Genomic DNA, 107,664 nt, shown 5'->3' with positions numbered 1-107,664 from the left:
GGGTTTCATGGCGCGCTTACGATTTTTTCAATATCCCCAAACCCCGCCGCATTTTCCGGCATCACCCCGGCCAGCGCCGGGTTCATCCGCCACGCGGCGATCACGTCGTTACGAGTGATGTTCTTCACCCGCTCGAACTCGTCCTTCGTCGCAATATCCCCCACCGGGATAATCTGAATCGCCTTGTCGCTCCCACCCGGAATGTTCACGAACAACGACCGAAAATTCCCGACGCCCTTGCTCCCGGCAATCTGGTACTTCGAGAAAAAGGGGCCGATTTATTTTCCGCCTTTCTGGAAGCCATACTTGGACTGACGCCTCGGAGGTCGCGGTGAATGGTGAAGGGATTTAAATGGTGCTTGCAAAAAGCGGCAGCCACCGAGAACGGTGGCTGCTACTGGAGGTGGTACTTCCTGCGTGCTGCGGGCCATACCTGCTGATCTGGAACCCAACCGCCGCCTGTGCCAGTTCGATCAAACGAACGGTCGTCTACGGTGATGCGTGATGGTCTGAGGTCGACCCCTCAAGCAGCGCATCCACCACAGCCCTCGCCATCTCTACCGAGTGAAGCATGCCCCAGAACAGAGAGCGTTCCACCGGATTCGTGTGCAGGCTGATTTCGTCTCCATTCAGTTCGGCGACTGCGAGCAATTTCGAAACGTAGGTCAGCGCGTCTTGAGCGTGGACGCCTGGCTGGATGGCAAAAATCGTAGGTCTGAACGGGTCATCGTAATCGATGGTTTTAGAGAGGGTTAGACCGAGGGTATCGAGCAGGCGGGCCGCATCCGGTCGCGTTGATTTCACAGGACCGTTGGAAACGGGAGGTGGATCGGGGGTAATTTTCTTAGCCATGGTGAATCTCCAACAGGTTAAGGAGATCTCCACTCTTGCTGCGATACAAGGGTGGCGAACTGTACGCAGGTTCGCAGACCGGTCTGTTGGACCACCGGCAGGCATAAGCCTCCTGCGCACAGCCCGCCATAACGCAGACATGAAAAAGCCGCTTACGCGGCGCTGTGCGCCAACAGAAACCGCCGGGCTGCGAAACCCGCATCGCTGAATTTGCAGCGACTACAGGAATGTAGACCCAGCAGCGAGCGCACACAACATTCTCCCACGACCAAAACACGTAGGAAATATTAGTTTTTTTGGAAGGCCATTTCTCGTCATGCCGCCTTGGGAGGCGTCCCCACCGAAGGCCGGGCTGAAAGGATATTTCTACCGAAAAAAGGCGCTCGATGAGCGCCTTCTAAAATGTTGTCGAGGAGTAGTCGCAGCGATTCTTTAGCTCCGGACCATTGCTGGCCGTGGGTTCAGAATCCGACCAAAGCATGATCGTCACTACTTCAGAGAGCGCCAGTTCTCTGCTGCCGAGGTTTTGGAGGGGCGATACTGGAGCCCATGCCCAAAGATGCGCAGTTGCAGTCCTCGGCGAGCATTTTTAAGCAAGCTGATGATCTGGTCAACGGCAGGCTGCGTTGACGTGACGAGTGTGGATCCTTATAGTTTTGTCACGAGCCACGGGAAACGCGGGCGCAAGCCTCCCCCCGAGGACAGACGAAACAACGAAGGAACCCGCCTTTTTGGCGGTTTTTTTTGTTTATGAGAAAAGTAATCTATTTACTGGCTTCGTTACTCAAGGTGCCATTGCTGCTGACGTTTCCAGTTATTTGGAAACCCCATGAGTCTCAAACTCCCAAACTCTCGCTGGTCCATGACTTCAGCAAGGCGAAGCTTCCATTGGCTGTCTGGGCTGATCAGGTCGGTTAGATAGGCCAGCATCGTCAATACGATGTACAGGCGTTGCTTTGGTTGAGGGCCGTCGCCAGGTATATGTGGAATCACCCACTCTTTGGGCAAGGACGGTCGAATCGAAAGTTCTCGGTTCCATAACCGTGAATGGTGGGCACAGCAGTTCCGGATGAAGGTCAAGGTGTGCAGCCAGGAGGCCAATACCTCGAAGGGCAGTTTGAATCTGCTAGCGATCGCTTTTTTGTCAGCGCTTTTGCCTATGGCGGTGAATAGGGTAGAGACCGTCCCAAGGCTGAGCTCTTCCAGAACAGCCCAGGCGGGCGGTAGCTCAGGATGGGTATAAGTCGCCCCGTAGAATCGGAAATAGTTATCGCGAATGCGATTTTCAATACGCTGTTGGTGAACGCCATCGATATGTCGACCGTTTTTTATGCGATCAATCTCGCGGCGGAGTCTGCTCCGCTCCTTGTTCAACTGATCTCGTAGGGGGCGTAGCAAGTCAGAGTGCGAGTATGACGAGGAAAAAACTGAGGAGTCAGCTATCCAGTCAGGCCCATATTTTGGGCACATGTGATTGCTGATCGATGCTCTGATGGCAACTTCGACACGCTCGATGGCATCCATCGTTATGCGTCGCAACGAACCATCGAAGCGATAGATGTCCACCACGGCTTTCAGGGTACTACCGGGCTTGAAGGTGTGTTCGGGATCCGGGTTCTGAAAGGGACGCATGTAGGGGCTCAGGCGAAACAGCGTTACCACTTCGAGAAAGCGCATGGCCCGATCATCATTGGTGACGTGCAGGCCTCGTTGCTTCAACAGTTCCAATTGCTGTTCTACGCTGAGGGCCGGCTTGTTGAAGGGCCTCATGTAGTTTTCTCCAGGCAAAAAAAACCCGCACGATTTGAGCTTGCTGACTGCGGGTCAACCTAGGCTTGGCGGGTGTGTTGGGGTGCATTATAGGTAGGCGTCAGAGCCCGTCAACGTCGCGTTGATGTGAAATTGTAACGGGTAGGTACCTTGGATTTTTTGAGTGTGGACACTTTGTGGACGTTTTCAGCTTTTTGAAAACACAAAAATAAAGGTCCAGAAACGCCAAAGCCCCGCATTGCGGGGCTTTGATGTATGGTGCCGGCACCAGGAGTCGAACCCGGGACCTACTGATTACAAGTCAGTTGCTCTACCAACTGAGCTATACCGGCGTGTTAGGGCGACGATTATAGCGATTGGCGAGGTTCTGTAAACCCCTGATATCTGACTATTTTTGCGAAGGCGACGTTCTCGTGATTCGCCCACACTGGCGACCCTAGGCTTTGTCCTGATCCACCGACCGCGCCGCCTCGATCGCCATCAGCAACCGGTCCGCTATTTCAGCCGCCTGCTCGGCCGATGCCACGTTGGTAAAGGTCATCAGCAACCCGCCTTCCTGCCCAGAAACCACCTGCCAGCGCGATAGAGGCTCAATCGATAATCCCGCCGCCCGCGCTTGCTTGGCTATGCGGACATCCGGCACATCAATCAACACCCGCACCAGCAGATTAATGCCCCCAGCCTGCGGGTCGACCTTCAATATCCCGCTGCCCACCTCTTCCAACGCCTTGACCAGCAATGCCCGGCGCGCGCTGTACAACTGGCGCATCTTCTTCAGGTGCCGGGTGAAGTGACCCTGACTCAGAAAGTCGCTGACCGTCGCTTGCAACAGTTCCGGGCAGCGATTGCGCCACAGCCGGGCGACCTGTTCAAAACGCTCAACCTGTTCCCTCGGAACCACCAGATACGCCAGCCGCAACCCTGGAAACAGCATCTTGCTGAAGGTCCCGGCGTACAACACGCGATCATGCACATCCTGGCTCTTCAGCGCGGGAAGCGGGCGGCCTCGATAGCGAAACTCGCTGTCATAGTCGTCTTCCAGTACCCAGCTCGACTGCACCTGCGCCCAATCCAGCAGCGCCTTGCGCCGCTCCGGGCTCAACGCTACGCCCAACGGGCTTTGATGAGCCGGGGTGACCACTGCCAGTCGCGCCGTCGGATTCAGGCGGATACCGTGCTCCACCCGCAGACCGTCGGCATCCACCGGCACCGGCACCAGTTGCACACCGCGATTGAGCAGTATCTGCCGCGCATGCACATAACCGGGGTCCTCGAACCAGCAATCCTGACCTTCCATTTCCAGGCTTTCGCAGACCAGCTCAAGTACGGCGTTGTAACCGGTGCAGATAAACACCTGGTCCGGCGTGCACTGCACGCCTCGATACAACCCCAGGTACGTGGCAATGGCCGAGCGCAGCGGCGCGTAGCCTCTCGGGTCGCTGAAGCCCAGACCGGCAATATCGGTTTGCCGGGCACGCTGGGTGATCAGTCGGCTCCAGAGTTTTCGCGGAAAAGCATCCAGTGCCGGAAGCCCCATTTGCAGGGGCAGCGGTTGATCCTGTTCGGGCGATTCGACGGTTTCCGTTGCTGGGCTCGGGACCGCTGTCACCGGCAGATCGAGGGCAATGACCGTCCCGGCCTGACCACGCGCCGTCAGGTAACCCTCGCTGATCAGCAGCTCATAAGCCGCCTCGACGGTGCCCCGCGCCAGATTGAGTTCTGCCGCCAGGGCGCGCACCGAAGGCACGCGATCACCGGGCCGCAATTGACCTTCATCGATAGCGCTACGAATGCGTCGATAGACCACCAGGTATTTGGGCAACCCCGGTTCAGTGGCGGCTTTGGTAATGGGCATGGGGTTTCCGTGGTCATGCAGAACGGACGCAGTTTAACCCCATGGCTGGCCCGATTCAGTAGCGCTCATGTCCCAAACGGCTTGCGCGATCTTGGCCCTGTCGGCTGGTTTCAACGCACCGCAGACTGCAACCCATGATTTCACCCATCTCAAACGGGAGCCAACCATGACTCAACGTCTCAATTACCTCGACGCCGCACCCCTGGGCTACAAAGCGCTGTTCGGCGTTAAAAGCTATCTGCAAAGCTGCGGGCTTGAACCGCACCTGATTGACCTGGTGTACCTGCGGGTTTCGCAGATCAATGGCTGCGCCTTCTGCATCAGCCAGCATTCCCGGGACCTGATCAAGCTGGGCGTGAGCCTCGACAAGGTACTGCTGGTGCCGGTCTGGCGCGAAGGCGGTGCGTTGTTCGACCGCCGTGAATGCGCCGCCCTGGCCTGGGCCGAAAGCGTGACCCGGGTGCACGCAACCGACGTGCCGGACGAAGACTTCCAGGCCGTTTCCACTGTGTTCGGCGAAAAGGAAGTGGCCGACCTGACCCTGGCAATCGCCCTGATGAACGCCCTTAACCGCGTCGGCGTCAGTTTTCGCTTGGTGCCGGCCAGCGTGCGCCAGCATGGGGAAACGTCCCATGGGCAATGATCTCGAATACGCGCTGGTCGAAAGCAAAGCCCAGTGCCGCGAATGTTTTGCGGTGATGCAGGAGCTGCGGCCGCATCTGACCGATGCGGATTCCTTTGTTGAGCAGGTTTTCCGTCAGGGCGAGCAGGGCTTTCGCCTGTTGGCGCTGCGCGAGCACGGGCAGGTGATCGGCCTGGCCGGCTTTCGGGTGACGGAGAACACCCTGTATGGGCGCTTCGTCTATGTCGATGATCTGGTGGTGACGGCTTCGCAACAGCGTCGCGAGCTGGGCGCCGGGCTGTTGGAGGAGGTGCGCCGTCACACGCGGGCCTTGGGTTATCGCTATCTGGTGCTCGACACAGGGATGCATATGCCGTTGGCGCAACGTTTCTATTTTCGTCAGGGGTTGTTGGCTAAAGGTATGCACTTTTCCCAGGATCTCAGTACGGGGAGAGCGGTATGAGCCGCGCCCTGTTGTTGAATTTCAGCCCCCATGGCAAGGCGGCTCGGGTTTATCGTTTGGCCGCTGACGTGCTGGGCGACTGGCCGGGCATCAGCACGCTCATGGATCGCCAACTGGGCGCTGAACCCTTGCCCGCCTTGACCAGCGACTACGCGACGGCCGTGACTTCGGTGGCTGGCATGGAAAACGTGGCGATCCATGCGTCCGAGCGGCAGATCGTCGAGCTCGAGACCAGCGATCTGCTGGTGCTGTGCACGCCGCTCCACAACTTCACGCTGCCCGCCGCCATGAAGCTGTGGATTGATCATGTGGTACGTATTCAACGCAGTTTCGGGGTGAACAGTGCGGGAGAGAAGTTTGGTCTGCTCAAGGATCGCCCGACCTTTGTGCTGGTCAGTTCCGGGGGCTTGATTCAGGGCGAACAGGCTCGTCAGCCGGACTTTCTCACGCCTTATTTAAAGGCGATCCTCAATTCCATCGGCATTCATCAGCTGACGTTTATCTATCTGGAGGGCACTGTCCGTGGTGGTGAGGCGGTTGAGCAAGCTGTGTTGGCCGCTCGGGAGGCATTGCTGAGGGGGCTTCAGGCTAATACGAGAACCTGTTGGAGCCCGCTTGCTGGCGATGAGGCCAGTGAGTCTTGCATCGCCTGAGCCGACGCTATCGCCGGCAAGCCAGCTCCTACAGGGGGTTGTGGCGTTTTCGGAATGTGGAAAAAGGCGCTTATATCTGTTGACTAAAACGCTTATGCACAAGTGACTGGTGGTTGGCGCGCCGGGAATGCAATTTTGTGGACGCGTTCTCATCACGCTGCAACTATCTGTTTTTCCGGTGCTTTATTTTGTGAACAAAAAATGATCAGTCAGCTTTTTGCTCTGTAGGCGGTGTTTTCAGGGCGTCTTCGGGAAAAGCATCAACAGACTTATCCACAGGCTGCGTCGTGCACCAGGGCGGTCAATGGCGCTCTGCCAGTAGCATAAGATTGCGCGGCGTCAACGGGCCTTCGCAAAATAAACCCAGGCGTACCGCATAGCCTTGCTCTTCGAGGAACAGCGCGCGGTCCAGCACCAGCCAGAGTTCCAGCGGGCGGCGGAACAGTCCGCGTAGCAGTTCCAGGTTGCGCACTTGCGCCAGTCGTTGCCAGCCTGTCGCTTCCAATTCCGCCCAATTCTGCTCGCCGACTGTGGATAACTCCTTGAGCGCGGCCAGGTCGCGGCAGTAATCGGCGAAGGGTTTATCGAGCCAGGCGCTGGGTAGCGAGGGGGTTGGCAGGTAGTCGTCGGTTTGCCGCAGACGGCGCTGCAACAGGTCGAAGGCCAGGCGCCGGGCCATGGAGGTGTCACGCTGGCGGCGGACCCGGGCACCGGCGGTGACGGTTTCGCTCAGGGGCAGGGCGAGGTCGTCCAGGGATAGATGCAGGGTTGAGGCCTGGGCTGCGGCGGATAAAGGCTGGTAGTTCGCGGCGCTGATGCGGTTGTAGCAGCAAGGGGCGATCGCCAGTTGGCGGCAGCCGGCGTGGCTGGCGAGTTGCATCAGGCGTACGTGGAGGTCACCGCAGGCGTGGAGGGCGACCGGGGTGTGCTCGGCGTTCAGGCGGGCGGCGGCATCAGGCGCTAGGACGTCTTGTTGCAGGTGTTGGGCCGGCAGGTGGTGGTGCTGGCTGAGCTGCTGGCCGCTGGCGATCAGGGCCGGGTCGTATTCCAGGCAGGTCAGGTGTTGGCCGGGTTGTAGTAGACGGCGGCCCAGGTGGCCTTTGCCGGAGCACCAATCTAGCCAGTGGGTGGGCGATTGGGCGAAGTCCAGGCGGCTGGCGAAGGCTTCTATCTGTTGCCATTTGCGCCCGGGGACGTCGACGTTCAGGCGGTGATTGGCAGGGGGCAGGGCGCTGTCGGGGAGTGTTCCGACAGTAGCCAGTGCCTGGGATTCGGCAGCCAACGCGGGAAACGGCGCGGGGGCGGCGAGGTGTTCCGGGTGGTTGTGGCTGGCTTCGGCATCGTCGAGGCTGCGTTGGCGTAGCCAGGTGGCGAGTTCCGGGTGTTGGGTTTCCCACGGCAGATGCAGGTGGGTGAAGGGGCGTGGGCGCCAGAGGTGTCGGTGTGCCGTGAGGAATGCGTCCAAGGCCTTGAAACGGGTTTGCAGGGCGGGGCCTTTTAGGATGATGGGCATGCTGCGGGTTCCGGGGTGGCTAGGCTGGCGTCTTCGCGGGCAAGCTCCGCTCCCACAGGTTTTTCAGTTGTGCTCAAGACTCAGGTACGACGCGAATACATTGTGGGAGCGGAGCTTGCCCGCGAAGAGGCCCTTGAAGCCACCAAAAACCTTAGGGGCTGGGCACAGGGGATTTTAAGTCCCCCGCGCCCTTCAAGTCACCGCCCCTGACAGGCATCCACCCGCATCCAGCGCTCCACCTGCTTGAACGCCTGCACCAGCAGGAACGAGATCACCAGGTAGAACACCCCCGCGGTGAAGAACATATCCACCGTCAGGTAGTTGCGCGCAATGATGGTCCGGGTCATGCCGGTCAGTTCCAGCAGTGTCACGGTGCTCGCCAGCGAGCTGGCCTTGAGCATCAGGATCACTTCGTTGCTATAAGCCGGCAAGCCGATCCGCGCCGCGCGCGGCAGAATGATGTAGACCATCGCCTTGGCCCGCGACATCCCCAGCGCCCGTGCCGCTTCGATCTCCCCCGGCGGAATAGCCTGGATCGCACCGCGCAGGATCTCAGCGATATACGCGGTGGTGTGCAGCGTCATGGTCGCCGTCGCACACCAGAACGGGTTGCGCAGGTAAGGCCACATAAAGCTCTCGCGAATCGCATCGAACTGCGCCAGGCCGTAATACACCAGGAACAGTTGCACCAGCAGCGGCGTCCCGCGGAAAAAGAAGATGTAGGCGTAGGGCAGGGATCGCACATACCAGAGCTTCGACGCCCGGGCGATACCCAGCGGCACCGCCAGGATCAACCCCAGCACCACGGCGATACCCACCAGTTCCAGGGTCAGTACCGCGCCCTGGAAGAACTTCGGCAGCCATTTGAAGATGACTTCCCATTCCATTATGTGGTCCTCACAAAACCGCGAGCGGCACGTTTTTCCAGGAAATGCATGCCGGTCATGGCCAGGACGGTCAGCCCCAGGTACATAAAGGCCGCCACCAGGTAGAAGGTGAACGGCAACTTGCTGAACAGCACCGCGTTCTGCGCCTGGCGCATGATTTCTTCCAGGCTGATCACCGACACCAGCGCGGTGTCCTTCATCAGGATCATGAACAGGTTGCCCAGGCCCGGCAGGGCGATGCGCCACATCTGCGGCATGATCAGCCGGGTGAAGATCCGCACCTTGGACAGGCCCAGGGCAACCCCCGCTTCCCGATGCCCCTTGGGAATCGCCAAAATCGCGCCACGAAACACTTCCGTGGCGTAGGCGCCAAAGCACAGGCCCAGGGCGATCACCCCGGCGGCGAACGGGTTCAAGGCCAGTTCGGGATTACCGAATGCCTCGCCCAGGGCGCTCATCAAAGTGACGGTGCCGTAGTACATCAGCAGCACCCAGAGCAGTTCCGGTATGCCGCGAACCAGGGTCGAATAGGCGCCCCCCAGCCATTGCAGCGGTTTGTACGGTGAAGTCTTGGCCAAGGCGCCGAGCAGCCCGAGCAGCAGTCCCAGGCACAGGGCACAGAGCGCAAGCTTGACGGTCATCAGCGCGCCGGCGGCGAGCGCCGGGCCGAATCCATAGAGGTCGATATTCATGGGCAGAGGCAGGCTTTACCAGGGACAGCCGACACCTTGCGTTGAGGTGCCGGCCATCGGGGCAGGTCAGAGGATGCTGAACGGGAAGTACTTGTCGTTGATCTTCTTGTAAGTACCGTCGGCGATGATTTCTTTCAGCGCGGCGTTCAGCTTCTCACGCAGTTCGTCGTCCTTCTTGCGCACGGCGATGCCGATCTTGTCGCTTTCTTCGACCGGGTTGCCCTTGAACTCGTAAGGCTTGCCGGCTTCGCTTTTCAGCCATTCATAGTTGACGTATTTGTCCGCCAGGATGGCATCCAGGCGCCCGGCCTGCAGGTCGAGGTAGGCGTTTTCCTGGGTGTCGTAGAGCTTGATGGTGACGTCGTCGCCCAGGTGGTCATCCAGCCAGCTGCCGGCCAGGGTCGCGCGCTGGGCGCCGATGATCTTGCCCTTGAGCGAATCCTTGTCGGTCTTGAAATCGGCGTCTTTCTTGGCCGCGATGAATTGCAGCTTGTTGGAGTAGTAGGGGTCGGTGAAGTCGACCGCCTGCTTGCGTTCTTCGGTGATCGACATCGAGGAGATCAGGAAGTCGAACTTCTTGGTCTGCAGGGCCGGAATGATCCCGTCCCAGTCGGAGGTCACGACCGTGCACTCGACCTTCATCTTGGCGCACAGGGCGTCGCCGATGTCCTTGTCGAAGCCCACGACCTGGCCGCTGGCATCCTTGTTGTTGAACGGCGGGTAGGCGGCCTCGATACCCATTTTCAGGGTTTCGGCAAAGGCACTGGCGCTGAAGGCCATGGAGACGGCAGCGGCCAGGAGGAATTTTTTGTAGGTCTGCATACGTGTTGCTCCGTTAGCGGTTGCTGGACATGAATTGTTTGCAGCGCGCCGACAGCGGGTTGTCGAAAACCTGCTGCGGGGTTCCTTGTTCTTCCACCAGGCCCTGGTGCAGGAACACCACTTCACTGGACACCTGGCGGGCAAAGCCCATTTCGTGGGTGACCAGCAGCATGGTGCGGCCTTCTTCGGCCAGGGCACGGATTACAGCGAGGACTTCCTGGACCATTTCCGGGTCGAGGGCCGAGGTCGGCTCGTCGAACAGGATGACCTTGGGCTGCATGGCCAGGGTGCGGGCGATGGCCGCGCGCTGTTGCTGGCCGCCGGACAGTTGCGAGGGGTAGGCGTGGCGTTTGTCGGCGATGCCGACCTTGGCCAGCAGCGCTTCGGCCACGTCGATGGCCTCGGCCTTGCTCTGGCCGAGCACCCGGCGCGGGGCCTCGATGATGTTGTCGAGGATGCTCATGTGCGGCCAGAGGTTGAAGTTCTGGAACACAAAGCCGATTTCGCTGCGCAGGCGGTTGATCTGCTTGCCGTCGGCGGCCACCAGCTCGCCGTTTTTCGCGGCCTTGAGCTTGAGTTCCTCGCCATTGACCAGGATCTGGCCCTGGTGCGGGTTCTCCAGCAGGTTGATGCAACGCAGGAAGGTCGACTTGCCGGAACCGGAGGAGCCCAGGATCGAGATCACATCACCGTCGCGGGCGGTCAGCGAGATACCTTTGAGTACCTCCAGCTCACCGTAGCGTTTGTGCAAGTTGCGGATTTCAAGCGCGGGCGTGGCCTCAGCCATGTGCGGTCCTCATTGTGTTCTGTCGTGCTCCTGCTATTGGCGGCCTTCCTGGCGAGCGCCAAGCTAGCATAGGGAAAAGCCGGTGCAGGACGGATGGGTGACAGGTTGTCGCATCGGCACAGCAGTCTGTCGCCACGGCAACAACCAAGCAGCCTTTGATCCGTCTTCCTGACTCGGCAGTCGCTTAAAAAAGGGCGCGATGGTGCCAGCTTTGGCCAAGGGTGGGAAGGGTAAACCCGCTGAGTGGGCATAGGCTCGCCCTGAAATGGGGCGTTACGCTATTTTTTGAGTGTTTCTGGTGCGACCGGCAGGTCTGAATTTGGGTGCCTCGGTAACGTCTTGGCAAATAGCCATTAATCTCAACAGGTTACGAATATCCTTCGGTCGGGCGTGCAGGCCACGGAAACCGGAGTCCTGTAACATTTTGGCGCAAATCTTGCGTAAAAAATAAAATACGCCCCCGTTGGATTCCTTCAACAAGGTCTTCCGATGTGTAGGGCGAGCTCTTCATTGCAAAGGTAGCCTCAATGAGCAGTACGCATAATTCCAATAACCTGGAGCAAGGGCTCAAGTCGCGGCATGTGACCATGCTATCGATTGCCGGGGTGATCGGGGCCGGTCTGTTTGTCGGTTCCGGGCACGCGATCGCCGAAGCCGGTCCTGCCGTACTGATGGCTTACGCCGCGGCCGGGACCCTGGTGGTGCTGGTGATGCGCATGCTCGCCGAAATGGCCGTGGCCTCGCCGGATACCGGTTCCTTTTCGACCTACGCCGACCGTGCCATCGGGCACTGGGCCGGTTTCACCATTGGCTGGTTGTACTGGTGGTTCTGGGTGTTGGTGATCCCGCTGGAGGCCAACGCCGCCGCGACCATCCTCCATGCCTGGTTCCCCAATGTGGCGATCTGGGCCTTTACCCTGATCATTACCTTGTTGCTGACCGCGACCAACCTGTTCAGCGTGAAGAACTACGGTGAGTTCGAGTTCTGGTTCGCGCTGATCAAGGTGATTGCGATCATCGCGTTCATCGTGTTGGGCGTGCTGGCGATCTTTGGCCTGCTGCCGACCAGCCAGGTCAGTGGCGTGTCGCATCTGGTGGATACCGTGGGCTTTATGCCCAATGGCCTGGGCGCGGTATTGGCGGCCATGCTGACCACCATGTTCTCGTTCATGGGCACGGAAATCGTCACCATTGCCGCGGCTGAATCGAAAGACCCGGGCAAGCAGATCTCCAAGGCCACCAACTCGGTGATCTGGCGGATCGGCCTGTTCTATCTGGTGTCGATCTTTATCGTGGTCGCGCTGGTGCCGTGGAATGACCCGAGCCTGGCGGCGGTCGGTTCCTATCAGGTGGTGCTGGATCGCATGGGCATCCCGAATGCCAAGCTGATCGTTGACCTGGTGGTGCTGGTGGCGGTGACCAGTTGCCTGAACTCGGCGCTGTATACCGCGTCGCGGATGCTCTTTTCCCTTGGCAAGCGCGGTGATGCGCCGGCCGTGTCCAAGCGCACCAATGCCAGCGGCACGCCTTATTGGGCGGTGATGCTGTCGACGGCGGCGGCCTTCCTGGCGGTGTTCGCCAACTATGTCGCGCCGGCAGCGGTGTTCGAGTTTCTGTTGGCCAGTTCCGGCGCCATTGCGTTGCTGGTGTACCTGGTGATTGCGGTGTCGCAGCTGCGCATGCGTCGTCAGCGCATGGCCAAGGGCGAGAAGATCGACTTCAAGATGTGGCTGTTCCCGGGGCTGACCTGGGCGGTGATTGTGTTCATCGTGGCGGTATTGGCGGTGATGTTGTGCCAGGAAGCCCATCGCGTCGAGATTCTCGCCACGGGCTTGCTCAGTGTGCTGGTGGTGGCCGCCGGGCTGCTGGTGGCACGCCGTCGTCGGCATGAGAAAGCCGGGCGGGTGGTGTTGAGCTGAGGCGTTGTGGCGGTTAGCCGGCGGCTTTCTGCAGCGCCTGCGAAGCCGCCACATAGTCGGCCTGGAAGGCCGGGCTTTCGATCCAGGCCAGGGCCGCTTCCTCGGTGGCCTCGGTGGACCACTGGCGGTATTCGATCAGTGCCGAAAGGATAAAGTCCGTCGCTTCTTCCTCACCTTCCTGCTCCAATACCAGCTCCAGTAGCGGGTCCTCCAGGAACACGCTGCACATGGCCAACTGGCTGCCGTGCTCGGCGTCACGCATTCTCTTGAACAGATCCGTCAGGTCGACGGACGCGAAGTCGATCCGGTCGTCATCCACCGGCAGCGTCTCGACCGGTTCGCTGGCGCGGCGGGTGCGGTTCTGCTTGGCCTTGGCTTTCGCCCGTTGCGCGCGTTTGTCTTGCTTGTTCTGGGATGCCATGGACTCGGGTGCTTTCACAAAGAGGTAAGCGGGCAATTATCCTCCGTGAGTCGTCGCAATTCCAATCTTCCCTGGCGCTCCCGCCTGCAACTCCCCCTTCTCCAGCCAGTTCAACGCAATCGGCCAGAGCTTTTCCTGGTACTGGCTGCGGAAAAAAGCGAAATGCCCCACCTCTGATTCATCGATATCTTCCGGCGCAATGCGCAGGTGAGTCCGGCTGCTGGCGCTGAAATACGCCAGCAGCCGTTCGATGGCGGCGACGGTGCCGAACGGGTCGTCGGTCAGGCTGATCGCGAGGATCTGCGCCTTGACCCGGGCAAAGGGCAGCGTCGCCAGCTTGCGTCCGCTGGGGCGCTTTTCGTAGCGGGCGGTCGGCGTGCTCCAGTCCCGCACCACCCCGGCCGGGGTATCTTCCAGCCAGCCGAGGCGCTTGCCGGGGAAGTAGCCGTAGAGGCCGGTCAGTAGCGGCATGACCAGGTGCCATTTGCCGAACATCTTCCAGCGGGTGGCGGGCGCATAGTCGCGCCAGTAGGCGAATTGCGCGCCGACGGTGACCACCCGGCGAATCAACTGGCCCGAGGCCGCCAGCCCGACCGCGCAGCCGCCGAAGCTGTGGGCGACCACATCGATGGGCTGGCCGGGATATTCGCGCGCCGCCCGTTGCAGCATGGCTTCGAAATCCAGCGCGCCCCAGTCGGTCCAGGAAGCCTTGAGCCCGCGCAGGGTCGCCGGCCGCGATTCGCCGATGCCGCGATAGTCGTAGGTGATGACATCCATGCCGTTGGCAAACAGGTAGTCGGCAAAGCGCGAGTAATGGCGGCAGCGCACCGAGGTCGCGGCATTGATGATCACCACGGGACGGACGAGAGCGCTGTCACCGTGACGCCAGGCGAAACCGCCCAATGCGAAGCCGTCGGCGGCCCGCTCAATAAAGGGCTCGGCGCACAAGGCGTTGGGCGAGAGGCAGGGTAGGCAGTTGATCGAAGTCATTGAACGGCTTCCTGGCATGGAATGTGTCTGTCCTTGAACGCTATTGGCGCCCCAATACAGTGCTTGCAGCTGGGCAAATTGATGGCTGATACTGCGGCTTCTATCGGTGCACGAGGCGCTGGCCTGCTGGCTGCGGCTGTTTCAACAAGGGAATGCCATGTTCCAGATAGACCGTAACAGCAAGACGCTGTTGGTGGACCAGATCAGAAACGCGATCATTGCCCGTATTGAATCCTTCCAGTGGGTCCAGGGCGGGCGACTCCCGTCTGTGCGTGCGCTGGCCAAGCAATTGGGCGTCAGCATCTTCACGGTGAGCAGTGCCTACGAAGACCTGGTGGCGCAGCACATCATCGAGTCGCGTCCGGGGGCGGGCTATTTCATCCTGGCCTGCCATTCGGTCGGTCCGCTCAAGGACGTTGACACGCTGGTGCCACCTTCCAGTGAGCACTCGAGTTTTCTCTTTCGTGCACTGGATCCGACGCAATACGATATTCCCGTCAGCTCAGGCTACCTGCCACCGGCCTGGCTGGCCGACGCGGTCCCGGCTTCCGTGACCGGACGGCTGATTCGTAACACACTTTCCTGCAGCACTCCAGCGCCCGCGGCCGGCAGCCAGGACCTGCGGGCAGTGATTGCGCGCAAATTGCGCGAGGTCCATATCAACGCCTCCAGCAGCCAGATCGTGGTCACCATGGGCGCCACCCATGCGTTTTCCCTGCTGCGCAGTATTCTCCTGAAGCCCGGGGATTACCTGCTGGTGGAAGACCCCAGCTACCTGCTGCTGCAACTGAAGCTGATCAAGGATCGCGACTTCAAGATCATCACCGTGCCGCGCCTGGATGACGGGCCTGACCTGGCGGCGATGGAAGCGATGCTGATCAAGTATCGGCCGAAGCTGTTCCTGACCCAGACCCTGGTGCACAACCCCACCGGCGGCAGTACGTCTCCGGAGAAAGGGTTCAAGCTGCTGTCGCTGGCTCGCCAGTATGATTTCCATATCATCGAGGACGATATTTTCGGTGTACTGTCGTCCCGACAGACGCTTCGGCTCGCCAGCCTGGATGGCTGCGAAAGGACTTTCTATATCAGTGGTTTCAGCAAGATGCTGAGCCCGGCGCTACGCCTGGGGTATGTGGCGGCGCCACCGGCTTTTGTCGAGCGGCTGGTCGAGCAGAAAATGTACAACCTGCTCTGCGGCTCGGCTATCGACGAAACCATCGTCACCTACACCCTGGAGTCCGGTCGCTATCAGCATCACCTGGATGCGCTGGGTCAGCGGGTCATGCAGGAGCGCTCAAGGGCGCGGGAGTGGTTGGGGGCTTGTGGGGTGGTGTTTGACGAGCACGGCGCCGATGGCCTGTTTCTCTGGGGTCGTCTGCCGGGGTATGTGAATATCTCGAACCTGGTCGAACAGGCCCATCACGCCGGCATCCTGCTGGCGCCAGGTTCCTTGTTCAGCAATACCGGCGATTATGATCAGTACATCCGCTTCAATGTCAGCCACTGCAATCATCCTGGATTCAAGCGTTTTCTCCAGGCGCATATCACGTCGGTGCTGTCCATCGAACACCGTGCCTGAGAGCGTGGCGCGCGAACTCAGGCGTTGGTCGTGCTGCGTAGTATCTGTCCGCCTGCCGCTTCGATTATCGAGCTGAGCTTTTCATATTGGGCTTGGGGGATGAAGGCGCCGAGGAAGACCGAGCCGAGGCTGCGCTGCCAGAGTTTGAAGTAGCGCTCCAGGCTCATGACTTCGCTCAGGTTCTGATAGGAGAAGATGGTGCCTTCAAGAATGATGACCTCATCGCTGTCCTGCAGATTCTGAATGCACAGCTCGTCATCCACTTCCGAGTTGTTGATGGTCAGTCTGATGTTCTCGATCCAGTGCAGTGGCCTGCCGTCATGGCTCAGCCACACGGCGGGCTCGGCATAAAAGGATTTCAGTGCAGCCCCAGTGGTTTTCGTCGACATGGATAGCTCCTGTTCACTTTTTCTCGGCCTTGAACCGCAGGCATGTGCAGTCCAGTGTCCATTGGCCATTGCTGTCCAGAAAATCGTCAGTCAACTCTTCGGTCACTTCATTCAAAAACGCATCTTGCGATTCGACGGGCAGCAGGGCCAGGTAGTGGGCTCCGAACCTTTGCAGCCATTGGGCAATCGAGCAATCCAGGGGCACCGGGCGTTCGAACCAATGAATGGAATTGACATGGAATCCCGCGTTTTCCAGCACCCGCTGATAAGCCCCGGCGGTAGGCAGATAAAGCTGATCGGCGACTTCGAAGTCAAGGGATCTGCGCGCCAGTGAGTCGCGTAGCGCGCGCCGCAGAATTTTCTGGTGTCCGGCCCCGGCGAATTCGCCGACAAAACGTCCCCCTGGTTTCAGGGCTTCATAGATCCCGATGGCCACCTGGTCCGAGCGCTGCATCCAGTGCAGTGCGTCATAGCTCAGGACCGCGTCGAACTCCTGATAGAAGTACAACTGTTCGGCATTGCCATGGCGTACCTCCAGTCCTCTGGACCGGGCTGCCGAGACCAGTCCTGGGTCGTTGTCGAACCCCACCACCTGATGCCCATCGCGTTGGAGTTGTTCGCTCAGGTAGCCGTCGCCGCAGCCGATATCGAGGAGCAGTTCGCCGGGCTTGGGTGCCAGCAGTTCAAGGATTGCCCTGGCAGTATGGTCTGTAAAATGGATGTCACGTTCATCCCGCGCTGCCCCCCTTTGCTGCGATTCACCGCTCTGACAAAAAGATGTCGAAGAAGTCATGCTCAAGATTCCATTCTAGGGCGAGGGCGGCGCGGCCACCGGGCGAGGAGTCAGGTACGTTTGGACAACCAGACCAAGATGATGACAATAGCGCAGACTAATGGTGTCAGCCAGTTCCAGGTTTCCCCCATCAGCCAGATCGAGAAACCGAAGGTGAAGAACGGTTGCAGCAGTTGCAGCTGGCTGATCCGCTGGATACCACCGAGTGCGAGGGCACGGTTCCAGGAAAAGAAGCCCAGCAGCGAGTTGACCAACGCCAGGAACAGCAGGGCGGCGACGCCGGTGCCCGGCAGGTGGGCGATGGTGTTGCTGTCGTACAGCCACAGACTGGCCGGCAGCAGCACCGGCAGGCTGATGACCAGGGTCCAGCACATGACCTGCCAGCCCGGCAGTTCCTTGGACAGCGCGCCGCCCTGGGCATAGCCGAAGCCGGCCAGGGCAACGGCGCCGAGCAAGGCGAGGTCACCGATGTAGATGTCGGAAACATTCGACTTCATCACCGTGTACGACATGACCACCAGGAAGCCCAGGCTGGAGACTGCCCAGAACGCCTTGGACGGCCGTGTGCCGGTGATCAGGGTGCCGAAGATCGCGGTCGACAGCGGCAACGCGGCCAGGACCACGCCGCCGTGGCTGACGGGCACATACTGCATGCCCAGTGCCGTGAGGATCGGGAAGCCGTAGACGATCCCGGTGGAGGTCAGCAGCATGCGCTTGATCTGCGAGCGGTTCGGAAGCCTGGCGCGACCAATGAGCAAAAAGGGAATCGCGGCGAGGGCCGCGATCACCGAGCGAAAGATCCCGACCTGGACGGCGCTCAGATCGCCCGCGAGCATCTTGGCCGCGGGCAGGGTCATGGCAAAGGCTGCTACTGAGATCAGGCCCAGGAAGTAGGCTTGCAGGTCTTGACTCTTGGTTTCTGGAACGCTGGCTACGTTGGCTTGCGTCATGCTGACGGCTCCTTTTTGTGGTGGGGAGGGCTCCGGGGCGGCCGGGTATCCGTAAATATGTTCTTCAGGGCGTGGAGGGGTCATTTGCGCTGGCTTTCAACCACAGGCGCAGCTCCGTCTTGAGGAGTTCGCCGTAGTTGTTCCTGAGCACTACGTTGCGCAGGTCTGTCGGGTAGATGGGCGCGTCGCCGTAGATGATGGTCTTGATGCCCTTGCCGTCGTAGCCTTGGAGGCGGGCCTGCTCGACTATGTAGGTGAACATGGTGGGGGCCATGAATAGCGTGATATTGCCGAACCCGCTCGCCAGTTCGAACAGTTCATCGGCCTTGAAGTCGCGGGACTGCGGGACGACATGGCGAGCGGCCCGACGCACATGGATCAGGCTGTAGAGCCCGGCGCAGTGAGACATCGGTGCGGCATAGACCACGACCTCATCGGCGTCGATCGGATCAAGATCGGGCGAACAGTCCTGCGACATGGCCGTCAAGTTGCCGTGGCTGAGCATCACCGCCTGTGCGTCGCCTGTGCTGCTGGGGGTGTAGAACAGCCAGGCCAGGTCGTCGGCATGCCGCGGATAAGGTGTATCCGGCGGCGAAGTGATCGAGGTGAGTGCGCCCATGTCCTCTCGATCCAGTTCGTGGCACCCCAGGGGGAGTCTCTCGGGGGCGAATACCTGGCCGCCGTCGGTGAAAATCAGCCGGGCGTCGGCGTTGCCGACGATCCAGCCGGCCTCGACGGGGTGCAGCTTGCAGTTGATCGGCACTGCCACGGCACCGGCCCACCAGATGGCGTAGAGCAGTTCGAGGTATTCGCAACAGTTCTTCATGAACAGCACGACCCGATCGCCGGGGGCGATGCCGTGCTCGTCGATCAGATAAGCGGCCCGGTGTCGGACCAGGGCGACAAAGGCTCCGTAGTTGGCGACTAGCTGCTGCCCTTCGAACAAGGCCGGACGCTTCGGGTATCGAAGGCCGGCTTCATCCAGCCAGTTGGCGATATTCATGCTCGGCTCCTGCGTGCCTGAAGGACAGGTGCACACTAGTCAGCCAAGCGGGCCCAGTACCGGTACGGTTGGGAGTGAGCGCAACGAACTGTATTGTTTGCCGACCATGACAGTTGTCGTTGGCGTCTGTCAGCCGATAGCGCGTGGCTATACGGATGGCGGTATCCGGAGAGGCAAGCGGCGTATTTTTCGCAGGGGCCAATCACGCTATTGCCGCTTCTGGCGCAGCAGCTTTTGCGTGGCCACTGCACGTTCGCGATTTAGCTCCGCTCTCAGTTCTCCCCGTTTCAAATCAAAGATCACGAAGCATTTGAGCAAGTAGTTATAGAACACCAGGTCGATGTAGAAGTCCTTGCTGTCCGTGCTCAGGCGTTGTTGGCGCGCCACGAAGGCAAAGCCTTTGCCCAGTTCCAGAAAGAAGTCCTGCAATTGATCGATCAGTGCTTGTTCCAGGTCGCTCTCCAGCAGAATGCCGCCGTTCGGCAAGCCAAGAAATTCAAGTAGCACCGGATCCCGGACAAACTCTCTCGGGTTGGTTTCGTGGGTGTCGATATGGGCAGTTGCTTCGTCCTGCACGGCATCACGGTCGCGACTGGCCAAAAGGCGCTCGTAATACAGAGTGCCTATCTGCCGTTCCAGGGAGCGCGTTGTCCAGTTCTGGTTGGCGGTTTCATGCATGTACCAATGGCGGGCAATTTCGCTTTCTACGCGCAGCAGGGTGCGATAGTGGGTCCAACTCAATTCGGTACGCACTGCGTTCCAAATTGGAAAGTACTGATAAAAGCCTCGCATGTGGCGCAGATTGCGCTCATCGAATCCCCTGCCGAACTCACGAGTCAGCGTTTTGGCCAGGGCTGGCAGTAATCGCTTTCCGTAGGCGGCCCTTATCGCTCCTGCCTGTTCAAACTCGACGATATGTCGGCCAATTTGCCAGCAGGTTTGTACCTGAATCGTGTCCACGGCCCGCAGAGCCCGCTGTCGGGCCTGGCGAATCAGTTCACCAAGATTGTCGAGCAAGGGCGCAAGCTGTGTGTCGTGGTCGATGGAAGCAATTGTTTTGCTCATGAGATGTCCTCTTCGTTGGGAGTGGGTGAAGAGGGTGGCAGCAATCGAGCTGTCTGGCGGTTGCTATGAAAAGGCCATGCTTTCCTTGTTCTGTAGGGAGTTTCTATTTCGGTTGACGTCTGTTTTCAGTGCGCGACCGCCCGCCCTAGTGTTTCCGCGACCAGTTTTCTTTTCCTTAGCCGCTTGAGCGTAATCGGCTAAAGCCTTTCCTGATGCTGGCTATGAATTAATGCGAAATACCCTACCTCGGTTTCGGCGAGCTCTTTAGGGGGGAGTTGCAGGAGGAGGAGACGTTAGCTGTGCGCCGAGATTTTTCAGGCAACAAAAAACCCGCACTAGGCGGGTTTCTTGTGGGCTTTCAGATGATGTTGACACCACCTAAAACTAATTAGTGGTGCCCAGAGACGGAATCGAACCGCCGACACGGGGATTTTCAATCCCCTGCTCTACCGACTGAGCTATCTGGGCAACGGGGCGCATTAAACTGGTTTTTCGAGGGGTCGTCAAGCGCGATTTCAAAAAATATTTAATTATTACCGTCGCTTACGACCCAAAGCTGTTCCAGCCCTGATTATTCGGCCGGCGGAACGTAGCCTTCGGCCTGGGCGTATTCCTCGCCGGAAAAGAACTTGTCCATCTCGCCCTGGATGTATTTGCGGTCTTCGCCGTTCATCATGTTCAGGCGTTTTTCGTTGATCAGCAGGGTCTGGTGCTTCAACCAGTCGCCCCAGGCTTTCTGCGAAATATGTTCGAAAATATCCTGGCCCTTGGCACCCGGGTACGGAGGGCGCTCAAGGCCGGGCAGTTCTTCGTGGTACTTGCGGCACATTACGGTGCGGGTCATGACGACTCTCCTGCATTCAAAACGTCGGCTGCCCGTTTGAGCAGCTTTTTCACCGGGGCGGCAAGGCCCAGGCGCGGCGGGGTGGCGAGGTTATACCAGAGCCAGTCGGCCTCGGCCACGTGATGGGCGCTCTCCTCGACCTGCACCAGCCACGGCTCGATGGCCAACTGGAAGTGGCTGAAGGTGTGGGTCAGGTTCGGCAACGCCTGTTGCGCGCCCAGTTCCAGCGAGTGCTGCGCCGCCAGGTGTTGCAGGTCGTCGAGGTCGTCCAGCTCCGGCAAGCTCCACAAACCGCCCCAGAGGCCGCTGGAAGGGCGCCGGTAAAGCAGAATGGCGCCCTCGCGGTTGGCGAGCATTGGCATCAGGGTGCGCTTCTGCGGCACGCTCTTGCGCGGCTTGGGAATTGGGTAGCGGGTCTCCAGGCCGAGCATGTGGGCCTCACAGCCGACTTTCAGCGGGCAGAGCAGGCAACTGGGCTTGCTGCGGGTGCACAAGGTCGCGCCCAGGTCCATCATCGCCTGGGTGTAGTGGTTCACCCGGGTGTCGGGGGTAAAGCGCTCGGCGTTGGCCCAGAGCTGCTTGGCCACCTTGGGCTCGCCCGGGTAACCCTCCTGGGCGGTGTAGCGCGCCAGCACGCGCTTGACGTTGCCGTCGAGGATCGCCGCGCGCAGGCCCATGCTGATGCTGGCGATGGCGCCGGCGGTGGACAGGCCGATGCCCGGCAGCTCGGTGAGTTTCTCGACGTCGCGGGGAAACTCGCCGCCATGCTCGGCAACGACGATCTTCGCGGTCTTCTGCAGGTTGCGCGCCCGGGTGTAGTAGCCCAGGCCCGTCCACAGGTGCAGCACTTCATCTTCCGGCGCGGCGGCCAGGGCCTCGACCGTCGGCAGCGAGGCCATGAAGCGGTCGAAGTAGTTCAGCACGGTGCTGACCTGGGTCTGCTGCAACATGATCTCCGACACCCACACCCGATAGGGCGTGATGCCCTGTTGCCAGGGCAGGTCGTGGCGGCCGTGACGGTCATACCAGTCCAGCACGGCGCTGGAAAACTGCTCGGCTCTCATCGCTTGAACAGCCCCTTGAGTGCGTCCTTGAGTTCGGGACTGACCTTGTCGCCGAGCTTTTCTTCAACTTTCTCGCTCAGTTTGTTGCCGGCCAGCCGCGCGGCGACCTGGCCGAGGCCGTCCTTGTCGATGCGGCAGGCCTTGGCACCCAGCTCCAGCGGGCCACGGCAACGCAGCGGCCATTCGATCCCGGCGAAACGTTCGCTGACCTGGCAGGCCGGGTCCGGCATGTCGCTCTTGTCGCCTTCGACGATGATGCCGATGCGGTAGTCCATGCCCAGCACGCGCAAGTCGATATCGCCGTTGCCATTGACGCTCAGGCCCGGGATGTTGACTTTCAGGTCCGGGTTGCTGGCCACGCCGTTGTGCAGGTTCAGGCTGCCCTTGAGGTCCTGGAACGGTGTGTCCTTGCCCCGCGGTTCGCCGCTCAGGGTCTTGCGGTTGAGGGTGGCGATGCCGGTGCACAGTTGCTGTTCGAGGTTGGCGTTGAGCAGCAGGCCGTCGTTGAGGACGAAGCTGGCGGTGCCGTTGAGGCTGTCGATCAGGGCTTTCTGGCTGTTGCCGCTGGCAGTGAAGTCGCTGTTGAGGGTCAGGGCGCCCTTGACCGGCGGTTTCTGTCCCTGGGCTTGCAGGACGCGTTCGACCGGCACCCGGTTCAGCCGCGTTTGCAGGGTCAGGCGCGGCACGTCGGGGCGCACATCGAGGCTGCCCTTGGCGCTGAAGCTGCCGCTGTAGAGCTCGCCGCGCAGGTCGCCGAGGGTCAGCACGCCACCCAGGCCAGTGGCCTTGAGGGCGGCGTTGCCGATCGGCAGCTTCTTCAGGGTCAGTTGGTCGAAACTCAGGTCGGCGTCCACATCAGCGCTGCGCAGGCGTTCGATGGGCAGCAACTTGTCGCTGCTCCAGGCACCCTTGGTCGGGGATTCCGGCAATGGCGAGCTACTGGCGATGGCGTTGGCTTCGCTATTCAGCACATCGGCCTGGCGGACCTTCGAGGCGCTGTTGGCGTCGGCCGATTTCGGCGGCAGGTAGCGATCGGCGTCGAATTTGTCGCCCTTGAGCTGTACGCGCAGGGATTGCTTGGCGAAATCCTCGATGGCGATGCGACCGGTGAAGTTGCTGTCATCGAGTTTCAGGTTGAGGTCATCCAGCACCAGGCTGGTGGGCGTGCCGGTGAGGTGGGTGACCAGCTCGACCTTGCTCAGGCTGCCGTCGGCGACGGTCGGCAGGGGCTGGCCGATACTGTCGAGAAACTTCATCAGGTCCAGTTGGGCAATCGACAGCGTGCCGTTGAGTTGCGGGGTCTTGTTCAGGTCGTTGGCCTTCAGCTCGCCGAGGGCGCGCAGTTGGTTGGCCGACAATTTCAGGCTGGTCCATTCGGCGACGTTCGCCTGCATATCCACCAGCAATTGGCCCTGGGCCGAGAACGTCAGCGGCTTGCCTTGCAGCGGATCGCCCGTCAGTTCGCCGCCGAGGCGCATGTCTTCGAACTGGTAGCGCTTGAGTACGCGGTCGAAACGCAGGTTGCCGCTGAGTTCGGTACGGGCCCGCAGGACCGGCTGGTTGGTGCCGAAGAAGGCGGTCAACTTGACCGGGATTTCCTTGCCGTCATGCACCGCGCCGGTGCTCAGCTGGATGCTTTCCGAGGTGATCTGGCGGCCGGTCTTTTCATCGTTGAATTCGATCCGGGCGTTGTTCACGGTCAGGCTGTCGATATCCAGGCGGATCGGCTGCGAGGGTTTTTCTTCCGCCTCGGCGCCGGCCGGTTCGGCGACCTTGTCAGCCTGCGCGGTGATGCTGGCGCCGGGGGCCGGGCGGCCGATGTCCTGCCAGTTGCCGTGGCCGTCCTTGTCGCGATTGAGCCGCAGGTTCAGGCCTTCGACGCGGACATCGCTCATCTGCACTTCACGACGCAGCAGCGGCAGGACGCGCACCGACAGGCCGAGCATCTGCAGGTCGGCAAACGGCTGGGTCGGGGTGACCAGGGTCGCCACGCTGGCATCGTGCAGCTCCAGGCCCAGCCAGGGGAAAAGGCTCCAACCGATGTCGCCATTGAGGGTCAGCTCAATGTGGGCCTTGTCGCGGGCAATCTGGCGAATCTCGTTTTTATAGTCGTTGGGATTGAACAGGTGGGTCAGGGCAAAGCCTGCCGCCACGATGATCAGCAACAACCCGAGAAGCCCCAGACCCAGGATTTTGCCGAACGCTTTCATGGGCGAGTCCTTGTAGTCAGTGGAATTTGAAATTCAGCCCGCGAGTATAGCGTCACGGGGCTGGCGACAGGGCAGGGATGATCCCTAGAGCGGATCCAGGGGAATCCGCAGCTTGGCCGCCAGCGCCTGGGCTTCGAGATGCCCGGCGGGGGCCAGGAGCCGCAGTTCCGCGCCGGCCAGCCTGGCCATCCGTGCGGCTTCCGCCACCAGTCGTTCGGCTACCCCACGGCGCCTGGTGACTTTTCTGACGCAAAGTTGGGATAAAAGCCAGAGATCCGCCCGCCGCTCCAAGCGCGCCGCGCCCAGCAGGCGGTCATTGAAACGCCCGGCGATCAGGCTGCCGTCGGCCAGGGCGGTCTCGATCAGTTGCTGGCCGTCGGCTTGCGGTGCGAAAAGCCAGGCGGGGGCGTCCAGGTAGATTTTCTGCAGGTCCTGCTGGTCCTGGTAAGTGGCTTCGGTGAGGGACTCGACAACGATGGGCATAGATTCCTCGAACGTCCGGGGTTGGCGTTTCGTAGGAGCAGGCTTGCTCGCGATAGCGATCTTTCGGGCGCCATCTGCATTCGCGGCTGATGGCCGCCTGCGGCGGATCGCGAGCAAGCTTGCTCCTACAGGAAAGCAGAGCAGTTGCATTACAAAAGCGCGTATCAGTCTGGTTGTTCTGTCATGGGTAAATGGTAACCTTTCCAGGTCCGCCAGTCCTTCTGCGACTGATTGTCGCGTAACAAACATCACTCGATAACACGGCCATGCCTGCGTGCACCAAGGTCGGGAGTGATGTGTGGCCGGCGATTCATCATTTCAATTGGGGGAAACACTTCAAATGAGCACCAGCATGACGGCGCGCATTCAAGCCGCCGAGCCTGCGTTCCTGTCAAAAGAGCGCATTATCGCCAAGCCCGGTTTCAACCGCTGGCTGGTTCCACCGGCCGCCCTGGCCATCCACCTGTGCATCGGCATGGCCTACGGCTTCTCGGTGTTCTGGTTGCCACTGTCCAAGGCCTTGGGCATCACCGCACCGGTCGCTTGCGCGCCGGACATGAGCTTTATCTCACAAGTGTTCTCGTCACAGTGTGATTGGCCGATTTCCATGCTCGGCTGGATCTACACCCTGTTCTTCATTTTCCTCGGCTGCTCGGCCGCGATCTGGGGCGGCTGGCTGGAACGTGCCGGTCCGCGCAAGGCCGGTGTGGTGTCCGCACTGTGCTGGTGTGGTGGCTTGCTGATTTCCGCGCTGGGGGTCTATACCCACCAGATCTGGCTGATGTGGATCGGTTCCGGGGTGATTGGCGGTATCGGTCTGGGGCTGGGCTATATCTCGCCGGTCTCGACCCTGATCAAGTGGTTCCCGGACAAGCGCGGCATGGCCACCGGCATGGCAATCATGGGCTTCGGCGGCGGCGCGATGGTCGGTGCACCGCTGGCGGCGGCCTTGATGGGCCACTTCGCTTCGCCTACCAGTGTCGGCGTGTGGCAGAGCTTCGCGGTGATGGCGGCGATCTACTTCGTCTTCATGATCGGCGGCGCACTGTCGTACCGCGTGCCGCCTACCGGCTGGAAGCCCGAGGGCTGGACCGCACCGGTGAAGAAGAGCAGCAACGCGATGATCACCCACCGTCACGTGCATGTGAACGTGGCCTGGAAGACCCCGCAGTTCCGTCTGGTGTGGCTGGTGCTGTGCCTGAACGTATCCGCCGGTATCGGCATCCTCGGCATGGCTTCGCCGCTGTTGCAGGAAGTCTTCGCCGGTAAATTGCTCGGCAACGGCCTGACCTTCGGCCAGTTGGACGCCGCGCAACTGGGCCAGATCGCTGCCATCGCAGCCGGCTTCACCGGTTTGCTCAGCCTGTTCAACATCGGCGGCCGGTTCTTCTGGGCGTCGTTCTCGGACTATATCGGCCGCAAGGCGACCTACTTCGTGTTCTTCGCCCTGGGTTTCGCGCTCTATGCGTCGGTGCCGAGCCTTGGTCATCTGGGCAGCGTCGCGCTGTTCGTGGCGGCGTTCTGCGTGATCCTGTCGATGTACGGCGGTGGTTTCGCCACGGTGCCGGCTTACCTGGCGGACCTGTTCGGCACCCAGATGGTCGGTGCGATCCACGGTCGCCTGCTGACCGCCTGGGCGGCAGCCGGGGTGCTGGGGCCGGTGCTGGTGAACTACCTGCGTGAGTATCAGTTGAGCATCGGCGTCGAGCGCGCCGCGGCCTACGACATCACCTTGTACATCCTCGCCGGCCTGCTGGTGCTGGGGTTCATCTGCAACCTGCTGGTGCGTCCGGTGGCCGACAAGTACTTCATGACCGACGCGCAGCTCGCCGCCGAGCAGGCGCTGGGTCATGACAAGGGCGCCGACAGCACTACCGTGCTGGAGTGGAAAGCCGCTGCGGGCAGCAAGCCGATGGCGGTTGCCGCCTGGCTGGTGGTGGGCATTCCGTTGGCGTGGGGCGTGTGGGTCACCCTGCAGAAGACGGCGGTGCTGTTCCACTAAGTTGTACATCGTGATCATTCCCGCGTAGCGCGTGGGAGTGATCACACCCTCCTTTCGTAGTTGTCCTGACAGGTATATCCCCGACACGCCTGGATTCAGCCCGTCCGGGAGTTCACCTTGCGTGTTTCTGTTTGCCGCCCGCGCCCCTATAATGGTTGCCTTTTTCGCCCAATGATTTTGCGGAGCTGGTGATGGCCGAACGTAAGGCGTCCGTCGAGCGCGACACTCTGGAAACCCAGATCAAAGCCTCGATCAACCTGGATGGCACCGGAAAGGCCCGATTTGATATCGGTGTGCCTTTTCTTGAACACATGCTCGACCAGATCGCCCGTCACGGGCTGATCGACCTGGATATCGAGTGCAAGGGCGACCTGCATATCGACGACCACCACACCGTGGAAGACGTCGGTATCACCCTGGGTCAGGCCTTTGCCAAAGCCATCGGCGACAAAAAAGGCATCCGTCGCTACGGTCACGCCTATGTGCCGCTGGACGAAGCGCTGTCGCGAGTGGTCATCGACTTCTCCGGCCGTCCCGGCTTGCAGATGCACGTGCCCTACACCCGCGCCACCGTGGGCGGCTTCGACGTCGATCTGTTCCAGGAATTCTTCCAGGGCTTCGTCAACCACGCCCTGGTCAGCCTGCACATCGACAACCTGCGTGGCACCAACACCCACCACCAGATCGAAACCGTGTTCAAGGCCTTCGGTCGCGCCCTGCGCATGGCCGTCGAACTCGACGACCGCATGGCCGGGCAAATGCCTTCGACCAAGGGCGTCCTGTAATGCAGACGGTCGCGGTTATCGATTACGGCATGGGTAACCTGCACTCGGTGGCCAAGGCCCTCGAGCACGTGGGTGCCGGCAAGGTGCTGATCACCAGCGATGCGGCTGTGATTCGCGAAGCCGACCGGGTGGTTTTCCCCGGCGTCGGCGCGATTCGCGACTGCATGGCCGAGATCCGCCGCCTGGGTTTCGACGCCCTGGTGCGCGAAGTCAGCCAGGATCGTCCGTTCCTTGGCATCTGTGTCGGCATGCAGGCCTTGCTCGACCATAGCGAAGAGAACGCCGGCGTCGACTGCATCGGCCTGTTTCCTGGCCAGGTGAAGCTGTTCGCCAAGGACCAGCACGAGGACGGCGAGCATCTGAAAGTGCCGCATATGGGCTGGAACGAGGTGACACAGGTAGTGGATCACCCCCTGTGGCACAACATCCCGGACCTGGCGCGCTTCTACTTCGTGCACAGCTACTACATCGCCGCCGGTAACCCGCGGCAGGTGGTGGGCCGCGGGCACTACGGCGTCGACTTCGCTGCGGCGCTGGCCGAGGGCTCGCGTTTCGCCGTGCAGTTCCACCCGGAGAAAAGCCATACCCATGGCCTGCAATTGCTGCAGAACTTCGCCGCCTGGGACGGGCGCTGGTAAATGGCCGCGAAGAAGACCAAACCGCCGATCCTGACCCTCACTCCGGAACAGGAGAACGAGGCCAATCAGAAGATCAAGCGCTTCATGGAAGAGCGCTTCGAACTGGACCTGGGTTCGTTCGAAGCGGCTGAAATCCTCGACCTGTTTACCCGTGAAATTGCTCCGCACTATTACAACAGGGCGATTTTCGATGTGCAGACGCACCTTAAAGAAAGGTTCGAAAGCATCGAAAGCGACCTGTGGGCACTCGAGAAAAACTGATTTCCGAGTAAAGCTGAAAAAACGACTCTAAGGTTTGCCAGATGCTGATTATCCCCGCTATCGATCTCAAAGACGGTGCCTGCGTTCGTCTGCGCCAGGGCCGCATGGAAGATTCCACGGTGTTCTCCGATGACCCGGTGAGCATGGCTGCCAAGTGGGTGGAGGGCGGCTGCCGCCGTCTGCATCTGGTCGACCTGAACGGCGCGTTCGAAGGCCAGCCGGTCAATGGCGAGGTGGTCACCGCCATCGCCAAGCGTTACCCGAACCTGCCGATCCAGATCGGCGGCGGTATCCGTTCCCTGGAAACCATCGAGCACTACGTCAAGGCCGGCGTGAGCTACGTGATCATCGGCACCAAGGCGGTGAAAGACCCTGCGTTCGTTGCCGAAGCCTGCCGCGCGTTCCCGGGCAAGGTCATCGTCGGCCTGGATGCCAAGGACGGTTTTGTCGCCACCGACGGCTGGGCTGAAATCAGCACCGTGCAGGTCATCGACCTGGCCAAACAGTTCGAAGCCGACGGCGTCTCCGCCATCGTCTACACCGATATCGCCAAAGACGGCATGATGCAGGGCTGCAACGTGCCCTTCACCGCAGCCCTGGCCGCGGCCACGAAAATTCCGGTGATCGCTTCCGGCGGTATCCACAACCTGGGCGATATCAAGAGCCTGCTGGACGCCAAGGCACCGGGCATCATCGGCGCGATTACCGGCCGGGCGATCTACGAAGGCACCCTCGATGTCGCCGAGGCGCAAGCCTTCTGCGATTCGTACAAAGGCTGAGGACTCACCATGGCGCTGGCCAAACGCATCATCCCTTGCCTGGACGTCGACAACGGTCGCGTGGTCAAGGGCGTCAAGTTCGAGAACATCCGTGATGCCGGTGACCCGGTGGAAATCGCCCGGCGTTACGACGAGCAGGGCGCGGATGAGATCACCTTTCTCGACATCACCGCCAGCGTCGACGGCCGTGACACCACGCTGCATACCGTCGAGCGCATGGCCAGCCAGGTGTTTATCCCGCTGACGGTCGGCGGCGGCGTGCGCACCGTGCAGGACATCCGCAACCTGCTCAATGCCGGGGCCGACAAGGTCTCGATCAACACGGCGGCGGTGTTCAACCCCGAGTTCGTCGGCGAAGCGGCGCAGCATTTCGGCTCGCAGTGCATTGTCGTCGCCATCGATGCGAAGAAGGTCTCGCTGCCGGGCGAAACCCCGCGCTGGGAAATCTTCACCCACGGCGGGCGCAAGCCCACCGGGCTCGATGCGGTGGAGTGGGCTTCGAGGATGGAAGGCCTCGGTGCCGGTGAGATCCTGCTCACCAGCATGGACCAGGACGGCATGAAAAGCGGTTTCGACCTCGGCGTGACCCGGGCCATCAGCGATGCCCTGGGGATTCCGGTGATCGCCTCGGGCGGGGTCGGCAATCTCCAGCACCTGGCCGACGGGATTCTGGAAGGCCACGCCAGCGCGGTGCTGGCGGCGAGCATCTTCCACTTCGGCGAGTACACGGTGCCGGAAGCCAAGGCCTATATGGCCGCGCGCGGTATTGTGGTGCGCTGAGGGCAACAGTCCACTGGACAGTATGGCGGGCTCAAGTCACTCTTGAGCCCGCCACGGATTCCGGTTGCCTACTATGTCTAAACGCTTTTTCCTCGCGCTGTTTTGCCTGATCGGACTGTTGTCGGGCACGGTGGCTGCGGCGGACGCTACCGATGACGGCATTGTCCTGCTGACGGAGAACTTCCCGCCCTACAACATGGCGAAAAACGGCAAGAACTTCGCCAAGGACGAGAATATCGAAGGCATTGCCGCCGATATCGTGCGGGAAACCTTCAAGCGCGCCGGCATTCCCTACAGCCTGACCCTGCGTTTTCCCTGGGAACGTATCTACAAGCTCGCCCTGGAAAACCCCGGCTACGGGGTGTTTGTCATGGCCAGGCTGCCGGAGCGCGAGAGACTGTTCAAATGGGTCGGGCCGATCGGTCCTGACGATTGGGTGCTGCTGGGCAAGACGGACAGCCCGATTGCCTTGTCGGGCCTGGAGCAGGCCCATCGCTACCGGATCGGCGCCTACAAGGGCGACGCTATCGCCCAATACCTGGCGCAGCACGGATTCAACCCGGTGCTGGCCCTGCGCGACCAGGATAATGCGCGCAAGCTGGTCGACGGTCAGATCGACCTGTGGGCCTCGGGCGATCCCGCCGGACGCTATCTGGCGCGGCAGGAGGGCATTGCCGGGCTCAAGACGGTCTTGCGCTTCAACAGTGCGTCCCTTTACCTGGCCCTCAACAAAGAGGTGCCCGATACCGTCGTTGCCAAGTTGCAGTCGGCACTCGATCAGCTACGCCGTGAAGGTGTGGTGGATCAGGCCTTCGGGCGTTACCTGTAACGGTGTCGTCCGCTCAGTGATAGACGCCCTGCTTGCCGTGAGCCTCGGTCGCCTGGTTGCCGCGTAGGGCGATCATCGATTTGATATCGATCCAGTCGATGCCCTGCTCCTTGAGTTTAGGCAGTTCGCGTTCGAGGACCGCCAGGGTCTGCGGGTAGGGGTGGCCGATCACCACCGCCGAGCCGTGCTTGCGTGCCAGTCTGATCGCTTCTTCCAGTTGCGCGGTGATGGCCGGTTCGGTGCGTTCGTTGTCGAGGAAGACATCCCGCGACACGCTGGGCAGGCCGATCTTCTGCGCTTGGGCCGCGGCGACGGTCTTGGCGCTGGTGCGGCTGTCGACGAAGAACTTGTTGCGCCGCTGCAATTCGCCCATCAGCCAGGCCATGGCCACCGGTTCGGCGGTCATGCGGCTGCCTTCATGGTTGTTGATCCCGCTGGTAAAGGGCACGGCCTTGAAGGCGGCGGCCAGGCGCGTTTGCAATTCATCGAGGGACAGGTCGGGATGCCAGGCGAAAGGCCCGGTGGCCGGGTCCATGGGCATGTGCAGCATGACGATCTTGCCGGCGGCATGGGCCTCGCGGGCGAATTCGGCGGCGTGCAGGGTGTCGGGCATGATCGATGGAGTGACCGGCCCGGGCAGGGCAAGCACCCGACGATCCCGGGGCAGGTTCTGCCCCAGGTCATCGATAATCAGGGTGAGGTAGGCCTTGGTCGGTGCCGGCGGCTCGACCGGCGCCGCCTGGGCAACGCCGATCAAACAGCCGATAAGGAGCAGCAGCCAGCGGCGCATCTCAGTTGCCGCGTGTCACGCTCAGGCCTTTGAGCAGGCTCAGGGCCTGGCCCAACTGGTAGTCGTCATCCTGCAGGCGTGGCTTGGCCTTGGGCGCCTTGACGCTTGGCTTGTCCGCGCCGCCGTTGCCGTTGCCCAGGTGGCCCTGGAGATCGGCTTCCTTGAAGGTGTCGTCGTCCTGGGCACCGGTGACCTTGGCCTGGCGGACTTCAACATCGGGGATGATGCCCTGGGCCTGGATCGAGCGACCGTTAGGGGTGAAGTACAACGCGGTGGTGATCTTCAGCGCGCGGTCATTGCTCAGCGGCAGCACGGTTTGTACCGAGCCCTTGCCGAAGCTGGTGGTGCCCATCAACACGGCGCGTTTCTGGTCTTGCAGGGCGCCGGCAACGATTTCCGAAGCCGAGGCGCTGCCGCCGTTGATCAGCACCACCATCGGCACCGCTTCGCTTTCGTCGTGGCCGGTGGCCGAGAAGCGCAGTTCGGAGTTGGCGATGCGACCTTTGGTGTAGACGATCAGGCCCTTGGTGATGAAGTGGTCGACCACTTCCACCGCCGCCTGCAACACGCCGCCCGGGTTGTTGCGCAGGTCGAGGACGATGCCGTTGAGCTTCTTGCCGTTTTCCTTGTGCAGGGCCGCGAGGGCCTTGGAGACCTCTTCGCCGGTCTTGACCTGGAACTGGGTGATACGGATATAGCCGTAGCCGTTTTCCAGCAACTGGCTGCGCACGCTCTTGGTGCGGATGATCGCCCGGGTCAGGGTCACGTCGAACGGCGCGCCGCCGCCGCGCACCAGGGTCAGGGTGATTTTCTGGCCGACCTTGCCGCGCATCTTGTCGACGGCTTCGGTCATGGTCTGGCCGCGGGTCGGCTGGCCGTTGATCTTGACGATCAGGTCGCCGGCCTGCACGCCGGCCTTGGACGCCGGGGTGTCGTCGATCGGCGAGACCACCTTGACGAAGTTGTCTTCCATGCCGACTTCGATGCCCAGGCCGCCGAATTCGCCGCTGGTGTCTTCCTGCAACTGGGCGAAGTCGTCCGGCCCGAGGTAGGCGGAGTGCGGGTCAAGGTTGCTGAGCATGCCCTTGATGGCATTCTCCAGCAGGGTCTTGTCGTCCACCGGTTCGACATAGGCGGCCTTGATCCGGTCCATGACCTCGGCAAAGGTGCGCAGCTCGTCGAGCGGCAGCGGGGCCTTGGCGGTGACGGCCGGAGCAGCGGCAGCCGGCGCGGGCTGGGCAGGTTGCGCAGCGAACGCGTGGGGCGCACCGATCACCAGGGCGATCGTCAGGGCCAGCGAGGTGAGGCGGGACAAATGCAACATGTCGAACGAACTCCTGATTAAGATGCGGGCCTATCCTTGGGCGCGGCACCATTGGGCCGGATCACTCGGGTGACCCTGCTGACGTATAGCGAAATACAACGCGGGTGCGTCCTGACCGCCACTGTTGCCTACAGTAGAGATCGACTCACCGGCTTTTACCACATCGCCTGCGGACTTGAGCAGCGTCTGGTTGTGCCCGTAGAGGCTCAGGTAACCGTTGCCGTGGTCCAGAATGACCAGCAAACCGGCGCCCCGCAACCAATCGGCGAACACCACGCGGCCACCGTGCACGGCGTGCACCTGGCTACCGGCGGCGGCGCTGATCATTACCCCGTCCCACTTGGTCCGGGCGTCATCGCCACGGGTTTCACCAAAGCGCGCAAGCAGTCGACCATCAACTGGCCATGGAAGTTTGCCGCGCGCTGAAGCAAAAGGGCCGCCGAAGGATTCTCCCGCACTCGATACCAAGGCTCCAGGCGTGGTTTTACGCGGTGGCCGTGGGCTGTCGTCGTTGGCGACCGCAGCCTCACGCTGGCGCTTTTTTTCGGCTTCCTGCTGGGCGAGCAGCGCTTTCTGGCGCGCTTCTTCCGCCTCGCGGGCCTGGCGAGCCAGGGTTTCTTCGATGGTCTTGAGGACTTTCGACAGGTCGGCCTGGTCCTGTTCGCGAGCGGCGAGCTTCTGGTCGCGGGCTTTCACGTCGTCACTGAGCTTGGCCAGGGCCGCCTGGCGTTCCTTGCGGACCTTGTCCAGTTCGTCGCGCTGGCTGTCCAGGCTGCTTTTCTGCACCAGCAACTGGGCTTGCTGCAGATTGATGTCGTTTTCGACATTGGCCAGTTGGCGCAGGGTTTCGTTGAAGTTCTTCAACTGCTCCATGCGCGCCTGGCTCAGGTAATCGTAATAGGTCAGGGTACGGGCGAATTTTTCCGGGTTTTGCTGGTTGAGCAACAGCTTGAGGTATTCCTGGCGGCCACCCTGGTAGGCGGCGCGGGCCTGGATGGCGATCAGTCGCTGCTGTTCAATGCGCGCGCTCTGGAGTTTTTTTTTCTCTGCGTCGAGCCGCTGCAGTTCGCTTTCGCTCTTTTTCAGCTCTTTCTGCAGGGCATCGACCTGCTTCTCCAGCTTGCCCATCTCGGTTTCGGTGCCGCGCAGTTCTTTCTGCACCCCGGATTTTTCTTCCTGCAGCTTGCCCAGGAGCTTTTTCAGCTCAGCGATATCCTGACGCGTGGCGTCCAATTGCTGCTGGGTTTGTGCGCGCTCGTCGGCAAAGGCCGGTTGGAGCAGGCAGATCAGGGCTAGGGCGATAAGGGCGCGAAGCATGGGGCGGGCGACACCTGGGAACGAGACGCCCTAGTATGCCCGCCGCGGGCTGCAAAAAAAACGCCCAAAAGCGGTTGCTTTCAGGCGTTTCCGATAAAGAGGTAGGCCGCAGGCCTGCGGCCTACCTGATTTGTGGCGTTTAGAGGTCAGTCAGGATCGACGTACCGGTCATCTCTTTCGGCTGTTCCAGGCCCAGAAGCTTGAGCATCGTCGGTGCGACATCTGCCAACACGCCGCCTTCACGGACCTTCAGCGGACGCTTGCCGACATAGATGAAGGGTACCGGCTCGGTGGTGTGGGCGGTGTGGGCCTGGCCGGTGGATTCGTCTTCCATTTGTTCGACGTTGCCGTGGTCGGCGGTGATCAGCGCTTCGCCGCCGACCTTGTCCAGGGCCTCGACGATACGTCCTACACACAAATCCAGACATTCCACTGCTTTAACGGCCGCATCGAACACGCCGCTGTGGCCGACCATGTCGCCGTTGGCGTAGTTGACCACGATCACGTCGTAACGCTGGTGTTCGATGGCATCGACGATGCGGTCGGTGACTTCCGGCGCGCTCATTTCCGGTTGCAAGTCGTAGGTGGCGACTTTCGGCGACGGGATCAGGATACGTTCCTCACCCGGGAAAGGTTCTTCACGACCGCCGGAAAAGAAAAAGGTGACGTGGGCGTACTTCTCGGTTTCGGCGATCCGCAGCTGGGTCTTGCCGTTTTTCGCCAGGTAGTCGCCCAGCACGTTTTCCAGGCTGCCCGGGGCGAAGGCCGACGGCGTGTGAATGCTGGCGGCGTACTGGGTCAGCATGATGAAGCCGGAGGTTTTCGGCTGGCGGGCGCGCTCGAAGTCCTTGAAGTCGTCTTCGACGAACACCCGGGTCAGTTCACGGGCACGGTCGGCGCGGAAGTTCATGAATACCACCGCATCGCCGTCTTCGACGGTGACTTTCTCGCCAATGCGGGTGGCCTTGACGAATTCGTCGCTCTCGCCGCGCTCATAGGCGGCTTGCAGGCCTTCCTGGGCATTGGCGGCGTGGAACTCGGCCTGGCCGTCGACAATCAGGTTGTAGGCCTGGGCCACACGGTCCCAGCGGTTGTCGCGGTCCATGGCGAAATAGCGCCCGATCAGGCTGGCGATACGGCCCTTGCCCAGGGTACGGAAGGTTTCGTCGAGCAACTCGATGGATGACTGGGCGCTTTTCGGCGGGGTGTCGCGGCCATCGAGGAAGGCGTGCAGGTAGATTTTCTCGGCGCCGCGCTTGAACGCCAGCTCGGCCATGGCCACCAGGTGGTCCTGATGGCTGTGCACGCCACCTTCGGACAGCAGGCCGAGGATGTGCACCGCCTTGCCCGCGCCCACGGCCTTGTCCACCGCCGCGCAGATGGTCGGGTTCTCGAAGAACTCGCCGTCGCGGATCGACTTGGTCACGCGGGTGAAGTCCTGGTACACCACCCGGCCGGCGCCGAGGTTCATGTGGCCGACTTCGGAGTTGCCCATCTGCCCGTCCGGCAGGCCGACATCCATGCCGGAGCCGGAGATCAGGCCGTTGGGCTGGATCGCGACCAGGCGGTCGAGCACCGGTTTTTTCGCCGAATAGACGGCGTTGTAGTCATGGCTCTCACTGTGACCGAAGCCATCCAGGATGATCAGGACCAAAGGTTTAGGCGTGGTAGTCATGGACGGCACTCGCGGCTGGATTGAAAGGTCATGGAAAAAAGAGTCGCAGTTTAAAGCCAAGTTCAAATGCAGTCACCGCCGGGCGGGGTTTGGCCGACCTTGACGGCTGTGTATACTGGCCCACATTTTAACGCCCTGGAACCTCCTGATGGTCGATCACCTGATTGCATTTGCCACTAGCCACTACCTGTTAGCCGGCGCCTTCGTGCTCCTGCTGGCCTTGCTGATTGCCCATGAAATGAGCCGCGGTGGCGCCAGCCTCAGTACTGGCCAGTTGACCGCACTGGTCAACCAGGACCAGGGCGTGGTCATCGACCTGCGCCCGAGCAAGGACTTTGCCGCCGGTCATATCGTCGGCGCGCTGAACATTCCCCAGGACAAACTGATGGCTCGCATCGGTGAACTGGAGAAGCACAAGGCCAAGACCCTGATTCTGGTCGACGCCCAGGGCCAGCACTCCGGGACTCACGCCCGCGAGCTGCTCAAGTCCGGTTTCACTGCCGCCAAGCTGTCCGGTGGTATTTCCAGCTGGAAAGCCGACAATCTGCCGCTGGTGAAGTGATATGAGCCAGGTCGTTGTCTACTCCAGTGATTACTGCCCTTACTGCATGCGCGCCAAGTCGTTGCTCGGCAGCAAGAACGTTGCTTTCGACGAGATCAAGGTCGATGGTAAACCGCAGTTGCGGGCCGAGATGTCCCAGAAGGCCGGGCGCACGTCCGTGCCGCAAATCTGGATCGGCGACCGGCACATCGGTGGTTGCGACGACCTGTTCGCCCTCGAGCGCGCCGGTAAGCTGGACGCGTTGCTGGAAGCTTGATTCCCCCAACCCTTTAAAGACCTGAAGATCAAGAAGGATCTGCTGCGATGACTGACCAACAGAACACTGCTGCCACTGAAGAAGATAGCCAACCGCAATTCTCCTTGCAGCGTATCTACGTGCGCGACCTGTCCTTCGAAGCCCCGAAAAGCCCGGCGATCTTCCGCCAGCAGTGGGAGCCGAGCGTCGGCCTGGACCTCAATACCCGTCAGAAAGCCCTGGAAGGCGACTTCCACGAGGTGGTGCTGACCCTGTCGGTGACCGTGAAGAACGGTGAAGAAGTGGCTTTCATCGCTGAAGTGCAGCAGGCCGGTATCTTCCTGATCAAGAACCTCGATGCGGCTTCCATGAGCCACACCCTGGGCGCATTCTGCCCGAACATCCTGTTCCCGTACGCCCGTGAAACCCTGGACAGCCTGGTCACCCGTGGTTCGTTCCCGGCGTTGATGCTGGCCCCGGTGAACTTCGATGCCCTGTACGCGCAAGAGCTGCAGCGTCTGCAGGAAGACGGCGCGCAAACCGTTCAATAAACGGATTGCCTGCCCACAAAAAAGCGCCTTTTCCGGCGCTTTTTTTGTTCAGGCAAAGCCCAGCTGGCGCCAGCCTTCGTAGACCGCCACCGCCACGGTGTTGGACAGGTTCAGGCTGCGGCAGCCTTCGCGCATCGGCAGGCGCAGGCGTTGTTCGCCGGGCAGGGCGTCGAGCACCTCGGCCGGCAGGCCACGGCTTTCCGGGCCGAAGAGAAACGCATCACCCTCGGCGAAGCGCGCCTCGTGGAACACTCGCGAACCCTTGGTGGTGAAGGCGAACAGGCGCGGGTGGCCGAGGCTTTCCAGGCAACTGGCGAGGTCGGCGTGGGTCTTGAGCGTGGCGTACTCGTGATAGTCGAGGCCGGCGCGGCGCAAGCGCTTGTCGTCCATTTCAAAACCGATGGGCTCGATCAAATGCAGGTGGCAGCCGCTGTTGGCGCACAGCCTGATAATGTTGCCGGTGTTCGGCGGAATTTCTGGTTGAAAAAGGATGACGTGAAACATGCACGGCTCCGAAGATGAAGATGGGCAGCATTCTACCCCCGAAGAGGACCCGCGATCGAAGCTATTGCCGCGGGTGTTGGGATCGCTGGCGATTGTCGGCTTGATGGTCGGGATGATGATCGGTCGCCTGACCGCGCCCGAGCCCCTGGTTTTGCAACAGGTCGAGGTGGTGCCCGAGGGGGTGGTGGTCTGGTTCAGTGCCGAGCCCAAGGTGCATGGCGAGCAGGTCGACGGCACGGTTGCGTTGTTGTTCGACGCCGAGGGCAAGGCGCAGAACGGTCACTTGCAGGTGGCCGGCAAGGACGCCAACTGGCGTGTGCGCTTGAGTGACAAGGGGTTGTTGCTGACGCTGTTGGCGGCGCGTCCGTTGCACGGCGAATGGGCCGGGGCGAAGGTGGACGGACGCTGGAGATTGGCGATCAATCTGCGGGAGGAATAAAAGAGGGAATCTCCGGCCTGCCTGTACCGGAGCTCCCAGAACGGCTATCGGGCTCGTCGCGGTGAGCGGCGTGAGTCCGGGTGTTAAAGAGGGAATTCCTGACCTGCCTGTATCAGGGTTCCCAAAAGCGTTTGGACTCGTCGCGGTGAGCGGTGTGAGTCCCGGTGTAAAGAGGGGGAGTCCCGGCCTGCCTGTACCAGGGTCCCCGAAAACGTCTGGACTCATCGCTGTGTGCGGTATGAGTCCCGGTGTAAAGAAGGGAATTCCTGACCTGCCTGTATCAGGGTTCCCAAAAGCGTTTTGGGACTCGTCGCTGTGAGCGGTGTGAGTCCCGGTGTAAAGAAGGGGAGTCTTGACCTGCCTGTATCAAGGTCCCCGAAAGCATCTGGACTCGTCGCTGTGAGCGGTATGAGTCCTGGTGTAAAGAAGGGAAGTCCCGGCCTGCCTGTACCAGGGTTCCCAAAAGCGTCTTGGGACTCGTCGCTGTGAGCGGTGTGAGTCCCGGTGTAAAGAAGGGGAGTCCCTGACCTGCCTGTATCAGGGTCCCCAAAACTGGGTTGTACTGGGGTTATTGCAGGGCGCGTGCCAGCTTTTGAAAAAACGCCAATGATTGCCCTGATAATTTTCAAAATGTGTCTGAAGGCCCCGGAATACGGGGCCTTTCTGCTCTAGCGTAAAAACGGCGATGGCGCCTGCGCGGCCTGATTCTCTGCTCGATCGCGGTTCAAGGCGCATTGCCGTGGTGCACGCCGCCCCATTTGCAGGGCAATAAAAAACCCTCTACAGCCAGGCTGTAGAGGGTTTGGCTTGAAGCGACGGATCAACCCTCGTCGCTGTCGTCCTCATCGCCGCCATCGACCTTCATGCCCAGTTCCTTGATCTTGCGGGTCAAGGTGTTGCGGCCCCAGCCCAGCAGCACGGCGGCGTCGCGACGGCGGCCGGCGGTGTGCTTGAGGGCGGTCTCGATCATGATCCGTTCGAAACTCGGCACGGCGCTGTCCAGCAGGCTCGATTGGCCGCGTGCCAGCGCCTGGTCGGCCCACTGGCGCAGTGCCTGTTCCCAGTTGGTCACCGGTGCCGAATCCTGCGGCAGGTTCAGCAGCTCCGGCGGCAGGTCGCTGATATGCACCTCGCGCCCGGAAGCCATCACCGTGATCCAGCGGCAGGTGTTCTCCAACTGGCGCACGTTGCCCGGCCACGGCAGGTTCTTCAGGTATTCCTCGGTTTCCGACTTCAGCAGCTTCGGCTCCACCGACAGTTCCTGGGCGGCGCGGGCGAGGAAGTGCTTGGCCAGGGTCGGTATGTCTTCGCGACGGTCCGACATCCGTGGAATATGGATGCGGATCACGTTCAGGCGATGGAACAGGTCCTCACGGAATTTGCCCGCGTGAACCAGGGTTTCCAGGTTCTGGTGGGTCGCGGCGATGATGCGCACGTCGACCTTGACCGGCGTATGCCCGCCGACCCGGTAGAACTCGCCATCCGCCAGCACCCGCAGCAGGCGGGTTTGGGTGTCGGCCGGCATGTCGCCGATTTCGTCGAGGAACAGGGTGCCGCCGTCGGCCTGCTCGAAACGCCCGCGCCGCAGGTTGGCCGCGCCGGTAAAGGCGCCTTTTTCATGGCCGAACAGCTCGGATTCCATCAGGTCCTTGGGGATCGCCGCCATGTTCAAGGCGATGAACGGTTGCGCCGCCCGTGGGCTATGGCGGTGCAGGGCGTGGGCCACCAGCTCTTTGCCGGTGCCGGACTCGCCATTGATCAATACGGTGATGTTGGAGTGGCTGAGGCGACCGATGGCGCGAAACACTTCCTGCATCGCCGGCGCTTCGCCGATGATTTCCGGGGTCCGGGTCAGGGTCGGCGCCACGGCCATGCCTTGTTGTTCCTGGGCATGCTGGTTGGCGCGCTTGACCAGCGACACGGCTTCATCGACGTCAAACGGCTTGGGCAGGTATTCGAACGCCCCGCCCTGGTAGGAGGCCACCGCGCTGTCGAGGTCGGAATGGGCGGTCATGATGATCACCGGCAGGCGCGGGTGCTGCTCGCGAATCCGCGCGAGCAGGTCCAGGCCACTGGCGCCGGGCATGCGGATGTCGGAGATGATCACATCCGGCTGCTGACGGACCAGGCGGCTCATTACGCCATCGGCACTGTCGAAGCTCTGGGTGGTCATCCCTTCCTGTTGCAGGGCTTTTTCCAGGACCCATCGGATAGAACGGTCGTCATCGACGATCCACACGGTTTCACTACGGCTCATGTCGATGTGGCTCCTTGTTCCAGTGGCAGAAAGATCGAGAATGTGGTGTGGCCGGGGTGGCTCTCACATTCGATCAGGCCCTGGTGCTGGCTGATGATGTTCTGGGTAATGGCCAGGCCGAGCCCGGTACCGTCCGGGCGGCCGCTGACCATGGGATAGAAGATGGTTTCCTGCAATTCGGCGGGAATCCCCGGGCCGTTGTCGATGATCTCGATCTTGGTCACCAGGCGATGGCGCACGTGGCCGATGGTGAACTGGCGGATCGCCCGGGTGCGCAGGCTGATACGGCCCAGGCGCAGCTCGTTCTGGCTGCTGATGGCCTGCATGGCGTTGCGCACGATATTGAGCACGGCCTGGATCATCTGTTCACGGTCGATCAGCACATCGGGAATACTGGGGTCATAGTCGCGCACCAGATTGATGCAGCCCTGGCTCTCGGCTTCCACCAGGCTGCTGACGTGTTCCAGGACTTCGTGGACGTTGGTCAGTGCCAGGGACGGCAGCTTGTTCGAGCCGAGCATGCGGTCCACCAGGTTGCGCAGGCGGTCGGCCTCTTCGATGATGACGTTGGTGTAGTCCTTGAGGCTTTCTTCCGGCAGCTCGCGGGCCAGCAACTGCGCGGCGCCGCGAATCCCGCCCAGGGGATTCTTGATTTCGTGGGCCAGGCCGCGCACCAGCATCTTGGTGGTTTCCTGCTTGGACAGCTGGGCCTCTTCCTTGGTGATCCGCAACAGGCGGTCGCGGGGATGGACTTCCAGCAGCAGGAGGGTTTCGCCCTGGCTGAGAATCGGCGTCACGGCGTAGTCGACGGTCAGGGTCTGGCCGGTCAGCGCCGTGAGCATGGCTTCGCGCTTGGTGAACGGGTGCGCCTGTTCCACGGCCTGGCGCAGGGAGTTCAAGGCCTCGACCGACTCGGTGAACAGTTCGCTGATGAACTGGCCATGGCTGCGCTGGCCGCTGATGGCCAGGAGCATTTCCGCCGCCGGGTTCATGTACTCCAGGCGCAATTCGGCGTTGAGCAGGATGGTCGCGGTGGTCAGGTTGTCGAGTAACAGTCTGTGCAGGGCGTCACTGATGGTCATGGGGACCTCTTTTGGAGCATGGCAAACGGGGCCGGTCCCGATTTGCGCGCGCGAACAAGGCGTCGATACAAGGAAAATGCAAAAACCAAACCAAGGCTCCGAAAAGAAGCGCGAATTGCCTGAAATGGGCGTTTCAGGCTCGATTGAGTGGCGTTCTGCCAGAAACGACGGGTACTTTCGAACCAAAATGGGATTTGGTTCGGGTAGGTGTGCAGTTTAGTGCACCAATCTGGTGCCATGCTTGGCGTGGGTCAGAGAAACGGCAAAATGCTGCTGCTTTCTTCCTCGGGCTTGTCTGCCAGCGGGCATTCCGGCCGTTGTCCGTAATCAGCCAGTTGGCAGGGGTTGGCCTGGCGTTTCTGCGCCAGCGAGATACGCACCATATGGAAGGGTTGGTTGGCCGTGCGTTCGGCGATCCGCCCCTGTTCGTCGAGGATCTCCACCGCGAGCTGGTGGCTGCCGCGGTCGATATTGTTCAAGGCGAACACCGGGCTGGGGCCGGGCGCGGCGGTGGGTTTGCCGTCCAGCAGCAATTGGTAGGTGTGCCCGGGCATCAGGCCGGGTTCACTGGTGACGCTGACGATCAGGTTGCCTTCGGTGCTACGGATGGTGGCATCGGGGTCCGGCACCAGGATGCGTAGCATCTGGTAATGGACAATCGGCTGGACCTTGGGTTTTTGCGCGGTGGCCGGCGTGGGCAGGGGCGCCGTCGGGGTCAGCGACAGGCGATTGACCGGCGGCAACGGCACCGCCTTGGCACCGGCCCGGTGTTGATCGGTGAAGACCCGGTTGCCCTGGCTGTCTATGTAGGTGTAGATCTCGGCCAGTGCCGAGCCGGCGCAAAGCGTCAGGAGCAGCGGCAGCAGGCGGACGAAAACGCGAATCATAAGTGGCTCAAGGCTTGTGTACCCGTTGGACGGTAAAGGGTACGAGGGCGCTTTGCTGCACCACCTGTTCGCCGGCCAGCACCTGGACGCCGAGGGTATGGTCGCCGCGGTCGATATTCACCAGTTGCAGGCGTGGCACATTGCTCGGCTGGCCGTAGGGCGCGCCGTCGAGCACCAGGCGCAGCAGGTGCTGGCGTTGCAGGCGCGGCTCCATCTTCACGCCGACGGTGAAGGTGCCGTTGTTGGCACGCAGGGCTTCCTGGGTCGGGATGTCCGTCAGTTCCAGGGTGCTGTAGGCCGCGCCGGCATTGGTGGGTGTCGCCGCCGAAGTCGCCGGTGCGGGTGTCGCCGGTGTGGGCAGCGGCAGCGTGTACGACTGCTGCAGGCCCACGCTGTTGAGCGGCGGCAGTTCCACGGTCTGTGCGGCGGTGCCGTCGGGCGGCTGGTTGCTGTAGGCCGTGTTGCCGTTGGCATCGGTGTACTTGTAGATCTGTGCGGCGGCTGGCAAGGCGACCGCCATTAGCAGCAAAAGAAGGCTTCGACCCATGGGCGCTCCCGATAGTGGTCCTGGCGCTGACATCCCGCCCAGGTGCTTCAGGGTGTCAGCATAGAGCACAACCTTCAACGGCTTCAGCGCCCGCTGAGGCACAACTCGCCCACGGCGCGAATCAGCGCCAGGTCATGGATCTCGTCGGTGCTCAGGACCTGGCGCTCCTGGGCCAGCCAGGTCGGGCATTGCGGGTCCTGCCGGGAGGCGGCGAAGGCGGCGTAATGCTGCAGAAGGCGCACTTGCAGTTGATCAAGGGCCGGGCGGATCTGCTTGACCAGGTCGGGGCGGGCGATGGTCGGGGCCTTGCCCGCGGCGTGCCACTTGGCCAGCAGGGCGTATTGCACCAGCTTGTTGGCTTCGATCTGGGCGGCGAGGAACTGGCTGACGTCTTCAGGCTTGAGCTGGTAGGTGGCGGCTTCCTGCGCGGCATTGGCGATGACTTGCTGCTCGCGCGGGCTGTCCTGGATCGGCTTGCCGCTGTCCCATTTGGTCAACGCGACCTGATCGGCGATCTCCAGGCGTTCGCTCACGGCCTGGAGCAAGGGTGCCAGGGACGCGGGGGCGGGTGTGGGCTTCGGGGTTTCGGCGAAGGCACCGGTGCTGAGGAGAATAAGCAGCAGCGGGCTGGCAAGGCGTTTTGTCAGGTACATGGAGCGGGCTTCGTCCAGAGGGTGGGCACAGGGCCCTGAGTAAACGTCACAAGCGCGGCCAGGCGCCAGTTTCTTTTCATGAAAAAGATGTCGGTGTGTCCCGGGAGGCCATTCGTGGCGTGGGATCTTGAAAACACCACAATACCTGTAGGAGCAGGGCTTGCCCGCGAAGCTTTTAGCGATCTTGAGGCCCCCTTCGCGGCGGTGCGGCGTCCCGACAAGCCTTGCTCCTACAGTTCAGTGTTTAATGCACATTTTGTGTTCGGCAAAAATCTGTAGGAGCTATGTCAGAGGTCCGATACCGAGAGCGGCACGCCCTCGGTGCCGGCGTAGAACACCAACAGGTCCACCGGAACCGCGCCGGTCTTGGCGCGGTGCTGGATGTTGACCAGGGCGGCTATTGTGTCGCCCTGTTTCAGGTGGGTGTTGTGGCCCCCTTCCCGGGTCTCGACCCACACTTCGCCCGAGAGGATGTAGGCGGCGCTGGGAATCGGGTGGAGGTGCCAGCCCAACTCGGTATCGGCCGGAATATTGACCTGCAACAAGGTCAGTTCCGGTGGTCCTTCGGGATAGCGTTCGTAGGGCGTGCCATCCCAGGAGCTGGTGCTGCGCAGCAGCACTTGGGCGCTGGGTTGGGGTGGGGTTTGTGCATTGGATGTGGAGATCGGGGTCATGTGCTGGCTTCCAGGTTAACGTCCTTGTACCGCGCGCCACGCGCGGTGCCTGTGGTTCCCGTCACAAGGTCGGGAGCCCCTAGTTAACGCCGCTCCACAGCGTCCTGCCAGTCTGGAAACGTTTCAAGAATTCTCGATTTCTGCCCATGAAAAAGGCCACCCGAAGGTGGCCTTTCGTTACGCCGCTTGCGCGAGCGCTACCGGATCAGCAGCTGTAGTACAGCTCGTATTCCAGTGGGTGTACGAAGGTGCGTACTTTGATTTCTTCTTCGCTTTTCAGCTCGATGTAGGCATCGATGAAGTCGTCGCTGAAAACGCCGCCTTTGGTCAGGAACGCACGGCCTTTGTCCAGCTCTTCCAGGGCTTCTTTCAGGCTACCGCACACCTGTGGAATCTCTTTGGCCTCTTCAGGCGGCAGGTCATACAGGTTTTTGTCAGCAGCGTCGCCAGGGTGGATCTTGTTCTGGATACCGTCCAGGCCGGCCATCATCAGTGCGGCGAAGGCCAGGTAAGGGTTGGCAGCCGGATCCGGGAAGCGTGCTTCGATACGACGAGCCTTGGGGCTGTTGACGTAAGGAATACGGATCGAGGCGGAACGGTTGCGTGCCGAGTAGGCCAGCATTACCGGCGCTTCGAAGCCTGGGACCAGACGCTTGTAGGAGTTGGTCGACGGGTTGGTGAAGCCGTTCAGGGCCTTACCGTGCTTGATGATGCCGCCGATGAAGTACAGGGCGGTGTCGGACAGGCCGGCATAACCTTCGCCAGCGAAGGTGTTCTTGCCATCTTTGGAGATGGACATGTGAACGTGCATACCCGAGCCGTTATCGCCGTACAGCGGTTTTGGCATGAAGGTCGCGGTACGGCCGTAGGCGTCTGCCACGTTGTGTACGCAGTACTTCAGGGTCTGGACTTCGTCAGCCTTGTTGACCAGGGTGTTGAACTTCACACCGATTTCGTTCTGGCCGGCAGTTGCCACTTCGTGGTGGTGAACTTCGACGGTCTGGCCCATCTCTTCCAGTGCGTTGCACATGGAGGTACGGATTTCGTGGTCGTGGTCGAACGGTGGAACCGGGAAGTAGCCGCCTTTGATACCTGGACGGTGGCCTTTGTTACCGCCTTCCACGTCCTGGTCGGACATCCACGAACCTTGTTCGGAGAAGATCTTGAACATGGAGCCGGAGATGTCGGACTTGAACTTGACCGAATCGAAGATGAAGAACTCAGGCTCAGGGCCGAAGAAAGCGGTGTCGCCGATACCGGTCGACTTCAGGTATTCCTCGGCGCGACGGGCGATCGCACGTGGGTCGCGGTCATAGCCCTGCATGGTCGAAGGCTCGATCACGTCGCAGACCAGGATCAGGGTCGGCTCTTCGGTGAACGGGTCGAGTACGGCGGTGCTGTCGTCCGGCATCAGGATCATGTCGGAGGCTTCGATGCCTTTCCACCCGGAGATGGAGGAGCCGTCGAACATTTTGCCGATTTCGAAGAATTCGTCATCCAGTGCATCACGGGCCGGCATGGTCACGTGGTGCTGAGTGCCTTTGGTGTCAGTGAAGCGCAGATCAATCCATTTAACGTCATGATCTTTGATGAGTTGAACCGACTTCGACATGGTGTCCTCCGGGTGGCTTCGGGCTGGGTAGTGGAGTTAGCCCTGAAAGAGTGGTGATGCCGGCGCGAATATCGGCCAAGGCAACCTGCCTCACAAGAGAGCAAATTGCATGCCAGTGCCCCGTGATGGGTTTTTTGCCCCAATCTCACGCGTTGCAGCGAGCATAGGAGAATTTTCGGGCGTTTGTCGCACCATTTTGGATCTAAAATAATCGACGACGACCTGTTTTGGTGCGTGCAAAACCATCTGCACAATAACTGGTTAAACCTTGAGCAATTTCCGCTATAATCCGCGCCCCCCTTTTTCGGCCGGCCCTTCGCGCGCTGTTTTCATGAAACTTATCGTAAAAGTCTTCCCCGAAATCACCATTAAAAGCCGCCCTGTCCGGATGAAATTCATCCGCCAGCTGGCCAAGAACATCCGTACCGTGCTCCGTGACCTGGACCCGAACGTGGTGGTGAACGGCGTGTGGGACAATCTCGAGCTGGAAACCGCGCTGAGCGAGCCCAAGGCCCTGCAGGAACTGACCGAGCGCCTGTGCTGCATGCCGGGCATCGCGCATTTCCTGCAGGTCGACGAATACCCGCTGGGTGACTTCGACGAGATCACCGCCCAGTGCAAAGAGCACTTCGGCGAGGCCCTGCCCGGGAAGATTTTTTCGGTGCGTTGCAAGCGCGCCGGCAAGCACAGTTTCAGCTCCATGGATGTGGAGAAATACGTCGGCAGCCAGTTGCGCCGACAGTGCAATGCCGCCGGGATTTCCCTCAAAGAGCCGGAAATCGAAGTGCGGATGGAAATTCGCGACCAACGGTTGTTTGTTATCCACAGCCAGCACAATGGCCTGGGCGGCTACCCGCTGGGTTCCATCGAGCAGACCCTGGTGCTGATGTCCGGCGGTTTCGACTCCACCGTGGCCGCCTATCAGATGATGCGCCGCGGCCTGATGAGCCATTTCTGCTTCTTCAATCTCGGTGGCCGCGCCCACGAGCTGGGGGTGATGGAAGTCGCTCACTTCCTCTGGAAGAAGTACGGCAGCTCCCAGCGGGTGCTGTTTGTCAGCGTGCCGTTCGAGGAAGTGCTGGGAGAAATTCTCGGCAAAGTCGATAACAGTCATATGGGCGTAGTATTGAAGCGTATGATGTTGCGCGCTGCTACCGTCATGGCCGATCGCCTGGAGATCGGCGCGCTGGTCACCGGCGAGGCGATCTCCCAGGTATCCAGCCAGACGCTGCCGAACCTGTCGGTGATCGACTGTGTGACCGAGAAGCTGGTGATTCGCCCGCTGATCGCCAGCCACAAGCAGGACATCATCGACCTGGCGACCGAGATCGGCACGGCGGATTTCGCCAGGCACATGCCGGAATATTGCGGGGTCATTTCGGTGAACCCCAAGACCCACGCCAAACGCAACCGCGTGGAGTACGAAGAACAACAGTTCGACATGGCGATTCTCGAGCGGGCGCTCGAGCGGGCCAAACTGGTGCCGATCGATCGGGTGATCGACGAATTGGGCCAGGATTTGCAGATTGAAGAAGTCAGCGAGGCGCTGGCCGGTCATATCGTGATCGACATCCGTCACCCGGATGCTCAGGAAGATGACCCGCTGGTGATCGCTGGCATCGAGGTACAAGCGATGCCGTTTTATGCTTTGAACGCTCGTTTCAAGGAACTGGACCCTACTCGCCAGTACCTGTTGTATTGCGACAAAGGCGTGATGAGTCGCCTGCATGCCCACCATTTGCTCAGTGAGGGGCATGCCAATGTGCGCGTTTATCGACCGAGCTAAGAGCCCGGGGCTGTTTGCCTGTGGCCTGCGTCACCGGCCCCCCGACTCTGCCGTCAAGCTGTAACGGCTAGGCCTGACTCTACTGTTAATCGCTGCCACGACCTGTCAGCACACCGAATCCTCTGATCGAGATACACAAGTGATCGAAAATCTACGCAACATCGCCATCATTGCTCACGTTGACCATGGTAAGACCACCCTGGTAGACAAACTCTTGCGTCAATCCGGCACCCTGGAGCGCAACGAGCTCAACGACGAGCGCGTGATGGACTCCAACGACCAGGAGAAAGAGCGCGGTATTACCATTCTGGCGAAAAACACCGCCATCAACTGGAACGGCTACCACATCAACATCGTGGACACCCCGGGCCACGCCGACTTCGGCGGCGAAGTTGAACGCGTAATGTCGATGGTCGACTCCGTTCTGCTGCTGGTTGACGCTCAAGACGGCCCTATGCCGCAAACCCGTTTCGTGACCAAGAAGGCGTTCGAAGCCGGCCTGCGTCCAATCGTGGTGATCAACAAGGTCGACCGTCCAGGCGCGCGTCCGGACTGGGTTCTGGACCAGATCTTCGACCTGTTCGACAACCTTGGCGCCACCGAAGAACAGCTGGACTTCCAAGTCGTCTATGCCTCGGCCCTGAACGGTATCGCCGGTCTGGACCACAACGAGATGGCCGAAGACATGACCCCGCTGTACCAGGCGGTCGTGGATCACGTTCCGGCGCCGAAAGTCGACCGTGACGGTCCGTTCCAGATGCAGATCTCCGCACTGGACTACAACAGCTTCCTGGGTGTGATCGGCGTTGGCCGTATCGCTCGTGGTCGCGTCAAGCCGAACACCCCGGTTGTGGCCATCGACGCTGACGGCAAGCGCCGCAACGGTCGTATCCTGAAGCTGATGGGTCACCACGGCCTGCACCGCATCGACGTTGAAGAAGCTTCCGCCGGCGACATCGTCTGCATCAGCGGCTTCGACCAACTGTTCATCTCGGACACCCTGTGCGACCCACTGAACGTCGAAGCGATGAAACCGCTGACCGTTGACGAGCCGACCGTATCCATGACCTTCCAGGTCAACGATTCGCCGTTCTGCGGTAAAGAAGGCAAGTTCGTCACCAGCCGTAACATCAAGGAACGTCTGGACAAAGAGCTGCTGTACAACGTGGCACTGCGCGTTGAAGAAGGCGACTCGGCCGACAAGTTCAAGGTTTCCGGCCGTGGTGAGCTGCACCTCTCGGTACTGATCGAAACCATGCGTCGCGAAGGCTTCGAAATGGGCGTGGGCCGTCCGGAAGTGATCATCCGTCAGGTTGACGGCGTGAAGCACGAACCGTACGAAAACGTCACCATCGACCTGCCGGAAGAGTCGCAAGGCGCGATCATGGAGCAAATGGGTCTGCGTAAAGGCGACCTGACCAACATGGTTCCGGATGGCAAGGGCCGTGTGCGCCTTGAGTACAACATCCCGGCGCGTGGCCTGATCGGTTTCCGTAACGAGTTCCTGACCCTGACCTCCGGTGGCGGCATCCTGACCTCGATCTTCGATCGTTACGACGTGATGAAGTCCGGCGACATGTCCGGCCGTCAGAACGGCGTACTGGTTTCGGTTGAAACCGGCAAGGCCCTGACCTACTCGCTGGAAACCCTGCAGGCTCGTGGCAAGCTGTTCGTTGAACACGGCCAGGAAATCTACGGTGGCCAGATCGTTGGTCTGAACAGCCGTGACAACGACCTGGGCGTCAACCCTACCAAGGGTAAGAAGCTCGACAACATGCGTGCTTCGGGTAAAGACGAAACCATCGCCCTGGTTCCACCTGTTCGCTTCACCCTGGAACAGGCCCTGGAATTCATCCAGGACGACGAGCTGTGCGAAGTGACGCCGAAGTCCATCCGTCTTCGCAAGAAGATCCTGGACGAAAGCGAGCGTACCCGCGCCGCCAAGAAAGCCAAGGCTTGATCGTTTAGCCCCGGCTGAATAAAAAACGCCCCCGACCGCAAGGTCGGGGGCGTTTTTGTTTGTGCGAGAAAGTCTTCAGCGCTTGCCGAGTAATTCGGATCGCCCGATGACCTCTTTTGGGGTTGAGCGTTTGGCGGGGGCCGAGAGACCTGCGAAGGCTTCTCCGGCAGTCCAGTCGCTGACACTGAAGACTTTCTTGTCATGCAGTCCCATGACGCCTTCATTCCAGGCCAGCAGCATTCGCTTCCCTATCTCGGCGAACTGCGGGTGGCTGGACATGGCCTCGCGGACAGCGCTGGCGGTGTCCGAAATGGCATCACTGATCTGTTCGACCATCAGGCCCTGCTGGCGAGCGGGGATTCCCAATGAAGTGGCGATGAACTTCTGCAGGTTCTTCCCGGGGGCCCAGGTCTTTTTCCCCGCAAAGCTGATGGCCGGTGGATTGCGCTCATATCCGGCATAGACGCTTGTCGTCAGCCAGTCGTAGGCCGGGGCTAGGTGGACATCTTCGCGTGTTGTATAGCGCAGGGCGAGGTTCTTGGCGTGGCAGTCGGCATTGCGCAGGGCGTAGGTGAGCAAGAGGCTTGCCGCCAATTGCTGGAATGTCTCGAGACGTGCAGGGCCCGGGACATGATCCCTGACAGCCTTGGCGATCCGCTCCCAGGTGGTGTCGTATTTTGCCGCCGGTCGTAAGCCCAGCAGGCAACAGAAATCCTCCATGCCCCAATAGGGATGGCCGTTTTCATCGACATCAAAGCGGTGAACGACCAATGCTTTCCCATCGAGAGAAATTTCGGTTTTTGCCGTGGGAATGACTTTGGCGGCGACCTGCATGCACAGATGTTCATTCATTGCCGCGTAAGGCAACTGGCTGGATGAGCCCTTGATAAGGTGACGCCGAGTCAGCAGGGTGCCTTTCTTGTGCGGTCCCAGTTCGGACTTCTCGACCTCGCTGTCGAGGAACTTGGGAACAACGCCGGAAACGCCACTGGTTGCATGCCGGCGGACCAGTTCGGCAAAGGCTTCTTCAGAGTTGTCACCTTGTAGCAGTTGGCTGACTTCGATGGGCTGTGCCGGCTCATTCAGTGTCGCCCCGGGGGCTGCCACTTGCAGGCGCCCGACCATGTTTCGGCCAATGACGGAGAGCAGGGCTGTCGGATTGGCGCCGATATGCGGGCCGAACTGTTCTTGCAGCACTTGCAGCAAATAGCCTTCCGGCAGGTTCATCTGAAAGATCGGATGAAGCGGGTCTTCCCACAGATAGGACTCTGTGCGCACAGGCATGGTCAGGGAGACGAAGTCGTGTTTCGCGACGTCAGTGTGGTAGCTGAGAACGCTTTTGAAGTCGCCGATTTGTTCGAGCGTGGCGACTTCACGGCCCAGCACATGGACGGAAAGTTTCATGATCCCCCGCGCTCCTTGCGCAGCTCGTCCAGGGAGCCGGCACTGCCTTCCTCGATAAATTGCAGTTCCATGCCGAGTACCGCCAGCAGTGCCAGCAGCTTGCGTGAGCCAAACTCGGTGGTACGCCCTCTTTCCAGGCGGGAAAGGGTTTCTTGGGAGATGCCGGATTGTTCGGCGACGGTACCTTGCTTCAGGCCAAGGGCTTGTCTGCGTTGAGCGAGGGCTTCGCCGAGTTCTTGCAAGGTTTGCATTTTGAGATATTCATCAAATTTGATTAGGTAATGCCTAATATTTGACGTAAAAATCAAAAAAATCAAGAGCGGGTACTGTGGAAGCCAACTTGTTATGGGGGCTTCTACAGGGTGTCGAGGGTTCCTGTGAGAGGGCTCTGATCAGAAATTGTACAGCATCTTGTCCGGCACCGGGCGTTCCGGGGTCTTGGGCTTGTAGGCGCAGTAACCCGGGCGTGGCCCGATTTTTGGATGGTTACGGCAGGTGTCCGGACGTTTTTCGTAGATGGTGCACAGCCGTGACTTGCGATCCAGGTACAGGCAATCGTTGTTGCTCATGCGCTGCAAGGTGAAGATCTCGGACTTCTGGTTGTAGCGCTCGACGATCCCCTCCTTCTGCAGGCGCTTGGCGATGTTCTTCGGCGGGTCGCCACGCTCGAATTCGTCGACGATGCCGATGCGGATCAGGTCCTTGATCTTCACTTCCACCGGCAAGGTGCAGCAACTGGACATGCAGCCCCCGCACATATGGCTGGCGTATTTCTGCCAGGTTTCGAGGCGGTCGAGTTCCGCGGCGGCGATCAGGGTAGGTTTCATCCGGCTGTTGTCCAGGGTGTATCGGGGCGCGCGATGATACCGGGGCTGGTGGATTTGTGAACAACCTTTTGACGGTTTTTCGTGCAAACGCGCCGTTGCAGGGAGATTTCCACATGAGTGCATGCTTTTGGGGCAATCCCGGCTCGTCGGGTTTTCCCGAGGCGATCTGCAAAAAACGCCGAACCTGCAGCGTCACCCTGTGTCGAACCGTCTAGGCTCAGAAAACTCGTCTTTCAAATCGTCCATCTCGCTAGAGGTTGTACCGATGTCTCAGGAACCGCTTGTCCGTGAAGCCGAGGTCGCTGCCTTTCGCGACGCTGTCCTCGCCAAACTTACATACGCGGTGGGCAAGGACCCCGACCACGCGTTTGATCATGACTGGTTTGAAGCCATTGCCCTGGCCGCCCGCGACCATATGGTCGAGCACTGGATGGACCACACGCGGCATATCTATCGCAAGGGCCAGAAACGGGTGTATTACCTGTCCCTGGAATTCCTGATCGGGCGGCTGCTGTACGACAGCCTGAGCAACCTTGGCCTCCTGGAGATCGTTCGTGAGGCGATGGTGGAGCTCGGGGTGGACCTGGAGCGCATTCGCCTGCTGGAGCCCGATGCGGCCCTCGGCAACGGTGGCCTGGGGCGCCTGGCGGCCTGCTTCATGGAAAGCATGTCGACCCTCGGCATCGCCGGCCACGGTTATGGCATTCGCTACGAGCACGGTCTGTTCCGCCAGGCCATCGTCGACGGCTGGCAGCAGGAGCAGACCGAGAACTGGCTGGACTTCGGCAACCCCTGGGAGTTCGAGCGCGCCGAAGTGATCTATCCCGTGGGCTTCGGCGGCCAGGTGCAAACCATCACCGACGAAAATGGCGCGACCCACCAGGTCTGGACGGCATCGGAAACCGTGCGCGCGGTGGCTTATGACACGCCGGTGGTGGGTTGGCGCGGCGCCAGTGTGAACACCCTGCGGCTGTGGCGCGCACGGGCGACCGAAGAGCTGCACCTGGAACGTTTCAACGCCGGCGACCACCTCGGCGCGGTAGCCGAAGTGGCCCGGGCCGAGAGCATTTCCCGGGTCCTGTACCCGGCCGACAGCACCGAGGCCGGCCAGGAGCTGCGGCTGCGCCAGGAATACTTCTTTGTCTCCGCTTCCTTGCAGGACCTGCTGCGCCGGCACAAGAACATGCACGACTCGGTGCTCAGCCTCGGCGAGCACGCGGCGATCCAGCTCAATGACACGCACCCCTCGATTGCCGTGGCCGAGTTGATGCGCCAACTGGTCGACCTGCACGATATCGCCTGGGATGCGGCCTGGCAGGTCACCGTGGAAACCCTTTCCTACACCAACCACACCTTGCTCCCCGAAGCCCTGGAAACCTGGCCGGTGGGCCTGATGGAGCGCATGCTGCCGCGGCATATGCAGATCATCTACCTGATCAACGCCCAGCACATCGATTCGCTGCGGGCCCAGGGCATCCACGATTTCGACGTGCTGCGCGCGGTGTCGCTGATCGAGGAGGACAACGGCCGGCGGGTGCGCATGGGCAACCTGGCGTTCCTCGGCTCCCACAGCGTCAACGGCGTTTCCGGCTTGCACACGCAACTGATGCGCAGCACGGTGTTCTCCGAACTGCACAAGCTCTATCCGGAGCGGATCAACAACAAGACCAACGGCATCACCTTCCGCCGCTGGCTCTACCAGGCCAACCCGAAGCTCACGGCGATGATGGTCGACGCCGTGGGGCCGGAGCTGCTCGACAATCCCGAGCAGTTGCTGCTGGGCCTGGAGCCTTTTGCCGAGAAGGCCGGTTTTCGCAAACAGTTCGCCGAACAGCGCCTGCACAGCAAGCGTGCCCTGGCGGCCTTGATCCATGAGCGCCTGGGGATCGCGATCAACCCGGCGGCGATGTTCGACGTGCAGGTCAAGCGCATCCACGAATACAAGCGCCAGTTGCTCAACCTGCTGCACACCGTGGCGTTGTACCAGGCGATCCGTGCCGAGCCGGAGACCGACTGGGTACCACGGGTGAAGATCTTCGCCGGCAAGGCGGCGGCCAGTTATCACCAGGCCAAGCTGATCATCAAGCTGGCCAACGACATCGCCCGCACGGTGAACAACGACCCGACCGTGCGCGGTCTGCTCAAGGTGGTGTTCCTGCCCAACTACAATGTCAGCCTGGCTGAAAGCATCATTCCGGCGGCGGACCTGTCGGAGCAGATTTCCACCGCCGGCTTCGAGGCTTCGGGCACCAGCAACATGAAGTTCGGCCTCAACGGCGCGCTGACCATCGGCACCATGGACGGGGCCAACGTCGAGATGTGCGAGCGAATTGGCGAAGAGCACATGTTCATCTTCGGCCTCAGTGCCCAGCAGGTGGAGTCGCGCAAGCAGAGCGGCGAGTTCAGCGCGGCGGCCGACGTGGCCGCCTCCCATCGGCTCAACGATGTGCTGCAAGCCATTCGTGGCGGGGTGTTTTCACCGGATGATCCGTCCCGTTATGTCGGGCTGGTGGATTCGCTGATTGACTACGACCGCTTCCTGGTCTGCGCCGATTTCGACTCCTACTGGAGTGCCCAGGCCCGGGTCGAAGCCCATTGGCACGACTCCAAGGAATGGTGGCGTTCTGCCGTACTCAACAGTGCGCGAATGGGCTGGTTTTCCTCGGACCGGACCATTCGTGAATACGCCACGGAAATCTGGAAAGCACTGGATTAACTTTTTGCGGCAAGTTGTGCGGCCGGCCCCACTTTCCGGGGGCCGGATCGATATACTACGCGGCATCTTTTCGGACGCCGCATAGGGATATCGTGCATGCAATGGATTCTGATGCTGGTGGGCCTGGCACTGGGCTGGCTGGTGGACTCGGTGTTCACCGACGCCCTGATCGGTGCCTTGTTGGGCCTGGGCATCGGCCAGAGTTTCCGGCTGATGAGCCTGGGCCGGCGAGCCGCCGAGCAGGTGGTCGAACTGGAACAGGCGCGAAAAGCCCTGGCGACCATCGAACTGCGCGTACGCCAACTCGAAATCACCTCGGGCAGGGCGCCCGAACCGTCAGTTGCCCCGCAGGTCACTGAAACGACGCCCGAAGTTGCCGGGCACGTGCCGCAAGTTGTTGCCGAACAAGCTCCAGCGGAACAACCCCACGCACCCATTCCTGAAGCCCTGCGCGCCACTCCCGAGCTGGTCTGGGAACTGCCGGACGAACTCCAGCAACCCCAGCATGCAGCCCCGCAACCCGAAAGCCTGCACCCCGAGGTCGATGCCTGGGCGCCGGAACCGGTCATGGCCGAATCCCGCGAGCCACAAGCGCCGCGTGCCCCACGCGAACCCAATCTGATCGAACGTGCCCTGGCCGGCGCGCGCAACTGGCTGTTCGGCGGCAACACGGTGTTGCGCGTCGGTGTGCTCCTGCTGTTTCTCGGCCTGGCCTTCCTGCTGCGCTATGCCACCGAAGGCATGGTGGTGCCGATCGAGGCGCGTTATGCCGGGGTCGCCGCCTGCGCCATCGGCCTGCTCGGACTCGGTTGGTGGCTGCGCCTGCGCAACAGCAACTACGCGTTGATGCTGCAAGGCACCGGGATCGCGGTGCTGTACCTGACGGTGTTTGCGGCGATGCGCCTGCATCCGCTGCTTGATCCCTCGGCCGCCCTTGGCCTGCTGGTGGCGGTCACGGTGTTTTCGGCGATTCTCGCTATCACCCAGGATGCCCTCGGCCTGGCTGCCGCCGCGGCCCTGGGTGGCTTCGCCGCGCCGATCCTGACCTCCACCGGCAGCGGCAACCATGTGGCGCTGTTCAGCTATTTCGCCTTGCTCAACGCCGGCATCCTGGCCATTGCCTGGTTCAAGACCTGGCGCTTGCTCAACCTGATCGGCTTTGTCGGCACCTTCGGCATCGGCTTCGCCTGGGGCCTGCGTTCGTATAAACCGGAATTGCTCTGGAGCACTGAACCCTTCCTGGTGCTGTTCTTCCTGATGTACCTGGCGATCGGCCTGCTGTTCACCCGGCGTAAATTACGCGAGATGGCCGTCGGTCCCGAGGACGACAGCCGTGAAGCCTTGCTGCGCTGGTCGGCCCGCCAGGGCGACTATGTCGATGGCGCCATGCTGTTCGGTCCGCCGCTGGTGGGCTTCGGCCTGCAATTCGCGGTGGTCCGGCACCTGGAGTTCGCCGCGGCCTTCAGTGCCCTGGGCCTGGGCATTATCTATATGGGCCTGGCGCGGATACTCGCCGGCGGGCGCGCCTTGCTGCTGGGGGAAACCTGCCTGGCCCTGGGCGTGATCTTCGCCAGCCTGGCGATCCCGCTGGGCCTGGATGCCCGTTGGACATCGGCGGCCTGGGCGGTGGAGGGTGCCGGGATCTTCTGGCTCGGCCTGCGCCAGCAACGGCCGTTCGCCCGGGCGTTTGCCCTGCTGTTGCAGATCGGTTCGGCGCTGGCGTTTCTCGGCAAGCTGCAACTCGGTGAAACCAGTCTGCTGGATGGCGCGCCGCTGGGCGCCTTGCTGCTGGGCGGGTCCTTGCTGTTCAGCTTCCAGCAAGTGCGCAAGGCGCTGCCTGAACAGCTCTCGTCCTGGGAGCGCAGCCTGGCGCCGGTGCTGGCCTGCAGCGGCCTGACTTTCCTCTATCTGCTGGCGCCGTTGTTCTTCTTCACCCAGGGCACGGCCATCAGCTGGGCGCTGGCCGGGTTGGCGACCTTGTTTGTCGGCCTGCGCCTGCAATCGCGGAGTTTCCTGTTCTGCGCCTTTGCCGTGCAACTGCTCGGCGGTGCGCTGTTCCTGCTGCGCCTGCAAGGTGCCCAGGGCGATTCGACGGCGGTCTTCAACGCCGGCTGGAGCGGTTTGATGAGCGCTTCGCTGATCGGTCTGTCACTGATCGCCGGGATGCTGCTGGCGGCCCGGGACGAGATGGTGCGCAACGATGTGCGTCTACTCCGTGGCTTGTCGGTGGTGTTGCTGGCAGGTCTGGTGCTGATCAACCTCGCCGTGCTGTTCGTTCTGCCGTGGGAAACCGCCAGTGGGGTCTGGGCCGCCAGCGGTTTGTTGATCATCTGGCTGAGCCTGTATTTGCAGCAACGGGTGAGTTTTGTCTTCGGCCTGCTGTTGCAGGTGATCGGCGGCGCGGCATTCCTGATGGCCGAGCCGGAACTGTTCCGCGCGTTGTCCGCCGAAGGCTTGCGACCATTGGCCCACAGCGGTTTCTGGACGCCGATGGTGCTGAGCCTGGCCGCCATGATCGGCGCCTGGCGTTTGCAACGGGGTACCCAGGCCGCGGCTTTCGATGCCCTGAGCCTGGGCGGTCTGTCCAATGTCCTGCTGGTGTGGGGCGCGTTGTGGTGGGGGCTGGCCTGGGTCAGCGAAATCCTGCGCTTTGTCCCGACGCATCTGCAGCCTCAGGCGTTGCTGGGGTTGGCGGCGCTCAGCGTGGTGCTCTGGACGCTGCTGGCGTCGCGCTTGAACTGGCCGACCCTGGGCCGCCTCTGCACCTTGCTGACACCGGTGGCGGTGCTGGTGCTCTTCGGCGCCTGGTACCCGGCTTATCACCCGGCGGCCGATTACGGCTGGCTGGCCTGGGCGGCGGTGTTTGTCGTGCATCTGCTGTCGTTGCGCCGCCTGGCGTCGATCCTGCCCGCCAAGGCCCTGAGTTATGCCCATGTGCTGGGTTGCTGGCTGATCCTTGGCGTGCTGGCGCTGGAGCTGCGCTTCGGCCTGATGAGCCTGTCGGAGCATTACAACGCCTGGCGCTGGCTGGGCTGGGCGATCCTGCCGAGCCTCTATCTGGTGCTGATGGCCGCGCCACGCCAATGGCCATGGCCGGTGGCGGCTTACCCGCGCGAATATCGCCTCTACGCCGCCTTGCCCCTGGCCGTGCTGATGCTGGCCTGGTTCTGGCTGGCGAACACCTTCAGCGACGGCCAGGCCGAGCCGCTGCCTTATGTGCCGCTGCTCAACCCGTTGGATCTGGGTCTGATGTTCGCCTTGCTGGGGATCTACCTCTGGTCCCAGAGCGCCGTGGCGCAATGGGCGTTGCGCCGCGACTATGCGCAACTGGTCACCCAGGCCGTGGCCGGACTTTCATTGTTCGCCTTTGTCAGCGCGCTGGTGATGCGCACCGCGCACCATTGGGGCGCGGTGCCGTTCAATCTGGATGACCTGCTGGCGTCGATGCAGGTGCAGGCCGGCTTGTCGATTGCCTGGACCCTGATTGCCCTGGGCCTGATGATCGGCGGACATCTGCGCCATCGTCGCGAGGTCTGGCTGGTGGGCGCGGCGCTGATCGCCGTGGTGGTCGCCAAGCTGTTCTTCGTCGAGTTGAGCAACCGTGGCGGGTTGGCGCGGATCGTCTCGTTCATCGGCGTGGGCGTGCTGTTGCTGGTGGTCGGTTACTTTGCACCGCTGCCGCCCAAGCGTCCGGAGCCAACGCCTGTGACCGAAGAAACTGAAGGAGTGTCGTCTTGATTCACAAACTGAGCCCGTGCTGGCTGGGCATCCTGGGGTTGTGTGCGGCGCTGTCGGCGTTCGCCCAGGAAAAACCGAGCGACTACAGCACCCAGGTGCCCCTGACCCTTAGTGGTGAGGGTCCCTGGTATCGCCTGGAACTGCCGTTGACGCTGCAACTGAGCGCACGCCAGTCCGATCTCAGCGATGTACGGGTGTTCAATGGCGCCGGTGAGCCTCAGGCCTATGCCCTGGCGCGGGAGCAGGCACAGGCGACGCAGAGCAACAGCCTGACGGATGTGAAGTGGTTCCCGTTGTATAACTCGGCGGATGCGCCCGAGGTCACGCCGAGCGTGCGGGTCCAGTCGTCGGCCAACGGTACCCTGGTCGAGGTGAGTCCTTCGGGTAAGTTGCAAACGGGTGAAAAAGTGCTGCGCGGCTGGCTGCTGGATGCCAGCGCGATCAAGACGCCATTGCAGCAGCTTGTTCTGGATTGGAGCAGCGAGCACGATGGCTTCCAGCGTTTCAGCATCGAGGCCAGCGACGACCTGCAACACTGGCAGGCTTGGGGCGACGGGCAGGTGGCGCGCTTGTCGTTTGCCGACGAGCGGGTGGAACAGCATGAAGTCGCCTTGCCGGGGTTGTCGGCGCGTTACCTGCGCCTGCTGTGGCAGTCGCCGCAGGCGGCGCCGATGCTCAGTTCGGCGCAGTTGGCCAGTTCCACCACCAGCAGCCTGCCGTTGCCGCTGGTGTGGTCGCAGCCGTTGGCCGGCAGCAGCGCCAAGGCCGGGGAATACACCTGGCAATTGCCCCTCGGCCTGCCCCTTGAGCAGGTGCGGGTCGAGCTGGCGCAGGCCAACAGCCTGGCACCGGTAAACCTGTACGGGCGCCAGGATGGCAATGCGCCCTGGCAGACGCTGAGCAGCGGTTTGCTCTATCGCCTGACCCAGAACGGCCAGGATGTGGTCCAGGACCAGTTGCAGTTGCCCGGCCGTGCGGTTGCGCAATTGAAGCTGGTGGTCGACGAGCGCGGCGGTGGTCTGGGCGCCCAGGCGCCGACCTTGCGTTTCGCGGTACGCAGCACGCAACTGGTGTTCCTGGCCCGTGGCGAGCCGCCGTTTTCCCTGGCCCTGGGTAATCCGACGGTCAGGGCGGCGAACCTGTCGCTATCGACCTTGATCCCCGATTACAGCCCGCAGCGTCTGGCCGGATTGGGCAAGGCCACGGCGACCGGTGCGGCCGTGACCACGGTGCAGCCGCCAGCGGTGCCGGTTGCGGTGGGCACCGATTGGAAGAAGATCGGTTTGTGGGCGGTGCTGTTGCTGGGGGTGGCGGCCTTGGCCGGGATGGCCTTCAGCCTGTTGCGCAAGCCTCAGGTCTAGACGCCTGGCAATGACCGGGGGCAGGGGATTTCCCGCTCTTTTGGACTACGCTCAACCCGGTTCATGAACTCTCCCTGTCGGAACTCGGTCTGACAGGAGGCAATACATGTCGACTCGCGTTAAACTGCGCGGGTTTTCAGCCCCCCATCTCCGGAGCCATCCATGTCCCGCGTTACCCTGAGTCGCTATTTGATTGAGCAGACCCGCAGCAATAACACGCCTGCCGATCTGCGTTTCCTGATCGAAGTGGTCGCGCGTGCGTGCAAGGAAATCAGCCATGCCGTCTCCAAAGGCGCGCTGGGTGGGGTTCTGGGCAGCATGGGCACAGAAAACGTGCAGGGTGAAGTACAGAAGAAACTCGACGTGCTTTCCAACGAAATCCTCCTCGAAGCCAACGAATGGGGCGGTCACCTGGCCGGCATGGCGTCCGAAGAAATGGACAATGCCTACCAGATCCCCGGCAAATACCCGAAAGGCGCCTACCTGCTGGTATTCGACCCGTTGGACGGTTCGTCGAACATCGATATCAACGCCCCGGTCGGGACCATCTTCTCGGTGCTGCGTTGCCCGAACGAGTACCTGAGCCAGAACGAAGCCCTGAACGAAAAGGCCTTTCTGCAGCCAGGTACCGAGCAGGTAGCCGCCGGTTATGCCATCTATGGCCCACAGACCATGCTGGTGCTGACCCTGGGCGATGGCGTGAAAGGCTTTACCCTTGACCGTGAAATGGGCAGCTTCGTGCTGACCCATGAAGACATCACGATCCCGGCCTCTACCCAGGAGTTCGCGATCAACATGTCCAACCAGCGTCACTGGGAAGCGCCGGTCCAACGTTACGTCGGTGAACTGCTGGCCGGCGAAGAAGGCCCGCTGAAAAAGAACTACAACATGCGCTGGGTCGCCGCGATGGTGGCGGACGTGCACCGCATCCTGACCCGTGGCGGTCTGTTCATGTACCCGCGCGACAGCCGCGAGCCGTCCAAGCCGGGCAAGCTGCGCCTGATGTACGAAGCCAACCCGATGTCGTTCCTGGTGGAGCAGGCGGGCGGTGCGTCCACCGACGGTCACCAGCGTATTCTCGATATCAAGCCGGACGGCCTGCACCAGCGCGTTGCGGTGTTCCTCGGCTCCAAGGAAGAAGTGGCACGGATCACCGGCTACCACAAGGACTGAACCCATGTCCGCGCCCTGGCAGCCCTTGCTTGAGTGGTGGTTCGGTTCAGCCGGGACGACCGCCGGGCAGGTGGCCGACAAGGGCCGGTTGTGGTTCGGCAAGCGCGACAGCCAGGACCTTGAAGCGCGCGAGCGTTTCGGGGTCCAGGTCGAGCAGGCACTGGCTGGCGATTTGGCTGAGTGGACGCAATGTCCCGAAGGCTGGCTGGCGCTGGTGCTGTTGCTCGATCAACTGCCGCGGATGATCTTCCGTGACACCCCCAAGGCTTTCTCCGGTGATGCCCGCGCCCAGGCGCTGGTGGCGCAAGGGCTGGCTGCGGATTTTGATCGGCGGTTGTCGGCGATAGAGCGGGTGTTTGTCTATCTGGTGTTCGAGCATTGCGAACACCTGGCGGTACAGAACGAGGCAGTGTCGCGTTTTGCGGCGTTGTTGGCGGAGCAGGTGGAGGTGGATCGGGGGATATTTGCCGATTATCTGGACTATGCCGAGCGGCATCGTGACGTTATTGCCCGGTTTGGGCGTTTTCCCCATCGCAATGCCATTCTTGGGCGTGAGTCTACGGCTGAGGAAGTGGTGTTTTTGCGGGAACCGGGTTCACGGTTCTAGATCGGCTGTGTGGCGGATGGCCCTTTCGCGGGCAAGCCCTGCTCCTACAGTATGGCGTCGATCACAGATTTTGTGCGCGACACAAACCTGTAGGAACAGGGCTTGCCCGCGAAGAGGCCAAAAGCCCCCCCGCAGATCTCAGATCCGGAAACTCCCCACCAACTGCTTCAACCGCGCCGCCTGCTGTTCCAGGTCCGCGCATGCGCGCAAGGTCGATTGCAGGTTTTCCACACCTTCCTGGTTCAGCGTATTGATCTCGGTAATATCGACATTGATCGACTCCACCACCGCCGTCTGTTCCTCGGTTGCGGTCGCCACCGACTGGTTCATGCCGTCGATCTCGCCGATCCGCTGGGTCACGCTGCCCAGCCGCTCACCCGCCTGGTTGGCGATGCCGACGCTGCTTTCGCTCTGACGCTGGCTGTCGGTCATGATGCTCACTGCTTCCCGGGCGCCGACCTGCAACTCTTCAATCATCTTCTGCACTTGCTGCGCCGAATCCTGGGTGCGGTGCGCCAGGTTGCGCACCTCATCGGCCACCACCGCAAACCCACGCCCGGCCTCACCGGCCCGTGCCGCCTCGATGGCCGCGTTGAGCGCCAGCAGGTTGGTCTGCTGGGAAATACCGGTGATCACTTCGAGGATCTGCCCGATATTCACCGTGTTGCTGTTCAGGGTCTCGATATTGCCGCATGAATCGCTGATCTTGGCCGACAGTTGCTGCATCGCACCGATGGTTTTTTCCACCACCTGCTGGCCGTCTTCCGCCAGGCTGCGGGCTTCGCTGGAATGCTGCGAGGCGAGGGCGGCGTTCTGCGCGATCTCCTGGGCCGCGGCGCCGAGTTCGTTGATTGCCGCCGCCACGCTGCTGGTACGGCTGGCCTGTTGGTCGGAGTTATGCATCGACGAGTTGGAGGCGCTGACCACCCGCAAGGCCACTTCGTTGACCTGGCCGGTGGCCGAAGCCACTTCGCGGATCGAGGTGTGGATACGTTCGACGAAGCGGTTGAAGGACATGCCCAGGGTGCCGAACTCATCGTGGCCGTGGATGACCAGGCGTTTGGTCAGGTCGCCTTCACCCTCGGCGATGTCGTGCATGGCGCGACCCATCAGGTGCAACGGCTGCATCAACACGCGGATCAGCATGCTCAGCAGGGCGATGATAATGATCACGGCGATCACCGTGGCGATGATCGCCGAGGTGCGGAACTCGCTGAGCATGGAGAACGCGGTTTCCTGGTCGAGCACCAGGGCGACGTACCAGTCCACCGAGGACACGCCGCTGACATGGGTGAAGGAGATGAACTGTTGCTTGCCGTCGACCTCGACTTCCTTGAGCCCGGCACTGATTTTCGGTGCGCCGCTGGGGTAGGCGTCAGAGAGGTTTTTCAGGATCAGCTTGCTGTCCGGGTGAATCAGGATCTTGCCGTCGGCGCTGACGATGAACGCGTGCCCGTGACCACCGAAGTTCAACGAGTTGATAATGGCGCTGATGCTGCCCAGGTCTATATCGGCGCCGGCCACGCCGATGAATTGGCCCTGATGCTGTACCGGGGTGGCCAGGGTGATCACCAGCTTGCCGGAGGAGGCGGCGATGTAGGGTTCGGTGACGATGGTCTGTTGGGCGGCGGTGGCCGCCTTGTACCAGCCGCGTGAGCGTGGATCGTAGTCGGCGGGGCGGTTGCCCACCGGAACCGAGGTCATTACGCCCTCCGCGCTGCCGAAATAGCTGAGCTGGAAGTTGCTGCCGTAGGCGGGCAGGCCGATGGCGTGTTTCAGGCTGTCGGCGGAGCTGCCGTCCGCGGCGATCTGCTGGGACAGCGATTGCAGAAGCTGAATGCGACTTTCCAGCCAGGTCTGGATATTGCTGGTGGTCAGGCTGCCCAAGGCCTGCATCGAGTCCTCGGTGCTGTGGCGCAGGGCCTCGCGTTGGCGGTAGTCGTTGAACAGGATGAAGCAGGCGAACGCCACTGCGACCACCAGGGCCGCCGCCAACAGAATCTTATGGCTGAACTTGAAATTTTTGGTCATGAAATGGGCTGTCCACAGGGGGGCTGGTCACCGGGGGGGCGTCAATTTGCCACAGGTCTGCACCTGTGGGGCAATTTCTCTTGATCAACGTCGGCGTCGGAAGTCCTTGTCCTGCTTTTCCATTGCTCGCCATATTGGGGCGTTGCGCCGTGAACATCGGCGTGCGGGCCTTTCATACAGGCAAAATGGTATTACCTGAATATGTCGACACCATTGCCCCGAATATTAATTTTCGAACGACAAAACCGACGAAATACCTTTTTCGCTGAAAAAGCGCCTGAAAATTCTTGAAGGAAGTTGCTGTAAGAAAAGCACCCGTGCTCGGGAACCAGATGGCCCTTTTCTCTTCTAAGCTTGCGGTAGGCAGCCGTGCCCACCTTTGAGCCCCAGGAGTTCCCCATGTCGTTGCGCTCTCTCGCCCTTTTGTCGTTCTGCGTGCTGTTGGTCGCGTGCAGCAAGGTCAATCAGGAAAACTACTCGAAAATCTCCGCGGGCATGGCCAAGGCCGATGTCGAGAAATTGCTCGGCTCGCCTTCGGACTGTTCCGGCGCACTGGGCATGTCCAGTTGCACCTGGGGTAACAAGAACAGCTTTATCAGCGTGCAGTACGCCGGTGACAAAGTCCTGATGTTTTCCGGGCAAGGCCTGAAGTAAACCGGGGCGATCGCCCACGGGAGAAGAACAATGTTGCGTTTAGTGGTCACTCTTTTGGCTGGCTTGTTGCTGGCTGGTTGCGCTACGTCCGGCGACGATTTGGCGCCCAAGACCGCAGGTCACGTGGACCTGAACCGTTACCAGGGTACCTGGTACGAGTTGGCACGGATGCCGATGTATTTCCAGCGCAATTGCGCGCAGTCGGAGGCCCGCTACAGTCTGATGGCGGACGGCAAGGTCGCGGTGTTCAACCGTTGCCTGACCGAGCAGTGGACCTGGGAGGAAGCCAAGGGCACGGCGACGCCGCAGGTCCCGGGGCAGACCGACAAGCTGTGGGTGAAGTTCGATAACTGGTTCACGTCGCTGTTGCCGGGCGTGGCCAAGGCCGACTACTGGATTCTGTATGTCAGCGACGACTACAAGACGGCGCTGGTTGGCAATCCGAATCGTCGTTACCTGTGGTTGTTGTCGCGTACCACCAAGGTCAGCGTGGAGACCCGCGAGGACCTGCTGAGCCGCGCGCGCCAGCAGGGTTACGACACCACCCGGCTGATCTGGCGCACGCCGGATTCGAAGATGCCCAACTGAGTCGGGGGCGTATGCGCCCCCTTCAGGAACCGTGGGTTCAGTTCAGCAGATCACGCAGCACCTGGGTAAACGCCCGGGCGCTTTCTTCTTCGCCCGCATGCCGACCACCGCGCACTGCCCACTGGCCGTTGACCATCACGTCGCGCACCTGGCGGTCGCCGCCGGCGAACAACCAGCGGTTGAGAATGCCGTCGTCCCGGGCCGTGGCCAGGTACGGGTCGTTGCCGTCGAGTACCAGCCAGTCGGCGCGCTTGCCGACTTCCAGCCGACCGATCGCCTGCCCCAGGGCCTGGGCACCGCCGTCCAGTGCCGCGTCATACAGCGTGCGTCCGACCATCGGCTGGTCGGCGCGGTACAGGCGGTTACGCCGCTGGTCGCGCAGGCGCTGGCCATATTCCAGCCAGCGCAGCTCTTCCACCACGCTCAATGACACATGGCTGTCGGAACCGATACCCATCCGCCCTCCCTGGGCGAGGAAGTTCACCGCCGGGAAAATCCCGTCGCCGAGGTTGGCCTCGGTGGTCAGGCACAGGCCGGCAATCGCCCGGCTCTTCGCCATGCGCGTGAATTCCTCGGTGTCGGCGTGGGTCGCGTGCACCAGGCACCAGCGCTCATCCACCTCGACATTGTCGTACAGCCATTGCAGCGGACGCTTGCCGCTCCAGCTCAGGCAGTCGTCGACTTCCTTCTGTTGCTCGGCGATATGGATATGCACCGGGCAGTGCTTGTCGCTGGCGGCCAGCACTTCATTGATCTGCCCGGGCGTCACTGCCCGCAGCGAGTGGAAACACAACCCGAGGGCCTGGGCCGGCTGTCTGGCGAGAAAAGGCTGCAAACGTGCCTGCAACTTCAGGTAATTCTCGGTGCTGTTGATAAAGCGGCGCTGCCCTTCGTTGGGTGCCTGGCCGCCGAAGCCGGAGTGGCTGTAGAGCACCGGCAGCAGGGTCAGGCCGATGCCGGCGTCGCTGGCCGCGTGGCTGATGCGCAAGGCCAGTTCGGCCGGATCGGCGTAGGGCTGGCCGTTGGTGTCGTGGTGCACATAGTGGAACTCGGCCACCGAGGTGTAGCCGGCCTTGAGCATCTCGATATATAACTGGCGGGCGATGATGCCCATCTGTTCCGGGCTGATCTTGCCCACCAGCCGATACATCAGGTCGCGCCAGGTCCAGAAGCTGTCGTTGGGATTGCCGGCGACTTCCGCCAGGCCGCCCATGGCGCGCTGGAAAGCGTGGGAATGCAGGTTCGGCATGCCCGGCAGCAGCGGGCCGCCCAGCCGTTCGGCACCTTCTGCATGGGAATCGGCCTGGACCTGGGTCAGTACGCCCGCGGCGTTGACCTCCAGGCGTACATTGTTGGCCCATCCACTAGGCAGCAGCGCGCGTTCGGCAAAGAAAGCGGACATGGTTCAGCACCCCATCGTGTGTTATTTGTATATACATATACAGACGTTTGCGTGCCCGGTAAACTCCGGCAAGCTAGCCATCTTTGAATCAAACAAGGATTTCCCGTGCCGACTCCGCCTGCCAACCACCCGCTGGCTGCCCATATGGGCGACAGTCCGGCGCCGCTATACGCCCGCGTCAAACAGATGATCAGCCAGCAGATCGACAGCGGAAACTGGCCGCCGCATTACCGCGTGCCGTCCGAAAGCGAGCTGGTGGAACAACTCGGCTACAGCCGCATGACCATCAACCGGGCCCTGCGGGAAATGACCGCCGAAGGCCTGCTGGTGCGCATGCAGGGTGTCGGCACGTTTGTCGCCGAGCCCAAGAGCCAGTCGGCGCTGTTCGAAGTGCATAACATTGCCGATGAGATCGCTTCGCGCGGCCATCGGCACACCTGCAAGATCATCACTCTCGGGGAGGAGGCCGCCGGTTCCGAGCGCGCCGTGGCCCTGGATATGCGTGAAGGGCAGAAGGTCTTCCACTCGCTGATCGTGCATTTCGAGAACGATATCCCGGTGCAGATCGAGGATCGTTTCGTCAATGCGCTGGTGGCGCCAGACTACCTCAAGCAGGATTTCACCCTGCAGACTCCCTATGCCTATCTGTCCCAGGTCGCGCCGCTGACCGAGGGCGAGCACGTGGTCGAAGCCATCCTCGCCGAGGCCGAGGAGTGCAAGCTGTTGCAGATCGAGCCGGGCGAGCCGTGCCTGCTGATTCGCCGCCGGACCTGGTCCGGTCGTCAGCCGGTGACCGCCGCCCGTCTGATCCACCCCGGTTCCCGTCATCGTCTGGAAGGACGCTTTAGCAAATGAGCCAGTTGAAAGTCTTGCGCGCGGCGGATTACCCGCGCATGCCGTGGAAAAACGGCGGCGGCAGCACCGAGGAAATCACCCGGGACGCGGGCGAAGGCCTGGACGGCTTCGGCTGGCGCCTGTCGATTGCCGATATCGGCGAGTCGGGCGGGTTTTCCACCTTTGCCGGTTATGAGCGGATCATTACCGTATTGCAAGGCGCGGGCATGACCTTGCAGGTCGATGGCCAGCGTACGCGCGCCTTGTTGCCGCTGGATCCGTTTGCCTTCAGCGGCGCGAGCCAGGTGAGCTGCACCCTGATCGACGGGGCGATCCGCGACTTCAACCTGATCTATGCGCCGGATCGCTACCGCGCGCGCCTGCAATGGCTCGATGCCGCGCAGCCGAAGCGCTTTTTCAGTTCGGCGGCGGTGTTGCTGATTTTCAGCGTCAGCGAGCAATTGCATGTCGGCCTGGGTAACAGCGGCTATGAAGTGCTGGGGCGGCATGACTGCCTGCAACTGGACGGCAACGACGGGCTGCTGGAAGTGGCCGTGACCGGGCGTTGCTGTGTGATCGAGCTGACGCCCGCCTGACAGACGGCTCCCAATTTGTGGTGAGTGGGCGAGCCCACTCACCACATGGCGTTATCGTTTCCACCCCGCCCCATTTTGTTACCGAACGCCCCAGCATGGCGCAAAACCCTGCCTCGGTAACAGCTTCCTGCCTGCCGCCTGTCATCCTCCTGCAATTTCATTTCCCGCTCAAAGTCCTGTCCCACAAGGCCTGCGGGGCATCCTGAAAAATTCTTCTGCTCGCGATTTGCAAGTTGGCCGCCTGATTGCATATGCTTGTATGTACAAGTAAAGATGTGTGCGTATGAGTCATCAGGGAGATCGACGCACCGCCCCCTAATTTCTGCTTGTGCCGGGGACCTTCCCCCACAGGCTTGCTCGCCCGTTGCCTGGGCTGGTTTGGACGATCGCAGAGGAGTTATTTCGTGACTGAGAATACCCAGAAACCTACCGCCACTTTTACCAAGCGCCGTGACGTCGAAATCCGTGCCGCCCGTGGCAACAAGCTGACCGCGAAAAGCTGGCTGACCGAAGCGCCACTGCGGATGCTGATGAACAACCTCGACCCCGAAGTGGCCGAGAACCCCAAGGAACTGGTGGTCTACGGCGGTATCGGCCGGGCCGCGCGGAACTGGGAGTGCTACGACAAGATCGTCGAGAGCCTGACCAACCTGAATGAAGACGAGACCCTGCTGGTGCAATCCGGCAAGCCGGTCGGCGTCTTCAAGACCCACAGCAACGCCCCGCGCGTACTGATCGCCAACTCCAACCTGGTGCCACACTGGGCGAATTGGGAGCACTTCAACGAACTCGACGCCAAGGGCCTGGCCATGTACGGCCAGATGACCGCCGGCAGCTGGATCTACATCGGCAGCCAGGGCATCGTCCAGGGCACCTACGAAACCTTCGTCGAAGCCGGTCGCCAGCACTACGACAACAACCTGAAAGGTCGTTGGGTCCTGACCGCGGGCCTCGGCGGCATGGGCGGCGCACAGCCTCTGGCGGCAACCCTGGCCGGCGCCTGCTCGCTGAACATCGAGTGCCAGCAGGTCAGCATCGATTTCCGCCTGAACAGCCGTTATGTCGATGAACAAGCCACCGACCTCGACGACGCCCTGGCGCGTATCGCCAAGTACACCAAGGCAGGCCAGGCCATCTCCATTGCCCTGCTCGGCAACGCGGCGGAAATCCTGCCGGAGCTGGTCAAGCGTGGCGTGCGTCCGGACATGGTCACCGACCAGACCAGCGCCCACGACCCGCTCAACGGCTACCTGCCGGCCGGCTGGACCTGGGAAGAGTACCGTGCCCGCGCCATCACTGAACCCGCAGTGGTCGTGAAGGCCGCCAAGGCGTCGATGGCCGTGCACGTCAAGGCCATGCTCGACTTCCAGAAACAAGGCATCCCGACCTTCGACTACGGCAACAACATCCGTCAGATGGCCCAGGAAGAAGGCGTGGAAAACGCATTCGACTTCCCGGGTTTCGTCCCGGCTTATATCCGTCCGCTGTTCTGCCGTGGTATCGGTCCGTTCCGTTGGGCTGCACTGTCGGGCGATCCGCAGGACATCTACAAGACCGACGCCAAGGTCAAGGAACTGATCCCGGACGACGCCCACCTGCACAACTGGCTGGACATGGCCCGCGAGCGCATCAGCTTCCAGGGTCTGCCGGCGCGGATCTGCTGGGTCGGCCTGGGCCTGCGCGCCAAGCTCGGCCTGGCGTTCAACGAGATGGTCCGCAGCGGCGAGCTGTCGGCGCCGATCGTGATCGGTCGCGACCACCTGGACTCCGGTTCCGTGGCCAGCCCGAACCGTGAAACCGAGTCGATGCAGGACGGTTCCGATGCCGTGTCCGACTGGCCACTGCTCAACGCCTTGCTCAACACCGCCAGCGGCGCGACCTGGGTGTCCCTGCACCACGGCGGCGGCGTCGGCATGGGCTTCTCCCAGCACTCGGGCATGGTGATCGTCTGTGACGGTACCGACGAAGCGGCCGAGCGTATCGCTCGCGTTCTGCACAACGACCCGGCCACCGGCGTTATGCGTCACGCCGATGCCGGTTACCAGATCGCCATCGACTGCGCGAAAGAGCAGGGCCTGAACCTGCCGATGATTACCGGTAAATAAGCGGTTGGAGGAAACCCGATCTGTAGGAACCGGCAAACCGGCTCCTACAGATCGGGTGTTTCACCTGGAGCCTGTTTCACAACGCTGTGCACCTAACTAAAACAATCCACAGAGGTTGAACAATGTCTGCGTCAAATGATCGTGCAAGCAGCAAACCGTTGATCGAAAGGCGTTCGATCGACTACATCCCGGAAGCGGAAAGACACGGTCGTCTACTCAGTCAGTTCACCCTGTGGTTGGGTGCCAACCTGCAAATCACCGCGATTGTCACGGGCGCCTTGGCGGTCGTGCTCGGCGGTGATGTCTACTGGTCGCTGATCGGCCTGCTGATCGGGCAACTGATCGGTGGCGGGGTCATGGCGTTGCACGCCGCGCAAGGTCCGCAACTGGGCCTGCCGCAGATGATTTCCAGCCGTGTGCAGTTCGGTGTCTATGGGGCGGTGATCCCGTTGGTGCTGGTGTGCCTGATGTATATCGGCTTTTCCGCCAGCGGTTCGCTGCTGGCGGGGCAGGCGGTGGCGCAGCTGCTGCATGTGGAAGACTGGGTCGGCATTGTGTTGTTCGCCGCCAGTATCCTGGTCTGCACCATCTTCGGTTACCGGGTGATCCACGGCATCGGCCGGATCGCCAGCGTGCTCGGGGTGGTTGCCTTCGTCTACCTGTTCTACAAACTGTTGGCCGGCAACGATATCTCGGCGCTGCTCGGCAACAAGCATTTCTCCCTGGCGAGTTTCCTGTTGGCGATGTCCTTGTCGGCATCCTGGCAGATCGCGTTCGGGCCTTATGTGGCGGATTACTCGCGTTATCTGCCGCGCAGCACTTCGCCGGTGAAAACCTTCTGGGCCGTGGGCCTGGGTTCGGTGATCGGCGCGCAGGCGTCCATGGTCTTCGGCGTCTTCGCCGCCGCCCTGGCCGGCTCGCAGTTCTCCCACCACGAAGTCTCGTTCATCGTCAGCCTCGGCGGCACCGGCGCGGTCGCGGCGGCGCTGTATTTCGCCGTGGCCTTCGGCAAGGTGACGGTCACCACCCTGAACGCCTATGGCAGCTTCATGTCGATCGCCACCATCATCAGCGGTTTCCGTGGCAACCGGCATATCTCCAGTGGTGTGCGCCTGCTGTACATCTTCATCATGGTCAGCGTCTCCGCGGCCCTGGCGCTGCTGGGCAAGGATTCGTTCCTCAAGGAATTCTCCTCCTTCATCCTGTTCCTGCTGGCGTTCTTCACGCCCTGGAGCGCGATCAACCTGGTGGACTTCTACTGCATCACCAAGGAACGCTATGACATTCCCGCGCTGTCCAATCCCAAGGCGCGCTACGGCGGCTGGAACATCCTGGGCATCAGCATCTATGTGTTCGGCGTGCTGATCCAGATGCCGTTTATCAACACCCAGTTCTACACCGGCTCCCTGGTGGCGGGCCTGGGCGATACTGATATCTCCTGGATCATCGGCCTGGTGGTGCCGGCGGCGTTGTACTACGTCGCGGCGAAGAAGTGGCATGGGGCAATTCCTGATCGTCTGATCCTGCCGGTAGAGTCGGCCGTGGAAGCGCCGGCCCAGCCCCGTGGTCGCGTACAACCAGCGTCGAACTGACCGGTTGCAGCCGGGTGTCCACGTGGGTGAGCGTGGACAGGGCCTGCTCGCAGGCCAACCCGGGCCGCTAGTCTCATGAGCGGCGTTAACCCTTTTATGATTTGGAGCGGCACAGTATGAAGATGACCAAGACCCTGCTGACCACGGCGCTGTCCCTGGGCCTGTTGGTCGTGGCCGGCGCAAGCCAGGCCGCCGGCTGGTGCGAATCCGGCAAGCCGGTGAAGTTCGCGGGTCTGAATTGGGAAAGCGGCATGCTCTTGACCGACATGCTGCAATTCGTGCTGGAAAAGGGTTACGACTGCAAGACCGACGCCCTGCCGGGCAACTCCATCACCATGGAAAACGCCCTGAGCAGCAACGATATCCAGGTTTTCGCCGAGGAGTGGGTCGGCCGCAGCGAAGTCTGGAACAAGGCTGAAAAAGCCGGCAAGGTCGTCGGGGTTGGCGCTCCGGTGGTGGGTGCCGTCGAAGGTTGGTATGTGCCGCGCTACGTGATCGAGGGCGATGCCAAGCGCAACCTCAAGGCCTTGGCGCCGAGCCTCAGGCACATTGCCGACCTGGGCCAATACGCCGCCCTGTTCAAGGACCCGGAAGAGCCGAGCAAAGGCCGCTTCTACAATTGCCCGGCGGGCTGGACCTGTGAGCTGGAAAACAGCGAGATGCTGAAAAGCTACGGTCTGGAAAAGTCCTATACCAACTTTCGCCCTGGCACCGGCCCGGCACTGGACGCCGCCGTGCTGTCGAGCTACAAGCGTGGCGAGCCCATTCTGTTCTACTACTGGTCGCCGACGCCCCTGATGGGCCAGGTCGACCTGGTGAAACTGGAGGAGAAACCCGGTGTCGACAAGCGCGTGAGCATCAAGGTCGGTCTGTCGAAGACCTTCCACGAGCAAGCGCCCGAGCTGGTCGCCGTCCTGGAAAAGGCTAACCTGCCCATCGATCTGCTGAACCAGAACCTCGGTCGCATGACCAGGGAGCGGATCGAATCGCCGAAACTGGCGAAAATCTTCCTCAAGGAACACCCTGAGGTCTGGCAGGCTTGGGTCAGCGCTGACGCTGCCAAGAAAATCAACGCGGCTCTGTAGGTCGACTACCTCCCGGCTAACCGAGAGGCTGGCCGGGAAGTTCGCCACAACCACTTGATCGAGAGTTTCCAATGTTTCCCGAACGTTTCACATTTTCCATCGCCGACTGGGTCAACAGTTGGGTCGATGCACTGGTGACCAACTACGGCGATGTGTTCCGCCAGATCTCCGACACCCTGCTGTGGGCCATCGTCAATCTGGAAGGCCTGCTGCGCCTGGCGCCCTGGTGGTTGATGCTGGCCATTGTCGGCGGGATCGCCTGGCATGCCACCCGTAAGTGGGTGACGACGCTGGTGATCGTCGGCCTGTTGTTCCTGGTGGGCGCGGTCGGCCTGTGGGACAAGCTGATGCAGACCCTGGCGCTGATGCTGGTGGCCACCCTGATTTCGGTGCTGATCGGGATTCCCCTGGGGATTCTCTCGGCACGCAGCAACCGCCTGCGTTCGGTGCTGATGCCGCTGCTGGACATCATGCAGACCATGCCCAGCTTCGTGTACCTGATTCCGGTGCTGATGCTCTTCGGCCTGGGCAAGGTCCCGGCGATCTTCGCCACGGTGATTTATGCCGCACCGCCGCTGATCCGCCTGACCGACCTGGGCATCCGCCAGGTCGACGGCGAAGTGATGGAGGCGATCAACGCCTTTGGCGCCAACCGCTGGCAGCAACTGTTCGGCGTGCAACTGCCGCTGGCCCTGCCGAGCATCATGGCCGGGATCAACCAGACCACCATGATGGCGCTGTCGATGGTGGTGATCGCCTCGATGATCGGTGCCCGTGGTTTGGGCGAAGACGTGCTGGTGGGGATCCAGACCCTGAATGTCGGTCGCGGCCTGGAAGCCGGCCTGGCGATCGTGATTCTCGCGGTGGTGATTGACCGCATTACCCAGGCCTATGGTCGTCCACGCCATGAGGTGAGCAAATGAGCGAGCCCATCGTCAGCAAGATCGAAGTCAAGAACGTCTTCAAGATCTTCGGTTCACGCGAGAAGGACGCGATGAACCTGATTCGCCAGGGCAAGACCAAGGACCAGGTGCTGGCCGAGACCGGTTGCGTGATCGGGGTCAACGACCTGTCGCTGAGTGTCAGTACCGGTGAGATTTTCGTGATCATGGGCTTGTCGGGTTCCGGCAAGTCGACCCTGGTACGGCATTTCAACCGCCTGATCGACCCGACCAGCGGCGCGATCCTGGTGGACGGCGTGGACATTCTCCAGCACGACATGGAGGCGCTACGCGAATTCCGTCGGCACAAGATCAGCATGGTGTTCCAGAGCTTCGGCCTGTTGCCCCACAAGACCGTGCAGGAAAACGTCGCCTACGGCCTCAAGGTCCGTGGCGAGAGCAAGGAAGTCTGCGCCGAGCGCGCCTTGCACTGGATCAATACCGTGGGCCTGAAGGGCTACGAGAACAAGTACCCGCACCAGCTGTCGGGCGGTATGCGCCAGCGTGTGGGCCTGGCCCGGGCGTTGGCGGCGGACACCGACATCATTCTGATGGACGAGGCCTTCAGTGCCCTGGACCCGCTGATCCGGGCGGAGATGCAGGATCAGTTGCTGGAGCTGCAGAAGACCCTGCACAAGACCATCGTGTTTATCACCCATGACCTGGATGAAGCGGTGCGGATCGGCAATCGGATTGCGATTCTCAAGGACGGCAAGTTGATTCAGGTCGGGACGCCGAAGGAGATCCTGCATTCGCCGGCGGATGAGTATGTGGATCGGTTTGTTCAGCGGCGTGCCGCGATCGTTTAAGCAGATGAGGTTGAAGATGTCCCAGGCTGAAAAAATCGTTATCGCCGACGCCCCGTTGCGTTGGCAGGATGTGGTCGCGGTGGCCCGTCATGGCGCGTTGCTTGAATTGGCGCCGCAGACCTGGGCCCGGATCGACAACGCCCAGGCCATCGTCCAGCGCATCGTTGTCAGCGGTGAGCGCGCCTATGGCGTGAACACCGGCCTCGGCGCGCTATGCAATGTCTCGCTGTCCGGCGAACAACTCAGCCAGTTGTCGCGCAACACCCTGCTCAGCCATGCCTGCGGCGTCGGCGCGCCGCTGCCCGACGAACAGACCCGGGCCATCCTCTGCGCCGCCATCGTCAACTACAGCCACGGCAAGTCCGGCCTGCATCGCCAGGTGGTCGAAGCCCTGCTGGCCCTGCTCAACCGCGGTATCACCCCGCAAGTGCCGGCCCAGGGCTCGGTGGGTTACCTGACCCATATGGCCCATATCGGCATCGCCCTGCTCGGTGTCGGCCAGGTGAGCTATCGCGGGCAGATCGTTCCGGCGCACCAGGCCCTGGCCGCCGAAGGCCTGCAACCGGTGCAACTGGGGGCCAAGGACGGTCTCTGCCTGGTCAACGGCACGCCGTGCATGACCGGCCTGAGCTGCCTGGCCCTGGCCGATGCGACCCGCCTGCTGCAATGGGCCGATGTGGTCGGCGCCATGAGCTTCGAGGCCCAGCGTGGGCAGATCGCCGCGTTCGACGCGGAAATCATTGCGCTCAAGCCCCATCCCGGCATGCAGCAGGTCGGCAACAACCTGCGCAGCCTGCTCGACGGTAGTGAAGTGATCGCCGCCAGCCTGGGGATTCGGACCCAGGACGCCCTGAGCCTGCGTTCCATCCCGCAAGTCCACGGCGCTGCCCGCGACCAGTTGGAGCACGCCACCCGGCAGATCGAAATCGAACTCAACGGTTGCACCGACAACCCGCTGCTGCTGGGTACGCCGGACAACTACCGGGTGATGTCCCAAGCCAACCCCCATGGTCAATCGGTGGCCCTGGCGGCTGACCTGCTGGCGATTGCCATGGCGGAAATCGGCTCGATTGCCGAACGCCGTCTCGACCGCCTGATCAACCCCCATGTGAGCGGCCTGCCGGCCTTCCTGGTGAGCAACCCCGGGGTCAACTCCGGGATGATGATCGTGCAGTACGTCGCCGCGTCCCTCTGTGCGGAAAACCGTCAGTTGGCGCAGCCGGCGGTGCTCGACAACTACGTCACCTCGGGCCTGCAGGAAGACCACCTGAGCCTGGGCACCAACGCCGCGCTGAAATTGCACCGGGCCCTGGAAAACTGCACGCAGATCCTCGCCATCGAGTACCTGCTGGCGGCCCAGGCCTTCGAATTCCTCAAGGAGCAGCGTTTCGGCGCCGGCACCGAGCGCGCCTGGAAACTGCTGCGCGAGCGCGTTCCGGCCTACGACCAGGACCGCTGGCTGGCACCGGACATTGCCAGCGCGGCGAGCCTGCTCAAGGACCCACTATTGATCCAGGGCAGGTTTCCCGACCTGCACTGATTCCACGAATAACCAGCGTGCCAAGGCGCCTCCGGCTCAAAAAGTCGGCGGCGACGGATAACGGAAGCTTCCGGAGCGTCTGGTAGTTGATAAAACTCTCAAAAGGAGCATGAATGTGACTGCGTTGAACCTGATTCCCGGCCAACTGAGCCTGGCCCAACTGCGTGCCATCTACCAGCAGCCGGTGAAACTGACCCTGGACGACAGTGCCTCGGCACAGATCGAAGCCAGCGTGGCCTGCGTCGAACAGATCCTCGCCGAAAACCGCACCGCCTACGGCATCAACACCGGTTTCGGCCTGCTGGCCTCGACCCGTATCGCCAGCGAAGACCTGGAAAACCTCCAGCGCTCCCTGGTGCTGTCCCATGCCGCCGGTGTCGGCGCGCCGATCAGCGATGCGCTGGTACGCCTGATCATGGTGCTCAAGGTCAACAGCCTGAGCCGCGGTTTCTCCGGGATTCGCCGCCAGGTGATCGACGCCCTGATCGCCCTGATCAATGCCGAGGTCTACCCGCATATTCCGCTGAAAGGTTCGGTCGGTGCTTCCGGCGACCTCGCGCCGCTGGCCCATATGTCCCTGGTGCTGCTGGGTGAAGGCAAGGCCCGCTACAAGGGTGAGTGGCTGGATGCCCACGCCGCGCTGAAACAGGCCGGCCTGCAACCGCTGACCCTGGCCGCGAAGGAAGGCCTGGCGCTGCTCAACGGCACCCAGGTGTCCACCGCCTTTGCCCTGCGCGGTCTGTTCGAAGGCGAAGACCTGTTCGCGGGTGCCCTGGTCAGCGGTGCGCTGACGGTTGAAGCGGTACTGGGTTCGCGTTCGCCGTTCGATCCGCGTATCCATGCCGCCCGTGGTCAACATGGTCAGATCGATGCGGCTGCCGCCTATCGCCACCTGCTGGGCGAGCGCAGCGAAGTGTCCGACTCCCACGAGAACTGCGAGAAGGTCCAGGACCCGTACTCCCTGCGTTGCCAGCCACAGGTCATGGGCGCCTGCCTGACCCAGTTCCGCCAGGCCGCCGAAGTGCTGGTGATCGAAGCCAACGCGGTGTCCGATAACCCGCTGGTGTTCGCCGCAGAAGGCGATGTGATCTCGGGCGGCAACTTCCACGCCGAGCCGGTGGCCATGGCCGCTGACAACCTGGCGTTGGCGATTGCCGAAATCGGTTCCCTGAGCGAGCGCCGCATCTCGCTGATGATGGACAAGCATATGTCGCAGCTGCCGCCGTTCCTGGTGGCCAATGGCGGCGTCAACTCCGGCTTCATGATCGCCCAGGTGACCGCCGCGGCCCTCGCCAGCGAGAACAAGGCCCTGGCGCACCCCCACAGCGTCGACAGCCTGCCGACTTCCGCGAACCAGGAAGACCATGTGTCGATGGCCCCGGCGGCTGGCAAGCGTCTGTGGGAAATGGCTGAAAATACCCGTGGGATTCTGGCGGTGGAATGGCTGGCGGCTTGCCAGGGTCTGGACCTGCGCAATGGCCTGAAAACCTCGCCGGCCCTGGAAACCGCGCGGGCGACCTTGCGTGAGGAAGTGGCGTACTACGAGAAGGACCGTTTCTTTGCCCCGGATATCGAGGCGGCGACCGAGTTGCTGGCTTCCCGTTGCCTGAATGCCCTGGTCCCGGCTAAGTTGCTGCCAAGCCTGTAAGCGTTGCCCGAGAACGGACTGGGGTTGAGCTCGCTCGTCACAAGGCGGCGGGTCAGCCAGTTTGCGGGTTGTTGCCACCCGGCAGATGCGTTTTGCCTGCGCGTGCCGGGTTGGGTACTCTGCGACCCCTTTTGCGGCCGGGCGGCCGCAAGACACTCGCCATCAGTCTGATTCTCATCGAGTTTTACCGATAAGAATAATTAAGGACGAGCAATGCAACAGCAAGTCAAAGGTTTGAAACGCGGGCTTTCTGCCCGACATATTCGCTTTATGGCCCTGGGGTCCGCTATCGGCACCGGGCTGTTCTACGGCTCCGCCTCGGCCATCCAGATGGCCGGTCCGGCCGTGCTGCTGGCCTACCTGATCGGCGGTGCCGCGGTGTTCATGGTCATGCGCGCCCTCGGCGAAATGGCCGTGCACGATCCGGTCGCCGGTTCCTTCGGCCACTACGCCAGCACCTACATCGGTCCCCGTTCCGGTTTTATCCTCGGTTGGACCTATGCATTCGAGATGGTTATCGTCGGCCTGGCCGACGTCACGGCCTTCGGCATCTATATGGGCTTCTGGTTTCCCGACGTCGATCGCTGGGTCTGGGTGCTCGGCGTGGTCTTCTTTATCGGCGCGCTGAACCTGTGCACGGTCAAGGTCTTCGGCGAAATGGAGTTCTGGCTTTCGCTGCTCAAGGTCGGCGCCATTGTCGCGATGATCCTCGGCGGCTTCGGCATTATGTTCTTCGGCATCAGCACGGCCACGCCCTCGGCGAGCGTCGGTATCAGTAACCTCTGGAGCAACGGCGGCTTCATGCCCAACGGCGCGGCCGGGATGATCGCCTCGTTCGCGGTGGTCATGTTCGCCTTCGGCGGTATCGAGATCATCGGTGTCACCGCCGGTGAAGCCCAGGACCCGCAGCGGGTGATCCCCAAGGCGATCAACGCGGTGCCACTGCGCATCCTGCTGTTCTACGTGCTGACCCTGTTCGTGCTGATGTCCCTCTACCCGTGGCAGCAGATCGGCAACCAGGGCAGTCCCTTCGTGCAGATCTTCCAGAACCTGGGGATCGGCTCGGCGGCAACCATCCTCAATATCGTGGTGATCTCGGCGGCGATTTCCGCCATCAACAGCGATATCTTCGGCGCCGGGCGCATGATGTACGGCCTGGCCGAGCAAGGTCATGCGCCGAAGTCCTTTGCCAAGCTGTCCCGCGCCGGCGTGCCGTGGATGACCGTGGTGGTCATGGCCGCCGCGCTGCTGCTGGGGGTGCTGCTCAACTACCTGATCCCGGAAGACGTGTTCCTGCTGATCGCGTCCATCGCCACCTTCGCCACGGTGTGGGTGTGGATCATGATTCTGCTCACCCAGGTGGCCATGCGCCGTTCCATGAGCCGTGAACAGGCCGCGCAACTGAAGTTCCCGGTGCCGTTCTGGCCCTATGCGCCGATGGCGGCGATTGCCTTCATGGTGTTTATCTTCGGCGTGCTGGGCTATTTCCCCGACAGCCGGCCGGCGCTGATCGTCGGTGCGATCTGGATCGGCCTGCTGGTGCTGGCCTACCAGGTCTGGGTCAAGCCGAAGGCGGCCCAGGCCGCAGGCGCTCAGCAAGAACCTGCTTTGTCTCATCGATAACCTAACGGAGGCCCCGGATGAAAACGCTTTGGCAGAACTGTCACGTTGCAAGCATGGCGCAAGGCACTTACTCGATCATCGAGGATGCCGCCATCGTGACCGTGGCGTCGACGATCGAGTGGATCGGCCCGCGCGCCGAACTGCCGGCGGCGGATTATCCCCGGGTCGAGGATCTGGACGGCGCCTGGGTCACGCCGGGGCTGATCGATTGCCACACCCACACGGTGTTCGGCGGCAACCGCAGCGGTGAATTCGAGCAGCGCCTGCAAGGCGTGAGTTATGCCGAGATCGCCGCCGCCGGTGGCGGGATTGCCAGCACCGTGCGGGCGACCCGTGCCGCCAGCGAGGACGAGCTCTTCGCCAGCGCCCGGCAACGCCTGACCTGCCTGCTGCGCGACGGTGTGACCAGCGTCGAGATCAAGTCCGGCTACGGCCTGGACCTGGACAGCGAGCGCAAGATCCTCAAGGTGATTCGCCGTCTCGGCGCCGAGCTGCCGGTCAGTGTGCGCAGCACCTGCCTGGCCGCCCATGCCTTGCCGCCGGAATATGTCGGGCGGGCCGACGATTATATCGAGCATATCTGCAGCGAAATGCTTCCGGCCCTGGCAGCCGAAGGCCTGGTGGATGCGGTGGATGCCTTCTGCGAATACCTGGCGTTTTCCCCCGATCAGGTCGAGCGGGTATTCAAGGTCGCGCAGCAACTGGGCCTGCCGGTGAAGTTGCATGCCGAGCAGCTGTCGTCACTGCATGGTTCGAGCCTGGCGGCGCGTTACCAGGCGCTGTCGGCGGACCACCTGGAATTCATGACCGAAGAGGACGCCATCGCCATGGCCGCCTCCGGTACCGTCGCGGTGCTGTTGCCCGGGGCGTTCTACTTTCTGCGCGAAACCCAGTTGCCGCCGATGGATGCCCTGCGCAAACACGGCGTGAAAATAGCCATCGCCAGCGACCTCAACCCTGGCACCTCGCCGGCGCTGTCCCTGCGCTTGATGCTGAACATGGCCTGCACCCTGTTCCGCATGACCCCGGAAGAAGCCCTGGCCGGTGTTACCCAGCATGCCGCCACGGCGTTGGGCATGGGTGCTACCCACGGTTCGCTGGAGATCGGCAAGGTTGCGGATTTCGTCGCCTGGCAGATCGAGCGCCCGGCGGACCTGGCCTACTGGCTGGGCGGTGATCTGAGCAAGCGCGTGGTGCGCCATGGTGTCGAAGTATTGATCTAGGAGATTGTCCTGTGGATAACGTTCTGAGTTTCAAACAAGGTCGCGTGCCGCTGTTGATCAGCATGCCCCATGCCGGTGTGCAGTTGACCCCGGCGGTCAAGGCCGGGTTGGTCCCCGAGGCACAAAGCCTGGAGGACACCGACTGGCACATCCCGCGGCTCTATGATTTCGCCGCTGACCTGGGCGCCAGCACTCTGGAGGCCCGTTATTCGCGGTTTGTCATCGACCTGAACCGGCCGTCCGACGACAAGCCGCTGTACGTCGGTGCCACCACCGGCCTGTATCCAGCCACCCTGTTCAATGGTGAGCCGTTGTTCGTCGAAGGGCAGGTGCCGTCGGCCGAGGAGCGGGCGAACTACCTGGAGCAGGTCTGGATGCCTTATCACCAGACCTTGCAGCAGGAACTGGCGCGGCTCAAGGCCGAGTTCGGTTACGCCTTGCTGTTCGACGCCCACTCGATTCGCTCGGTGGTCCCGCACCTGTTCGACGGCAAACTGCCGGACTTCAACCTGGGCACCTTCAACGGTGCCAGCTGCGACCCACAACTGGCGGCTCGGCTGGAAGGCATCTGTGCCGGGCATCCGGCTTATAGCCATGTGCTGAACGGGCGCTTCAAGGGCGGGCATATCACCCGTCACTATGGTGACCCGGCGCAGAACATCCACGCGGTGCAGCTCGAACTGGGGCAGTGCACCTACATGGAAGAGTTCGAACCGTTCAACTACCGCAGCGACCTGGCGGAACCGACGCGGGTCGTGCTCAAGGAACTGCTGCAAGGCCTGCTGGCCTGGGGCCGCGAGCACTACGGGCGCTGATTTATCCCGGGAGCACCTCGACGCCCGGGCTCAGGAAGTCGATGTGATAACCGCTGGCGCCGTCCCCCAGGCCCACATGCACGCCGCTGACGCCTTCGTTCATCGGCGAGTTGTGGCTGTAGTTGATATTCGGTCCGATGGTGTCGTTGACGCCAATGGCGAACTCGCTGAGGAACAACCCCCGGTCGCCCGCGGCCCGCGCCAGCAGGCCGGCATATTCCTGCCCGGCGACCTTGAAGGAGCGCACCTGGTTGTGTTCGATGTGCAGCCAGGCCTGGTGCCGGGCGACACGCTGGGTCAGTTCCAGCAACTGTTCGTCGACGCCGCTGGCCAGCGGCGTCCGGCGACGGCCCTGGGAGGTCAGCAGGCCGCTGATGCGCAGGATACCGTTCAATTGGAAGAGGTCGGGGCTGTCCGGGCGCATGTGCGCGTAATGCACCTCGAACAATTCCGAGACGGACAATACGAACCGCTCGCTGATCTCGTCGCGGGTCGTGACATAGGGGGCCGAACGGCTTTTCAACCAGACATCGGCCCGCGATCCCTCTCCGACCAGATGCAGGCGTTGGTGCCGGCTCAAGAGCCTGAGATGGTCGCGCTGGCGCCTCAGGCAGTCGGCGAAATCGCTGCGCAGTAACAGCATCAGGCTGTACAGCGCATTTTCCAGGCCTGAATCGAAAGCGTGCAACGGGCAGAGAATGCATTGTTTGTCCCGGGTCCTGGCCGCGCGCTCATAGAATTGCCGGGCGCCCCGCCTGGTAAAGGAAAACACCAGGCTTTGCGCCGGCAGCGGTTCGGTCGAGTCGACGACGGCGGCATCCAGCCCCAGTTCGGAGAGGGCACGGATAAACATTTCGTTGTCAGCGAGAATGATGGCTTTCTCCGGGTAGGAAAGCAGGCCCGGCAAACAGTCTTGTTGCATTGGAAACTCCCTTTCACTTTTGCACGGCTACCCCGGCAGAACGGCTCCTGCCGCTCTACGTGACCTGGCTATTGAAGCGTTTATCGGGCCGGCTTGAACACTGACCGAACGGCTAGGCAGCGTCCGACGGAAGGGCGCGTGCGACAAATGCGTCTGTACACCCGCACTTTTGACAAGGGCATGCCGATTCCGCGATTCGGGTTTATGATGCCGGACGGCAGAATAATATGAAGTCCCCATCAGGGATGACCTCGACCCCTACGGAGCGCGTGATGCAGACTTTGTACCCGCAGATCAAACCCTACGCCCGGCACGATCTGGCCGTGGATGAAACACATGTACTGTATGTCGATGAGAGCGGTTCGCCGGAAGGCTTGCCGGTGGTCTTTATCCACGGAGGCCCGGGAGCCGGTTGCGATGCGCAGAGCCGGTGCTATTTCGACCCCAACCTGTTTCGTATCATCACCTTCGACCAGCGCGGTTGCGGGCGCTCAACCCCCCATGCGAGCCTGGAGAACAACACCACCTGGGACCTGGTGGCGGACCTCGAGCGGATTCGCCAGCACCTGGGGATTGAAAAATGGGTGCTGTTCGGCGGCTCCTGGGGCTCGACGCTGTCCCTGGCCTACGCCCAGACCCACGCGGAGCGGGTGCATGGCCTGATCCTGCGGGGGGTTTTCCTGGCCCGGCCACAGGACGTCGATTGGCTCTACCAGAGCGGGGCCAGCCGTCTGTTCCCGGATTACTGGCAGGACTACATGGCGCCGATCCCGCTGGATGAGCGCGACGACCTGCTCAACGCATTCCACAAGCGTCTGACCGGCAACGACCAGATCGCCCAGATGCACGCGGCCAAGGCCTGGTCCCTGTGGGAAGGCCGTACCGCGACCCTGCGCCCGAACCCGCTGGTGGTCGATCGCTTCTCCGAGCCGCAGCGCGCGCTGTCGATTGCCCGGATCGAATGCCACTACTTCACCAACGACTCCTTTCTCGAACCCAACCAACTGATCCGCGACATGGACAAGATCGCCCACCTGCCGGGGGTGATCGTGCACGGTCGCTACGATGCGATCTGCCCATTGGACAACGCCTGGGAGTTGCACCAGGCCTGGCCCAACAGCGAGTTGCAGGTGATTCGCGATGCTGGTCACGCGGCTTCCGAGCCGGGGATCACCGATGCCCTGGTGCGCGCGGCCGACCAGATGGCCCGACGCCTGCTCGACCTGCCTCTCGAAGAAGCATGAAGGGGCTGTTGCAACGGGTCAGCGGCGCGCGGGTGGAAGTGGCGGGAGAAATCGTCGGGGCCATCGACCAGGGGTTGCTGGTGCTGCTGGCGGTGGAACCGGGCGATACCCAGGCGCAGGCCGACAAACTGCTGAAGAAGCTGCTTAACTATCGGGTGTTCAGCGATCCGCAGGGCAAGATGAACTTGTCCCTGGCGGACACCGGTGGCGGGTTGCTGCTGGTGTCGCAGTTCACCCTGGCGGCCGATACCCGGAGTGGATTGCGTCCGAGCTTCTCCACGGCGGCGCCTCCGGCGCTCGCCGAGGTGTTGTTCGACTACGTAGTGGCACAGGCGCAACGCTTGCATGGGCAGGTGGCGACCGGGCGTTTCGGGGCGGACATGCAGGTACATCTGGTCAATGATGGCCCTGTGACCTTCCTGTTACAGACCTGAATGCATCAAAAACGACGTACTTGGCTGAAAACAGGAGGTTTTCGCGATAAATACTTTGTTTCACCTGATGCGTTGTAACGCGGCCTACTAGATAATCGCGCGCTACGGGGATCGGCGTTCGTTGGTCCAATTTGACTTAGGTAGAGACTTGTCCGTGACCGTTTGGGGAATCATTTGCCCCCATGGGAGTCGGAACAATGCTCGCCAACCTGGCATATAGATAGCTAGCCGTTGGTTTTTGATCTGTTTTCGGCGAGGGTTGCTCGTGATTGTTAGTCCCTGTAATGCTCCAACACTGACCGCCAAAGGGTTGAGAAAAGCACTGGTGGCGGGCTCGGCACTGCTTTGCCTGCTCAGCGCCGGCCAACTCTTTGCGTTCAATCTGGATGATGTGTCGGCCAAGGCCAAGACGCTGGCCGGGCAGAAATACGAAGCTCCGCGCAGCAATCTGCCGAACGAGTTCCGTGACATGAAGTTCGCGGACTACCAGAAAATCCGTTTCCTGACCGACAAGGCCGAATGGGCGGGCGAGAAAACCCCCTTCAAACTGTCGTTCTACCATCAGGGCATGCACTTCGATACGCCGGTGAAAATCAACGAAATCACCGCCGACGATGTGAAAGAGATCAAGTACGACCCGACCCGTTTCGATTTCGGTGACGTCAAGTTCGATCCTAAATCCACCGAACAGCTGGGTTATGCCGGCTTTCGTGTGCTTTACCCGATCAACAAGGCGGACAAGCAGGACGAGATCATGACCATGCTCGGCGCGAGTTACTTTCGCGTCGTCGGCAAGGGCCAGACCTATGGCCTGTCGGCCCGTGGCATGGCCATCGACACCGCCTTGCCGTCCGGCGAAGAGTTCCCGCGCTTCACCGAGTTCTGGATCCAGCAACCGAAGCCGACCGACAAGCACCTGGTGATTTTCGCCCTGTTGGACTCGCCACGGGCCACCGGCGCCTACCGCCTGATCCTGCGTCCGGGCACCGACACCATCGTCGACGTGAAGGCGCAGATGTTCCTGCGTGACAAGGTCGGCAAGCTCGGCGTAGCGCCGTTGACCAGCATGTTCCTGTTCGGCGCCAACCAGCCGTCCAAGGTCCTCAACTACCGTCGCGAGCTGCATGACTCCAGCGGCCTGTCGATCCATGCCGGCAATGGCGAATGGGTCTGGCGTCCGCTGAACAACCCGAAACACCTGTCGGTGAGCAATTTCTCCGTGGAAAACCCACGGGGCTTTGGCTTGCTGCAACGTGGCCGTGATTTCAGCCACTACGAAGACCTTGACGACCGTTACGACAAGCGCCCAAGCGCCTGGATCGAGCCCAAGGGCGACTGGGGCAAGGGCACCGTCGACCTGGTGGAGATTCCGACCGCCGACGAAACCAACGACAACATCGTGGCTTTCTGGAACCCGGCCGAACGCGCCGACACCGGTCAGCCGATGAACTTCGCCTATCGCCTGCACTGGACCACTGATGAAGCGGCCCTGCATTCGCCGGACGGCGCCTGGGTCAAGCAGACCCTGAAGTCCACCGGCGACGTCAAGCAATCCAACCTGATCCGTCAGCCGGACGGCAGCGTGGCCTACCTGATCGACTTCGAAGGTCCGTCCCTCAAGGCCCTGCCTGAAGACGCGCCGGTACGCAGCCAGGTCAGCGTCGGCGACAACGCCGAACTGGTGGAAAACAGCCTGCGCTACAACCCGGAAACCCAGGGCTGGCGCCTGACCCTGCGCCTGAAGGTCAAGGATCCGGGCAAGGCCACCGAGCTGCGCGCGAACCTGGTCAAGGACCTCGCCACGGCGGATCCGGCCAAGGTTGCGGTCTCTTCCCAGGTGGTCAAGGCCGACAAGGTTGCGGCCAAGCAGCAGGAGAAAGAGAAGGCCCTGGAGAAGAAAGAGCAGGCTCAGGAGAAGAAGGATCCGGCCCAGGATAAGAAAGAGCCGGTCCAGGACAAGAAGGATCCGGCCCAGGACAAGAAAGAGCCCGCCCAGGACAAGAAAGAGCACGACGCTACGGCGCCGGCTCCCGAGGCTGCCCCTATCACCCCGGAACCGGTGCCGACTGAGCAAGTCCTGACCGAGACCTGGAGCTACCAGTTGCCTGCCGATGAGTAACCCAAACGTACAGCCAGAGGCTCTTTTCGAGTACCTGGCACACTTGCCGCTGAGCAATGAGCAACGTGCGGAGCTGGCGAACTGCACCTCGTTCGCCGAACTGCACGAGCGCCTGAGCGAACAACCGCTGCTTGACTCCGCCGAGGCCGCGCAGGCTTCGGTGGGGCGCCGCCTGACCCTCGATTCGGCCGCCGAGCTGGAAGACGCCGAGATGCTCGCGGTGGATGCTTCCGGGCGCGTGCGCCTCAAGGCCACGCCGCCGATCCGTCGGACCAAGGTGGTCCCGGAGCCGTGGCGCACCAATATCCTGGTGCGCGGCTGGCGGCGTATGACCGGACGGAGCAATCCGCCGGTGCCCAAGGACGACAAACGCGACCTGCCCCATGCGCGCTGGCGCACCGTGGGTTCGATTCGTCGTTATATCCTGCTGGTGTTGATGCTCGGCCAGACCATCGTTGCCGGCTGGTATATGAAAGGCATCATGCCTTACCAGGGCTGGGCCTTCGTCGATCTCAACGAAGTGGTGCATCAACCGCTGTTGCAGACCGCCCAGCAAGTGCTGCCTTATCTGCTGCAAACCAGCATCCTGGTGCTGTTCGGGATTCTGTTCTGCTGGGTTTCGGCGGGTTTCTGGACCGCGCTGATGGGCTTTCTCGAATTGCTCACCGGGCACGACAAGTACCGTATCTCCGGTGCCAGCGCCGGCAGCGAGCCGATCGCCAAGGATGCGCGTACCGCCATCGTCATGCCGATCTGCAATGAAGACGTGCCGCGAGTCTTTGCCGGCCTGCGGGCGACCTTCGAGTCGGTGGCGGCCACCGGTGACCTGGACCGCTTTGACTTCTTCGTCCTCAGCGACAGTAACGACACCGATATCTGCGTCGCCGAGCAACAGGCCTGGCTGGATGTCTGCCGCGAAGCCTCGGGCTTCGGCAAGATCTTCTACCGCCGTCGCCGTCGTCGCGTGAAGCGCAAGAGCGGTAACCTTGACGACTTCTGCCGTCGTTGGGGTGGCGACTACAAGTACATGGTGGTGCTCGACGCCGACAGCGTCATGAGCGGCGAGTGCCTGACCAGCCTGGTGCGGTTGATGGAAGCCACGCCGGACGCCGGGATCATCCAGACCGCGCCACGGGCGTCGGGCATGGACACCCTCTATGCGCGCATGCAGCAGTTCGCGACCCGCGTCTACGGTCCGTTGTTCACCGCCGGCCTGCACTTCTGGCAGCTGGGCGAATCCCACTACTGGGGCCACAACGCGATCATCCGCATGAAGCCGTTTATCGAGCACTGCGCCCTGGCGCCGTTACCCGGTAAAGGTGCCTTCGCCGGCGCGATCCTCTCCCACGACTTCGTCGAGGCCGCACTGATGCGCCGTGCCGGCTGGGGTGTATGGATCGCCTACGACCTGCCGGGCAGCTACGAAGAACTGCCGCCGAACCTGCTCGACGAGCTCAAGCGCGACCGCCGCTGGTGCCACGGCAACCTGATGAACTTCCGCCTGTTCCTGGTCAAGGGCATGCACCCGGTGCACCGCGCGGTGTTCCTCACCGGCGTGATGTCCTACCTGTCGGCGCCGCTGTGGTTCTTCTTCCTGGTGCTGTCGACGGCCCTGCTGGCGGTCAACACGCTGATGGAGCCGCAGTACTTCATGGAGCCGCGCCAGCTCTATCCGCTGTGGCCGCAATGGCATCCGGACAAGGCGGTGGCGCTGTTCTCCACCACCATCGTGCTGCTGTTCCTGCCCAAGCTGCTGAGCATCATCCTGATCTGGGCCAAGGGCGCGAAAGAGTTCGGCGGCAAGTTCAAGGTGACCTTGTCGATGCTGCTGGAGATGCTTTTCTCCATGTTGCTGGCGCCGGTGCGGATGATTTTCCACACCCGTTTTGTCCTGGCCGCGTTCCTCGGCTGGGCGGCGACCTGGAACTCTCCGCAGCGTGACGACGACTCCACGCCGTGGGGCGAAGCGGTGCGCCGGCATGGTCCGCAAACCCTGTTGGGTGCGCTCTGGGCACTGCTGGTGGTCTGGCTCAACCCGAGCTTCCTCTGGTGGCTGACCCCGATCGTCGGTTCGCTGATGCTGTCGATCCCGGTCTCGGTGATTTCCAGTCGGGTCAACCTGGGCTTGCGTTCCAGGGATGAGAGCCTGTTTCTCATTCCCGAGGAATACAATCCGCCCCAGGCGCTGCAGGCAACGGATGAGTACACCCACGAAAACCGTTGGCATGCGCTGAATGACGGCTTTGTCCGGGCCGTGGTCGATCCACGCCAGAATGCCCTGGCCTGCGCCCTGGCAACGGCCCGTCACGGCCACGCCGAGCCGATCGAATGGCTGCGTGTCGAGCGTGTTCGGCATGCGCTGAAGGTCGGGCCATCCGGTCTGGACAATCAGTCGCGGCTGCACCTGCTGAGCGATCCGGTGGCCCTGACCCGCCTGCATGAGCAGGTCTGGAGCGAAGGCCACGCCGAATGGTTGGGCGCCTGGCGCGACTCGATCAAGGCCGATCCCCATGCGCCGTTGCTGCCCCTGCAGCCGGCCACAGCGCCGGCCCAGCCGGCCTGACGCCCGAGGGGCCGCGGTGTGACAAGCACCGCGGCCCCTTTGTCATTTGGTAACAAAAGACCCGTCCCCCCTTGGTGTTGCCCCGTACTCGAGTACGTTAGGATCGCCCCCCAAAATCGTGCCCGCCAGATCACGGCGACTGTGTGTTCGCGCAGACTGGCACGACCGGAAAAGCGGCCCTGGGGAGTTTCATGATGAAAAGGTTTCTGTCGATGCTGCTGCTGGGCATCGTTGTGCTCACTCACGCCTGTGGGGTGCAGGCGGGTGCCGTTGATGACGCGCTCAAGCGCGGCACGCTGAGAGTCGGGACCAATCCGACGTATATCCCCTTCGAAATGACGAGCAAGCGCGGCGAAATCATCGGTTTCGAAATCGACCTGTTGCGGGAAATGAGCCGAGCGCTGGGGGTCAAGCTGGAACTGGTGGCCAGTCCTTACGCCGAGTTGCTCCCCGGTTTACTGGCGAACAAGTTCGACCTGGTCGCCAGCGGCATGACCCTGACCCAGGAGCGCAACCTGCGACTCAACTTCAGCGATGCCTTTATCGTGGTCGGGCAGACGCTGTTGATCCCCCTGGAACTGGGCAGCAAGGTGCAGAGTTTCGAGGACCTCAACGAGGCCGGCTATCGCATCGCCGCCAAGGCCGGGACCACGGGGGAAATCGTTGCAAAAAAAATGATGGGCGCAGCCCAACTGAGCACCTATGCCAATGAGGAAGAGGGCGTGCAGGCCGTGCTCGACGGCAAGGCCGACGCCTTTGTCCATGACGCCCCCTACAACCTGGTGGCGGTGAACAAGCTGGGTGACGGCAAGCTGTTGTGCCTGGACCAGCCGTTCACCTACGAACCGCTGGCCTTCGGGGTGAAGAAGGGCGACCACGACAGTCTCAACTGGATCAACCACTTTCTCCACCAGATCGCCGAAGATGGCACCTACGATCGGATCCACGACAAGTGGTTCAAGACCAGCGACTGGCTGGCCGAGATCGATTGAGCCCGGGCGCGATCTTGCGGGCAGCATAAACCTCATGTGGGAGCGGAGCTTGCCCGCGAAGAGGCCCGTGAGAACGCCAAAAGCTTCGCGGCGGTGCGGTGATCCGACAAGCTCCGCTCCCACAAAAGCGCGCATAACAGGGAGTGGGGGCTCAGACTTTGAAACGCTCCACCAGCCGCTGCAACTGTGCCCCCAGCTGACTCAACTGCAGGCTGGCGGCGGCTGTTTCATCACAGGCGTTGGCAGTCTGCTGTGACATATCCCGTACATGCAACATGCTGCGGCTGATCTGCTCGGCGACGACACTCTGTTCTTCGCCGGCGGCGGCGATCTGCTCGTTCATCCCGAGGATCTGCGACACGCTGCGGCTGATGGCTTCCAGCTTGCCACCGCTGTGGCGGCTCGACTCGACGCTGTGGCGGGTCAGTTTGCGGCTGTTGTCGAGCATGCCCGCGACCTCCTGGGTCCCGCCTTGCAAGGCCACGATCAGGTCCTTGATCTCTTGTGCCGAGTCCTGGGTGCGCTGCGCCAGGCAGCGCACCTCGTCGGCGACCACGGCGAAGCCACTGCCGGCCTCGCCGGCCCGGGCTGCCTCGATGGCGGCATTCAGGGCCAGCAGGTTGGTTTGCTGGGACACCGATTTGATCACATCGAGCACGCTGCCGATCCGCTCGCTTTCGCGCTGGAGCCCGCCCATGGCCTGGGAGCAGCGTTGCATATATTGCTCGAGTTGTTCGATCTGTTCGATGGCGTCGGCCACGGCGCTGTCACCTTCGCGGGCCTGCTGGTCGGCCTGGGTGGCTGCCACGGAGGCGGTTTCGGCGTGACGGGCGACTTCGAGCACACTGGCGCTCATCTGTTTCATGGCGGCGGCCACTTGCTCGGTGGCGGCGTACTGGCTGCTGACGCTGGCGTCGGTCTGCTCGGTGCTGGTCGACAGGTGCTCGGCGGCGCTGGCCACCCGCGAAGCGCTGATGCCGATGCCACGGATCAGCTCCCGCAGGCCCAGGGTCATGCCGCGCATGGCCTGTTGCAACTGGCCGAGCTCGTCCTGGCGATCCACCGCCACATCGCGGCTCAGGTCGCCCGCGGCGATATGGTGGGCCAGCTTCAGGCTGCGTGAGAGCGGGATCAGCAATTGGCGGCTGAGGACCCAGGCGGCCAGGGTCGCGATCAACCAGGCCAGCAGGGCTATTTTCGCCAGCAGCCATTTCGCCGCCTGGGTCTGGCGATCACGGGCCTGGGTCTGGCTGCGGCTGAGATCCTCGTTGCCGGCCAGCAGCTGGTTGCCCAGGCCTTCCATCACATTGTGGGCCGCCTCGGTGAGCAGTTGCGCGTCCTTGAAACGCTGCAGGGCCTCGCGGTAGTGGCGCAGTTCCAGCAGCATGCGCTGGTAGTCGTCGGCCAGTGGCGCCGTCAGCGGTGTGACCTGGGTTTCAAGTTGTCCAAGCCGGTCGATCGCCTTCAGTGCCTGCTCGGAATAGGCTTGCAGCGAATCGGCCAGATAGGCCGGTGTCTGCACGCTGGCGTGGGTCTCGTTGAGCAGTTGACGGAGTTCTTCGACCCGTTTGAGCGGGGCCTGCCACTGTTGCTCGTGGGGACTCTTGCCGGCTTCGCGCAGTTGATGGGCGGCAAAGCGGGCCACCGCCTGGGTGGCCTGGGTCAGGCCGGCGTTCATCCGCTTGCGGGCGCGGTCACGGTCGCGAAGGTTTTCATCGAGATCGTCGAGGGTGGTCTGGAAACCTTGGGCCGCGTGCTGCTGGTCGGCGAGGATCTGTCGTTCGCCCGGGTCCGTCAGGCGCGGCAGGAGCGTCGTCAGCAGTTTCTCGATACTCGCCAGCTGGCGGGTGATCCGGGTGCGACTCTGCGGGTCGTTCAGCACCCGGAAGGCGATGCGATCAGCGCGCATGTCACTGGTCAGGCGGCTGAGCCGGGCGATGCTCGACAGCGTGTGCGAGCGCTCTACCGTGGTACTCAGGGCGTGCCAGCCGGTGAGAGTGATCGCCAGGGTCAAGAGCAATACCAGGCCGAAGCCCAGGGCCAGTTTGAAGCGGATACTGCGGTCGCGCAGTGCGCGGGTCAGCCAACGGAACATGGTGAATCTCCTGCCAAACAGATAAGTCCATGGCCCTCACGCGCGAGTGCGTGGGGCATGTTCTGTCATCGGCTTGGACGCGGGAGATGCGACCTGAATGGGCTGTAGGGAGATTCCCTTAAAGGTGAAGGTTTTTGCTTTCTGCCTGTCGAACGCGTACCTGTAGGAGCATGGCTTGCCAGCGAAGAGGACCTTGAGATCGCCAAAAGCTTCGCGGGCAAGCCCTGCTCCTACAGGGGACCGAGTACATCCGGGTGTTGGGCGAGGGGGCTATGAAAAGAGCATTGGTGGATCAGAACAACCGGGCGAGCAGGGCGGTCACGGCGGTCTCGACCCGCAGGATGCGTTCGCCGAGTTGCACCGGTTGCAGCCCGGCCTTGCCCAGCAGGTCGATTTCGTAAGGAATCCAGCCGCCTTCCGGGCCGATGGCCAGGGTCACCGGCTCATCCAGGCCACGAGGGCAGGCCGGGTAGTCGCCGGGGTGGCCGACCAGGCCGAGAGTGCCCGCGCTGATGGCCGGCAGGCGGTCTTCGACAAAGGGCTTGAAGCGTTTCTCGATAACGATTTCCGGCAGTACGGTGTCGCGGGTCTGCTCCAGGCCGAGGATCAGTTGCTCGCGAATCGCTGCGGGTTCGAGGAACGGGGTCTGCCAGAAGCTCTTTTCCACCCGGTAGCTGTTCACCAGCACCACTTTCGGTACGCCGAGGGTGGCGACGGTCTGGAACACCCGGCGAAGCATTTTCGGGCGCGGCAGGGCGAGGATCAGGGTCAGCGGCAGTTTCGCCGGTGGCGCGCGATCCAGGCTGACCCGCAACTCGGCTTCCGTGGTATCCAGGCGCAATACCTCGGCGCTGCCCATCAGGCCGCCGATACGCCCGACCCGCAAGCTGTCGCCCACCGCCACGCGATGGACTTCCTGCATATGGGTCAGGCGCCGATCCCGCAGCACCACGAGGTCGGCCGCGATAAAGTCGGCCTCCTCCAGAAGCAGCAGGTTCACGTCAGCGGGGCTGGCGGCTGGGCGTCGTCGCGGTCGGCGGCCTCTTCGTCACTGCGTTTGCGGACCAGGCCACCGAACAGGATGCCGATCTCGAACAGCAGCCACATCGGCACCGCCAGCAGGGTCTGGGAGAACACGTCCGGCGGGGTCAGGATCATACCGACCACAAAGCAGCCGATGACCACGTAGGGACGGATTTTCTTCAGGTACTTGACGTCGACCACGCCTATCCATACCAGCAGCACCACCGCCACGGGGATTTCGAAGGCCACGCCGAAGGCGAAGAACAGCGTCATCACGAAGTCGAGGTAGCTGGTGATATCGGTCATCATTTCCACGCCGGCCGGGGTGGCGGCGGCGAAGAACTTGAAGATCAGCGGGAACACCAGGAAGTAGGCGAAGGCCATGCCGGTGTAGAACAGCAGGATGCTCGACACCAGCAGCGGCACGGCGATGCGTTTTTCATGCTTGTACAGGCCCGGTGCGATAAAGCCCCAGATCTGGTGCAGGATCACCGGGATGGCCAGGAACAGCGAGACCATCATGGTCAGTTTGAGCGGCGTCAGGAACGGCGACGACACGTCGGTGGCGATCATCGTCGCGCCCGCCGGCAGGTACTGGCGCAGCGGGATCGAGACGAAGGTGTAGATCTGCTGGGTAAAGGCGAACAGCCCGGCGAAGATCAGGAAGATCGCCGCGACACAGCGCAGCAGGCGGGTGCGCAACTCGGTGAGGTGCGAAACCAGCGGCATGTGCTGGTCGTTTTCCGGAATATCGCTCATGGGGCTCGCGGCGGCAATGTAGGGTCATGAGGCGCAGGCGCGGCGGCTGGCGTCGTGCTTGCGGGTTCTGTCAGGTGCGGCGCGGGCTCCACGGCACCGAGTACCGCTACCGGTTCGGCGGTGCTCGCCGGCGTCGGCGGGGTTTCCGTCGACACGGGTGGAGCGGTGTGGATCGTCTGCTCCACCACCGGCTCGGCCGGGGTGCTGGTGGCGATCGGCGAGAGGATCTTGCGAGCCTCCTGCTCCAGCGAGAGGATGTGCTCGTTGTGCAGTTGCCGACGGATCTCGTCGGCGCCGATCTCGCGTTCCACTTCCTGCTTGATCGCGTTGAAGCTGCGCTTCAACCGCCCGACCCACAGGCCTGCCGTGCGCGCGGCATGGGGCAGGCGCTCGGGGCCGAGCACCAACAGGGCCACCAGGCCCACGAGCAGCAGTTCACTGAAGCTGATACCGAACATTTGTCAGTACTCAAGAATTGTTGCGGGGCTCGTCAACTTTCTGCGCCTGCACATCGATGGTGTGCGGCGTGTTCTGCTGGGCGGTAGCCTGTGGCTGTACCGGTGGAGCCGGTTGCACGACAGGGGGGACCACCGGCTCGGCAGGTTTTTCTTCGTCGTTCATGGCCTTGCGAAAGCCCTTGATCGATTCGCCGACGTCGGTGCCCAGGTTCTTCAGTTTCTTGGTGCCGAACACCAGCACGACGACAACCAGGATGACGATCCAGTGTTTCCAGTCAAAAATGCCCATGATGCTGCTCCTCTCGAAAGTTGTTAGGCGGACGGGCGCGAGGCTTTCTCGACGTGTCCGGACAGGCCGAAGCGGCGATCCAGTTCGTCCAGCACGGCCTGCGGATGCTGCCCCAGTTGGGCGAGCATGACCATACTGTGGAACCACAAATCGGCGGTTTCGTAGATGACGTCGCTGCAGTCGCCACTGATCGCGGCATCCTTTGCAGCAATAATAGTCTCGACCGACTCTTCGCCAACCTTTTCCAGGATCTTGTTCAGGCCCTTGTGATAGAGGCTGGCGACGTAGGAGCTGTCGGCGGCGGCGCCTTTGCGCTCTTCCAGCACTTGGGCCAGACGGGTCAGGGTGTCAGTCATGTTCAGTGTCCTGCCGAGTAGATGCTGTGCGGGTCCTTGAGGACCGGGTCGACGATCTTCCAGCCGCCGTTTTCATACACGCGGTAGAAGCAACTGTGCCGGCCGGTGTGGCAGGCGATATCACCGACCTGCTCGACCATCAGGATGATCACGTCGGCGTCGCAATCCAGGCGCATTTCGTGCAGGTGCTGCACATGGCCAGACTCTTCGCCCTTGCGCCACAGCTTGCCACGGGAGCGTGACCAGTAAATGGCGCGGTTTTCGCTTGCGGTCAGTTGCAGCGCTTCGCGGTTCATCCAGGCCATCATCAGCACGCGCCCGGTCTTGTGATCCTGGGCAATGGCCGGCACCAGGCCGTCACTGTCCCATTTGATCTCGTCCAGCCAGTCTTTCATCTTCGACTCCGACAACCGGACACCACCCGCGTGGTGATGCCTCGGCGAATCAACAGTGTGCCAGCCCACGGCCCGACTGGCTATCGGCGCACGATCAGATACAAACCGACGATCACCATGATCGCCGCCGGCCAATGGCCAAGCTCGTGCAGCGGCCCACCGGCGGCCAGTACCACGCCGCCGCCGAGGTGCGCACTGCCGAGCAGGCGCAGGAGCCAGTCGTCCTTGCGCCTGGTTTTCGGCTCGGGATTGCTGGCGTGGGGTTGGGCCATGCGTTCGAGCAGGTCGCGGGTCATATTGGCCAGGTGCGGCAACTGCTCGATCTGGCCGTGCAGGTTGCCGAGCAGGGTTCTCGGGCTGACACGCTCGCGCATCCAGCGTTCGAGGAACGGCTGGGCGGTGCTCCACAGGTCCAGGTCCGGGTACAGCTGGCGGCCCAGGCCTTCGATATTGAGCAGGGTTTTCTGCAATAACACCAACTGCGGCTGGACTTCCATATTGAAGCGCCGCGCGGTCTGGAACAGGCGCATCAGCACCTGGCCGAAGGAGATGTCCTTGAGCGGTTTTTCGAAGATCGGCTCGCAGACGGTGCGGATCGCGGCTTCGAACTCGTTGAGCTTGGTGTGCGCCGGCACCCAGCCCGAGTCGATGTGCAACTGGGCGACCCGGCGGTAGTCACGCTTGAAGAAGGCGAACAGGTTGCGGGCCAGGTAATCCTGGTCTTCCGGGGTCAGGCTGCCGACGATGCCGCAGTCGATGGCGATGTACTTCGGGCTCCACGGGTTCACGGTGCTGACGAAGATATTGCCGGGGTGCATGTCGGCATGGAAGAAGCTGTCGCGGAATACCTGGGTGAAGAAGATTTCCACGCCACGCTCGGCGAGCATTTTCATGTCGGTGCGCTGGTCGGCCAGGGTGGCCAGGTCGGTGACCTGGATGCCGTAGATGCGCTCCATCACCAGTACTTTCGGCCGGCACCAGTCCCAGTAGACCTGGGGCACGTACATCATCTCCGAACCTTCGAAGTTGCGCCGCAGCTGGCTGGCGTTGGCCGCCTCGCGCAGCAGGTCGAGTTCGTCGTAGATGGTCTTTTCGTAGTCGCTGACCACGTCCACCGGGTGCAGCAGGCGGGCATCGGCCGAGACCCGCTCGGCGGCCCGGGCGAGGAGGAACAGCCACGCCAGGTCCTGGGCGATGATCGGCTTGAGGCCGGGGCGGATGACCTTCACCACCACTTCCTCGCCGCTCTTGAGCTGGGCGGCATGCACTTGGGCTACCGAGGCCGAGGCCAATGGTTCGATATCGAAGCGGCTGAAAACTTCGCCGATCTTCTTGCCCAGTTGCGCCTCGATCAGCGTGACCGCGGTCTGCGAGTCGAACGGCGGCACGCGGTCCTGGAGCAGCATCAGCTCGTCGGCGATGTCCTCGGGCAGCAAGTCGCGGCGGGTCGAGAGGATCTGGCCGAACTTGATAAAGATCGGTCCCAGGTCCTGCAAGGCCAGGCGCAGGCGTGCGCCGCGACTCAGGTCCAGGGTCTTGCGCGGGAACCAGCGCCAGGGCAGGGCAAAGCGCAGCGCCAGGAGGAACCAGGGCAGGGGCAATTCGAACAGCAGGTCATCGAGACGGTAACGGATCACGACGCGCTGGATGCGCAACAGACGGCGGACGGCAAGCAGCTTCATGCGTTATCGCTGGATTTGAGGGATCGGGAAAGGCGCTCGACACGCGCCTCGAGACGTTCCAGGTCGAGTTTTACCCGGTCCAGTTCGGCGAAGCGCGCTTCGGCCTCATGGGTGCCGACCAGGGCACGGGACTCTTCACTGAGGTATTCGGCGAGGTTCTGCTTCAGGCTGACGAAACCCTGCTTGTACCAGCCGGCGCGGCTGCGCAGGTGACCGCTGAGCAGGGGCGTGGCGATCGGTCCGAGCCAGTGCGAGAGTTCGTACTCCCAATCCAGCTCCAGGTCCTGGAGTACCCCGGCGAGGTCCAGCAGCACCGCGCTGTCGCCTTCCAGGTCGACCTCGGGGCTGTGGAGCACGGCGGTCTTGTCGCGGCTCAGGGCCAGGTTCAGCAGGCTCGAGGCCGGGGCGCGGAGAATGCAGTCGGCTTCGGCGGCCCAGTGCGCGGCCAGTAGCAGGCCTTCGTCGCTGGGCAGGATGAACAGCTTCAGGGCCGGGCTGGCGCAGTCGACTTCGATGACTTTGCCGGTCAGGTGGCCCAGGCGGCTCAAGGCCGTGCTGTCGAGGCGCAACACACGGTTGAGACCGTGTTCGACGCCGGCGAGAAGGCCGCTGAGGATCATCAGGGCTTGATGCCGCGATGCAGGGCGACGATGCCCGCGGTCATGTTGTGGTAGGTCACGCGGTCGAAACCGGCTTCCATCATCATCGACTTCAGGGTTTCCTGGTTCGGGTGCATGCGGATCGATTCGGCCAGGTAGCGATAACTTTCCGAGTCGTTGGTGATCAGCTTGCCGGCCAGGGGCATGAAGGCGAACGAATAGGCGTCGTAGACCTTGGACATCAGCGCGTTGGTCGGTTTGGAGAACTCCAGCACCAGCAGGCGGCCGCCGGGCTTGAGGACTCGCAGCATGGAGCGCAGGGCGTCTTCCTTGTGGGTGACGTTGCGCAGGCCGAAGGCGATGGTCACGCAGTCGAAATGGTTGTCCGGGAACGGCAGTTTTTCCGCGTCGGCCTGGACGAACTCGACATTGCCGGCCACGCCCAGGTCCAGCAGGCGATCACGGCCGACCTTGAGCATGGAGGCGTTGATGTCGGCCAGCACCACCTGGCCGGTGGGGCCCACCAGGTGCGAGAACTTGCGCGCCAGGTCGCCGGTGCCGCCGGCGATATCCAGCACCCGGTTACCCGTGCGCACGCCGGACAGCTCGATGGTGAAGCGCTTCCAGAGGCGATGCATGCCACCGGACAGCACGTCGTTCATCAGGTCGTACTTGGCGGCCACGGAGTGGAACACCTCGGCGACCTTCTCGGCCTTTTGGCTTTCCGGTACGTTCTTGAAGCCGAAGTGCGTGGTGGGTTCGGCATCGCTGCCTTTGCGCTGATCAGTCATGTCGCTGTCACCAGAAGAGAATGCGGGCATTCTAATCCCGGTGGCCGGCTTTGTCTTGGCAAGGGTGCATGTAAGATAGGCAACCGCCGGGACGTTTTGACGCATTCAGGGTCAGGAATCACCGGGCAAGTCCCGATAGAGCAGGAGTCATTCGATGGCCCGTATTAGTGTTGAACGCGCCCATGGCCTGGGCAAGGCCGGTGCACGCGAGAAGGCCGACCAGTTGGCGCAGAAGCTGGCCGGGCAGTATGGCCTGGAGCCGCAGTGGTCCGGCGATACCCTCAACCTCAAGCGTTCCGGGGTCAAAGGCGCGGTGCATGTGAGTGAAGAAACGATCCGCGTCGAGGTCGAGCTGGGCCTGTTGATGTCGGCCATGAGCGGCACCATCAAGGCCGAGATCGAAAAGGCCCTGGACAAGGCGCTGGTCTGACCACCTGTGCTGCGCCCTGGCGGAGGGGCGCTTTTGTGGGAGCGGTGCTTGTCGATCGCCGCACCACCGTGAGGTCTATAGCGGCTTCAAGGGCCTCTTCGCGGGCAAGCTCCGCTCCCACAACAAGCACCACTCCGACACCGGGCCGGCCTTTAGGGTGCCCATTCTAATTTTTGTCATTACTTTGTGCATAAGCCCCTATTCCGGTGGGCAGATCCTCCAACCCTTCACGTGTGAGGTGCACCATGGCCAAAGTAAGTCTGAAGAAAAAATCCGACGGTCAGCCAACCGCCCTGGCTGAGGTGAAAGTGTATGCCCGCAAGATCTGGCTGGCGGGTCTGGGCGCTTATACCAAGGTCGGCCGCGAAGGCAGCGAGTACTTCAAGGAACTCGTGGAAGCTGGTCAAGACGTTGAAAAAGAAGGCAAAAAACTGATTGGCGCGCAGCGTGAAGCGGCCAACAGCCAGATCGATAACGTTAAGAGCGAAGTCACCAGCCTCAAGGGCAAGGTGGAAGTGCAACTGGACAAGGTCGAGAAGGCCTTTGACAACCGTGTCGCCAGTGCCTTGAATCGCATCGGGATTCCGTCTAAACATGATGTGGAGACACTCTCTGCTAAGCTCGATGAGCTGACGGCATTGCTCGAACGTGTCGCGCGTAAACATTAAGGAGAACGGGATGGCTGGCAAAAAGAATACCGAGAAAGAAAGCAGCTCGTGGATCGGGAAGGTTGAGGAGTACTCCCGCAAAATCTGGCTTGCTGGTTTAGGCGTGTACTCGAAGATCGATACCGACGGCAGCAAACTCTTCGAGACCCTGGTGAAAGACGGCGAGAAGGCCGAGAAACTCACCAAGACCGCCGTCGACAAGAAAGTCGACGCGGCCAAGGACTCCGCCAGTTCGGCCAAGTCGCGCATCGCAGGGGTCAAGGACCGTGCGCTGGGCAAGTGGGACGAGTTGGAAGGGGCATTCGACAAGCGCTTGAACAGCGCCATTTCGCGCCTGGGCGTACCGAGCCGCAATGAAGTGAAAGCGCTGCACAGCAAGGTCGATACCTTGACCAAGCAGATCGAGAAACTGACGGGGGAAGCCGTGACTCCGGCTTCGAAAAAAACAGCAGCGGCCAAGCCTCTGGTTAAAGCAGCGGCCAAACCTGCTGCCAAGCCTGCGGCGAAAACCTCGGCAGCCAAGCCGGCAGCGAAAGCAGTTGCCAAGCCGGCAGCGAAACCTGTCGCCAAGCCCGCCGCCAAACCGGCAGCAGCGGCGAAACCGGCTGTGAAACCAGCGGCCAAGCCTGTGGCAGCCAAACCGGCCGCGAAACCTGCGGCCAAACCGGCAGCGGCGAAAAAGCCTGCTGCCGCGAAGCCGGCTCCTGCTGCGGCAGCCAAGCCTGCCGTGGCTCCGGTATCGGCGGCCAACTCGGCCGCTCCGGCACCGGCATCCGCTCCAGCGGCTACGCCAACAGCACCGACGTCAGCTTCTCAAGCCTGAGTCGTCGCCTGCTGAACGAAAACGCCCGGCCTGTGAAGGTCGGGCGTTTTTGTGTGGGTCTGTCGAGCACCGCTCTTGTAGGCACTGGCGCTACAGAAGATAACGTTAATCGTGATCTTCGAGATACCGCAACGCCATCTGCTCCGTCACCAACCGCGACGAGGGCCGCAGATGCGGGGCCACCAGCATCATGATCTGGTACACCACCAGCCGCACTTCACCCTCCCGCCCAAGAATCCGCTGGTAATCCAGGGAGAACAACAGCGTCAGGGTAATCTGCTCCACCAACTGCCCAAGGGCCTGGGTTTCACTCAGCAGCATGCCCTGCGCCTTCAGTCGCGCCAGCAACGACGCCAACGTCCGCTTGAGGGCATTGAGCAGGTTGCGAATGCCCTTGGCCAGCTTGGGCAAGCGCCCGGACAGATTGGACAGGTCCTGGAACAGAAAACGGTAATGGGCCAGTCGCTCGACGATCAGATGCAGGAAGAACCAGTAATCCTCGGGCGCCAGCCGCGCGTCGGCCGGCGGGTCGAGCAAGGGTGCCAGCTCGGCCTGGAAACGCTCGAACAAGCCCAGCACCAGCGGCTCCTTGCCATGGAAATGGTAGTAGAGGTTGCCCGGACTGATCCCCATTTCATTGGCCACCTCCATGGTCGAAACGTTGGGCTCGCCTTTCTGGTTGAACAGTTGCAGGGCGCATTCAAGGATCCGGTCGCGGGTTTTCATCCAGTCTTCTTAGGTCGTTCCGACCGTTCGCCACGGCTGTGGGCAGCCGTGGCCGGTAATCATCAGCGCACTCGCACATAGGTGCCGGGTGCCGCTTCCATGGGTGGGTAATTGGCGTTGCCCAAGGTCATCTGGGTTTCACGTTGGGCTCCCGAACGCTCCTGGATCCAGCTCAGCCATTGGGTCCACCAGCTGCCTTCGACCTGTTTGCCGTCGTAGTACCAGGCCCGCGGATCACTGCTCAGCCTGGGGTTGTCGACGTAGTTGGCCTTGGGGTTGCTCGGCGGGTTGAGGATGCTCTGGATATGCCCGCTGTTGGACAGCACGAACCGGCGATCGCCCCCCAGCAGCAGGGTCGAGCGATACACCGCGTCCCAGGGCGTGATGTGGTCGTTGATACCCCCGACGCTGAAGCTGTCGACCGTGACTTTTTGCAGGTCGATGGGCGTGCCGCAGACTTCCAGGCCGCCCGGATGGCTCAGCGGGTTGTGCTTGAAGAAGTCCAGCAGGTCGCCGTGAAAGGCCGCCGGCAGGCGGGTGTTGTCGTTGTTCCAGTAGAGAATGTCGAACGCCGGCGGTTCCTTGCCCAGCAGGTAGTTGTTGACCCAGTAGTTCCAGATCAGGTCGTTGGGCCGCATCCAGGCGAAGACTTTCGCCATGTCGCGGCCGTCGAGTACACCTTGCTGGTAGGAGCGGCGCTTGGCGGCTTCCAGGGTCTGCTCATCGGCGAACAGCATGGCCGGGCCGTCCAGCTGGCTGTCGAGCAGGCTGACCAGGTAGGTGGCGCTGGATACCCGGCGCAGTTGTCGTTTGGCCAGCAGGTGGCCCTGCAGGGCGGCGATGGTCAGGCCGCCGGCACAGGCCCCCATCAGGTTGACCTCGCGGCTGGCGGTGATCGCCCGGCACACGTTCAGCGCTTCTTCCAGCGCCTCGACATAGCTGGACAGGCCCCATTCGCGATGACGCACATCCGGGTTGCGCCAGCTGACGATAAACACCTGCAGGCCGTTCTTCAGCGCGTACTGGACGAAGCTGTTGGACGGGCTGAGGTCGAAAATGTAGTACTTGTTGATCTGCGGCGGGACGATCAACAGCGGCTTGGCGTACTGTTTTTCGCTCATGGGCTTGTACTGGATCAGTTCCAGTTGCTCGTTGCGAAACACCACCGAGCCGGGGGTGGTGGCCACGGTCTTGCCGACTTCGAACGAGTGCTTGGTGACCTGGCTGGGCAAGCCGTTGTTGTGCAGCAGGTCATCCACCAGGTGGCTGATGCCGCGCACGATGCTGTTGCCGCCGGAGTTGAAGACTTCCTTGACCGCCAGCGGATTGAGCAGGGTATTGGACGGCGCCATGGCGTCGTTGAGCAGGGCGAAGACAAAGTGCGCGCGGGCGCGGTCATCGTCGCTCATCCGGCTCTCGTCGATCCAGTGCTTGACCTGTTTCTGCCAGGCCAGATAGGCCTGCAGGCTGCGGCGGTAGAACGGGTTCAGGCTCCAGGCCGGGTCGGCGAAGCGCGGGTCATGGGGGTTGGGCTTGTACGGTGTGTCACCGAGCAGCACCTTGCCCAGTTGTCCGCCCAGGGCCAGGGCATGCCGGGCGGTATGGATCGGGTTGCGCAGGCCGTGGGCGGCCACGCTGCGCAGGGTGGAAAACAGATCCCGGCCGCGCAGACCGGTAATCGCACTCTGTGCGTTGATGAACGCGGCGGGTGTGGGCATCGAGCCCGTCGCTGGTTTGTCTCGCATGAGTCAACACTCCTTCGTCATCAAGCTATCAACCAACACAGGGGACCGCGACGGACGGGGGCGTCGGTCGCTGACCTTGTGCGCCGCACGGACGTCCTGCCCGTGTGCGCTTACTACCAGGGAAACTCCTAGGTGCTTTTCAAAGGCGCCGGTTGTGGATGCATCACCGCCCGTTGGCGTTCTTCCTGGAGGAATTTCATGATGATCGGCGCGACGGCCTCGGCCCGGGTGATCAGGAATAAATGACCGTCGTCGATTATGTGTAGCTGGGCATTGGGGATTCGCCAAGCCAGCAGGCGCATATTGATCAGTGGAATCAGCGGATCGTCATCACCGGCCAGCACCAGGGTCGGCTGGCGGATCCTGTGCAGCCAGTGGATGCTGGTCCAGCCGAGGCCCGCGAACAGTTGCCAGTAGTAACCGAGCTTGCCGGCGGAGCGGACCTTGGCGGCATGCTCGGCCGCCAGGTGCGGGTCGCGGCGAAAGGCGCCGCCGTAGATGGTCGGGGCAATGCGGATCACGTGGGACGGCTGGATATAGCGCCGTGGACTGGCCATGTTCCACAACACCTTGGGCTTGCCCGGAACCATCACCGCACCGGCGGCGGTGGCGGCGAGGATCAGCTTCTTGCAGCGTTCCGGGTAGTCATGGGCGAATTGTTGCGCCAGGGCGCCGCCCCAGGACACGCCCACCGCGTTGACCTGGCCGTAATCCAGGTAGTCGAGCATGCGCGCGGTGAGCTTGGCCAGGCCGGGGAAGCGATAGGGCCGCTTGGGGGTCGACGAGCCGCCGACGCCGGGGACGTCGAAGGCGATGACTTCCAGGTCCGGGTCCAGGGCATGGACGAACGGAAACACCAGCTCCAGGTTGGCGCCGATGCCGTTGAAAATCAGCAAGGGCGTCATATGAGGCTTGCCGGGGCGAACCGCGGTGCGGATGGTCTGGCCATCCAGATCGATGGTTCGGAAGATAAACGGTTGCGGCATGCTCGAAGCCCTGTGGTTAAAACCTGTTTGCAGCCCCGGCTCCGTAGGAGCGAGCTTGCTCGCGGTGGTTGCCGGGACGCTGCGGGGTGTCAGGTTTCCCGCATTATAGTTGGCCTCCATCGCGAGCAAGCTCGCTCCTACAGGGTGAGGGCTGTTCTAGCGCTCGTGCACGTAGGTGCCCGGTGCCGCCTCACCGGCCGGGTAGGCCTTGCTGCCCAGGCTGGTCGGTGATTTCTTCAGTTTGCCCGAGCGCTCGGCCTGCCACGCTTGCCAGTGCAGCCACCACGAATCGGTGTGTTTGGTGGAGTTCTCCTGCCAGTCGTCGGCCTTGGCCGGCATCTCGGTGTTGGTCATGTAGCGGGATTTCGGGTTGCCCGGCGGGTTCAGGATGCTCTGGATATGGCCGCTGCTGGACAGCACGAACTCGACCTTGCCGCCGAACAGCTGCGCCGACTTGTAGCAGGACTTCCAGGGCGTGATGTGATCGTTGGTGCCGGCCAGGGCAAAGATATCGGCGTCGACCTTCTTCAGGTCGATCGGCGTACCGCACACTTCGAGGGCATTGGGGCGTATCAGTGGGTTGTTCTTGAACATCTCGATCAGGTCGCCGTGGAAGGCGGCCGGCAGGCGCGTGGTGTCGTTGTTCCAGAAAAGGATATCGAACACCGGCGGCTCGTTGCCCAGCAGGTAGTTGTTGACCCAGTAGTTCCAGATCAGGTCGTTGGGGCGCATCCAGGCGAAGACCTTGGCCATGTCGCTGCCTTCCAGCACGCCGGCCTGGTAGGAGTGGCGCTTGGCGGCTTCGAGGGTCTGTTCGTCGACGAACAGCGCGACCTGGGTGTCGAGGGTGGTGTCGAGCACGCTGACCAGCAGGGTCAGGGCGTTGACCTTCTTCTCGCCGAGGGCGGCGTAGTGGCCGAGCAGGGCGGTGCAGGTGATGCCGCCGGAGCAGGCCCCGAGCATGTTCACGTCCTTGCTGCCAGTGATGGCGGTGACCACGTCGACGGCTTCTTTCAGGGCGTCGATATAGGTCGACAGGCCCCACTCGCGCTGGGCCTTGGTCGGGTTGCGCCAGCTGACGATAAAGGTCTGCACGTGGCTGCGCAGGCAGAAACGCGCCAGGCTCTTGTCGGGGCTCAAGTCGAACACATAGAACTTGTTGATCTGCGGCGGCACCACCAGCAGCGGCCGCTCATGCACCTGCTCGGTGACGGGGCTGTACTGGATCAGCTCCAGCACATCGTTGCGAAACACCACCGCGCCTTCGGTGGTGCCCAGGCTCTTGCCGACCTCGAAGGCGCCCATGTTCACCTGGCTGGGCATGCCGCCGTTGTGCACCAGGTCCTTGGCCAGGTTCGAGAGGCCGTCGAGCAGGCTCTTGCCGCCGGTTTCGAAGAAGCGCTTGACCGCCGCCGGGTTGGCCGCGGTGTTGGTCGGGGCCATGGCCTCGGTCATCAGGTTGATGACGAAGTGGCCGCGACTGATGTCCTGTGGCGACAGCGAACTCTCGTCGATCCAGGCATGGAGCTCCTTGCGCCAGGCCAGGTAGGTTTGCAGGTAACGCCGGTACAGCGGGTTCTGGCTCCAGGCCGGGTCGTTGAAACGACGGTCATCGCTTTCCGGCTGCAGGCCGGACTTGCCCAGCAGCACGTTCTTCAATTCGACGCCGAAATGGGCGACATGCTTGACGCTGTGGATGGGTTGTTTGATGGCTTGGGTCAATACCATTCGTGCAGAAGTAAGAAGATCCTTTCTACGCAAGCCGACGACGGGGTTCAGGCCCAGGGTGTTTTCCGAGGCTTGCCGCTGCAGGTCATCGTTGTTCTTGTTACTCATCTACGACGCTCCATTGTCCTGAGACGAGTACCGGGTACAGCTGTGCAAATGGCACAGCGAATGCCAAGTACTACTGCTCGGGTGACCGTTGATTGCACATCGTTAAATGCACGGAACTTGCCAGCTCCATTGGTTACCCGAGTTTGATTTTTTTCGCAAGCGGGCCAATCGTTAGCCACGCCGTGGGGGATTGAATCAGATGTGATTAGAAAATGCCCCCCAAAACGACCAGAGGTCCGGATTAGAGCATCAGCCTGACGACGGACTCGGACGGGTCGCGGGATTTTCCGGCGGCTTTGAGTTCGGCAAGATAATCGGCCCACAAGTCATCCTGGCGACGGGCGAGCTCGTAGAGGTAGTCCCAGGTGAACAGTCCGCTGTCATGACCGTCGTCGAAGGTCAATTTCAGTGCGTACTGGCCGGCGGGTTCGAGTTGGCTCAAACCGACGTTGAGCTTGCCGAACTGGAGGATGGGCTTGCCGTGGCCCTGGACCTCGGCCGAAGGCGAGTGCACCCGCAGGAATTCGGCGCTCAGGTGGTATTCCTCGTCCGGACCGTATTTGAGGGTCAGGGTTTTCGAGGCTTTGTGCAGGTTGATGGCGGTGGGGAGTCGGGTGGTCATGGGAAGCCTGCGATCCGTCTGTGTCAGAGAACCCTGTGGGGGCGGAGCTGGTCGGATCGCCGCATCGCCGCGAAGCTTTTGGCGTTCTCACGGGCCCCTTCGCGAGCAAGCTCTGCTCCCACAAGGGACCGTGTTCGGCCATAAAAGCCCTGTTCCCACAGGGAGGTGCTCTTACAGGATATACCGCGACAGGTCTTCGTTCTTCGCCAATTCGCCCAGGTGGCTGTTGACGTACTCGGCGTCGATGCGGATCGGCTCTTCGCTGTGGGCGCTGGCCAGGTCGCCGGCGCTGAACGAGACTTCCTCCAGCAGGCGCTCGAGCAGCGTGTGCAGGCGACGGGCACCGATGTTCTCGGTCTTCTCGTTGACCTGCCAGGCGATTTCCGCCAGGCGCTTGATGCCGTCCGGCATGAACTCGATGGTCAGCCCTTCGGTTTTCAGCAGTTCACGGTACTGCTCGGTCAGCGAGGCATGGGGTTCGCTGAGGATGCGCTCGAAGTCTTCCGGGCTCAGGGCCTTGAGTTCGACACGGATCGGCAGGCGGCCTTGCAGCTCGGGCACCAGGTCGCTCGGCTTGCTCAGGTGGAACGCGCCGGAGGCGATAAACAGGATATGGTCGGTCTTGACCATGCCCAGCTTGGTGTTCACCGTGCAGCCTTCGATCAGCGGCAGCAGGTCGCGCTGTACGCCTTCACGGGATACGTCGGCACCGCCGACATTGCCGCGCTTGGCGACCTTGTCGATTTCGTCGATAAACACGATACCGTGCTGTTCCACCGCTTCCAGGGCCTTGGCCTTCAACTCCTCGTCGTTGACCAGGCGCCCGGCTTCTTCGTCACGGACCAGCTTGAGCGCGTCCTTGACCTTGAGCTTGCGGCTCTTGCGCTTGCCCTTGCCCATGTTGGCGAACAGGTTCTGCAACTGGTTGGTCATTTCTTCCATGCCTGGCGGCGTGGCGATCTCGACGCCGAACGACTCGGCCACTTCGATTTCGATTTCCTTGTCATCCAGCTGGCCTTCGCGCAGGCGCTTGCGGAACAGCTGGCGGGTGTTGGAGTCCTGGGCCGGGGCGGCATCTTCGTTGAAACCCATGCGTGCCGGTGGCAGCAGGGCGTCGAGGATACGTTCCTCGGCGGCGTCTTCGGCGCGATGGCGGACCTTGACCAGCTCCTGCTCGCGCAGCAGCTTGATCGCGGCGTCGGCCAGGTCACGGATGATCGATTCGACGTCACGGCCGACATAGCCGACTTCGGTGAACTTGGTCGCTTCGACCTTGATGAACGGGGCGTTGGCCAGTTTGGCCAGGCGCCGGGCGATTTCGGTCTTGCCGACACCGGTCGGACCGATCATCAGGATGTTCTTGGGGGTCACCTCGACGCGCAACTCCTCGGGGAGCTGCATCCGCCGCCAGCGGTTGCGCAGGGCAATGGCGACGGCGCGCTTGGCATCGTCCTGGCCAATGATATGGCGATTGAGTTCGTGGACGATTTCGCGGGGGGTCATGGACATAATATGTGGGTCCTCAAGCGGGAACGGGCAGCCGGACAGGCTGGTTATTCCGCGAGGTCCTGCTCCTCGATGGTGACGTTGTGATTGGTGAAGACGCAGATGTCAGCGGCGATACCCAGGGCGGCTTCGACGATTTCCCGGGCCGACAGATCGGTTTTCTTCAACAGTGCGCTGGCCGCGGCCTGGGCGTAGCCACCACCGGAGCCCATGGCGATCAGGCCGTTTTCCGGTTCAACGACGTCGCCGTTGCCGGTGATGATCAGTGAAGCATCTTTGTTGGCGACCGCCAGCATGGCTTCCAGGCGACTCAGGGAGCGGTCGGTACGCCACTCCTTGGCCAATTCGACAGCGGCGCGGACCAGATGACCCTGGTGTTTTTCCAACTGGCCTTCGAAACGCTCGAACAGGGTGAAGGCGTCGGCGGTGGCACCGGCGAAACCGGCGATGACTTCGCCGTGGTAGAGGCGCCGGACTTTTTTCGCGTTGCCCTTCATGACGGTGTTGCCGAGGGAAACCTGGCCGTCGCCGCCCATGACGACTTTGCCGTGGCGACGAACTGAAACGATGGTGGTCAAGGGAGAATCTCCACGCAGCGGGGCGAAAATGCCTGATGGAAACTCATATGGGGGTGGTGGTGGGTTTTTCAACCGTGGGCGGGATGAGGGGATGAGTGGTGTAGGCGGGCGAGGTTTGTTTTGTCTGAACGATTGCTATCGCCAGCAAGCCGGCTT

Annotated in this window: 97 protein-coding genes, 2 tRNA genes and 5 pseudogenes; 45 read left to right on the top strand and 59 right to left on the bottom strand. The window is 62.0% G+C overall.

What is annotated here, in order from left to right; all coding sequences use genetic code 11:
- Window positions 1-20: 20 nt before the first annotated feature.
- From HX830_RS24850 to pdxR, 5 genes and pseudogenes are all read right to left on the bottom strand, one after another.
- Window positions 21-254, bottom strand: a pseudogene (locus HX830_RS24850) (phage portal protein); the annotation flags it as partial.
- A gap of 235 nt (window positions 255-489) precedes the next feature.
- Window positions 490-852 carry a hypothetical protein gene (locus HX830_RS24845; protein WP_177103214.1) on the bottom strand — a complete coding sequence of 121 codons (363 nt, stop codon included), beginning with the start codon at window positions 850-852 and terminating at the stop codon, window positions 490-492.
- 780 nt (window positions 853-1,632) lie between these two features.
- Entirely contained in the window at window positions 1,633-2,622 is a 990-nt protein-coding gene (locus tag HX830_RS24840; RefSeq protein ID WP_177103213.1) for an Abi family protein, read from the bottom strand.
- Window positions 2,623-2,878: 256 nt separating this feature from the next.
- Window positions 2,879-2,954 (bottom strand) — tRNA-Thr (locus HX830_RS24835).
- 104 nt (window positions 2,955-3,058) lie between these two features.
- A complete protein-coding gene (gene pdxR / locus HX830_RS24830) occupies window positions 3,059-4,477 on the bottom strand; it encodes a MocR-like pyridoxine biosynthesis transcription factor PdxR (protein ID WP_177103212.1) in 1,419 nt (472 codons plus the stop codon).
- Between the two features lie 166 nt (window positions 4,478-4,643).
- Between pdxR and HX830_RS24825 the strand changes: the two genes are divergently transcribed.
- The 3 genes from HX830_RS24825 to HX830_RS24815 are packed head-to-tail and all read left to right on the top strand — an operon-like array spanning window position 4,644 to window position 6,215.
- Window positions 4,644-5,120 carry a carboxymuconolactone decarboxylase family protein gene (locus tag HX830_RS24825; protein ID WP_177103211.1) on the top strand — a complete coding sequence of 159 codons (477 nt, stop codon included), beginning with the start codon at window positions 4,644-4,646 and terminating at the stop codon, window positions 5,118-5,120.
- Complete coding sequence (locus HX830_RS24820) at window positions 5,110-5,562, top strand: GNAT family N-acetyltransferase (protein ID WP_177103209.1); 453 nt, start codon at window positions 5,110-5,112, stop codon at window positions 5,560-5,562. The genes HX830_RS24825 and HX830_RS24820 overlap by 11 nt, the downstream gene beginning before the upstream one ends.
- On the top strand, window positions 5,559-6,215 hold the full coding sequence (locus tag HX830_RS24815) for an FMN-dependent NADH-azoreductase (protein ID WP_177103207.1): 657 nt from the start codon (window positions 5,559-5,561) through the stop codon (window positions 6,213-6,215). Before HX830_RS24820 ends, HX830_RS24815 begins: the two co-directional genes overlap by 4 nt.
- 301 nt (window positions 6,216-6,516) lie before the next feature.
- Here the strand turns inward: HX830_RS24815 and HX830_RS24810 are convergent, their stop codons facing one another.
- From HX830_RS24810 to HX830_RS24790, 5 genes are all read right to left on the bottom strand, one after another.
- A complete protein-coding gene (locus tag HX830_RS24810) occupies window positions 6,517-7,728 on the bottom strand; it encodes a methyltransferase (protein ID WP_177103205.1) in 1,212 nt (403 codons plus the stop codon).
- Between the two features lie 197 nt (window positions 7,729-7,925).
- Entirely contained in the window at window positions 7,926-8,615 is a 690-nt protein-coding gene (locus tag HX830_RS24805) for an ABC transporter permease (protein ID WP_103498929.1), read from the bottom strand.
- Window positions 8,615-9,307 (bottom strand): ABC transporter permease, encoded by a 693-nt coding sequence (locus HX830_RS24800; protein WP_177103203.1) that lies wholly within the window; start codon window positions 9,305-9,307, stop codon window positions 8,615-8,617. Before HX830_RS24800 ends, HX830_RS24805 begins: the two co-directional genes overlap by 1 nt.
- Window positions 9,308-9,373: 66 nt before the next feature.
- Window positions 9,374-10,129 (bottom strand): ABC transporter substrate-binding protein, encoded by a 756-nt coding sequence (locus HX830_RS24795; protein WP_103498927.1) that lies wholly within the window; start codon window positions 10,127-10,129, stop codon window positions 9,374-9,376.
- A 13-nt stretch (window positions 10,130-10,142) separates the two neighbouring features.
- Window positions 10,143-10,916, bottom strand: coding sequence for an ABC transporter ATP-binding protein (locus HX830_RS24790; protein WP_103498926.1), 774 nt, complete (start codon window positions 10,914-10,916; stop codon window positions 10,143-10,145).
- A gap of 527 nt (window positions 10,917-11,443) precedes the next feature.
- Here HX830_RS24790 and gabP point away from each other — a divergent pair.
- On the top strand, window positions 11,444-12,835 hold the full coding sequence (gene gabP / locus HX830_RS24785) for a GABA permease (RefSeq protein WP_152737808.1): 1,392 nt from the start codon (window positions 11,444-11,446) through the stop codon (window positions 12,833-12,835).
- A 13-nt stretch (window positions 12,836-12,848) separates the two neighbouring features.
- On the opposite strand, the gene HX830_RS24780 is transcribed toward gabP, so the two are convergent.
- Together HX830_RS24780 and HX830_RS24775 are read right to left on the bottom strand one after the other, a co-directional pair.
- Window positions 12,849-13,256 carry a hypothetical protein gene (locus HX830_RS24780; protein WP_177103201.1) on the bottom strand — a complete coding sequence of 136 codons (408 nt, stop codon included), beginning with the start codon at window positions 13,254-13,256 and terminating at the stop codon, window positions 12,849-12,851.
- A gap of 36 nt (window positions 13,257-13,292) precedes the next feature.
- A complete protein-coding gene (locus HX830_RS24775; protein ID WP_177103199.1) occupies window positions 13,293-14,246 on the bottom strand; it encodes an alpha/beta hydrolase family protein in 954 nt (317 codons plus the stop codon).
- A 157-nt stretch (window positions 14,247-14,403) separates the two neighbouring features.
- Here HX830_RS24775 and HX830_RS24770 point away from each other — a divergent pair, with 157 nt between their 5' ends.
- Window positions 14,404-15,825: an aminotransferase-like domain-containing protein gene (locus tag HX830_RS24770; RefSeq protein ID WP_177103197.1), complete on the top strand. Its 1,422-nt coding sequence runs from the start codon at window positions 14,404-14,406 to the stop codon at window positions 15,823-15,825.
- A gap of 17 nt (window positions 15,826-15,842) precedes the next feature.
- Here HX830_RS24770 and HX830_RS24765 read toward each other — a convergent pair whose 3' ends face one another.
- The 10 genes and pseudogenes from HX830_RS24765 to HX830_RS24720 form a co-directional block, all read right to left on the bottom strand.
- A complete protein-coding gene (locus tag HX830_RS24765; protein ID WP_152737805.1) occupies window positions 15,843-16,214 on the bottom strand; it encodes a hypothetical protein in 372 nt (123 codons plus the stop codon).
- A gap of 13 nt (window positions 16,215-16,227) precedes the next feature.
- Window positions 16,228-17,007 (bottom strand): class I SAM-dependent methyltransferase, encoded by a 780-nt coding sequence (locus HX830_RS24760; protein ID WP_152737804.1) that lies wholly within the window; start codon window positions 17,005-17,007, stop codon window positions 16,228-16,230.
- Between the two features lie 50 nt (window positions 17,008-17,057).
- Complete coding sequence (locus HX830_RS24755; protein WP_177103193.1) at window positions 17,058-17,957, bottom strand: DMT family transporter; 900 nt, start codon at window positions 17,955-17,957, stop codon at window positions 17,058-17,060.
- Between the two features lie 157 nt (window positions 17,958-18,114).
- Window positions 18,115-18,960, bottom strand: a pseudogene (locus tag HX830_RS24750) (class I adenylate-forming enzyme family protein); the annotation flags it as partial.
- Between the two features lie 273 nt (window positions 18,961-19,233).
- A pseudogene (locus HX830_RS24745) lies at window positions 19,234-20,025 on the bottom strand (PDDEXK nuclease domain-containing protein); the annotation flags it as partial.
- A 392-nt stretch (window positions 20,026-20,417) separates the two neighbouring features.
- A tRNA-Phe gene (locus HX830_RS24740) sits at window positions 20,418-20,493 on the bottom strand.
- 103 nt (window positions 20,494-20,596) lie between these two features.
- Window positions 20,597-20,869: an oxidative damage protection protein gene (locus HX830_RS24735; protein WP_100940325.1), complete on the bottom strand. Its 273-nt coding sequence runs from the start codon at window positions 20,867-20,869 to the stop codon at window positions 20,597-20,599.
- Window positions 20,866-21,933, bottom strand: a complete 1,068-nt coding sequence (gene mutY, locus HX830_RS24730; RefSeq protein ID WP_103496795.1) for an A/G-specific adenine glycosylase — start codon at window positions 21,931-21,933, stop codon at window positions 20,866-20,868. The genes HX830_RS24735 and mutY overlap by 4 nt, the downstream gene beginning before the upstream one ends.
- Complete coding sequence (locus tag HX830_RS24725) at window positions 21,930-24,143, bottom strand: AsmA family protein (protein WP_177103189.1); 2,214 nt, start codon at window positions 24,141-24,143, stop codon at window positions 21,930-21,932. Before HX830_RS24725 ends, mutY begins: the two co-directional genes overlap by 4 nt.
- Window positions 24,144-24,227: 84 nt before the next feature.
- Window positions 24,228-24,626 carry an acetyl-CoA sensor PanZ family protein gene (locus HX830_RS24720; protein WP_177103187.1) on the bottom strand — a complete coding sequence of 133 codons (399 nt, stop codon included), beginning with the start codon at window positions 24,624-24,626 and terminating at the stop codon, window positions 24,228-24,230.
- Window positions 24,627-24,966: 340 nt separating this feature from the next.
- Here HX830_RS24720 and HX830_RS24715 point away from each other — a divergent pair, with 340 nt between their 5' ends.
- The 7 genes from HX830_RS24715 to HX830_RS24685 all read left to right on the top strand — a co-directional run bounded on the left by HX830_RS24715 (window position 24,967) and on the right by HX830_RS24685 (window position 30,700).
- Entirely contained in the window at window positions 24,967-26,628 is a 1,662-nt protein-coding gene (locus tag HX830_RS24715) for an OFA family MFS transporter (protein ID WP_177103185.1), read from the top strand.
- 191 nt (window positions 26,629-26,819) lie between these two features.
- Entirely contained in the window at window positions 26,820-27,413 is a 594-nt protein-coding gene (gene hisB, locus HX830_RS24710; RefSeq protein ID WP_100940330.1) for an imidazoleglycerol-phosphate dehydratase HisB, read from the top strand.
- Window positions 27,413-28,051: an imidazole glycerol phosphate synthase subunit HisH gene (gene hisH / locus HX830_RS24705; protein WP_103496799.1), complete on the top strand. Its 639-nt coding sequence runs from the start codon at window positions 27,413-27,415 to the stop codon at window positions 28,049-28,051. Before hisB ends, hisH begins: the two co-directional genes overlap by 1 nt.
- On the top strand, window positions 28,052-28,312 hold the full coding sequence (locus HX830_RS24700) for a DUF2164 domain-containing protein (RefSeq protein WP_100940332.1): 261 nt from the start codon (window positions 28,052-28,054) through the stop codon (window positions 28,310-28,312). It abuts the gene before it with no gap.
- A gap of 41 nt (window positions 28,313-28,353) precedes the next feature.
- Window positions 28,354-29,091 carry a 1-(5-phosphoribosyl)-5-[(5-phosphoribosylamino)methylideneamino]imidazole-4-carboxamide isomerase gene (gene hisA / locus HX830_RS24695; protein WP_008041005.1) on the top strand — a complete coding sequence of 246 codons (738 nt, stop codon included), beginning with the start codon at window positions 28,354-28,356 and terminating at the stop codon, window positions 29,089-29,091.
- A gap of 9 nt (window positions 29,092-29,100) precedes the next feature.
- Window positions 29,101-29,871 carry an imidazole glycerol phosphate synthase subunit HisF gene (hisF, locus tag HX830_RS24690; protein WP_100940334.1) on the top strand — a complete coding sequence of 257 codons (771 nt, stop codon included), beginning with the start codon at window positions 29,101-29,103 and terminating at the stop codon, window positions 29,869-29,871.
- A gap of 73 nt (window positions 29,872-29,944) precedes the next feature.
- The gene (locus HX830_RS24685) at window positions 29,945-30,700 is read left to right on the top strand and encodes a substrate-binding periplasmic protein (protein WP_177103183.1); all 756 of its coding nucleotides are present in this window, start codon (window positions 29,945-29,947) and stop codon (window positions 30,698-30,700) included.
- A 13-nt stretch (window positions 30,701-30,713) separates the two neighbouring features.
- Here HX830_RS24685 and HX830_RS24680 read toward each other — a convergent pair whose 3' ends face one another.
- The 4 genes from HX830_RS24680 to gpmI all read right to left on the bottom strand — a co-directional run bounded on the left by HX830_RS24680 (window position 30,714) and on the right by gpmI (window position 35,806).
- Window positions 30,714-31,490 (bottom strand): divergent polysaccharide deacetylase family protein, encoded by a 777-nt coding sequence (locus tag HX830_RS24680; RefSeq protein ID WP_103496802.1) that lies wholly within the window; start codon window positions 31,488-31,490, stop codon window positions 30,714-30,716.
- A 1-nt stretch (window position 31,491) separates the two neighbouring features.
- Window positions 31,492-32,814, bottom strand: a complete 1,323-nt coding sequence (locus HX830_RS24675) for a S41 family peptidase (RefSeq protein ID WP_103496803.1) — start codon at window positions 32,812-32,814, stop codon at window positions 31,492-31,494.
- Between the two features lie 30 nt (window positions 32,815-32,844).
- Window positions 32,845-34,131, bottom strand: coding sequence for a murein hydrolase activator EnvC family protein (locus HX830_RS24670; RefSeq protein ID WP_152737797.1), 1,287 nt, complete (start codon window positions 34,129-34,131; stop codon window positions 32,845-32,847).
- A 139-nt stretch (window positions 34,132-34,270) separates the two neighbouring features.
- Window positions 34,271-35,806: a 2,3-bisphosphoglycerate-independent phosphoglycerate mutase gene (gene gpmI / locus HX830_RS24665; RefSeq protein WP_177103181.1), complete on the bottom strand. Its 1,536-nt coding sequence runs from the start codon at window positions 35,804-35,806 to the stop codon at window positions 34,271-34,273.
- A 148-nt stretch (window positions 35,807-35,954) separates the two neighbouring features.
- Between gpmI and HX830_RS24660 the strand changes: the two genes are divergently transcribed.
- The 3 genes from HX830_RS24660 to secB are packed head-to-tail and all read left to right on the top strand — an operon-like array spanning window position 35,955 to window position 37,154.
- A complete protein-coding gene (locus HX830_RS24660) occupies window positions 35,955-36,368 on the top strand; it encodes a rhodanese-like domain-containing protein (RefSeq protein WP_100940340.1) in 414 nt (137 codons plus the stop codon).
- A gap of 1 nt (window position 36,369) precedes the next feature.
- A complete protein-coding gene (grxC, locus tag HX830_RS24655; protein ID WP_103496806.1) occupies window positions 36,370-36,624 on the top strand; it encodes a glutaredoxin 3 in 255 nt (84 codons plus the stop codon).
- A 47-nt stretch (window positions 36,625-36,671) separates the two neighbouring features.
- Complete coding sequence (gene secB / locus HX830_RS24650; RefSeq protein WP_103496807.1) at window positions 36,672-37,154, top strand: protein-export chaperone SecB; 483 nt, start codon at window positions 36,672-36,674, stop codon at window positions 37,152-37,154.
- Window positions 37,155-37,202: 48 nt separating this feature from the next.
- On the opposite strand, the gene HX830_RS24645 is transcribed toward secB, so the two are convergent.
- Entirely contained in the window at window positions 37,203-37,658 is a 456-nt protein-coding gene (locus HX830_RS24645; protein WP_100940343.1) for a tRNA (cytidine(34)-2'-O)-methyltransferase, read from the bottom strand.
- Here HX830_RS24645 and HX830_RS24640 point away from each other — a divergent pair.
- Window positions 37,657-38,097 (top strand): hypothetical protein, encoded by a 441-nt coding sequence (locus tag HX830_RS24640; RefSeq protein WP_100940344.1) that lies wholly within the window; start codon window positions 37,657-37,659, stop codon window positions 38,095-38,097. The genes HX830_RS24645 and HX830_RS24640 overlap by 2 nt on opposite strands.
- Window positions 38,098-38,917: 820 nt before the next feature.
- On the opposite strand, the gene ntrC is transcribed toward HX830_RS24640, so the two are convergent.
- The 7 genes from ntrC to glnA all read right to left on the bottom strand — a co-directional run bounded on the left by ntrC (window position 38,918) and on the right by glnA (window position 45,809).
- Entirely contained in the window at window positions 38,918-40,354 is a 1,437-nt protein-coding gene (ntrC, locus tag HX830_RS24635; RefSeq protein WP_100940345.1) for a nitrogen regulation protein NR(I), read from the bottom strand.
- On the bottom strand, window positions 40,351-41,436 hold the full coding sequence (gene glnL / locus HX830_RS24630) for a nitrogen regulation protein NR(II) (RefSeq protein ID WP_040063506.1): 1,086 nt from the start codon (window positions 41,434-41,436) through the stop codon (window positions 40,351-40,353). Before glnL ends, ntrC begins: the two co-directional genes overlap by 4 nt.
- Window positions 41,437-41,687: 251 nt before the next feature.
- Window positions 41,688-42,323, bottom strand: coding sequence for a DUF4124 domain-containing protein (locus tag HX830_RS24625; RefSeq protein WP_103499147.1), 636 nt, complete (start codon window positions 42,321-42,323; stop codon window positions 41,688-41,690).
- 7 nt (window positions 42,324-42,330) lie between these two features.
- The gene (locus tag HX830_RS24620; protein ID WP_152737794.1) at window positions 42,331-42,870 is read right to left on the bottom strand and encodes a DUF4124 domain-containing protein; all 540 of its coding nucleotides are present in this window, start codon (window positions 42,868-42,870) and stop codon (window positions 42,331-42,333) included.
- 83 nt (window positions 42,871-42,953) lie between these two features.
- A complete protein-coding gene (locus tag HX830_RS24615) occupies window positions 42,954-43,523 on the bottom strand; it encodes a chorismate mutase (RefSeq protein WP_103499149.1) in 570 nt (189 codons plus the stop codon).
- A 287-nt stretch (window positions 43,524-43,810) separates the two neighbouring features.
- Window positions 43,811-44,197, bottom strand: a complete 387-nt coding sequence (locus HX830_RS24610; protein ID WP_103495505.1) for a cupin domain-containing protein — start codon at window positions 44,195-44,197, stop codon at window positions 43,811-43,813.
- 205 nt (window positions 44,198-44,402) lie between these two features.
- Entirely contained in the window at window positions 44,403-45,809 is a 1,407-nt protein-coding gene (gene glnA / locus HX830_RS24605; protein ID WP_100940351.1) for a type I glutamate--ammonia ligase, read from the bottom strand.
- A 331-nt stretch (window positions 45,810-46,140) separates the two neighbouring features.
- On the opposite strand from glnA, the gene thiI reads away from it, so the two are divergent.
- Both thiI and typA read left to right on the top strand, forming a co-directional pair.
- Window positions 46,141-47,595 carry a tRNA uracil 4-sulfurtransferase ThiI gene (gene thiI, locus HX830_RS24600; protein ID WP_177103179.1) on the top strand — a complete coding sequence of 485 codons (1,455 nt, stop codon included), beginning with the start codon at window positions 46,141-46,143 and terminating at the stop codon, window positions 47,593-47,595.
- Window positions 47,596-47,734: 139 nt separating this feature from the next.
- Window positions 47,735-49,555, top strand: a complete 1,821-nt coding sequence (typA, locus tag HX830_RS24595; protein WP_177103177.1) for a translational GTPase TypA — start codon at window positions 47,735-47,737, stop codon at window positions 49,553-49,555.
- 75 nt (window positions 49,556-49,630) lie between these two features.
- Here typA and HX830_RS24590 read toward each other — a convergent pair whose 3' ends face one another.
- The 3 genes from HX830_RS24590 to HX830_RS24580 all read right to left on the bottom strand — a co-directional run bounded on the left by HX830_RS24590 (window position 49,631) and on the right by HX830_RS24580 (window position 51,786).
- The gene (locus HX830_RS24590; RefSeq protein ID WP_177103176.1) at window positions 49,631-50,959 is read right to left on the bottom strand and encodes a type II toxin-antitoxin system HipA family toxin; all 1,329 of its coding nucleotides are present in this window, start codon (window positions 50,957-50,959) and stop codon (window positions 49,631-49,633) included.
- The gene (locus HX830_RS24585; protein WP_152737790.1) at window positions 50,956-51,210 is read right to left on the bottom strand and encodes a helix-turn-helix domain-containing protein; all 255 of its coding nucleotides are present in this window, start codon (window positions 51,208-51,210) and stop codon (window positions 50,956-50,958) included. The genes HX830_RS24590 and HX830_RS24585 overlap by 4 nt, the downstream gene beginning before the upstream one ends.
- Before the next feature lie 141 nt (window positions 51,211-51,351).
- A complete protein-coding gene (locus tag HX830_RS24580; RefSeq protein ID WP_177103175.1) occupies window positions 51,352-51,786 on the bottom strand; it encodes a YkgJ family cysteine cluster protein in 435 nt (144 codons plus the stop codon).
- A gap of 265 nt (window positions 51,787-52,051) precedes the next feature.
- On the opposite strand from HX830_RS24580, the gene HX830_RS24575 reads away from it, so the two are divergent.
- The 5 genes from HX830_RS24575 to HX830_RS24555 all read left to right on the top strand — a co-directional run bounded on the left by HX830_RS24575 (window position 52,052) and on the right by HX830_RS24555 (window position 61,381).
- Window positions 52,052-54,502 (top strand): glycogen/starch/alpha-glucan phosphorylase, encoded by a 2,451-nt coding sequence (locus HX830_RS24575; RefSeq protein ID WP_177103173.1) that lies wholly within the window; start codon window positions 52,052-52,054, stop codon window positions 54,500-54,502.
- Window positions 54,503-54,598: 96 nt separating this feature from the next.
- Window positions 54,599-58,240, top strand: a complete 3,642-nt coding sequence (locus tag HX830_RS24570; RefSeq protein ID WP_177103171.1) for a DUF2339 domain-containing protein — start codon at window positions 54,599-54,601, stop codon at window positions 58,238-58,240.
- The gene (locus HX830_RS24565) at window positions 58,237-59,601 is read left to right on the top strand and encodes a DUF3999 domain-containing protein (protein WP_177103169.1); all 1,365 of its coding nucleotides are present in this window, start codon (window positions 58,237-58,239) and stop codon (window positions 59,599-59,601) included. Before HX830_RS24570 ends, HX830_RS24565 begins: the two co-directional genes overlap by 4 nt.
- A 162-nt stretch (window positions 59,602-59,763) precedes the next feature.
- Window positions 59,764-60,774 (top strand): class 1 fructose-bisphosphatase, encoded by a 1,011-nt coding sequence (locus tag HX830_RS24560; RefSeq protein WP_152737785.1) that lies wholly within the window; start codon window positions 59,764-59,766, stop codon window positions 60,772-60,774.
- Window positions 60,775-60,778: 4 nt separating this feature from the next.
- A complete protein-coding gene (locus HX830_RS24555) occupies window positions 60,779-61,381 on the top strand; it encodes a DUF924 family protein (RefSeq protein WP_152737784.1) in 603 nt (200 codons plus the stop codon).
- A gap of 138 nt (window positions 61,382-61,519) precedes the next feature.
- On the opposite strand, the gene HX830_RS32620 is transcribed toward HX830_RS24555, so the two are convergent.
- Both HX830_RS32620 and HX830_RS32615 read right to left on the bottom strand, forming a co-directional pair.
- On the bottom strand, window positions 61,520-62,284 hold the full coding sequence (locus tag HX830_RS32620; RefSeq protein WP_371317542.1) for a methyl-accepting chemotaxis protein: 765 nt from the start codon (window positions 62,282-62,284) through the stop codon (window positions 61,520-61,522).
- 93 nt (window positions 62,285-62,377) lie between these two features.
- A pseudogene (locus HX830_RS32615) lies at window positions 62,378-63,277 on the bottom strand (HAMP domain-containing protein); the annotation flags it as partial.
- Window positions 63,278-63,811: 534 nt separating this feature from the next.
- Here HX830_RS32615 and HX830_RS24545 point away from each other — a divergent pair.
- Together HX830_RS24545 and HX830_RS24540 are read left to right on the top strand one after the other, a co-directional pair.
- Entirely contained in the window at window positions 63,812-64,066 is a 255-nt protein-coding gene (locus tag HX830_RS24545) for a hypothetical protein (RefSeq protein WP_103495495.1), read from the top strand.
- Window positions 64,067-64,096: 30 nt separating this feature from the next.
- Entirely contained in the window at window positions 64,097-64,654 is a 558-nt protein-coding gene (locus HX830_RS24540) for a lipocalin family protein (RefSeq protein WP_177103164.1), read from the top strand.
- Between the two features lie 37 nt (window positions 64,655-64,691).
- On the opposite strand, the gene HX830_RS24535 is transcribed toward HX830_RS24540, so the two are convergent.
- Entirely contained in the window at window positions 64,692-66,056 is a 1,365-nt protein-coding gene (locus HX830_RS24535) for a formimidoylglutamate deiminase (protein WP_177103162.1), read from the bottom strand.
- Window positions 66,057-66,200: 144 nt separating this feature from the next.
- Here HX830_RS24535 and hutC point away from each other — a divergent pair, with 144 nt between their 5' ends.
- From hutC to hutG, 12 genes are all read left to right on the top strand, one after another.
- The gene (hutC, locus tag HX830_RS24530; RefSeq protein WP_152737845.1) at window positions 66,201-66,911 is read left to right on the top strand and encodes a histidine utilization repressor; all 711 of its coding nucleotides are present in this window, start codon (window positions 66,201-66,203) and stop codon (window positions 66,909-66,911) included.
- Entirely contained in the window at window positions 66,908-67,486 is a 579-nt protein-coding gene (locus HX830_RS24525; protein WP_177103160.1) for a HutD/Ves family protein, read from the top strand. Before hutC ends, HX830_RS24525 begins: the two co-directional genes overlap by 4 nt.
- 404 nt (window positions 67,487-67,890) lie before the next feature.
- Window positions 67,891-69,591: a urocanate hydratase gene (gene hutU / locus HX830_RS24520; RefSeq protein ID WP_103495490.1), complete on the top strand. Its 1,701-nt coding sequence runs from the start codon at window positions 67,891-67,893 to the stop codon at window positions 69,589-69,591.
- 122 nt (window positions 69,592-69,713) lie between these two features.
- Window positions 69,714-71,183, top strand: a complete 1,470-nt coding sequence (locus tag HX830_RS24515) for a purine-cytosine permease family protein (RefSeq protein WP_103495489.1) — start codon at window positions 69,714-69,716, stop codon at window positions 71,181-71,183.
- A gap of 116 nt (window positions 71,184-71,299) precedes the next feature.
- Window positions 71,300-72,268, top strand: coding sequence for an ABC transporter substrate-binding protein (locus HX830_RS24510; protein ID WP_177103158.1), 969 nt, complete (start codon window positions 71,300-71,302; stop codon window positions 72,266-72,268).
- 71 nt (window positions 72,269-72,339) lie between these two features.
- Entirely contained in the window at window positions 72,340-73,191 is an 852-nt protein-coding gene (locus HX830_RS24505; RefSeq protein WP_100940369.1) for an ABC transporter permease, read from the top strand.
- A complete protein-coding gene (locus HX830_RS24500) occupies window positions 73,188-74,018 on the top strand; it encodes a quaternary amine ABC transporter ATP-binding protein (RefSeq protein ID WP_177103156.1) in 831 nt (276 codons plus the stop codon). The genes HX830_RS24505 and HX830_RS24500 overlap by 4 nt, the downstream gene beginning before the upstream one ends.
- A gap of 16 nt (window positions 74,019-74,034) precedes the next feature.
- On the top strand, window positions 74,035-75,558 hold the full coding sequence (gene hutH / locus HX830_RS24495) for a histidine ammonia-lyase (protein ID WP_177103154.1): 1,524 nt from the start codon (window positions 74,035-74,037) through the stop codon (window positions 75,556-75,558).
- A gap of 109 nt (window positions 75,559-75,667) precedes the next feature.
- The gene (gene hutH / locus HX830_RS24490; protein ID WP_177103152.1) at window positions 75,668-77,206 is read left to right on the top strand and encodes a histidine ammonia-lyase; all 1,539 of its coding nucleotides are present in this window, start codon (window positions 75,668-75,670) and stop codon (window positions 77,204-77,206) included.
- A gap of 213 nt (window positions 77,207-77,419) precedes the next feature.
- Window positions 77,420-78,829: an amino acid permease gene (locus HX830_RS24485; RefSeq protein WP_177103150.1), complete on the top strand. Its 1,410-nt coding sequence runs from the start codon at window positions 77,420-77,422 to the stop codon at window positions 78,827-78,829.
- Between the two features lie 17 nt (window positions 78,830-78,846).
- A complete protein-coding gene (gene hutI, locus HX830_RS24480; protein ID WP_177103148.1) occupies window positions 78,847-80,052 on the top strand; it encodes an imidazolonepropionase in 1,206 nt (401 codons plus the stop codon).
- A gap of 11 nt (window positions 80,053-80,063) precedes the next feature.
- Window positions 80,064-80,867, top strand: a complete 804-nt coding sequence (gene hutG, locus HX830_RS24475; protein WP_177103146.1) for an N-formylglutamate deformylase — start codon at window positions 80,064-80,066, stop codon at window positions 80,865-80,867.
- Between the two features lies 1 nt (window position 80,868).
- On the opposite strand, the gene HX830_RS24470 is transcribed toward hutG, so the two are convergent.
- On the bottom strand, window positions 80,869-81,789 hold the full coding sequence (locus HX830_RS24470; RefSeq protein WP_152737774.1) for a hypothetical protein: 921 nt from the start codon (window positions 81,787-81,789) through the stop codon (window positions 80,869-80,871).
- A 272-nt stretch (window positions 81,790-82,061) separates the two neighbouring features.
- On the opposite strand from HX830_RS24470, the gene pip reads away from it, so the two are divergent.
- The 5 genes from pip (at window position 82,062) to HX830_RS24445 (ending at window position 89,141) form a co-directional block, all read left to right on the top strand.
- Window positions 82,062-83,033, top strand: coding sequence for a prolyl aminopeptidase (gene pip, locus HX830_RS24465; protein WP_177103144.1), 972 nt, complete (start codon window positions 82,062-82,064; stop codon window positions 83,031-83,033).
- Window positions 83,030-83,467, top strand: coding sequence for a D-aminoacyl-tRNA deacylase (dtd, locus tag HX830_RS24460; RefSeq protein WP_177103142.1), 438 nt, complete (start codon window positions 83,030-83,032; stop codon window positions 83,465-83,467). The genes pip and dtd overlap by 4 nt, the downstream gene beginning before the upstream one ends.
- A 265-nt stretch (window positions 83,468-83,732) precedes the next feature.
- Complete coding sequence (locus HX830_RS24455; protein ID WP_177103140.1) at window positions 83,733-85,586, top strand: glucan biosynthesis protein G; 1,854 nt, start codon at window positions 83,733-83,735, stop codon at window positions 85,584-85,586.
- Window positions 85,579-88,149 carry a glucans biosynthesis glucosyltransferase MdoH gene (mdoH, locus tag HX830_RS24450; protein WP_152737771.1) on the top strand — a complete coding sequence of 857 codons (2,571 nt, stop codon included), beginning with the start codon at window positions 85,579-85,581 and terminating at the stop codon, window positions 88,147-88,149. Before HX830_RS24455 ends, mdoH begins: the two co-directional genes overlap by 8 nt.
- 191 nt (window positions 88,150-88,340) lie before the next feature.
- Window positions 88,341-89,141 (top strand): transporter substrate-binding domain-containing protein, encoded by an 801-nt coding sequence (locus HX830_RS24445; RefSeq protein ID WP_152737770.1) that lies wholly within the window; start codon window positions 88,341-88,343, stop codon window positions 89,139-89,141.
- Between the two features lie 151 nt (window positions 89,142-89,292).
- Here HX830_RS24445 and HX830_RS32610 read toward each other — a convergent pair whose 3' ends face one another.
- The 11 genes and pseudogenes from HX830_RS32610 to ubiE all read right to left on the bottom strand — a co-directional run bounded on the left by HX830_RS32610 (window position 89,293) and on the right by ubiE (window position 97,588).
- Entirely contained in the window at window positions 89,293-90,006 is a 714-nt protein-coding gene (locus tag HX830_RS32610; protein WP_371317541.1) for a methyl-accepting chemotaxis protein, read from the bottom strand.
- A 144-nt stretch (window positions 90,007-90,150) separates the two neighbouring features.
- Window positions 90,151-91,236, bottom strand: a pseudogene (locus tag HX830_RS32605) (methyl-accepting chemotaxis protein); the annotation flags it as partial.
- A 292-nt stretch (window positions 91,237-91,528) separates the two neighbouring features.
- Window positions 91,529-92,236, bottom strand: coding sequence for a 16S rRNA (uracil(1498)-N(3))-methyltransferase (locus tag HX830_RS24435; RefSeq protein ID WP_177103138.1), 708 nt, complete (start codon window positions 92,234-92,236; stop codon window positions 91,529-91,531).
- The gene (tatC, locus tag HX830_RS24430) at window positions 92,233-93,018 is read right to left on the bottom strand and encodes a twin-arginine translocase subunit TatC (RefSeq protein ID WP_103497719.1); all 786 of its coding nucleotides are present in this window, start codon (window positions 93,016-93,018) and stop codon (window positions 92,233-92,235) included. Before tatC ends, HX830_RS24435 begins: the two co-directional genes overlap by 4 nt.
- Complete coding sequence (tatB, locus tag HX830_RS24425; RefSeq protein ID WP_152737768.1) at window positions 93,015-93,476, bottom strand: Sec-independent protein translocase protein TatB; 462 nt, start codon at window positions 93,474-93,476, stop codon at window positions 93,015-93,017. Before tatB ends, tatC begins: the two co-directional genes overlap by 4 nt.
- Before the next feature lie 10 nt (window positions 93,477-93,486).
- A complete protein-coding gene (locus HX830_RS24420; protein ID WP_103497716.1) occupies window positions 93,487-93,765 on the bottom strand; it encodes a twin-arginine translocase TatA/TatE family subunit in 279 nt (92 codons plus the stop codon).
- 23 nt (window positions 93,766-93,788) lie between these two features.
- Complete coding sequence (locus HX830_RS24415) at window positions 93,789-94,121, bottom strand: phosphoribosyl-ATP diphosphatase (RefSeq protein WP_018929162.1); 333 nt, start codon at window positions 94,119-94,121, stop codon at window positions 93,789-93,791.
- Between the two features lie 2 nt (window positions 94,122-94,123).
- Window positions 94,124-94,516: a phosphoribosyl-AMP cyclohydrolase gene (gene hisI / locus HX830_RS24410; RefSeq protein ID WP_177103136.1), complete on the bottom strand. Its 393-nt coding sequence runs from the start codon at window positions 94,514-94,516 to the stop codon at window positions 94,124-94,126.
- Between the two features lie 80 nt (window positions 94,517-94,596).
- Window positions 94,597-96,198, bottom strand: a complete 1,602-nt coding sequence (gene ubiB / locus HX830_RS24405; protein WP_177103134.1) for a ubiquinone biosynthesis regulatory protein kinase UbiB — start codon at window positions 96,196-96,198, stop codon at window positions 94,597-94,599.
- Complete coding sequence (locus tag HX830_RS24400) at window positions 96,195-96,818, bottom strand: ubiquinone biosynthesis accessory factor UbiJ (protein WP_177103131.1); 624 nt, start codon at window positions 96,816-96,818, stop codon at window positions 96,195-96,197. The genes ubiB and HX830_RS24400 overlap by 4 nt, the downstream gene beginning before the upstream one ends.
- Entirely contained in the window at window positions 96,818-97,588 is a 771-nt protein-coding gene (gene ubiE / locus HX830_RS24395; RefSeq protein WP_177103129.1) for a bifunctional demethylmenaquinone methyltransferase/2-methoxy-6-polyprenyl-1,4-benzoquinol methylase UbiE, read from the bottom strand. The genes HX830_RS24400 and ubiE overlap by 1 nt, the downstream gene beginning before the upstream one ends.
- Window positions 97,589-97,742: 154 nt before the next feature.
- Here ubiE and HX830_RS24390 point away from each other — a divergent pair, with 154 nt between their 5' ends.
- The 3 genes from HX830_RS24390 (at window position 97,743) to HX830_RS24380 (ending at window position 99,509) form a co-directional block, all read left to right on the top strand.
- Entirely contained in the window at window positions 97,743-98,018 is a 276-nt protein-coding gene (locus HX830_RS24390; RefSeq protein ID WP_103497709.1) for a polyhydroxyalkanoic acid system family protein, read from the top strand.
- Between the two features lie 245 nt (window positions 98,019-98,263).
- Entirely contained in the window at window positions 98,264-98,686 is a 423-nt protein-coding gene (locus tag HX830_RS24385) for a phasin family protein (RefSeq protein ID WP_103497708.1), read from the top strand.
- Between the two features lie 10 nt (window positions 98,687-98,696).
- Complete coding sequence (locus HX830_RS24380; protein WP_177103127.1) at window positions 98,697-99,509, top strand: phasin family protein; 813 nt, start codon at window positions 98,697-98,699, stop codon at window positions 99,507-99,509.
- 105 nt (window positions 99,510-99,614) lie between these two features.
- Here the strand turns inward: HX830_RS24380 and HX830_RS24375 are convergent, their stop codons facing one another.
- From HX830_RS24375 to hslV, 7 genes are all read right to left on the bottom strand, one after another.
- Window positions 99,615-100,235 carry a TetR/AcrR family transcriptional regulator gene (locus tag HX830_RS24375; RefSeq protein WP_177103125.1) on the bottom strand — a complete coding sequence of 207 codons (621 nt, stop codon included), beginning with the start codon at window positions 100,233-100,235 and terminating at the stop codon, window positions 99,615-99,617.
- Window positions 100,236-100,297: 62 nt separating this feature from the next.
- Window positions 100,298-101,980 (bottom strand): class II poly(R)-hydroxyalkanoic acid synthase, encoded by a 1,683-nt coding sequence (phaC, locus tag HX830_RS24370; protein ID WP_177103122.1) that lies wholly within the window; start codon window positions 101,978-101,980, stop codon window positions 100,298-100,300.
- A 128-nt stretch (window positions 101,981-102,108) separates the two neighbouring features.
- Window positions 102,109-102,966 (bottom strand): poly(3-hydroxyalkanoate) depolymerase, encoded by an 858-nt coding sequence (gene phaZ, locus HX830_RS24365; protein WP_103496428.1) that lies wholly within the window; start codon window positions 102,964-102,966, stop codon window positions 102,109-102,111.
- A gap of 156 nt (window positions 102,967-103,122) precedes the next feature.
- Entirely contained in the window at window positions 103,123-104,802 is a 1,680-nt protein-coding gene (phaC, locus tag HX830_RS24360) for a class II poly(R)-hydroxyalkanoic acid synthase (RefSeq protein ID WP_152737762.1), read from the bottom strand.
- A gap of 241 nt (window positions 104,803-105,043) precedes the next feature.
- Window positions 105,044-105,424 carry a gamma-butyrobetaine hydroxylase-like domain-containing protein gene (locus tag HX830_RS24355; protein ID WP_103495041.1) on the bottom strand — a complete coding sequence of 127 codons (381 nt, stop codon included), beginning with the start codon at window positions 105,422-105,424 and terminating at the stop codon, window positions 105,044-105,046.
- A 171-nt stretch (window positions 105,425-105,595) separates the two neighbouring features.
- Window positions 105,596-106,933, bottom strand: coding sequence for an ATP-dependent protease ATPase subunit HslU (hslU, locus tag HX830_RS24350; RefSeq protein ID WP_177103120.1), 1,338 nt, complete (start codon window positions 106,931-106,933; stop codon window positions 105,596-105,598).
- A 44-nt stretch (window positions 106,934-106,977) separates the two neighbouring features.
- Window positions 106,978-107,508: an ATP-dependent protease subunit HslV gene (gene hslV, locus HX830_RS24345; protein ID WP_103495039.1), complete on the bottom strand. Its 531-nt coding sequence runs from the start codon at window positions 107,506-107,508 to the stop codon at window positions 106,978-106,980.
- Window positions 107,509-107,664 lie beyond the last annotated feature (156 nt).

This window comes from Pseudomonas gingeri (genome assembly GCF_013385425.1).
In the GTDB taxonomy this organism is placed as follows: Bacteria; Pseudomonadota; Gammaproteobacteria; order Pseudomonadales; family Pseudomonadaceae; genus Aquipseudomonas; species Aquipseudomonas gingeri_D.
Note: the sequence above shows the minus strand (reverse complement) of the source record. Positions and strands in the feature narration are given on the sequence as shown.

What these genes read in the sequence shown, in the direction of transcription:
- HX830_RS24845 (WP_177103214.1), bottom strand. Translation starts at nt 852, where the DNA reads ATGGCTAAGAAAATTACCCCCGATCCACCTCCCGTTTCCAACGGTCCT.
- HX830_RS24840 (WP_177103213.1), bottom strand. Translation starts at nt 2,622, where the DNA reads ATGAGGCCCTTCAACAAGCCGGCCCTCAGCGTAGAACAGCAATTGGAA.
- pdxR (WP_177103212.1), bottom strand. Translation starts at nt 4,477, where the DNA reads ATGCCCATTACCAAAGCCGCCACTGAACCGGGGTTGCCCAAATACCTG.
- HX830_RS24825 (WP_177103211.1), top strand. Translation starts at nt 4,644, where the DNA reads ATGACTCAACGTCTCAATTACCTCGACGCCGCACCCCTGGGCTACAAA.
- HX830_RS24820 (WP_177103209.1), top strand. Translation starts at nt 5,110, where the DNA reads ATGGGCAATGATCTCGAATACGCGCTGGTCGAAAGCAAAGCCCAGTGC.
- HX830_RS24815 (WP_177103207.1), top strand. Translation starts at nt 5,559, where the DNA reads ATGAGCCGCGCCCTGTTGTTGAATTTCAGCCCCCATGGCAAGGCGGCT.
- HX830_RS24810 (WP_177103205.1), bottom strand. Translation starts at nt 7,728, where the DNA reads ATGCCCATCATCCTAAAAGGCCCCGCCCTGCAAACCCGTTTCAAGGCC.
- HX830_RS24805 (WP_103498929.1), bottom strand. Translation starts at nt 8,615, where the DNA reads ATGGAATGGGAAGTCATCTTCAAATGGCTGCCGAAGTTCTTCCAGGGC.
- HX830_RS24800 (WP_177103203.1), bottom strand. Translation starts at nt 9,307, where the DNA reads ATGAATATCGACCTCTATGGATTCGGCCCGGCGCTCGCCGCCGGCGCG.
- HX830_RS24795 (WP_103498927.1), bottom strand. Translation starts at nt 10,129, where the DNA reads ATGCAGACCTACAAAAAATTCCTCCTGGCCGCTGCCGTCTCCATGGCC.
- HX830_RS24790 (WP_103498926.1), bottom strand. Translation starts at nt 10,916, where the DNA reads ATGGCTGAGGCCACGCCCGCGCTTGAAATCCGCAACTTGCACAAACGC.
- gabP (WP_152737808.1), top strand. Translation starts at nt 11,444, where the DNA reads ATGAGCAGTACGCATAATTCCAATAACCTGGAGCAAGGGCTCAAGTCG.
- HX830_RS24780 (WP_177103201.1), bottom strand. Translation starts at nt 13,256, where the DNA reads ATGGCATCCCAGAACAAGCAAGACAAACGCGCGCAACGGGCGAAAGCC.
- HX830_RS24775 (WP_177103199.1), bottom strand. Translation starts at nt 14,246, where the DNA reads ATGACTTCGATCAACTGCCTACCCTGCCTCTCGCCCAACGCCTTGTGC.
- HX830_RS24770 (WP_177103197.1), top strand. Translation starts at nt 14,404, where the DNA reads ATGTTCCAGATAGACCGTAACAGCAAGACGCTGTTGGTGGACCAGATC.
- HX830_RS24765 (WP_152737805.1), bottom strand. Translation starts at nt 16,214, where the DNA reads ATGTCGACGAAAACCACTGGGGCTGCACTGAAATCCTTTTATGCCGAG.
- HX830_RS24760 (WP_152737804.1), bottom strand. Translation starts at nt 17,007, where the DNA reads ATGACTTCTTCGACATCTTTTTGTCAGAGCGGTGAATCGCAGCAAAGG.
- HX830_RS24755 (WP_177103193.1), bottom strand. Translation starts at nt 17,957, where the DNA reads ATGACGCAAGCCAACGTAGCCAGCGTTCCAGAAACCAAGAGTCAAGAC.
- HX830_RS24735 (WP_100940325.1), bottom strand. Translation starts at nt 20,869, where the DNA reads ATGACCCGCACCGTAATGTGCCGCAAGTACCACGAAGAACTGCCCGGC.
- mutY (WP_103496795.1), bottom strand. Translation starts at nt 21,933, where the DNA reads ATGAGAGCCGAGCAGTTTTCCAGCGCCGTGCTGGACTGGTATGACCGT.
- HX830_RS24725 (WP_177103189.1), bottom strand. Translation starts at nt 24,143, where the DNA reads ATGAAAGCGTTCGGCAAAATCCTGGGTCTGGGGCTTCTCGGGTTGTTG.
- HX830_RS24720 (WP_177103187.1), bottom strand. Translation starts at nt 24,626, where the DNA reads ATGCCCATCGTTGTCGAGTCCCTCACCGAAGCCACTTACCAGGACCAG.
- HX830_RS24715 (WP_177103185.1), top strand. Translation starts at nt 24,967, where the DNA reads ATGAGCACCAGCATGACGGCGCGCATTCAAGCCGCCGAGCCTGCGTTC.
- hisB (WP_100940330.1), top strand. Translation starts at nt 26,820, where the DNA reads ATGGCCGAACGTAAGGCGTCCGTCGAGCGCGACACTCTGGAAACCCAG.
- hisH (WP_103496799.1), top strand. Translation starts at nt 27,413, where the DNA reads ATGCAGACGGTCGCGGTTATCGATTACGGCATGGGTAACCTGCACTCG.
- HX830_RS24700 (WP_100940332.1), top strand. Translation starts at nt 28,052, where the DNA reads ATGGCCGCGAAGAAGACCAAACCGCCGATCCTGACCCTCACTCCGGAA.
- hisA (WP_008041005.1), top strand. Translation starts at nt 28,354, where the DNA reads ATGCTGATTATCCCCGCTATCGATCTCAAAGACGGTGCCTGCGTTCGT.
- hisF (WP_100940334.1), top strand. Translation starts at nt 29,101, where the DNA reads ATGGCGCTGGCCAAACGCATCATCCCTTGCCTGGACGTCGACAACGGT.
- HX830_RS24685 (WP_177103183.1), top strand. Translation starts at nt 29,945, where the DNA reads ATGTCTAAACGCTTTTTCCTCGCGCTGTTTTGCCTGATCGGACTGTTG.
- HX830_RS24680 (WP_103496802.1), bottom strand. Translation starts at nt 31,490, where the DNA reads ATGCGCCGCTGGCTGCTGCTCCTTATCGGCTGTTTGATCGGCGTTGCC.
- HX830_RS24675 (WP_103496803.1), bottom strand. Translation starts at nt 32,814, where the DNA reads ATGTTGCATTTGTCCCGCCTCACCTCGCTGGCCCTGACGATCGCCCTG.
- HX830_RS24670 (WP_152737797.1), bottom strand. Translation starts at nt 34,131, where the DNA reads ATGCTTCGCGCCCTTATCGCCCTAGCCCTGATCTGCCTGCTCCAACCG.
- gpmI (WP_177103181.1), bottom strand. Translation starts at nt 35,806, where the DNA reads ATGACTACCACGCCTAAACCTTTGGTCCTGATCATCCTGGATGGCTTC.
- HX830_RS24660 (WP_100940340.1), top strand. Translation starts at nt 35,955, where the DNA reads ATGGTCGATCACCTGATTGCATTTGCCACTAGCCACTACCTGTTAGCC.
- grxC (WP_103496806.1), top strand. Translation starts at nt 36,370, where the DNA reads ATGAGCCAGGTCGTTGTCTACTCCAGTGATTACTGCCCTTACTGCATG.
- secB (WP_103496807.1), top strand. Translation starts at nt 36,672, where the DNA reads ATGACTGACCAACAGAACACTGCTGCCACTGAAGAAGATAGCCAACCG.
- HX830_RS24640 (WP_100940344.1), top strand. Translation starts at nt 37,657, where the DNA reads ATGCACGGCTCCGAAGATGAAGATGGGCAGCATTCTACCCCCGAAGAG.
- HX830_RS24645 (WP_100940343.1), bottom strand. Translation starts at nt 37,658, where the DNA reads ATGTTTCACGTCATCCTTTTTCAACCAGAAATTCCGCCGAACACCGGC.
- ntrC (WP_100940345.1), bottom strand. Translation starts at nt 40,354, where the DNA reads ATGAGCCGTAGTGAAACCGTGTGGATCGTCGATGACGACCGTTCTATC.
- glnL (WP_040063506.1), bottom strand. Translation starts at nt 41,436, where the DNA reads ATGACCATCAGTGACGCCCTGCACAGACTGTTACTCGACAACCTGACC.
- HX830_RS24625 (WP_103499147.1), bottom strand. Translation starts at nt 42,323, where the DNA reads ATGATTCGCGTTTTCGTCCGCCTGCTGCCGCTGCTCCTGACGCTTTGC.
- HX830_RS24620 (WP_152737794.1), bottom strand. Translation starts at nt 42,870, where the DNA reads ATGGGTCGAAGCCTTCTTTTGCTGCTAATGGCGGTCGCCTTGCCAGCC.
- HX830_RS24615 (WP_103499149.1), bottom strand. Translation starts at nt 43,523, where the DNA reads ATGTACCTGACAAAACGCCTTGCCAGCCCGCTGCTGCTTATTCTCCTC.
- HX830_RS24610 (WP_103495505.1), bottom strand. Translation starts at nt 44,197, where the DNA reads ATGACCCCGATCTCCACATCCAATGCACAAACCCCACCCCAACCCAGC.
- glnA (WP_100940351.1), bottom strand. Translation starts at nt 45,809, where the DNA reads ATGTCGAAGTCGGTTCAACTCATCAAAGATCATGACGTTAAATGGATT.
- thiI (WP_177103179.1), top strand. Translation starts at nt 46,141, where the DNA reads ATGAAACTTATCGTAAAAGTCTTCCCCGAAATCACCATTAAAAGCCGC.
- HX830_RS24590 (WP_177103176.1), bottom strand. Translation starts at nt 50,959, where the DNA reads ATGAAACTTTCCGTCCATGTGCTGGGCCGTGAAGTCGCCACGCTCGAA.
- HX830_RS24585 (WP_152737790.1), bottom strand. Translation starts at nt 51,210, where the DNA reads ATGCAAACCTTGCAAGAACTCGGCGAAGCCCTCGCTCAACGCAGACAA.
- HX830_RS24580 (WP_177103175.1), bottom strand. Translation starts at nt 51,786, where the DNA reads ATGAAACCTACCCTGATCGCCGCCGCGGAACTCGACCGCCTCGAAACC.
- HX830_RS24575 (WP_177103173.1), top strand. Translation starts at nt 52,052, where the DNA reads ATGTCTCAGGAACCGCTTGTCCGTGAAGCCGAGGTCGCTGCCTTTCGC.
- HX830_RS24570 (WP_177103171.1), top strand. Translation starts at nt 54,599, where the DNA reads ATGCAATGGATTCTGATGCTGGTGGGCCTGGCACTGGGCTGGCTGGTG.
- HX830_RS24560 (WP_152737785.1), top strand. Translation starts at nt 59,764, where the DNA reads ATGTCCCGCGTTACCCTGAGTCGCTATTTGATTGAGCAGACCCGCAGC.
- HX830_RS24555 (WP_152737784.1), top strand. Translation starts at nt 60,779, where the DNA reads ATGTCCGCGCCCTGGCAGCCCTTGCTTGAGTGGTGGTTCGGTTCAGCC.
- HX830_RS32620 (WP_371317542.1), bottom strand. Translation starts at nt 62,284, where the DNA reads ATGCATAACTCCGACCAACAGGCCAGCCGTACCAGCAGCGTGGCGGCG.
- HX830_RS24545 (WP_103495495.1), top strand. Translation starts at nt 63,812, where the DNA reads ATGTCGTTGCGCTCTCTCGCCCTTTTGTCGTTCTGCGTGCTGTTGGTC.
- HX830_RS24540 (WP_177103164.1), top strand. Translation starts at nt 64,097, where the DNA reads ATGTTGCGTTTAGTGGTCACTCTTTTGGCTGGCTTGTTGCTGGCTGGT.
- HX830_RS24535 (WP_177103162.1), bottom strand. Translation starts at nt 66,056, where the DNA reads ATGTCCGCTTTCTTTGCCGAACGCGCGCTGCTGCCTAGTGGATGGGCC.
- hutC (WP_152737845.1), top strand. Translation starts at nt 66,201, where the DNA reads ATGGGCGACAGTCCGGCGCCGCTATACGCCCGCGTCAAACAGATGATC.
- HX830_RS24525 (WP_177103160.1), top strand. Translation starts at nt 66,908, where the DNA reads ATGAGCCAGTTGAAAGTCTTGCGCGCGGCGGATTACCCGCGCATGCCG.
- HX830_RS24515 (WP_103495489.1), top strand. Translation starts at nt 69,714, where the DNA reads ATGTCTGCGTCAAATGATCGTGCAAGCAGCAAACCGTTGATCGAAAGG.
- HX830_RS24510 (WP_177103158.1), top strand. Translation starts at nt 71,300, where the DNA reads ATGAAGATGACCAAGACCCTGCTGACCACGGCGCTGTCCCTGGGCCTG.
- HX830_RS24505 (WP_100940369.1), top strand. Translation starts at nt 72,340, where the DNA reads ATGTTTCCCGAACGTTTCACATTTTCCATCGCCGACTGGGTCAACAGT.
- HX830_RS24500 (WP_177103156.1), top strand. Translation starts at nt 73,188, where the DNA reads ATGAGCGAGCCCATCGTCAGCAAGATCGAAGTCAAGAACGTCTTCAAG.
- hutH (WP_177103154.1), top strand. Translation starts at nt 74,035, where the DNA reads ATGTCCCAGGCTGAAAAAATCGTTATCGCCGACGCCCCGTTGCGTTGG.
- hutH (WP_177103152.1), top strand. Translation starts at nt 75,668, where the DNA reads ATGAATGTGACTGCGTTGAACCTGATTCCCGGCCAACTGAGCCTGGCC.
- HX830_RS24485 (WP_177103150.1), top strand. Translation starts at nt 77,420, where the DNA reads ATGCAACAGCAAGTCAAAGGTTTGAAACGCGGGCTTTCTGCCCGACAT.
- hutI (WP_177103148.1), top strand. Translation starts at nt 78,847, where the DNA reads ATGAAAACGCTTTGGCAGAACTGTCACGTTGCAAGCATGGCGCAAGGC.
- HX830_RS24470 (WP_152737774.1), bottom strand. Translation starts at nt 81,789, where the DNA reads ATGCAACAAGACTGTTTGCCGGGCCTGCTTTCCTACCCGGAGAAAGCC.
- pip (WP_177103144.1), top strand. Translation starts at nt 82,062, where the DNA reads ATGCAGACTTTGTACCCGCAGATCAAACCCTACGCCCGGCACGATCTG.
- dtd (WP_177103142.1), top strand. Translation starts at nt 83,030, where the DNA reads ATGAAGGGGCTGTTGCAACGGGTCAGCGGCGCGCGGGTGGAAGTGGCG.
- mdoH (WP_152737771.1), top strand. Translation starts at nt 85,579, where the DNA reads ATGAGTAACCCAAACGTACAGCCAGAGGCTCTTTTCGAGTACCTGGCA.
- HX830_RS24445 (WP_152737770.1), top strand. Translation starts at nt 88,341, where the DNA reads ATGATGAAAAGGTTTCTGTCGATGCTGCTGCTGGGCATCGTTGTGCTC.
- HX830_RS32610 (WP_371317541.1), bottom strand. Translation starts at nt 90,006, where the DNA reads ATGAAACAGATGAGCGCCAGTGTGCTCGAAGTCGCCCGTCACGCCGAA.
- tatC (WP_103497719.1), bottom strand. Translation starts at nt 93,018, where the DNA reads ATGAGCGATATTCCGGAAAACGACCAGCACATGCCGCTGGTTTCGCAC.
- tatB (WP_152737768.1), bottom strand. Translation starts at nt 93,476, where the DNA reads ATGTTCGGTATCAGCTTCAGTGAACTGCTGCTCGTGGGCCTGGTGGCC.
- HX830_RS24420 (WP_103497716.1), bottom strand. Translation starts at nt 93,765, where the DNA reads ATGGGCATTTTTGACTGGAAACACTGGATCGTCATCCTGGTTGTCGTC.
- HX830_RS24415 (WP_018929162.1), bottom strand. Translation starts at nt 94,121, where the DNA reads ATGACTGACACCCTGACCCGTCTGGCCCAAGTGCTGGAAGAGCGCAAA.
- hisI (WP_177103136.1), bottom strand. Translation starts at nt 94,516, where the DNA reads ATGAAAGACTGGCTGGACGAGATCAAATGGGACAGTGACGGCCTGGTG.
- ubiB (WP_177103134.1), bottom strand. Translation starts at nt 96,198, where the DNA reads ATGAAGCTGCTTGCCGTCCGCCGTCTGTTGCGCATCCAGCGCGTCGTG.
- HX830_RS24400 (WP_177103131.1), bottom strand. Translation starts at nt 96,818, where the DNA reads ATGATCCTCAGCGGCCTTCTCGCCGGCGTCGAACACGGTCTCAACCGT.
- ubiE (WP_177103129.1), bottom strand. Translation starts at nt 97,588, where the DNA reads ATGACTGATCAGCGCAAAGGCAGCGATGCCGAACCCACCACGCACTTC.
- HX830_RS24390 (WP_103497709.1), top strand. Translation starts at nt 97,743, where the DNA reads ATGGCCCGTATTAGTGTTGAACGCGCCCATGGCCTGGGCAAGGCCGGT.
- HX830_RS24385 (WP_103497708.1), top strand. Translation starts at nt 98,264, where the DNA reads ATGGCCAAAGTAAGTCTGAAGAAAAAATCCGACGGTCAGCCAACCGCC.
- HX830_RS24380 (WP_177103127.1), top strand. Translation starts at nt 98,697, where the DNA reads ATGGCTGGCAAAAAGAATACCGAGAAAGAAAGCAGCTCGTGGATCGGG.
- HX830_RS24375 (WP_177103125.1), bottom strand. Translation starts at nt 100,235, where the DNA reads ATGAAAACCCGCGACCGGATCCTTGAATGCGCCCTGCAACTGTTCAAC.
- phaC (WP_177103122.1), bottom strand. Translation starts at nt 101,980, where the DNA reads ATGCGAGACAAACCAGCGACGGGCTCGATGCCCACACCCGCCGCGTTC.
- phaZ (WP_103496428.1), bottom strand. Translation starts at nt 102,966, where the DNA reads ATGCCGCAACCGTTTATCTTCCGAACCATCGATCTGGATGGCCAGACC.
- phaC (WP_152737762.1), bottom strand. Translation starts at nt 104,802, where the DNA reads ATGAGTAACAAGAACAACGATGACCTGCAGCGGCAAGCCTCGGAAAAC.
- HX830_RS24355 (WP_103495041.1), bottom strand. Translation starts at nt 105,424, where the DNA reads ATGACCACCCGACTCCCCACCGCCATCAACCTGCACAAAGCCTCGAAA.
- hslU (WP_177103120.1), bottom strand. Translation starts at nt 106,933, where the DNA reads ATGTCCATGACCCCCCGCGAAATCGTCCACGAACTCAATCGCCATATC.